This window comes from Micromonospora sp. PRAS1, from assembly GCF_059553435.1.
The window spans coordinates 57,257-169,472 of sequence record NZ_JCANNB010000004.1; the positions used below are offsets into that span (position 1 = coordinate 57,257).

General features: G+C 71.6%; 113 protein-coding genes, 2 tRNA genes and 1 pseudogene (2 of these 116 cut by a window edge). 40 read left to right on the forward strand and 76 right to left on the reverse strand.

The features are described 5' to 3' along the window. The 8 genes from AC507J_RS05500 to AC507J_RS05535 all read right to left on the reverse strand — a co-directional run. A protein-coding gene (locus AC507J_RS05500) for an ABC transporter permease (protein ID WP_496287962.1) crosses the window boundary here: on the reverse strand, positions 1–962 show its 5' portion. 319 nt of this gene lie to the left of the window's left edge; 962 of the gene's 1,281 nt are visible here — the first part of the coding sequence; its start codon is at positions 960–962; its stop codon lies beyond the left edge, outside the window. A 3-nt stretch (positions 963–965) separates the two neighbouring features. Continuing rightward, complete coding sequence (locus AC507J_RS05505; RefSeq protein ID WP_496287963.1) at positions 966–2,291, reverse strand: ABC transporter permease; 1,326 nt, start codon at positions 2,289–2,291, stop codon at positions 966–968. After that, positions 2,288–3,979: an ABC transporter ATP-binding protein gene (locus AC507J_RS05510; protein WP_496287964.1), complete on the reverse strand. Its 1,692-nt coding sequence runs from the start codon at positions 3,977–3,979 to the stop codon at positions 2,288–2,290. The genes AC507J_RS05505 and AC507J_RS05510 overlap by 4 nt, the downstream gene beginning before the upstream one ends. 95 nt (positions 3,980–4,074) lie before the next feature. Next, positions 4,075–5,139 (reverse strand): BMP family lipoprotein, encoded by a 1,065-nt coding sequence (locus AC507J_RS05515; protein WP_496288162.1) that lies wholly within the window; start codon positions 5,137–5,139, stop codon positions 4,075–4,077. A gap of 276 nt (positions 5,140–5,415) precedes the next feature. Beyond that, positions 5,416–5,757, reverse strand: coding sequence for a hypothetical protein (locus AC507J_RS05520; protein ID WP_496287965.1), 342 nt, complete (start codon positions 5,755–5,757; stop codon positions 5,416–5,418). Positions 5,758–6,402: 645 nt separating this feature from the next. Further along, the gene (locus tag AC507J_RS05525; protein ID WP_496287966.1) at positions 6,403–7,257 is read right to left on the reverse strand and encodes a sugar ABC transporter permease; all 855 of its coding nucleotides are present in this window, start codon (positions 7,255–7,257) and stop codon (positions 6,403–6,405) included. Next, positions 7,257–8,276, reverse strand: a complete 1,020-nt coding sequence (locus tag AC507J_RS05530; RefSeq protein WP_496287967.1) for a carbohydrate ABC transporter permease — start codon at positions 8,274–8,276, stop codon at positions 7,257–7,259. The genes AC507J_RS05525 and AC507J_RS05530 overlap by 1 nt, the downstream gene beginning before the upstream one ends. A gap of 107 nt (positions 8,277–8,383) precedes the next feature. Then, positions 8,384–9,685 (reverse strand): extracellular solute-binding protein, encoded by a 1,302-nt coding sequence (locus AC507J_RS05535; RefSeq protein WP_496287968.1) that lies wholly within the window; start codon positions 9,683–9,685, stop codon positions 8,384–8,386. Positions 9,686–10,012: 327 nt separating this feature from the next. On the opposite strand from AC507J_RS05535, the gene AC507J_RS05540 reads away from it, so the two are divergent. Together AC507J_RS05540 and AC507J_RS05545 are read left to right on the forward strand one after the other, a co-directional pair. Then, positions 10,013–11,092, forward strand: a complete 1,080-nt coding sequence (locus tag AC507J_RS05540) for a LacI family DNA-binding transcriptional regulator (RefSeq protein WP_496287969.1) — start codon at positions 10,013–10,015, stop codon at positions 11,090–11,092. 223 nt (positions 11,093–11,315) lie between these two features. After that, positions 11,316–12,977 carry a glycoside hydrolase family 13 protein gene (locus AC507J_RS05545; RefSeq protein WP_496287970.1) on the forward strand — a complete coding sequence of 554 codons (1,662 nt, stop codon included), beginning with the start codon at positions 11,316–11,318 and terminating at the stop codon, positions 12,975–12,977. A 108-nt stretch (positions 12,978–13,085) separates the two neighbouring features. Here the strand turns inward: AC507J_RS05545 and AC507J_RS05550 are convergent, their stop codons facing one another. The 5 genes from AC507J_RS05550 to AC507J_RS05570 all read right to left on the reverse strand — a co-directional run bounded on the left by AC507J_RS05550 (position 13,086) and on the right by AC507J_RS05570 (position 17,379). Further along, positions 13,086–13,520 (reverse strand): hypothetical protein, encoded by a 435-nt coding sequence (locus AC507J_RS05550; RefSeq protein WP_496287971.1) that lies wholly within the window; start codon positions 13,518–13,520, stop codon positions 13,086–13,088. 212 nt (positions 13,521–13,732) lie between these two features. Beyond that, positions 13,733–14,656, reverse strand: coding sequence for a YihY/virulence factor BrkB family protein (locus AC507J_RS05555; RefSeq protein ID WP_496287972.1), 924 nt, complete (start codon positions 14,654–14,656; stop codon positions 13,733–13,735). Between the two features lie 60 nt (positions 14,657–14,716). Then, positions 14,717–15,316, reverse strand: coding sequence for a 2'-5' RNA ligase family protein (locus AC507J_RS05560; protein WP_496288163.1), 600 nt, complete (start codon positions 15,314–15,316; stop codon positions 14,717–14,719). Positions 15,317–15,324: 8 nt separating this feature from the next. Continuing rightward, positions 15,325–16,350: a tryptophan--tRNA ligase gene (gene trpS / locus AC507J_RS05565; protein WP_496287973.1), complete on the reverse strand. Its 1,026-nt coding sequence runs from the start codon at positions 16,348–16,350 to the stop codon at positions 15,325–15,327. A 33-nt stretch (positions 16,351–16,383) separates the two neighbouring features. Then, positions 16,384–17,379, reverse strand: a complete 996-nt coding sequence (locus AC507J_RS05570; RefSeq protein ID WP_496287974.1) for a hemolysin family protein — start codon at positions 17,377–17,379, stop codon at positions 16,384–16,386. 84 nt (positions 17,380–17,463) lie between these two features. Between AC507J_RS05570 and galE the strand changes: the two genes are divergently transcribed. Together galE and galK are read left to right on the forward strand one after the other, a co-directional pair. Continuing rightward, positions 17,464–18,447, forward strand: coding sequence for a UDP-glucose 4-epimerase GalE (gene galE / locus AC507J_RS05575; protein WP_496287975.1), 984 nt, complete (start codon positions 17,464–17,466; stop codon positions 18,445–18,447). Further along, complete coding sequence (gene galK, locus AC507J_RS05580; protein WP_496287976.1) at positions 18,444–19,613, forward strand: galactokinase; 1,170 nt, start codon at positions 18,444–18,446, stop codon at positions 19,611–19,613. The genes galE and galK overlap by 4 nt, the downstream gene beginning before the upstream one ends. A 149-nt stretch (positions 19,614–19,762) precedes the next feature. Here galK and cysN read toward each other — a convergent pair whose 3' ends face one another. The 9 genes from cysN to AC507J_RS05625 form a co-directional block, all read right to left on the reverse strand. Further along, positions 19,763–21,067 carry a sulfate adenylyltransferase subunit CysN gene (cysN, locus tag AC507J_RS05585; protein WP_496287977.1) on the reverse strand — a complete coding sequence of 435 codons (1,305 nt, stop codon included), beginning with the start codon at positions 21,065–21,067 and terminating at the stop codon, positions 19,763–19,765. After that, the gene (cysD, locus tag AC507J_RS05590) at positions 21,067–21,978 is read right to left on the reverse strand and encodes a sulfate adenylyltransferase subunit CysD (RefSeq protein WP_496287978.1); all 912 of its coding nucleotides are present in this window, start codon (positions 21,976–21,978) and stop codon (positions 21,067–21,069) included. Before cysD ends, cysN begins: the two co-directional genes overlap by 1 nt. Before the next feature lie 73 nt (positions 21,979–22,051). Beyond that, positions 22,052–22,885, reverse strand: a complete 834-nt coding sequence (locus AC507J_RS05595) for an inositol monophosphatase family protein (protein ID WP_496287979.1) — start codon at positions 22,883–22,885, stop codon at positions 22,052–22,054. 107 nt (positions 22,886–22,992) lie between these two features. Next, positions 22,993–23,583 carry an aminoacyl-tRNA hydrolase gene (pth, locus tag AC507J_RS05600; protein ID WP_496287980.1) on the reverse strand — a complete coding sequence of 197 codons (591 nt, stop codon included), beginning with the start codon at positions 23,581–23,583 and terminating at the stop codon, positions 22,993–22,995. A gap of 256 nt (positions 23,584–23,839) precedes the next feature. Beyond that, positions 23,840–24,547 (reverse strand): 50S ribosomal protein L25/general stress protein Ctc, encoded by a 708-nt coding sequence (locus tag AC507J_RS05605; protein ID WP_496287981.1) that lies wholly within the window; start codon positions 24,545–24,547, stop codon positions 23,840–23,842. A 283-nt stretch (positions 24,548–24,830) separates the two neighbouring features. Further along, positions 24,831–25,811, reverse strand: coding sequence for a ribose-phosphate diphosphokinase (locus tag AC507J_RS05610; protein ID WP_496287982.1), 981 nt, complete (start codon positions 25,809–25,811; stop codon positions 24,831–24,833). Between the two features lie 61 nt (positions 25,812–25,872). Continuing rightward, a complete protein-coding gene (glmU, locus tag AC507J_RS05615) occupies positions 25,873–27,399 on the reverse strand; it encodes a bifunctional UDP-N-acetylglucosamine diphosphorylase/glucosamine-1-phosphate N-acetyltransferase GlmU (protein ID WP_496287983.1) in 1,527 nt (508 codons plus the stop codon). Between the two features lie 73 nt (positions 27,400–27,472). Continuing rightward, positions 27,473–27,543, reverse strand: a tRNA-Gln gene (locus tag AC507J_RS05620). 46 nt (positions 27,544–27,589) lie between these two features. Then, entirely contained in the window at positions 27,590–28,441 is an 852-nt protein-coding gene (locus tag AC507J_RS05625; protein WP_496287984.1) for a helix-turn-helix domain-containing protein, read from the reverse strand. 132 nt (positions 28,442–28,573) lie between these two features. On the opposite strand from AC507J_RS05625, the gene AC507J_RS05630 reads away from it, so the two are divergent. Continuing rightward, on the forward strand, positions 28,574–29,536 hold the full coding sequence (locus AC507J_RS05630) for an acyl-CoA desaturase (protein WP_496287985.1): 963 nt from the start codon (positions 28,574–28,576) through the stop codon (positions 29,534–29,536). Between the two features lie 112 nt (positions 29,537–29,648). Continuing rightward, positions 29,649–30,335, forward strand: a complete 687-nt coding sequence (locus tag AC507J_RS05635) for a TetR family transcriptional regulator (RefSeq protein WP_496287986.1) — start codon at positions 29,649–29,651, stop codon at positions 30,333–30,335. 45 nt (positions 30,336–30,380) lie between these two features. Here AC507J_RS05635 and AC507J_RS05640 read toward each other — a convergent pair whose 3' ends face one another. The 7 genes from AC507J_RS05640 to AC507J_RS05670 form a co-directional block, all read right to left on the reverse strand. Next, positions 30,381–30,860 (reverse strand): DUF4383 domain-containing protein, encoded by a 480-nt coding sequence (locus AC507J_RS05640; protein ID WP_496287987.1) that lies wholly within the window; start codon positions 30,858–30,860, stop codon positions 30,381–30,383. Between the two features lie 153 nt (positions 30,861–31,013). Beyond that, complete coding sequence (locus AC507J_RS05645; RefSeq protein ID WP_496287988.1) at positions 31,014–31,466, reverse strand: DUF4383 domain-containing protein; 453 nt, start codon at positions 31,464–31,466, stop codon at positions 31,014–31,016. A gap of 125 nt (positions 31,467–31,591) precedes the next feature. Then, a complete protein-coding gene (locus AC507J_RS05650; RefSeq protein WP_496287989.1) occupies positions 31,592–33,397 on the reverse strand; it encodes an ABC-F family ATP-binding cassette domain-containing protein in 1,806 nt (601 codons plus the stop codon). A 125-nt stretch (positions 33,398–33,522) separates the two neighbouring features. Further along, a complete protein-coding gene (locus AC507J_RS05655; protein WP_496287990.1) occupies positions 33,523–34,470 on the reverse strand; it encodes a 4-(cytidine 5'-diphospho)-2-C-methyl-D-erythritol kinase in 948 nt (315 codons plus the stop codon). After that, positions 34,467–34,604 carry a hypothetical protein gene (locus tag AC507J_RS05660; RefSeq protein WP_496287991.1) on the reverse strand — a complete coding sequence of 46 codons (138 nt, stop codon included), beginning with the start codon at positions 34,602–34,604 and terminating at the stop codon, positions 34,467–34,469. Before AC507J_RS05660 ends, AC507J_RS05655 begins: the two co-directional genes overlap by 4 nt. Positions 34,605–34,613: 9 nt before the next feature. Then, positions 34,614–35,486 (reverse strand): 16S rRNA (adenine(1518)-N(6)/adenine(1519)-N(6))-dimethyltransferase RsmA, encoded by an 873-nt coding sequence (gene rsmA / locus AC507J_RS05665; RefSeq protein WP_496287992.1) that lies wholly within the window; start codon positions 35,484–35,486, stop codon positions 34,614–34,616. Between the two features lie 90 nt (positions 35,487–35,576). Next, positions 35,577–36,467 carry a TatD family hydrolase gene (locus tag AC507J_RS05670; RefSeq protein ID WP_496287993.1) on the reverse strand — a complete coding sequence of 297 codons (891 nt, stop codon included), beginning with the start codon at positions 36,465–36,467 and terminating at the stop codon, positions 35,577–35,579. Positions 36,468–36,638: 171 nt separating this feature from the next. On the opposite strand from AC507J_RS05670, the gene AC507J_RS05675 reads away from it, so the two are divergent. Further along, positions 36,639–37,925 (forward strand): hypothetical protein, encoded by a 1,287-nt coding sequence (locus AC507J_RS05675; protein WP_496288164.1) that lies wholly within the window; start codon positions 36,639–36,641, stop codon positions 37,923–37,925. Positions 37,926–37,979: 54 nt separating this feature from the next. Continuing rightward, positions 37,980–38,831 carry an alpha/beta fold hydrolase gene (locus AC507J_RS05680; RefSeq protein WP_496287994.1) on the forward strand — a complete coding sequence of 284 codons (852 nt, stop codon included), beginning with the start codon at positions 37,980–37,982 and terminating at the stop codon, positions 38,829–38,831. 121 nt (positions 38,832–38,952) lie between these two features. Here AC507J_RS05680 and metG read toward each other — a convergent pair whose 3' ends face one another. Next, entirely contained in the window at positions 38,953–40,755 is a 1,803-nt protein-coding gene (metG, locus tag AC507J_RS05685) for a methionine--tRNA ligase (protein WP_496287995.1), read from the reverse strand. Positions 40,756–40,904: 149 nt separating this feature from the next. Here metG and AC507J_RS05690 point away from each other — a divergent pair, with 149 nt between their 5' ends. Then, entirely contained in the window at positions 40,905–41,804 is a 900-nt protein-coding gene (locus AC507J_RS05690; protein WP_496287996.1) for a hypothetical protein, read from the forward strand. A gap of 101 nt (positions 41,805–41,905) precedes the next feature. On the opposite strand, the gene rsmI is transcribed toward AC507J_RS05690, so the two are convergent. Then, positions 41,906–42,748, reverse strand: coding sequence for a 16S rRNA (cytidine(1402)-2'-O)-methyltransferase (gene rsmI / locus AC507J_RS05695; protein WP_496288165.1), 843 nt, complete (start codon positions 42,746–42,748; stop codon positions 41,906–41,908). 202 nt (positions 42,749–42,950) lie between these two features. Here rsmI and AC507J_RS05700 point away from each other — a divergent pair, with 202 nt between their 5' ends. The 4 genes from AC507J_RS05700 (at position 42,951) to AC507J_RS05715 (ending at position 48,678) form a co-directional block, all read left to right on the forward strand. Next, complete coding sequence (locus AC507J_RS05700) at positions 42,951–44,534, forward strand: dolichyl-phosphate-mannose--protein mannosyltransferase (protein ID WP_496288166.1); 1,584 nt, start codon at positions 42,951–42,953, stop codon at positions 44,532–44,534. A 935-nt stretch (positions 44,535–45,469) separates the two neighbouring features. After that, entirely contained in the window at positions 45,470–46,486 is a 1,017-nt protein-coding gene (locus AC507J_RS05705; protein WP_496287997.1) for a DUF4352 domain-containing protein, read from the forward strand. Positions 46,487–46,543: 57 nt separating this feature from the next. Then, positions 46,544–47,872: a VWA domain-containing protein gene (locus AC507J_RS05710; RefSeq protein WP_496287998.1), complete on the forward strand. Its 1,329-nt coding sequence runs from the start codon at positions 46,544–46,546 to the stop codon at positions 47,870–47,872. A gap of 2 nt (positions 47,873–47,874) precedes the next feature. Next, positions 47,875–48,678, forward strand: a complete 804-nt coding sequence (locus AC507J_RS05715) for a peptidase (protein ID WP_496287999.1) — start codon at positions 47,875–47,877, stop codon at positions 48,676–48,678. A 103-nt stretch (positions 48,679–48,781) separates the two neighbouring features. On the opposite strand, the gene AC507J_RS05720 is transcribed toward AC507J_RS05715, so the two are convergent. From AC507J_RS05720 to AC507J_RS05735, 4 genes are all read right to left on the reverse strand, one after another. Continuing rightward, complete coding sequence (locus AC507J_RS05720) at positions 48,782–51,202, reverse strand: DUF4132 domain-containing protein (RefSeq protein ID WP_496288000.1); 2,421 nt, start codon at positions 51,200–51,202, stop codon at positions 48,782–48,784. Continuing rightward, entirely contained in the window at positions 51,202–51,597 is a 396-nt protein-coding gene (locus tag AC507J_RS05725) for a hypothetical protein (protein WP_496288001.1), read from the reverse strand. The genes AC507J_RS05720 and AC507J_RS05725 overlap by 1 nt, the downstream gene beginning before the upstream one ends. A 36-nt stretch (positions 51,598–51,633) precedes the next feature. Further along, positions 51,634–53,079, reverse strand: a complete 1,446-nt coding sequence (locus AC507J_RS05730; protein WP_496288002.1) for a family 43 glycosylhydrolase — start codon at positions 53,077–53,079, stop codon at positions 51,634–51,636. A 126-nt stretch (positions 53,080–53,205) separates the two neighbouring features. Then, entirely contained in the window at positions 53,206–53,928 is a 723-nt protein-coding gene (locus tag AC507J_RS05735) for an SDR family oxidoreductase (protein WP_496288003.1), read from the reverse strand. 102 nt (positions 53,929–54,030) lie between these two features. Between AC507J_RS05735 and AC507J_RS05740 the strand changes: the two genes are divergently transcribed. Next, complete coding sequence (locus AC507J_RS05740; RefSeq protein ID WP_496288167.1) at positions 54,031–54,894, forward strand: LysR family transcriptional regulator; 864 nt, start codon at positions 54,031–54,033, stop codon at positions 54,892–54,894. Positions 54,895–54,907: 13 nt separating this feature from the next. On the opposite strand, the gene AC507J_RS05745 is transcribed toward AC507J_RS05740, so the two are convergent. Next, complete coding sequence (locus AC507J_RS05745) at positions 54,908–55,651, reverse strand: SDR family NAD(P)-dependent oxidoreductase (protein ID WP_496288004.1); 744 nt, start codon at positions 55,649–55,651, stop codon at positions 54,908–54,910. 118 nt (positions 55,652–55,769) lie between these two features. Beyond that, positions 55,770–56,750, reverse strand: coding sequence for a DUF2804 domain-containing protein (locus AC507J_RS05750; RefSeq protein ID WP_496288005.1), 981 nt, complete (start codon positions 56,748–56,750; stop codon positions 55,770–55,772). Positions 56,751–56,931: 181 nt separating this feature from the next. Here AC507J_RS05750 and AC507J_RS05755 point away from each other — a divergent pair, with 181 nt between their 5' ends. After that, a complete protein-coding gene (locus AC507J_RS05755) occupies positions 56,932–57,627 on the forward strand; it encodes a proteasome protein (protein ID WP_496288006.1) in 696 nt (231 codons plus the stop codon). Positions 57,628–57,812: 185 nt separating this feature from the next. Here the strand turns inward: AC507J_RS05755 and AC507J_RS05760 are convergent. The 6 genes from AC507J_RS05760 to AC507J_RS05785 form a co-directional block, all read right to left on the reverse strand. Further along, positions 57,813–57,886, reverse strand: a tRNA-Ala gene (locus AC507J_RS05760). A 163-nt stretch (positions 57,887–58,049) separates the two neighbouring features. Further along, positions 58,050–58,841, reverse strand: a complete 792-nt coding sequence (sepX, locus tag AC507J_RS05765; protein ID WP_496288007.1) for a divisome protein SepX/GlpR — start codon at positions 58,839–58,841, stop codon at positions 58,050–58,052. Between the two features lie 178 nt (positions 58,842–59,019). Further along, positions 59,020–59,661 (reverse strand): GNAT family N-acetyltransferase, encoded by a 642-nt coding sequence (locus AC507J_RS05770; RefSeq protein WP_496288008.1) that lies wholly within the window; start codon positions 59,659–59,661, stop codon positions 59,020–59,022. 30 nt (positions 59,662–59,691) lie between these two features. Then, positions 59,692–61,002, reverse strand: coding sequence for a molybdopterin molybdotransferase MoeA (locus AC507J_RS05775; protein WP_496288009.1), 1,311 nt, complete (start codon positions 61,000–61,002; stop codon positions 59,692–59,694). After that, complete coding sequence (locus AC507J_RS05780; protein WP_496288010.1) at positions 60,999–61,952, reverse strand: UTP--glucose-1-phosphate uridylyltransferase; 954 nt, start codon at positions 61,950–61,952, stop codon at positions 60,999–61,001. Before AC507J_RS05780 ends, AC507J_RS05775 begins: the two co-directional genes overlap by 4 nt. A 9-nt stretch (positions 61,953–61,961) precedes the next feature. After that, the gene (locus AC507J_RS05785) at positions 61,962–64,106 is read right to left on the reverse strand and encodes a diguanylate cyclase (RefSeq protein ID WP_496288011.1); all 2,145 of its coding nucleotides are present in this window, start codon (positions 64,104–64,106) and stop codon (positions 61,962–61,964) included. 110 nt (positions 64,107–64,216) lie between these two features. On the opposite strand from AC507J_RS05785, the gene AC507J_RS05790 reads away from it, so the two are divergent. After that, complete coding sequence (locus AC507J_RS05790) at positions 64,217–64,852, forward strand: 5-formyltetrahydrofolate cyclo-ligase (RefSeq protein WP_496288168.1); 636 nt, start codon at positions 64,217–64,219, stop codon at positions 64,850–64,852. Between the two features lie 216 nt (positions 64,853–65,068). Here the strand turns inward: AC507J_RS05790 and AC507J_RS05795 are convergent, their stop codons facing one another. Continuing rightward, positions 65,069–65,257, reverse strand: coding sequence for a hypothetical protein (locus AC507J_RS05795; RefSeq protein ID WP_496288174.1), 189 nt, complete (start codon positions 65,255–65,257; stop codon positions 65,069–65,071). A gap of 30 nt (positions 65,258–65,287) precedes the next feature. Next, positions 65,288–65,500 (reverse strand): hypothetical protein, encoded by a 213-nt coding sequence (locus AC507J_RS05800; RefSeq protein ID WP_496288012.1) that lies wholly within the window; start codon positions 65,498–65,500, stop codon positions 65,288–65,290. 68 nt (positions 65,501–65,568) lie between these two features. Between AC507J_RS05800 and AC507J_RS05805 the strand changes: the two genes are divergently transcribed. Further along, complete coding sequence (locus AC507J_RS05805) at positions 65,569–65,937, forward strand: hypothetical protein (protein WP_496288013.1); 369 nt, start codon at positions 65,569–65,571, stop codon at positions 65,935–65,937. Between the two features lie 10 nt (positions 65,938–65,947). Here the strand turns inward: AC507J_RS05805 and AC507J_RS05810 are convergent, their stop codons facing one another. Then, on the reverse strand, positions 65,948–66,433 hold the full coding sequence (locus AC507J_RS05810) for a DUF2231 domain-containing protein (RefSeq protein WP_496288014.1): 486 nt from the start codon (positions 66,431–66,433) through the stop codon (positions 65,948–65,950). A 197-nt stretch (positions 66,434–66,630) separates the two neighbouring features. Between AC507J_RS05810 and AC507J_RS05815 the strand changes: the two genes are divergently transcribed. Together AC507J_RS05815 and AC507J_RS05820 are read left to right on the forward strand one after the other, a co-directional pair. Then, positions 66,631–67,059: a Fur family transcriptional regulator gene (locus AC507J_RS05815; RefSeq protein ID WP_496288015.1), complete on the forward strand. Its 429-nt coding sequence runs from the start codon at positions 66,631–66,633 to the stop codon at positions 67,057–67,059. A 30-nt stretch (positions 67,060–67,089) separates the two neighbouring features. Next, positions 67,090–67,947, forward strand: a complete 858-nt coding sequence (locus tag AC507J_RS05820) for an oxygenase MpaB family protein (RefSeq protein ID WP_496288016.1) — start codon at positions 67,090–67,092, stop codon at positions 67,945–67,947. A 108-nt stretch (positions 67,948–68,055) separates the two neighbouring features. Here the strand turns inward: AC507J_RS05820 and AC507J_RS05825 are convergent, their stop codons facing one another. The 10 genes from AC507J_RS05825 to AC507J_RS05870 form a co-directional block, all read right to left on the reverse strand. Beyond that, positions 68,056–68,976: a RecB family exonuclease gene (locus tag AC507J_RS05825; protein ID WP_496288017.1), complete on the reverse strand. Its 921-nt coding sequence runs from the start codon at positions 68,974–68,976 to the stop codon at positions 68,056–68,058. Positions 68,977–69,020: 44 nt separating this feature from the next. Next, positions 69,021–69,635: a MarC family protein gene (locus AC507J_RS05830; RefSeq protein ID WP_496288018.1), complete on the reverse strand. Its 615-nt coding sequence runs from the start codon at positions 69,633–69,635 to the stop codon at positions 69,021–69,023. A 41-nt stretch (positions 69,636–69,676) separates the two neighbouring features. Next, a complete protein-coding gene (locus tag AC507J_RS05835; RefSeq protein WP_496288019.1) occupies positions 69,677–70,537 on the reverse strand; it encodes a PHP domain-containing protein in 861 nt (286 codons plus the stop codon). A gap of 27 nt (positions 70,538–70,564) precedes the next feature. Next, positions 70,565–71,776 carry a hypothetical protein gene (locus AC507J_RS05840; RefSeq protein ID WP_496288020.1) on the reverse strand — a complete coding sequence of 404 codons (1,212 nt, stop codon included), beginning with the start codon at positions 71,774–71,776 and terminating at the stop codon, positions 70,565–70,567. Between the two features lie 50 nt (positions 71,777–71,826). Beyond that, positions 71,827–72,630, reverse strand: coding sequence for a SigE family RNA polymerase sigma factor (locus AC507J_RS05845; RefSeq protein WP_496288021.1), 804 nt, complete (start codon positions 72,628–72,630; stop codon positions 71,827–71,829). Positions 72,631–72,735: 105 nt separating this feature from the next. Then, positions 72,736–73,608, reverse strand: coding sequence for a PH domain-containing protein (locus AC507J_RS05850; protein ID WP_496288022.1), 873 nt, complete (start codon positions 73,606–73,608; stop codon positions 72,736–72,738). Between the two features lie 6 nt (positions 73,609–73,614). After that, entirely contained in the window at positions 73,615–73,773 is a 159-nt protein-coding gene (locus AC507J_RS05855) for a hypothetical protein (RefSeq protein WP_007455302.1), read from the reverse strand. Between the two features lie 116 nt (positions 73,774–73,889). After that, positions 73,890–74,588: a DUF6758 family protein gene (locus AC507J_RS05860; RefSeq protein WP_496288023.1), complete on the reverse strand. Its 699-nt coding sequence runs from the start codon at positions 74,586–74,588 to the stop codon at positions 73,890–73,892. 100 nt (positions 74,589–74,688) lie between these two features. Beyond that, complete coding sequence (locus AC507J_RS05865; protein ID WP_496288024.1) at positions 74,689–75,312, reverse strand: TrmH family RNA methyltransferase; 624 nt, start codon at positions 75,310–75,312, stop codon at positions 74,689–74,691. A gap of 79 nt (positions 75,313–75,391) precedes the next feature. Next, positions 75,392–75,895: a hypothetical protein gene (locus tag AC507J_RS05870; RefSeq protein ID WP_496288025.1), complete on the reverse strand. Its 504-nt coding sequence runs from the start codon at positions 75,893–75,895 to the stop codon at positions 75,392–75,394. A 753-nt stretch (positions 75,896–76,648) separates the two neighbouring features. Between AC507J_RS05870 and trxA the strand changes: the two genes are divergently transcribed. The 3 genes from trxA to AC507J_RS05885 all read left to right on the forward strand — a co-directional run bounded on the left by trxA (position 76,649) and on the right by AC507J_RS05885 (position 78,503). Then, positions 76,649–77,011, forward strand: a complete 363-nt coding sequence (gene trxA, locus AC507J_RS05875; protein ID WP_496288026.1) for a thioredoxin — start codon at positions 76,649–76,651, stop codon at positions 77,009–77,011. A 152-nt stretch (positions 77,012–77,163) separates the two neighbouring features. Then, positions 77,164–77,604 (forward strand): hypothetical protein, encoded by a 441-nt coding sequence (locus tag AC507J_RS05880; protein ID WP_496288027.1) that lies wholly within the window; start codon positions 77,164–77,166, stop codon positions 77,602–77,604. Beyond that, positions 77,601–78,503 carry an MFS transporter permease gene (locus AC507J_RS05885; protein ID WP_496288028.1) on the forward strand — a complete coding sequence of 301 codons (903 nt, stop codon included), beginning with the start codon at positions 77,601–77,603 and terminating at the stop codon, positions 78,501–78,503. Before AC507J_RS05880 ends, AC507J_RS05885 begins: the two co-directional genes overlap by 4 nt. Here AC507J_RS05885 and AC507J_RS05890 read toward each other — a convergent pair. Continuing rightward, a complete protein-coding gene (locus AC507J_RS05890; RefSeq protein ID WP_496288029.1) occupies positions 78,480–78,911 on the reverse strand; it encodes a thiol-disulfide oxidoreductase DCC family protein in 432 nt (143 codons plus the stop codon). The genes AC507J_RS05885 and AC507J_RS05890 overlap by 24 nt on opposite strands. A gap of 91 nt (positions 78,912–79,002) precedes the next feature. Between AC507J_RS05890 and AC507J_RS05895 the strand changes: the two genes are divergently transcribed. The 3 genes from AC507J_RS05895 (at position 79,003) to AC507J_RS05905 (ending at position 82,119) form a co-directional block, all read left to right on the forward strand. Then, positions 79,003–81,066 (forward strand): intein-containing Rv2578c family radical SAM protein, encoded by a 2,064-nt coding sequence (locus tag AC507J_RS05895; RefSeq protein WP_496288030.1) that lies wholly within the window; start codon positions 79,003–79,005, stop codon positions 81,064–81,066. 101 nt (positions 81,067–81,167) lie between these two features. Then, entirely contained in the window at positions 81,168–81,575 is a 408-nt protein-coding gene (locus AC507J_RS05900; RefSeq protein ID WP_496288031.1) for a CoA-binding protein, read from the forward strand. Between the two features lie 22 nt (positions 81,576–81,597). Further along, positions 81,598–82,119, forward strand: a complete 522-nt coding sequence (locus AC507J_RS05905; protein WP_496288032.1) for a DUF4190 domain-containing protein — start codon at positions 81,598–81,600, stop codon at positions 82,117–82,119. Between the two features lie 87 nt (positions 82,120–82,206). On the opposite strand, the gene AC507J_RS05910 is transcribed toward AC507J_RS05905, so the two are convergent. Further along, positions 82,207–83,043: an SDR family NAD(P)-dependent oxidoreductase gene (locus tag AC507J_RS05910; protein WP_496288033.1), complete on the reverse strand. Its 837-nt coding sequence runs from the start codon at positions 83,041–83,043 to the stop codon at positions 82,207–82,209. A 191-nt stretch (positions 83,044–83,234) separates the two neighbouring features. On the opposite strand from AC507J_RS05910, the gene AC507J_RS05915 reads away from it, so the two are divergent. Then, positions 83,235–83,765, forward strand: coding sequence for a DUF4190 domain-containing protein (locus tag AC507J_RS05915; protein ID WP_496288034.1), 531 nt, complete (start codon positions 83,235–83,237; stop codon positions 83,763–83,765). Between the two features lie 50 nt (positions 83,766–83,815). Here AC507J_RS05915 and AC507J_RS05920 read toward each other — a convergent pair. Further along, a pseudogene (locus AC507J_RS05920) lies at positions 83,816–83,917 on the reverse strand (CoA ester lyase); the annotation flags it as partial. A 19-nt stretch (positions 83,918–83,936) separates the two neighbouring features. On the opposite strand from AC507J_RS05920, the gene AC507J_RS05925 reads away from it, so the two are divergent. After that, on the forward strand, positions 83,937–84,656 hold the full coding sequence (locus AC507J_RS05925) for a GNAT family N-acetyltransferase (RefSeq protein ID WP_496288035.1): 720 nt from the start codon (positions 83,937–83,939) through the stop codon (positions 84,654–84,656). A 57-nt stretch (positions 84,657–84,713) separates the two neighbouring features. On the opposite strand, the gene AC507J_RS05930 is transcribed toward AC507J_RS05925, so the two are convergent. The 3 genes from AC507J_RS05930 to AC507J_RS05940 form a co-directional block, all read right to left on the reverse strand. Beyond that, positions 84,714–85,676 carry a DMT family transporter gene (locus AC507J_RS05930; RefSeq protein ID WP_496288036.1) on the reverse strand — a complete coding sequence of 321 codons (963 nt, stop codon included), beginning with the start codon at positions 85,674–85,676 and terminating at the stop codon, positions 84,714–84,716. A gap of 87 nt (positions 85,677–85,763) precedes the next feature. Further along, a complete protein-coding gene (locus tag AC507J_RS05935; RefSeq protein ID WP_496288169.1) occupies positions 85,764–86,228 on the reverse strand; it encodes a hypothetical protein in 465 nt (154 codons plus the stop codon). A 73-nt stretch (positions 86,229–86,301) separates the two neighbouring features. Further along, positions 86,302–87,171 (reverse strand): PhzF family phenazine biosynthesis protein, encoded by an 870-nt coding sequence (locus AC507J_RS05940; RefSeq protein WP_496288037.1) that lies wholly within the window; start codon positions 87,169–87,171, stop codon positions 86,302–86,304. Positions 87,172–87,204: 33 nt separating this feature from the next. On the opposite strand from AC507J_RS05940, the gene AC507J_RS05945 reads away from it, so the two are divergent. From AC507J_RS05945 to AC507J_RS05955, 3 genes are all read left to right on the forward strand, one after another. Beyond that, the gene (locus AC507J_RS05945) at positions 87,205–88,518 is read left to right on the forward strand and encodes a magnesium transporter MgtE N-terminal domain-containing protein (RefSeq protein ID WP_496288038.1); all 1,314 of its coding nucleotides are present in this window, start codon (positions 87,205–87,207) and stop codon (positions 88,516–88,518) included. Further along, the gene (locus tag AC507J_RS05950; RefSeq protein ID WP_496288039.1) at positions 88,511–89,137 is read left to right on the forward strand and encodes a DUF1003 domain-containing protein; all 627 of its coding nucleotides are present in this window, start codon (positions 88,511–88,513) and stop codon (positions 89,135–89,137) included. Before AC507J_RS05945 ends, AC507J_RS05950 begins: the two co-directional genes overlap by 8 nt. 66 nt (positions 89,138–89,203) lie before the next feature. Continuing rightward, a complete protein-coding gene (locus tag AC507J_RS05955; RefSeq protein WP_496288040.1) occupies positions 89,204–90,352 on the forward strand; it encodes an Mrp/NBP35 family ATP-binding protein in 1,149 nt (382 codons plus the stop codon). A 12-nt stretch (positions 90,353–90,364) separates the two neighbouring features. Here the strand turns inward: AC507J_RS05955 and AC507J_RS05960 are convergent, their stop codons facing one another. Beyond that, positions 90,365–90,820, reverse strand: coding sequence for a twin-arginine translocase TatA/TatE family subunit (locus tag AC507J_RS05960; RefSeq protein WP_496288041.1), 456 nt, complete (start codon positions 90,818–90,820; stop codon positions 90,365–90,367). A 70-nt stretch (positions 90,821–90,890) separates the two neighbouring features. Next, entirely contained in the window at positions 90,891–92,240 is a 1,350-nt protein-coding gene (locus tag AC507J_RS05965) for a S1C family serine protease (protein ID WP_496288042.1), read from the reverse strand. A gap of 194 nt (positions 92,241–92,434) precedes the next feature. Between AC507J_RS05965 and AC507J_RS05970 the strand changes: the two genes are divergently transcribed. Further along, positions 92,435–93,109 carry an O-methyltransferase gene (locus tag AC507J_RS05970; protein WP_496288043.1) on the forward strand — a complete coding sequence of 225 codons (675 nt, stop codon included), beginning with the start codon at positions 92,435–92,437 and terminating at the stop codon, positions 93,107–93,109. 9 nt (positions 93,110–93,118) lie between these two features. On the opposite strand, the gene AC507J_RS05975 is transcribed toward AC507J_RS05970, so the two are convergent. Both AC507J_RS05975 and AC507J_RS05980 read right to left on the reverse strand, forming a co-directional pair. Next, on the reverse strand, positions 93,119–94,585 hold the full coding sequence (locus AC507J_RS05975) for a leucyl aminopeptidase family protein (protein WP_496288044.1): 1,467 nt from the start codon (positions 94,583–94,585) through the stop codon (positions 93,119–93,121). A 142-nt stretch (positions 94,586–94,727) separates the two neighbouring features. Beyond that, positions 94,728–94,895, reverse strand: a complete 168-nt coding sequence (locus AC507J_RS05980; RefSeq protein ID WP_013283866.1) for a DUF3117 domain-containing protein — start codon at positions 94,893–94,895, stop codon at positions 94,728–94,730. A gap of 191 nt (positions 94,896–95,086) precedes the next feature. Here AC507J_RS05980 and AC507J_RS05985 point away from each other — a divergent pair, with 191 nt between their 5' ends. After that, entirely contained in the window at positions 95,087–95,911 is an 825-nt protein-coding gene (locus AC507J_RS05985; protein ID WP_496288045.1) for a PaaX family transcriptional regulator, read from the forward strand. Then, positions 95,908–96,702, forward strand: coding sequence for an enoyl-CoA hydratase/isomerase family protein (locus AC507J_RS05990; RefSeq protein WP_496288046.1), 795 nt, complete (start codon positions 95,908–95,910; stop codon positions 96,700–96,702). Before AC507J_RS05985 ends, AC507J_RS05990 begins: the two co-directional genes overlap by 4 nt. Positions 96,703–96,783: 81 nt before the next feature. Here the strand turns inward: AC507J_RS05990 and AC507J_RS05995 are convergent, their stop codons facing one another. The 4 genes from AC507J_RS05995 to AC507J_RS06010 all read right to left on the reverse strand — a co-directional run bounded on the left by AC507J_RS05995 (position 96,784) and on the right by AC507J_RS06010 (position 99,252). After that, entirely contained in the window at positions 96,784–97,407 is a 624-nt protein-coding gene (locus tag AC507J_RS05995; protein WP_496288047.1) for a hypothetical protein, read from the reverse strand. Positions 97,408–97,411: 4 nt separating this feature from the next. Next, a complete protein-coding gene (locus AC507J_RS06000; protein ID WP_496288048.1) occupies positions 97,412–97,999 on the reverse strand; it encodes a DNA-3-methyladenine glycosylase I in 588 nt (195 codons plus the stop codon). Between the two features lie 78 nt (positions 98,000–98,077). Then, entirely contained in the window at positions 98,078–98,575 is a 498-nt protein-coding gene (locus AC507J_RS06005; RefSeq protein ID WP_496288049.1) for an SRPBCC family protein, read from the reverse strand. After that, complete coding sequence (locus AC507J_RS06010) at positions 98,572–99,252, reverse strand: DivIVA domain-containing protein (RefSeq protein ID WP_496288050.1); 681 nt, start codon at positions 99,250–99,252, stop codon at positions 98,572–98,574. Before AC507J_RS06010 ends, AC507J_RS06005 begins: the two co-directional genes overlap by 4 nt. Positions 99,253–99,400: 148 nt before the next feature. Here AC507J_RS06010 and folP point away from each other — a divergent pair, with 148 nt between their 5' ends. After that, the gene (folP, locus tag AC507J_RS06015) at positions 99,401–100,270 is read left to right on the forward strand and encodes a dihydropteroate synthase (protein WP_496288051.1); all 870 of its coding nucleotides are present in this window, start codon (positions 99,401–99,403) and stop codon (positions 100,268–100,270) included. A 38-nt stretch (positions 100,271–100,308) separates the two neighbouring features. On the opposite strand, the gene ndhC is transcribed toward folP, so the two are convergent. Continuing rightward, positions 100,309–100,686 (reverse strand): NADH-quinone oxidoreductase subunit A, encoded by a 378-nt coding sequence (gene ndhC, locus AC507J_RS06020; protein ID WP_496288052.1) that lies wholly within the window; start codon positions 100,684–100,686, stop codon positions 100,309–100,311. A gap of 127 nt (positions 100,687–100,813) precedes the next feature. Here ndhC and AC507J_RS06025 point away from each other — a divergent pair, with 127 nt between their 5' ends. From AC507J_RS06025 to AC507J_RS06035, 3 genes are all read left to right on the forward strand, one after another. After that, positions 100,814–101,998 (forward strand): hypothetical protein, encoded by a 1,185-nt coding sequence (locus tag AC507J_RS06025; protein ID WP_496288053.1) that lies wholly within the window; start codon positions 100,814–100,816, stop codon positions 101,996–101,998. Between the two features lie 213 nt (positions 101,999–102,211). Then, a complete protein-coding gene (locus AC507J_RS06030) occupies positions 102,212–104,059 on the forward strand; it encodes a 2-oxoacid:acceptor oxidoreductase subunit alpha (protein WP_496288054.1) in 1,848 nt (615 codons plus the stop codon). Then, positions 104,052–105,086 (forward strand): 2-oxoacid:ferredoxin oxidoreductase subunit beta, encoded by a 1,035-nt coding sequence (locus AC507J_RS06035; RefSeq protein ID WP_496288055.1) that lies wholly within the window; start codon positions 104,052–104,054, stop codon positions 105,084–105,086. The genes AC507J_RS06030 and AC507J_RS06035 overlap by 8 nt, the downstream gene beginning before the upstream one ends. 16 nt (positions 105,087–105,102) lie before the next feature. Here AC507J_RS06035 and AC507J_RS06040 read toward each other — a convergent pair whose 3' ends face one another. Beyond that, positions 105,103–106,116, reverse strand: a complete 1,014-nt coding sequence (locus AC507J_RS06040; RefSeq protein ID WP_496288056.1) for a potassium channel family protein — start codon at positions 106,114–106,116, stop codon at positions 105,103–105,105. Positions 106,117–106,261: 145 nt separating this feature from the next. Here AC507J_RS06040 and AC507J_RS06045 point away from each other — a divergent pair, with 145 nt between their 5' ends. Together AC507J_RS06045 and AC507J_RS06050 are read left to right on the forward strand one after the other, a co-directional pair. Beyond that, complete coding sequence (locus AC507J_RS06045; protein ID WP_496288057.1) at positions 106,262–106,918, forward strand: helix-turn-helix domain-containing protein; 657 nt, start codon at positions 106,262–106,264, stop codon at positions 106,916–106,918. Positions 106,919–106,971: 53 nt separating this feature from the next. Then, a complete protein-coding gene (locus AC507J_RS06050) occupies positions 106,972–107,559 on the forward strand; it encodes an ATP-dependent Clp protease proteolytic subunit (protein WP_496288058.1) in 588 nt (195 codons plus the stop codon). A 163-nt stretch (positions 107,560–107,722) separates the two neighbouring features. Here the strand turns inward: AC507J_RS06050 and AC507J_RS06055 are convergent, their stop codons facing one another. Both AC507J_RS06055 and AC507J_RS06060 read right to left on the reverse strand, forming a co-directional pair. Continuing rightward, a complete protein-coding gene (locus AC507J_RS06055) occupies positions 107,723–108,682 on the reverse strand; it encodes a hypothetical protein (protein WP_496288059.1) in 960 nt (319 codons plus the stop codon). 410 nt (positions 108,683–109,092) lie between these two features. After that, on the reverse strand, positions 109,093–110,247 hold the full coding sequence (locus AC507J_RS06060; RefSeq protein WP_496288060.1) for an FAD-dependent oxidoreductase: 1,155 nt from the start codon (positions 110,245–110,247) through the stop codon (positions 109,093–109,095). Positions 110,248–110,349: 102 nt separating this feature from the next. On the opposite strand from AC507J_RS06060, the gene AC507J_RS06065 reads away from it, so the two are divergent. After that, positions 110,350–110,967, forward strand: a complete 618-nt coding sequence (locus AC507J_RS06065) for a TetR family transcriptional regulator (RefSeq protein WP_496288061.1) — start codon at positions 110,350–110,352, stop codon at positions 110,965–110,967. Between the two features lie 44 nt (positions 110,968–111,011). On the opposite strand, the gene AC507J_RS06070 is transcribed toward AC507J_RS06065, so the two are convergent. Beyond that, positions 111,012–111,602, reverse strand: coding sequence for a hypothetical protein (locus AC507J_RS06070; RefSeq protein WP_496288062.1), 591 nt, complete (start codon positions 111,600–111,602; stop codon positions 111,012–111,014). Beyond that, a protein-coding gene (locus tag AC507J_RS06075; RefSeq protein WP_496288063.1) for a hypothetical protein crosses the window boundary here: on the reverse strand, positions 111,599–112,216 show its 3' end. It continues 717 nt past the right edge of the window; only the last 618 of its 1,335 coding nucleotides appear in the window; its start codon lies off the right edge, out of view — the gene reads right to left on this strand; the stop codon is at positions 111,599–111,601. The genes AC507J_RS06070 and AC507J_RS06075 overlap by 4 nt, the downstream gene beginning before the upstream one ends.

Sequence of the window (112,216 nt, forward strand, 5' to 3'; positions counted from 1 at the left end):
GCCATGATCACGTTGCGGTAGCGCAGCCCGAGCACCTTCACGCCGAGGGTGTCCGCCGCCGTCGGATGCTCGCCGACCGAGCGGGTCCGCAGTCCCCACCGGGTACGGAACAGCCCGATGTGGATCACGAGCACCAGCAGCAGAGCCAGGTAGAGGAAGATGTTGCCCCGGAACAGCGCCGGACCCAGCACCGGGATGTCCGAGAGCAGCGGAATCTCCCAGTTGCTGAAGCGCGGGGCGCTGTTGTAGCGGGCCGCGTCGGTCTGCATCAGCCGCTCGTAGAGGAAGCCGGTGATGCCGAGCGCCAGCAGGTTCAGCACGATGCCCATGACCACCTGGTCGACCAGGTAGCGGATGGAGAAGACGGCAAGCAGCAGGGAGATGAACGAGCCACCGATCGCGGCGGCGATCAGGCCCACCCAGACGCTGCCGGAGATGCTGCCGAAGAGCGCACCGCTGAAGGCGCCCATCAGCAACTGCCCCTCGATGGCCACGTTCACCACGCCGGAACGCTCGCAGAGCACGCCGGCCAGCGCACCGAAGATCAGTGGCAGAGCGAGCAGGAACGTACCCCGCACGATGTTGACAAGCGGCATGAAGTTCTGCCCGGTCGGGGCGTCCGAGACCTGCCAGCAGAGGAAGGAGAGCACGAAGCCGACCAGGCCCACGGCGAGCAGCGGGATGAACCAGCGCTTCGGCAGCCCGGCCAGCATCGCGCCACCGGCGGCCAGGGTGATCAGACCGAAGATGATCGCGCCGACCGTGCCGTTGACCTCCAGCGCCGCCCCGGCGGCGTCCTCGCTGAGCGTGAACCGGGCCGGTTCGTCGGTGGCCAGCGCGCCGAACACCACAGTGGCCAGCAGGCCGAGCGCCAGCAGCACCAGCCCCACCTTGCGGGTCCGGGTCCAGAAGCCCTCGTCGACGGGTGCGACCGCGACGTCGGGAACAGCCGTGGTGGACATGCCTCACCAGCCCTTCGCGAGGCTCGTCTGGAGCCGGGCGGCCCGCGCCGCCCGGAGCTGGAAGATCGCCTTCACCAGGGCTGGCGCGGCGATGAAGATGACGATCAGTGCCTGGAGCACGGTGACCAGCTCCAACGAGATCCCCGAGTACGACTGCATCCGGTTGCCGCCGGCCTGCAACGCGCCGAACAGCAGCGCGGCCAGCGCCACGCCCCACGGTTTCACCCGGCCGAGCAGGGCGACCAGGATGCCGTCGAAGCCGATCTGGGCGATGACCAGCGGGGTGAGCGCGGCGGCGGTGGTGCCCAGCACCATCTGCGAGCCGCCGAGCCCGGCCAGCGCACCGGCGAAGACCATGATCAGGACGTACGTGCGGGTGACGCTCATGCCCGCGGTCCGGGCGGCGTCCGGGTTGGCGCCCACCGCCCGCAGCTCGAAGCCGAGCGTGGACCGGTTGAGCAGCCAGGCGACCGCCCAGGTGGCCAGCACGGCCAGCAGGATGCCGGCGTGCGCCCGCAGCCCGTCGCCGAACAGGCGCGGCAGTTGGGCGGAGGCGTCCACGGGCCGGCTGATGGCGTCGGTGCGGTTCGGGTCCTGCACGCCGTTCTGCACGATCAGCCAGGTCAGGAAGTAGACCGCGATGTAGTTGAGCATGATCGTGTTGATCACCTCGTGCGCGCCGGTGCGCGCCTTGAGGATGCCCGGAATGAAGCCCCAGATGGCCCCGCCGAGCGCGCCGGCCAGCACCGCGACCAGCAGGTGCAGCCCGGGCGGCAGCGGCAGCAGGAAGCCGGCCAGGGCGGCCAGGATGACGCCCATGATGGCCTGCCCCTGGGCACCGATGTTGAACAGGCCGCCCCGGAAGGCCAGCGCCACCGACAGGCCGGTGAAGACCAGCGGCGCGGTGTAGGTGAGCGTCTCCGAGATCGGGCTCAGCGCCGCGTTGACCGTGCTGGCGGCCGGGTCGAAGACGGACCCCTTGAACAGGTTCGCGTACGCCTCGCTCACCAGCGTCCAACTGGCGCTGAGCGCGTCGGTGGGGCGGGCGGTGAAGTAGGCGTAGGTGCCCAGCACGTCCGGATCAGAGACGATCATCAGGACGGCGCCGACGATCATGGCGAGGAGCAGCGACAGCAGGGTCACCGTGAACGTGTTGGCGGCCCACAGGTTCTCCAGGAAGATCCGCCCCAGCGTGGGACGCGGCTCCGGCGCGGCGGTGGGCTTGCTGGTCGGTTCCGCGCGCTCGGTGTTGTCGAGCGCGGTCTCGGCGGCCTGTTCCGGGCTCGCCGGCTCCTTGTCCGGGGAGCCCGACTGGGGGTTCTCGGTCATGCCTTCTCGTCCTCGCTGCCTGGACCGGTCGCCGCCGGTCCGCCCTCGGCGGCCGGCGCGCTGGCCGGCGAGCCGCCCGTCGCGTCCGGGGTGATGCCCGCCATCAGCAGGCCGATCTCCTCACGCGGGGTGTCCGGGCCGACGACGCCGATGATCCGCCCGCGGTACATCACCGCGATCCGGTCCGCCAGCCCGATCACCTCGTCGAGTTCGCTGGAGACCACAAGCACGGCGGTGCCGATGTCCCGCTCCCGGATGACCCGGCTGTGGATGAACTCGATCGAACCGACGTCCACCCCTCGGGTGGGCTGGGCGGCGATGAAGAGCTTCAGCGGCCGGGACAGTTCCCGGGCCACGATCACCTTCTGCTGGTTACCGCCGGAGAGGGTGCCCACCGGCGCCTGCGCCGACGAGGTGCGTACGTCGAACTGCTCGATCCGCTCGGCCGCCGATTTCGTGATCGCGTCCGGCTTGATCGACAGGCCACGACCGAACGGCGGCCGGTCGTAGATGTCCAGCACCAGGTTCTCCGCGACGGTGAACTCCTTGACCAGGCCGTCCACGCTGCGGTCCTCCGGCACGTAGCCGACGCCCGCCCGGAGCACCTTCTTGGTCGACCAGCCGTCGATCCGCTGGCCTTCGAGGGTGATGGTGCCGGCGAGCGGCGGGCGCAACCCCATGATCGCCTCGATCAGCTCGGTCTGGCCGTTTCCCTGCACGCCCGCGATGCCGAGCACCTCGCCCGCACGTACGGTCAGGTCGACGCCGTCCACGGCGCGGACCTGGCGGTCGTCGTCGACGACCAGGCCGGAGAGCTCAAGCATCGGCTCGCCCGGGGTGGCCGGGCTCTTTTCCACGGTCAGCCGGACGGTACGGCCGACCATCAGCGCGGCCAACTCGTCGCGGCTGGCCTCCGGCGACGCCGTGCCCACCGTCCTGCCGCGCCGGATCACGGTGATCCGGTCGGCGATCGCCTTGACCTCGCCGAGCTTGTGGGTGATGAAGACGATCGACTTGCCGGCGGCCTTGAGCGACCGCATCACGGCGAGCAGTTCCTCGGTCTCCTGCGGGGTGAGCACCGCCGTCGGCTCGTCCAGGATGAGCAGGTCGACGTCGCGGGTGAGCGCCTTGACGATCTCCACCCGCTGCTGGACACCGACCGGCAGGTCCTCGATCACCGCGTCCGGGTCGACCCGGAGGTTGTACCGCTCGGAGACCTCGGCAACCTCGCGCCGGGCCCGACGCCGGTCCAGGAATCCGGCGATGCCGCCGCGTACCTGCTCGGCACCGAGCATGATGTTCTCGGTCACGGTGAAGACCGGTACGAGCATGAAGTGCTGGTGCACCATGCCGATGCCGGCCGCGATCGCGTCGGAGGGCCCGCGCAGCTTCAGCGGCTCGCCGTCGACCAGGATCTCGCCCTCGTCGGGCTGGTAGAGCCCGTAGAGCACGTTCATCAGGGTCGACTTGCCGGCGCCGTTCTCGCCGAGCAGGGCATGGATCTCTCCAGGCTCCACCGTGAGGTCGATGTGGTCGTTGGCGACCAGATCACCGAACCGCTTGGTGATGCCGCGCAGTTCGAGTCTCAGCGCAACCTCCCGGGGTGCGAAGCGATGGTGCAGCGTAGCTGCTGGCGAGCTGGCCGCGGCGGGGCCTCGACCGGTGGCACGGACCGGCCGCCCCGGCACGGCGGGTTCCCCCGCGCCGGAGCGGCCGGATCATGGAATGCGTGGCTCGCCGGCCGCCTGCGGTGATCGTCGCACCGCCGGCGGCCGGCGACGGGTCACTTCGGCTGAGCGGCCGAGGTGACCTTGACGGTGCCGGCGGCGATGTCCGCCTTCAGCTTGTCGACCTCGGCCTTCAGCTCGGCCGGGACCTTGCTGTCGAACTCGTGGTACGGGGCGATCGAGACGCCGTCGTTGGCAAGCGTGCCGACGAAGCCCTCCTCGGCGTTGAGCTTCTCGCCAGCGGCGGCCTTGAGCACGGCCTCCTTGACGGCGCCCGGGATGTTCTTCACCACGGTGGTGATGATCGCCGAGCAGTCCGGCGTGCTCTCGCAGCCGTCGACGTCCACCCAGATGGCGTTGTACTTGCCACCGGAGGCCTTGGCCGCGCTGGTGGTACCGAGGCCGGCGCCGCCGGCGACCGGCATGATGATGTCCGCACCCTGGGCGACCAGTGCGTCGCTCACCTTCTTGCCCTCGTCCTGCTTGACGAAGTCGTTGGTGAAGGAGCCGTTCTGGGTCTCCTTGTTCCAACCGAGGGCCTGGACGTTCGCGCTCTTGGCCTGGTTGTAGTGCGCCACGCCGTCCACGAAGCCGTCCATGAAGATGGTCACCGGCGGGATCTTCATGCCGCCGTAGGTGCCCACCTTGCCGCTCTCGCTCATCCCGGCGGCGACGTAGCCGGCCAGGAAACCGGCCTGGGCGGTGTCGAACTCCATCGGGTAGACGTTTGCCACGCCCGGGTTGGCGTCGACGATGCCGAACTGCTGGTCCGGGTTCGCCTCGGCGATCTTCTGGGTGGCCTCGCCCATCAGCCCGCCGACGGACAGGATGAAGTCGCAGTCCTGGTTGACGTAGGCGGTGAGGTTCGGCTCGTAGTCCGCCTCGGCCCGGGAGCTGGTGCTCTTGATGTCGATGTTGCTGTTCTCGGCCTTGGCGGCCTCGAGGCCCTTCCAGGCCGACGCGTTGAACGACTTGTCGTCGATGCCGCCGACGTCGGTGACCATGCAGGCGGTGTACTTCTCGCCGCCGGAACCGGCGTTGTTCTCCTCATCCGGGGCCTCGCCACAGGCGGCGGCGCTCAGTACGAGCCCACCCGCCGCGATGATCGAGGCGATCCGCATCCCACGCACCGAGCGCAAGACAGCTCCCTTCCCATTGCACACCGCGTGGTTGCGGTGGCAGCCCTTGAACCGGCTTGCGCTGTGCCGCCGGCGTCCCACGTTACGGACGCAGAGCGTACGCCCGCGCCCACCTGCCGACCGACAATCGTGCAGGACTGTTGGAGGCCTGTTACCCCTACGTAATGCTTGGGTGGGGCAAATCACTCAAGCCGCCGGCAGGCGAGCGAACGGGTGTCCGGAAAGTCCCTTTCCTGGCTCGGGCGGGTGACCCGACGGTCACCGCCAGAAGACCGCCACCGCCGCGTTGACCAGGGTCAATCCGACGATCGCGAGGAAGTGGCCGCGGTTGACCTCGGGCCGCTTCCGGGAGAAGAAGACCATGACGAAGATGAGCAGGGCGAGCACCAGCTTCGTCACAAGCTTCGCGGGTGCCGGCTCGTCGCCGTCGCGCAGCGGCGCGGAGAGCCCGATGCCGGTCAGCAACTGGATCACCGCACCCCAGAGCATGGCGGCGTTGACCCGGAGCTTGCCGGTGAGGTATTGGGCGATCGCACCACCGAGCAGCAGCGCGAACCCGATCAGATGGACGTAGAGAAGGATGAGTCGAAGTGCTTCCACCCGACCCATCCTGCCCTATCAACGACGGTTTGTAGTAGAGGCATCCGGCTGGTCGGCGAGCCAGCGTGTTGCGCACCCCGGGCTGGGCAGAGCTTGGAGGCTACGCACAACGCTGCCGCCAACCTGGTTGTTGCAGCGCGGAAGTGCCCGAGCATCGGCCGCACGCAGGGTTGGCCGGCCAGGAGCAACATCCCGAACAGGCGTGATTTCACTGTGAAATATTGATTTCACAGTGAAATCAGCACCCTGACGACCACCACTCGCAGGCCAACCAGGGGTCTTGAGCGATCATCCGCTCCGGGTGCCCTCGGGTTCCACACCATTGGCCCGCAAGATCCGCCGGACCTGTTCGCGGCCGTAGCCGCTGACCTGGGCGATCTCGCCCACGCGCCGACCGTCGCGGTAAGCCGTCACGATCGCGGCGGCCAGCCGAATAGTCTCCCCGACCCGGCCCCGTCGGATGAACCCACACCCGCCCGCCAACGCACAGGTTCGGGCGAAAGGCAGGCCTCGTGACGATCCTGGCGGTCGGCCCGCGTGAGCTACCGAAGACGGAGATGGTCGAGGTGTGGCTTGAGACGCACTACTGAACCCAGCGGCGAGCCCTCGGCAACACGCCGAGGGCTCGCATCGTCGCACCCGGCGTCAGCCCTTGGTGCCGCCCGCGGTCAGGCCGGACACCAGGTGCTTCTGGGCGAAGAAGAAGACAAGCCCAGCCGGGACGGTGACCAGCACGGCCGCCGCCGTCAGGTACTCCCACTGCGGGTTGAACTGCGGCACGAACTGCTGAAGCCCGTACGCCAGGGTGAACTTGTTGTCGGTCTGGATGAACGCCGAGGCGTACGCCACCTCACCCCAGGCGGTGAGGAAGGTGTAGAAGGCGGTGACCGCCACCGCCGGCCGGGCCAACGGCAGCACCACCTGCCAGAAGGTGGCGAACGGCCCGCAGCCGTCCAGCGCCGCCGCCTCGTCCAGCGAGGTCGGGATCGAGTCGAAGTAGCCCTTCAACATCCAGGCGCAGAAGGGCACCGCGATGGTCAGGTACGCGACGATCAACGCCGGCATGGTGTTGATCAGCCCGAGCCGGGCCAGGATCGTGTAGATCGGCACGATCAGGATGGCCACCGGGAACATCTGGGTGATCAGGAAGACCATCATCAGCGGCCGGCGGCCCGGGAAGTTGAACCGGGACACCGCGTACCCGGTGGTGGCCGACAGGAAGATGCCGATGCTCATGGTGAAGGCCGCGACGATCACCGAGTTGAGGAACCACCGGGGGAAATTCGTCTCGGTCAACACGTAGCTGTAGTTGGCCAGGGTGGTGTCCCGGAAGAGGGTCAGCTCGCTGCTCTGGATCGCGTACCCGGGCTTGAGCGAGGAGAGCAGTACCCAGGCGATCGGCCCGATCGCGATGAGCGACGCCAGGATCAGCGTGCCGTGCAGCAGCACCGACATGGCCGGACTGCGCCGGCTGCGCGCCGGACGGACGACCTTGCGCATCACCACACCTCGCCTTGCTTGCGCAGCGCCCGCCGGTAGAACACCGAGAACACCAGCAGGATCGACAGAATCAGTACGCCGTACGTCGAGGCGAGCGAGTAGTTGCGGATGCCCTCGAAGGCGGCCCGGTACGCACCGGTCACCAGGATCTCGCTCTGTCCGGCCGGCTGCCCCTCGGTCACCAGGAAGATGATCGGGAACATGTTGAACGTCCAGATGGTGCCGAGCAGCACCACGGTCATGCTGACCGGACGCAGGCCGGGCAGCGTGATGTTGCGGAACCGCTGCCACGCCGAGGCGCCGTCGATCTCGGCCGCCTCGTAGAGCTCGGACGGGATGGTCTGCATGCCGCCGAGCAGCGCCACCATCATGAACGGCACGCCCAGCCAGACGTTCGTGACGATAGCGGTGAAGAGCGCCGTCCATCGGTCGGCGAACCAGGAGACCTGGTCGATGCCGAGGGTGGCGAGCAGCGCGTTGGCCAGGCCGAAGCGCTCGTTGAAGATGAACTTCCAGGCGAACGCGCTGACGAAGGCGGGCACCGCCCAGGGCAGCACCAGCAGCACCCGGTAAAGGCCGCGGGCCCGCATCGGGCGGTTGAGCATGCTGGCCAGGCCGAGACCGAGCCCGAAGTGGCAGATCACGCAGACGAAGGTCCAGATCAGCGTGACGCCGGTCCACTGCCAGAACTCACCTACCTCGCCGGTGAGCACCCGCACGTAGTTGTCGAGGCCGACGAACTCCCACTTGTTGGGGTTGTCGGTGCAGACCTCGCCGCCGGTGATCGACCGGGTGCAGATCTCGGCGACCTGGTTGGCCTCGGTGAGGTTGGTGAAGGAGAGCCAGATCCCGCGGAACAGCGGGTAGAAGATCAGAACCGCCAGGACGATGACGACGGGCAGGACCATCGCCCAGGCGTACCAGTGCTTCTCCCAGCTGCGGCGCAGCCGGGAGGGACGAACGGATCGGCCGGGCGACGTCGACGACGACGGCGCCGGATCGGCTGTCACGGTGGTCATCAGCTGCGCTCCACTGCTCAAGGTCCGGCAGGGTCGCGCGACGCCACAGTCACGCGACCCGGCCGGTGCCGACAGGTCACCGGCCGGTGCCGGCGTCGACGATCAGGTCAGAGCCCGTATCCGGGGACGACCTCGGCCTTGTACTTCTTGGCGACGGCGTCCAGCGCGGCCTTCGGGTCCTTGTTCTGAATCAGGACCTCGGTGGCCATCTGGTCGAGCGGGCCGAAGAACTGACCGGCCTCGGGGATCCACGGACGACCCACGGCGGCCTCGTTCACCGCCTGGAACGCGGCGACCACGGCGTTGTTCTTGACCGAGTCGACCTGGTACGCGGAGGTACGGGTGGGCAGCAGGCCGAGCTTCTCCGAGAGGAATGCCTGCGATTCGGCGTTGCTCATGAACTTGACGAACGCGACGGCGGCGTCGACCTTCTCCTGCGGCATGCCGGACCAGATCACGTAGTTGTGGCCGCCGACCGGGCCACCGGCCTTGGCCGAGCCGGCCGGCACCGGGGCGATGCCCAGGTTCTCCAGGCCGCCGAAGGCCGGCGCCGACTTGACGTTGTTGACCTCCCACGGCCCGTTGATGATCATGGCGACCTTCTGCTCCTTGAACAGGGTCATCATGGTGCCGTAGGCGTCGTTGGCGGAGGGCTTGGCGGCCGCACCGCTGTCGATCAGGTCCTTGGCGATCTGGAGCCCGGCCGCGTTCTGCGCCGAGTTGATGACGATCTTCTTGCCCTCGGTGTCGACCAGGTCGCCACCCTCGCCGTACATGAAGGGCAGCAGGAAGTAGCCGGCCGGGTTGAGGTAGACCCCCTCGGCGTCGGTCTTCTCCTTGACGGTCTGCGCCGCGGTCTTCAGCTCGGCCCAGGTCTTCGGCGGCTCGCTGATGCCGGCCTTGCTCAGCAGTTCCTTGTTGTACATGAGCGCGAGGCTGTCGGTGACCTGCGGGACGCCGTAGGTCTTGCCGTCGTACTTGTTCGAGGCGAGCGGGGTCTCCAGGTAGTCGGAGGCGTCGCTGAGCAGTTCGGAGCCGTCCAGCGCGTAGAGGTAGCCCAGCGAGGCGAACTCGGGCACCCAGGCCACCTCGGCCCGCAGGATGTCCGGGGCGCCGGTCTTGGCCTGCGCGGCGGTCTTGAACTTGTTCTGCGCCTCGCCGAACGGGACCGACTGATAGTTGATCTTCACGTTCGGATAGGTCTGGTTGAACTTGGCGATCAGTTCCTTGAACGCCGGGCCCTCGTTCTGCGGGTCAGAGGTGTCCCACCAGGTCAGTTCTGCGGTGAGGGAGGCGGGGTCGACCTTGGGCTGCTCCTCGGCCGCCTGGTCCTCGCCGCCGCACGCGGCGACGGAGAGGGCGAGGGCGGCGGAGGCGAGTACGGCGATCCCCCTGGCTGTGCGACGCATGTTCGCTCCTAAGTTGCCTGCCGGGTAACGGCGGGACAGTAGCAAGAAGTTTCGTAACTAGAAACCCCTTGCGAATCCCCTTGCAACAACCGTGGCCCATCCGCAACATCAACGATCCACAACTACCGCCAACTGGGCATTTTCCGCGCGAGCGGATCGAACGATCGCTAACGAACGCCACTCGCTGACCACCCACAGATCACAGCTCGTAGCGATTGCGGCCCACCCGCGTTGCGCCGATGAACGATTCCCCGACACCCTCTGCTCGATTCTGCAAGTTCTTGCTGCCCACTGCGCAAGAACTTGTCAGTGAGCTACAGTGCCGCCATGCGCGCTCGCCTGTCCGACATCGCCCAGCAGGCCGACGTCAGCGAAGCCACCGTGTCCCGGGTGCTCAACGACCGTCCCGGCGTGGCACCCGAGACCCGGCAGGCCGTCCTGACCGCCCTAGACGTGCTCGGTTACGAGCGCCCCGCCCGGCTGCGCAAACGCAGTGCCGGGCTGGTGGGTCTGGTGGTGCCGGAGCTGGACAACCCGATCTTTCCCGCCTTCGCCCAGATCATCGAGTCGGCCCTGGCACCCACCGGTTACACCCCGGTGCTCTGCACCCAGACCCCCGGCGGCGTACGCGAGGACGAGTACGTCGAGATGCTGCTCGACCGCCAGGTCTCCGGCATCGTCTTCGTCTCCGGACTGCACGCCGACACCGCTGCCGACCACGACCGGTACCGGACGCTGATCGCCCGCCCGCTGCCGATCGTCATGATCAACGGGTACGCGCCCGGCATCCCGGCGCCCTTCGTCTCCTGCGACGACCGGGAGGCGGCCGAACTGGCCGTGGCCCATCTGGTGGCCCTGGGCCACCGGCGGATCGGCCTGATCACCGGCCCGGACCGGTTCGTGCCGGTGCAGCGCAAGGTCAACGGCTACAAGGCGGCGATGGAGCGTCTCGCCGGGGTGAGCGAGGAGGAGCTGACCGAGCTGACCGAGCTCTCCCTCTTCGGGGTGGAGGGCGGCGAGGTGGCGGCCGGCCGGCTGATCGAGCGCGGCGCGACCGGCATCGTCTGCGGCTCCGACCTGATGGCGCTCGGCGCGATCCGGGCCGCCCGGCAACGTGGTCTCGCCGTACCCGAGGACCTGTCGGTGGTCGGCTACGACGACTCGCCGCTGATGGCCTTCACCGACCCGCCGCTGACCACCATGCGCCAACCGGTGGCCGCGATGGCGGTGGCCGCGGTCCGGGCCCTGGTCGACGAGATCAACGGGCACGGCGCACCGCACTCGGAATACCTGTTCCGGCCGGAGTTGGTGGTCCGCGGCTCGACCGCCATCTCCCCCCGCCCACCCCACGCCACCCCTCCCCCACCCCTCAACCCCCGCGATCATGCACTTTCCGCCGCGCCATAAGCCGCAAACGCGGACAAAGAGCCGACCGAAACTGCAAGATCGCGGAGGCGGGAGCGGTCGCGGGAGCGGTCGCGGGAGCGGTCGCGGGGGTGGCGGCCGGGGTGGTTCTTGCGCAAGGAATGCTTGACTCTTGCAAGGGTGGGGCGGCATTCTGCTGGGACACCCTGAGCGTCCACCATCGCCGGGGTGCCGCCGTCCCGCGCCACAGAACGGGGAACACCCGATGACCGTCAGCACCCCCTCGCCGCTGACCTCCGACGCCGACTGGTGGCGGTCCGCCGTCGTCTACCAGGTCTACGTCCGCAGCTTCGCCGATTCCAACGGCGACGGCATCGGTGACCTGAACGGCATCCGGGAACGCCTGCCCTACCTGCGCGACCTCGGCGTGGACGCGCTCTGGCTGACCCCCTTCTACACCTCGCCGATGGTGGACGGCGGCTACGACGTCGCCGACTACCGCGACGTCGACCCGATGTTCGGCACCCTCGGCGACTTCGAAGCGATGATCACCGACGCCCACGCACTCGGCCTGCGGATCATCGTGGACATCGTGCCGAACCACACCTCCGACCGACACCCCTGGTTCCAGGCCGCGCTGGCCGCCGCGCCCGGTTCGGTGGAACGGGCGCGCTACCTCTTCGCCGACGGCACGGGCGCGAACGGTGAGCAGCCACCCAACGACTGGGAGAGCATCTTCGGCGGTCCGGCCTGGACCCGGGTGCCCGACGGCCAGTGGTACCTGCACCTGTTCGACCCGGCCCAGCCCGACCTGAACTGGCGCCACCCCGAGGTACGCGCCGAGTTCGAGGACGTCCTCCGGTTCTGGCTCGACCGCGGCGTCGACGGTTTCCGGATCGACGTGGCGCACGGCATGATCAAGGCCGAAGGGCTGCCGGACGTCGGCTTCAGCTCGATGACCACCGGGCGACGCCAGTCGGAACTGCTCGGCAAGGGCCGGCTGCCCTACTTCGACCAGGACGAGGTGCACGACATCTACCGCGCCTGGCGGCCCATCCTGGACAGCTACCCCGGTGGCCGGATGGCGGTGGCCGAGGCGTGGGCCGAGACCCCGCAGCGGCTGGCCCGCTACATCGGCCCGGACGAGTTGCACCAGGCGTTCAGCTTCGACTTCCTCGACGCCACCTGGTCGGCCGACTCCTTCCGCAAGGTGATCGACACCGCGCTGGCCGAGTCGACAATCGTCGGCGCCCCGACCACCTGGGTGCTCTCCAACCACGACCGGCAGCGGCACGTCACCCGCTACGGCGACGGGGAGGTCGGGCTGCGCCGGGCCCGCGCCGCCGCGCTGCTGATGCTCGCCCTGCCCGGCTGCGCGTACCTCTACCAGGGTGAGGAACTGGGCCTGCCCGAGGTGCTCGACCTACCGGACGAGTTGCGGCAGGACCCGGCCTTCCTGCGTACCGGCGAGAGCCGCGACGGCTGCCGGGTGCCCATCCCGTGGAGCGGCGAACTGGCGCCGTACGGCTTCGGGCCGGCCGGCAGCACGCTGAGCTGGCTGCCGGCCCCGGCGACCTGGCGGGCCCTCTCGGTGGCCGCCCAGACCGGTACGCCCGACTCGACCCTGGAGCTGTACCGGGCGGCGCTGCGGATCCGCCATACCCACCCGGCGCTTGTCGGTCTCGGCGGCATCACCTGGCTGGAGACCGCCCCCGGGGTGCTCGCCTTCCGCCGCGCCGTCGGCGACACCGAGCTGACCTGCGTGGTCAACCTCGGCGACACCCCGGTCCTGATCGAGGGGTACGGCGACCCCATCGTCGCCAGCACCCCCCTAACCGACCACCCCACCCCCCACCCCATTGCCCACCCCACCGCCCACCACCTCCTCCCGATCGACGCCGCCGCCTGGTTCACCCGCCACCCCTAGTGTTGACCATGAGGTTGGCGGCAGTGGTTGATCTTTAAACTGCCGCCAACCTCATGATCAACGCGGTGGTGGGTGGGTGGGGTGGGTGGGTGGGTGGGGGCGGGGTGGTCAGGTGGTGAGGCGGGTGGCTATGCGGGCGAAGGCGGCGCGTAGGTCGGCTGGGTCCGGGGCCGGCAACGGTCCGGTCTCGGTGGGTCGCTCGAGGGCCGCCAGCTCCTCCTCGTCGATGGTGTCCTCGTAGTCGCCGTAGAGATCGGCCTGGTCGACCCGGACCGTCTCGTCCTCGGCGGCCAGCTGCGCGGCGGCGATCTCGCCCCGGATCTGCTCCACCGAGACCGCCGGCACCAGCGGCTCCACCACCGCCATCAGCTGCTCGTCGGCGACCACCGCCTCGGCCAGCGCCAACGCGTGCGGTCGCTCGTACGGGCCGCAGACCACCGGCTCCCATTCGTCGGTGTCGCCGAGCGGGCCGAAGGTGATCACCCACGGCAGATCCAGCATCGGCGAGTCGCTCGGCAGGTCCAGCGTCACGAGTGCCCCCACCGGCCCATCATCGTCGCTGCCCGCCGGGCGCGGGGCAGGTTCGCGCAACGCGCTCCGGTCAGCCGGGCGCGGGGCAGGTTCGCGCAACGCGCTCCGGTCAGCCGAGCGCGGGGCAGGTTCGCGCAACGCGCTCCGGTCAGCCGAGCGCGGGGCAGGTTCGCGCAACGCGCTCCGGTCAGCCGGGCGCGGGGCAGGTTCGCGCAACGCTCCGGTCAGCCGGCGCCGCCCGGGGTACCGGGATCGGTCTCTGCATCCAGGTCGGTCGGCCCGCGCGGGCCCGCCAGGTCCACCACCCGACCACGCCGGCTGGTCGCCGCAAGCGCCGCGCCGAAGAGCACCAGCTGGTTGAGCAGGTACAGGTAGACCAGCAGGCCCACGGCGGTGGCCACCACCGTGTACGCCGGGTTGTGCTCGATCCGTCCCACCCAGAACCGGCCGACGGTGTTGAGCAGGGTGATGCCGACCGCGACGAGCAGCACCACCGGCCGCAGCCGGGCCCGGCTCATCCGCAGCCGGGGCACCGCGACCAGGAGCAGGGTGGCCAGCACCGAGTTGACCAGGACGCTTAGCACGGCGCTGACCGTGGTGAGCGCGACCGAGCCGGTGCTGCGCAGCAGGAAACGCAGCAGCGACTCCAGCGCGTCCACCGCCGCCACCGAGGCCCCGAGCAGTACGAAGACCACAAGCAGTACGCCGAGGTCGACCAGCCGGCGCACGACCAGGTTGCCGGGATGCTGGTCGAGGCCGTGGATCAGCCGCTGCGAGGAGCGGATCGCCTCCACCCAGCCGATCCCGGTCAGGATCAGGATGAGCAGGCCGACCACGCCGACCGTGCCGCTGCTCTCGGCGACCTGGCCCGGGTCGAGGAAGGGCAGATTCTCACCGAGGAAATCCTCCGCCGCCGCCCGGACCTCGTCGTTTTCGTCCAGTAGGGCGCCGAAGATCGCGTACCCGACGAGTGCCAGGGCGAAGACGGCGAAGAAGCCGTAGTAGGCGATCGCGGCGGCCAACCGGCCGCCCTGTAGATCGGTGTAGAGCACCCCGGCCCGCCACAGGTGACCGAAGGCCGGGGACCGGCGGCGTGCGGCGCTCAACCCGCGGTCGATGGCGGCCTCGGTCCGGCCCAGAACGTTCACGTCGTCATCCTCGCCGATGCCTCGTCGGCACGCCCGTACCGGTACCGGCCGGTCGGCCGATCAGCCGCCCAGCCGGAAGTCCCGGCGCGGCTGCCACCGCGTCTGCCCGCTGTGCGAGAAGAGAGTGAAGCACTCCACCTCGAATATCGCGGAAAAGTCGGCCAGATCCTCGTACGCCTTGTCCAACGCCTCCGGCGCGACGTCCTGCGCCACCGTCACGTGTGGATGGTAGGGAAAGCGCAGCTCTCGACGGAGCTGCGGCGCGGCGTTGATCGCGGCGGCCAGCAGTTCACACTCGCTGATCCCGGCGGCCACCGCAACGAAGACCACCTGGGTCACCGGCCGGAAGGTGCCGGTGCCCCGCAGGTGCAGGGTGAACGGCAGGTGCGCTGCGGCGACCCGGGCGAGGTGCCGCTCCACCGCCGGCAGCGCGGCCACCGGGATCTCGGTCGGCCCGAGCAGGGTGACGTGGGCCGGCACCGTGTTCGGGTCACCGGCCTCCAGCCGGCGCCGGGTCAGCAGGCTGCCCCACGGCTCGGGAATGTCGACGGCGATGCCGATCTGGACGGTGTCGCCGGATTCCGCCGGTGCCCCGGTCCCCTGATCCACGCCTCGCGCCACCCCTTCGGCCGCCGACTCGTTCCCACCGCCCGTGCTGATGCGGCCGGCTACTCGCCGCGTACCGGCGGGAAGAACCCCACCCGCTCGTACGTCTTGAGCAGCGTCGGCACCGCCACCCGGCGGGCCTTCTCGGCACCGGCGGCGAGCAGCTTGTCCAGCTGGGCCGGGTCGTCAAGATAGGCGCGGGTGCGTTCCTGGATCGGCGTGACGAACTCCCGGACCACCTCGGCGAGGTCCTTCTTCAGGTCGCCGTAACCCTTGCCGTCGTACGCGGCGACCAGATCGTCGATGCCGCGCCCGCTCAACGCCGAGTAGATGGTGAGCAGGTTGGAGATGCCGGGCTTGGTCTTCTCGTCGAAGACGATCTCCCGGCCGGTGTCGGTCACCGCCGAGCGGATCTTCTTGGCCGAGCGGGCCGGCTCCTCCAGCAGGTCCACGATGCCGCCGGGCGAGGAGGAGGACTTCGACATCTTCGCCGTCGGGTCCTGAAGGTCGGTGATCTTCGCGGTCTCCTTGACGATGTGCGGCGCGGGGACCGTGAAGGTCGGCCCGAAGTTCGTGTTGAACCGCTGCGCCAGGTCGCGGGAAAGCTCCAGGTGCTGGCGCTGGTCCTCGCCGACCGGCACCGCGTTGGCCTGGTAGAGCAGGATGTCGGCGGCCTGGAGGATCGGGTACGTGAACAGGCCCACGCTGGCCCGCTCGTTGCCCTGCTTCTGCGACTTGTCCTTGAACTGGGTCATCCGGCTGGCCTCACCGAACCCGGTGATGCAGCCAAGCACCCAGGCCAGCTGGGTGTGCTCGGGCACCTGCGACTGCACGAACAGCGTGCAGCGATCCGGGTCCACCCCGACGGCCAGCAGCTGCGCGGCGGCCACCCGGGACCGCTGGTGCAGCACCTTCGGGTCGTGCCCGGCGGTGATGGCGTGCAGATCGACCACGCAGTAGAACGCGTCGTGCGAATCCTGCAAGGCCACCCAGTGCCGCACCGCGCCGAGATAGTTGCCGAGGTGGAACGAGTCGGCCGTCGGCTGGATGCCGGAGAAGACGCGCGGGCGGGCGGGAACGTCGGACATGCCGGCAATTCTGTCAGCAACACCCGACCCACGTCATGACGGGCCGGCGGGTCGGGCCCGGTCGACGCCGTGGGCCACGTCCCGCCGCTGTTCCGGCAGCCGAGCCGCGGTGACCGCGAGCCGGGCCACCCGCCGTCCCTCCAGGGTAAGCACCCGCAGCAGCGCGCCACCCGAACGCCCGGCGGGCTCGGCGGGCACCGCCACCTCGTCGCCCGGCGCGGGCAACCGCCCCAGCCCGGCCATCACGAACCCACCCACCGTCTCGTACGGGCCGTCGGGCAGCGGCACGCCGGTGCGCTCGGCGAAATCGGCGAGGTTGAGCCGGCCGTCCACCACCGCCGGCAGGCCGGTGAGCACGGGCTCGGGCGCGTCGGCGTACTCGTCGTGGATCTCACCGACCAACTCCTCGATCAGATCCTCGCAGGTCACGATGCCGGCGGTGCCGCCGTACTCGTCGACCACCACGGCCAGGTGGTGTCCCTCCCGCCGCATCTCGGTAAGTGCGGCGAGCACCCGCTTGCTGGCCGGCAGCCGTTTCACCTCACGGATCAACTGGCCGACCCGGGTGTCCGGATCGCGCTCCGGCCACAACAGCACGTCCCGCAGGTGCACGACGCCGACCACGTCGTCGTGGGTGCCGTCGGTCACCGGGTAGCGGGTGTGCATCCCCTCCCGGACCAGCGGCTCCGCCTCGGCGAGGGTCAGCGCCGCAGAGAGGAAGACCACCTCGGTGCGGGGCATCATCACCTCGCGGATAAGCCTCGCCCCGGCCACCAGCACCTCGTCGATGATGCGGCGGCCCACCGGGTCGAGCACCGTGTTCGCGGCGACCAGATCCCGCAGCTCCGCCTCGCTGATCCGCTCGCGGCCGGCCGCCGTCCCGGCACCGAGCAGGTCGGTGACCAGGCGCAACGCGCCGTCGGCCCCGCGGACCAGCACCCGCGCCACGGCGCGGGCCAGCGGCCCTGGTTCGCGGCGGGGCCGGTCCGACTCCCGCCGCCGGGATCCGCGCCGACGCGCTGCCCGCATGACAGTGATGGTAGCCAGCGTCCTCGCCGTAGGGTGTGAACCACCACGAGCCACGACCGGACGGGTCGGGCGGAAGGAGACGACGTGAAACTGCTCGTCACCGGCGGCGCCGGCTTCATCGGCAGCGTGGTGACCCGGATGCTCCTCGATGCCGGCCACGAGGTGGTCGTCCTGGACGATCTGCGCACCGGCCACCGGGAGGCGCTCGCCCCCGACGCCACCCACGTCGAGGTCGGTCTCCACGACGCGGCCCGGGTGCTCACCCCGCAGTCCGGTTTCGACGGCGTGCTGCACTTCGCCGCGCTGATCGCCGCCGGGGAGTCCATGGTCGCCCCGGAGCGGTACTGGCACAACAACACCGTCGGCTCGTTGGCGCTGCTCGACGCGGTCCGCGTCGCCGGCGTACCCCGACTGGTCTTCTCCTCCACCGCCGCGGTCTACGGCAACCCCAGCGAGCTGCCCATCCCGGAAACCGCAGCCAAGGCCCCGACCAACACCTACGGCGCGACCAAGCTCGCCGTCGACCTGGCGCTCACCTCCGAGGCGATCGGTCACGGCCTGGCCGCCGTCTCGCTGCGCTACTTCAACGTCGCCGGGGCGTACCTCGACGGCGACACCGCCCTCGGTGAACGGCACGACCCGGAGACCCACCTCATCCCGATCGCGTTGGAGGTGGCCGCCGGGCGGCGGGAGAAGCTGCAACTCTTCGGCGACGACTACCCCACCGCCGACGGCACCTGCGTCCGCGACTACATCCACGTCGCCGACCTGGCCCGCGCCCACCTGCTCGCCCTCGACGCGGCCACCGCCGGGCAGCACCGCATCTACAACCTCGGCAACGGCAACGGCTTCACCAACCGGCAGGTGGTCGAGGTGGTCCGCGAGGTCACCGGCCATCCGGTGCCGGTCGAGGTGGCACCTCGCCGCGAGGGCGACCCGGCCGAGCTGGTCGCCTCCGCCGCGCTGGCCCGCGCCGAACTCGGCTGGGAACCAGACAAGCCGACCCTGCCCGACATCGTCACCGACGCCTGGGCCTTCTACCGCACCCACCGGCTGGGTCAGCCGTGACCGGCCGTCCCCGCGAGGTCGCCGACCGCGCCACCGCAGGCTTCCGGCAGATGTACGGCGAACCGCCCGCCGGCCGCTGGGCGGCTCCCGGCCGGGTCAACCTGATCGGCGAGCACACCGACTACAACGACGGCTTCGTGCTGCCGTTCGCGCTGCCGCAGCGCACCGTCGTCGCCGCAACGCCCCGGCCCACCGACGACTGGACGGTCTGGTCCGAGCTGACCGGTGAGACGGTCGACTTCGGCGTCGCCGAGGTGGCCGCCCCCGGCCGGGTCACCGGCTGGGCGGCGTACGTGGCCGGGGTGGTGTGGGCGCTACGCACGGCGGGTCACCCGGTGCCGGGCGCCCGACTGGCCATCGCCTCCGACGTACCGCTCGGTGCCGGGCTCTCCTCCTCCGCCGCGCTGGAGGCCGCCGTGCTGGCCGCGCTTGTCGACCTCGGCGGGCTCGACCTGCCCGCCGAGCACCAGCCCCGGCTGGCCCAGCGGGCCGAGAACCACTACGTCGGCGCGCCCACCGGGATCATGGACCAGTCGGCGGCGATCCGCTGCCGGGCCGGGCACGCCCTCTTCCTCGACTGCCGCACCGAGCAGGTGGAACACATCCCGTTCGACCTGGACCCCGCCGGGCTGGCCGTGCTGGTGATCGACAGCCGGGCCCCGCACCGCCACGCCGACGGCGAGTACGCGGCCCGCCGCGCCTCCTGCGAGCAGGCAGCGAAGCTGCTCGGCGTGACCGCACTGCGGGACGTACCGGCGGAGCAGCTCGACGACGCGCTCGCCCGGCTCACCGACGACGAGACCCGTCGCCGCGTCCGGCACGTGGTCACCGAGAACCAGCGGGTGCTGGACACCGTCGCCCTGCTCCGTGCCGGACAGCCCCGCCGGATCGGCGCGCTGCTCACCGCCTCGCACGCCTCCATGCGGGACGACTTCGCCATCACCGTGCCCGAGGTCGACACCGCCGTCGAGGCCGCGCTCGCCGCCGGGGCGCTCGGTGCCCGGATGACCGGCGGCGGTTTCGGCGGCTGCGTACTGGCCCTGATCGAGGCGGACCAGGCCGACCTGGTGGCCGCCGCCGTCACGGCCGCGTACGCCGACCGCGCCTTCACCGCACCCACCCACACCACCGTCACCCCCGCCCCCGGCACCACCCACCTCAACTAACCCCACCCCACCGCCCCACCCCACCGCCCCACCCCGCCCCGGCCCGCCCCACCCCGGCCCGGCGATCTTGCAGTTTCGGTCGGGACAAATGCCCCGGGGAGCGACAAAAAGGCGACCGAAAGTGCAAGATCGCGAAGGAGAGAGGTCGATCAGGCGGCTTCGACGATCATTCCGGCGGCGACGGTGCGGTTGGTGGTCTCGTCGATGATGACGAAGCCGCCGGTGGTGCGGTTGCGGCGGTACTCGTCGGCCAGCAGCGGGACGGTGGTGCGCAGCCGGACCCGACCGATCTCGTTGAGCCGCAGCTCGGTCGCGGAATCCTCGCGGTGCAGCGAGTTGATGTCGAGGCGGTAGTGCAGGTCACGGACGATCGCCCGCGCCACCCGGGTGGTGTGCTTGATCGCGTACTTGCCGCCGACCTGCAACGGACGGGTCTCGTCCATCCAGCAGACCATCGCCTCGATGTCCTGGGCGACCGCCGGCGCATTGTTCGGCCGGCAGATCATGTCGCCCCGGGAGATGTCGATCTCGTCCGTCAGCCGTACCGTCACCGACATCGGCGGGAACGCCTCCGCGACCGGCCCGTCGGCGGTCTCCACCGACTTGATCCGGCTGGTGAAGCCCGACGGCAGCACCATCACCTCGTCGCCCGGCTTGAGTACCCCGGAGGCCACCTGGCCGGCGTAGCCCCGATAGTCGGTGACCGTGGTCGACTGCGGGCGGATCACGTACTGCACCGGGAAGCGGACGTCGACCAGGTTCCGGTCGCTGGCGATGTGTACGCGCTCCAGGTGGTGCAGCAGCGCCGGCCCCTCGTACCAGGGCATGTTCGGCGAGCGGGTGACGATGTTGTCGCCCTGCAACGCGGAGATCGGCACCACGGTCAGGTCCGGCACGTCCAGTTTCGCGGCAAACGCGGTGAACTCGTCGGCGATCCGCTCGAAGACCTCCTGCGAGAAGTCCACGAGATCCATCTTGTTGACGCAGAGCACCAGGTGCGGCACCCGCAACAACGAGCAGAGGAAGGCGTGCCGGCGGGACTGCTCGACCAGGCCCTTGCGCGCGTCCACCAGGATCAGCGCCAGGTCGGCGGTGGAGGCACCGGTGACCATGTTCCGGGTGTACTGGATGTGCCCGGGGGTGTCCGCGATGATGAACTTGCGCCGGGGCGTGGCGAAGTAGCGGTACGCCACGTCGATGGTGATGCCCTGCTCCCGCTCGGCCCGCAGGCCGTCGGTGAGCAGCGCCAGGTTGGTGTATTCGTCGCCCCGGGCCGCGCTGACCGCCTCCACCGCGGCCAACTGGTCGGTGAAGAGCGACTTCGTGTCGTACAGCAGCCGACCGATCAGGGTCGACTTGCCGTCGTCCACGCTGCCCGCGGTCGCGAAGCGCAGCAGGTCCATCGGCCGACCAGCCGTCTCGGCACCGGCCGGCGCGAACGTCTCGGTCGTCATCAGAAGTAGCCCTCCCGCTTGCGGTCCTCCATGGCGGCCTCGCTGACCCGGTCGTCGCCCCGGGTCGCCCCGCGCTCGGTGATCCGGGTCGCGGCGACCTCCTCGATGACCTTCTCGACCGTGTCGGCGTCGGAGCGGACCGCCGCCGTGCAGGAGGCGTCGCCCACCGTGCGGTACCGCACCCGGGCCTTGAACCGCTCCTCACCGGCGCGGGCCGGCAGGAACTCGTTTACCGCGTAGAGCATCCCGTCCCGCTCGATCACCTCACGCTCGTGCGCGAAGTAGATCGACGGCAGGTCGATCCGCTCCCGGGCGATGTAGTGCCAGACGTCCAGCTCGGTCCAGTTCGACAACGGGAAGACCCGGATTGACTCGCCCGGGTGATGCCGGCCGTTGTAGAGCGACCACAGCTCCGGCCGCTGGTTCTTCGGATCCCACTGGCCGAACTCGTCCCGGAAGCTGAACACCCGCTCCTTGGCCCGGGCCTTCTCCTCGTCCCGGCGGGCACCGCCGAAGAGCGCGTCGAAGCGGTGCTTCTCCACCGCGTCGAGCAGCACCGGCGTCTGGATCCGGTTACGCATGCCGTCCGCCGACTCCCGCACCAACCCGCTGGCCAGCGCCTCCGGCACGCTCGCCACCACCAGTTGCAGGCCCAGCTCGGCCACCCGGCGATCCCGGTAGTCCAGCACCTCGGGGAAGTTGTGGCCGGTGTCGACGTGCATCACCGGGAACGGGATCTGAGCCGGCGCGAACGCCTTCTGGGCCAGCCGGAGCATGACGATCGAGTCCTTGCCGCCGGAGAAGAGCAGCACCGGCCGCTCCATCTCGGCAACCACCTCACGCATCACGAAGATGCTCTCCGCCTCCAACGCGTCGAGGTGCGTGACCTGGTAGGCGGGGGTGACGGTCATGACAGCGACTCGATTCGCTCGCTCATCCGTTTCCAGACCTTTCCGGTCGGACATGTCAGGAAGTAGCGCCAGGCTACCCGCAATGCCGCTGCAACGCTGCAAGTAACCGGCTGGCGAGATCCTTACGGCACACCAGCAGATCAGGCAGGCGCGGATCCGCCTGGTTGTATTCCAGCGCAGAACCGTCGATCCGGGAAGCATGCAATCCGGTGGCCGTCGCCACAGCCACCGGCGCGGCCGAATCCCACTCGTACTGCCCGCCCGCGTGGACGTAGGCGTCCACCTCTCCGGTGATCACCGCCGCGATCTTCACCCCGGCCGAACCCATCGGCACCAACTCCGCACCGACATCCTCGGCAAAATCGGTCAGGAACACCGGCGGCCGGCTCCGGCTGGCCGCCAACCGGAGCCGCTGGGCACCGCCGGCCGGCACCGCCGCCGACCGCATCGGGGGGTACGCCGGCGGCTGGTCCGTGCCGAGCACCCGGTGCCGCACCGGCAACCCGACCGCGCCCGCGACCAGGCCGTGCGGCGTCGGCGCGTTACGCGCCCAGAGCGCGACATGCACCGCCCAGTCCGCGCGCCCCTCCTCGCCGAACTCCCGGGTGCCGTCCAACGGATCGATGATCCACACCCGGTCGGCGGTCAACCGGGAAACCGTCGTGGTGCTCACCTCGGCCGCCCACGCCAGCCGGGAACCCTCGTCCTCCTCGGAGAGCACCGCGTCACCCGGGCGCCACCGGGCCAGCTCGGTCCGGATCAGGTCGTGCGAGACCTTGTCCCCCGCCGACTTCAAGGCACCGGCGTCGGCGAACCCCAACTCCGCCCGCAGACCCACCAGCGCCTGACCGGCCCGGTCCGCCAACCACCGCGCGAAGGCACCGTCGGCCATCGGTGGACTGCTCATGCTCTGCGCTCCCGTCGCCTCGCCACGATCCGCGTACGCCGAGCAGCCGACCCCGCCCGGCCGCCGAACCCGCAGACTACCGGCCCGACCGGCCGGCGACCGACCCGTCACCCGCCGTGATAGAGGTTCTGCGTCGGCTCCACACCCCGGGTGACCACGGACTCCACCACGTCCGCGGCCCGATCCACCAGAAAATCCAACTCCTTGCGCTCCACCGCGCCGAAGTCCGACAGCACATAGTCGGCGGGATCCTGCCGACCCGGCGGCCGGCCGATCCCGAACCGCACCCGTACGTAGTCCTTCGTACCCAGCGACTTCGACATCGACCGCAGGCCGTTGTGCCCGCCCTCGCCCCCGCCGCACTTCACCCGCACCTGGCCGTACGCGATGTCCAGTTCGTCGTGCACCGCGATCACCTGAGCCGGCGGCACCCGGAAGAACTGGGCCAGGCTCGCCACCGGCCCGCCGGAAAGGTTCATGTACGTCAACGGCTTGAGCAGCACAAGCTTCGGGCCACCGAAGCCGAGCCGCCCCTCGGCGACATCCGCCATCGCCCGCTTGTACCGACCGAACTTCGCGCCCACTCGACCGGCCAGCAGGTCGGCCACCATGAACCCGACGTTGTGCCGGTTGCCGGCGTACTCCCGACCCGGATTACCCAGGCCGACCACCAGCCACGGCCCGGTCTCGTCCGTCACCCTTCGTCCCCTCCGCTACCGCCGCCGTAGAGCGACCGGCAATAGGACTGGCGGGGCTGCGGCGAGCCCTGGCACATCGGCTGGTGGCGTTGTCGTCGTCGGCCATGCAACACCGGCATGACCTCCTCCTCCGCCTTGCCACCCTCGGCCAGGACCCGCCTCGCCTCCACCGCCCTATTGCCGGTCGCTCTTACTCCGATACGCCGACAGGCGCCCCCGGCAACCGGGGACGCCTGTCGCACAGCTGTTGGACCGCTCAGGCCTCGGTCCGCGCCTCGGCGGTCTCCTCGCCACCCGCGGCGGCCGGCTCGCCAGCCTCGGCGCCCTCGGCGGACTCTGCGGTCCCCTCGCCGACGCCGGCCTCGGCCTCCTCGTCGGCGGTCTCGACCTCGGGCAGCGTCGCCTCGAGCTGCTCGGCGGTCGGCGCGGCGGTGACCGTGGCGACCGGCAGCTCCGGGTCGGCGGCCAGCTCGACACCGGAAGGCAACTCGACGTCACCGGCGGTGACCTGGACACCCGCCTCGGCGCCCTCGATCGACGCCTCCAGGTGGTCCGGCACCTTGGTCGCGTCGGCGGTCACCGAGAGGGTGTCGTGGTCGTGCACGATAAGCGTGTCCCGCGCCGCCTCGCCGGTCAGCTGGACCGGCACGTCGACGGTGACCTTCTCGCCCCGACGGACCAGCAACAGGTCGACGTGCTCGAAGGTGTCCTTGATCGGGTCACGCTGGATCGCCTTCGGCAGCGCCAGCGCCTGGGTGCCGTCGCTGACCTCGATCGCGAAGAGCTGGTTGGCGCCGCCCTTGCGGATGGCCGCCGCGAACTCGCGGGCCGGCAGGGCGATGTGCTTCGGCTTCTCGCCATGGCCGTACAGCACGGCGGGCACCTTGCCGGCCCGGCGGGTACGACGGGCACCACCCTTGCCGAACTCGGTGCGGGGCTCGGCGCTGATCTTTACCTCGGACACGGGGAAACTCCTGATGCTTCGCTGCGGCAGCTTGTCGTCTGGCGGTGCTGGGCGGGGGGCTCGCAGGGGCTCATGCGTCAGCAGACTGCCCGGAGCACCGCGTCGATCACGGTGCCTCCGTGCGGCGCTTTTCAGCGGCCCGCAGGGCACCCTCGCCGTGGCAACCGCACCAGTCTACCCGAGCGACTTCCCGGCTTTCCGGCAGTCCCCGCACCTGCCCGCCGCGACGCCCCGGACGGACCGACCACGCAGGTCGACCCGCCCGGATGCCGCAACCCTCAGCTCAGCTCAGCCCGCCGAAAAGGGTGGTCACCGAACCGTCGTCGAACACCTCTCGGATGGCCCGGGCCAGCAGCGGCGCGATGGAGAGCACGGTGAGCTTGTCGAGCTGCTTCTCCGGCGGCAGCGGGAGGGTGTTGGTCACCACCACCTCGCTGATCGGGCTGTTCTTCAACCGCTCGGTGGCCGGGTCGGAGAGCAGAGCGTGGGTGGACGCCACGATCACGTCCGCCGCACCCGACTCCTTCAGGATGTCCGCCGCCTTGCAGATCGTGCCACCCGTGTCGATCATGTCGTCGACGATCAGGCAGACCCGACCCTCCACCTCACCGACCACCCGGTTCGCCACCACCTGGTTCGGCTTCAGCGGATCCCGCGTCTTGTGGATGAACGCCAGCGGGCAACCGCCCAGCCGGTCCGTCCACCGCTCCGCCACCCGCACCCGACCCGAATCCGGGGCGACCACGGTCATCGGCCGGCCCGCGTACCTGCGCTGCACGTACTCGGCCAGGATGTCCATCGCGAAGAGGTGGTCCACCGGGCCGTCGAAGAAGCCCTGGATCTGCGCGGTGTGCAGATCCACGGTGAGGATCCGGTTCGCCCCCGCGGTCTTCAACAGGTCCGCGATCAGCCGGGCCGAGATCGGCTCCCGGCCGCGGTGCTTCTTGTCCTGCCGCGAGTACGGATAGAACGGCAGGACGACCGTGATCCGCTTGGCCGAACCGCGCTTCAACGCATCGATCATGATCAGGGTCTCCATGACCCACGTGTTCACCCCGTGCGTGACGGACTGCACCACGAAGGCGTCCGAACCACGTACCGAGTCCTTGAACCGTACGAAGATCTCACCGTTGGCGAACTCGTACGCGTCGGCCGGCGTCGGCGCGACGCCGAGCACCTCGCCGATCTCCCTGGCCAGCTCCGGAAAGCCACGTCCGGAGAAGAGCATCAGGCTCTTGCGGTTTTCGGCGACGATGCTGCCCATGGGCCCGTCTGCTCCCGTTTTGGTCGGTGGTACCCGGCCCACGGTGGTGGTCTGCCGGGGACTATTCGGTTGCAGTATCTCCCGCCTGCGTCGCCGGGCCCACTGACTCGGCGGTGCCGTGGATTGCCTCACCTTCGCTTGCGGCCGAGCCCCCGGTCGACGCACTCTGCGCCGCCCGCTGCGCCGCCTCGGCCGAACGCGTGCCCGGTCGCCGATGCGCCACCCAGCCGTCGATGTTGCGCTGCGGCGCCCGGGTCACCCCGAGCGCGCCGGGCGGCACGTCCTTGGCGATCGCACTACCCGCCGCCACGTACGCCCCCGCGCCCACCTCGACCGGCGCGATCAGACTCGTGTCACAGCCCACGAAGGCCGCCTCGCCGACCACGGTGCGGTGCTTGTTCACCCCGTCGTAGTTCACGAAGATCGTCGCCGCGCCGATGTTCGCCCGCGCCCCGATGGTCGCGTCGCCGACGTACGACAGGTGCGGCACCTTGGCGCCCGCACCCACCTCGGAGTTCTTCACCTCGACGAACGTGCCGACCTTCGACTTCTCCGCCAGCCGCGCGTCCGGCCGCAGGTACGCGTACGGTCCGACGCTGGCGCCCGGACCGACCTCGGCGCCCACCGCGTGACTACGCAGCACCGTCGCGCCGGCGTGCACCACCGTGTCGATGAGCGTCACGTCCGGCCCCACCACCGCACCGCTGCCGACCACCGAACCGCCGCGCAGCTGGGTGTTCTGGTCCACCACCGCGTCCCGGTCGAGCGCCACCGTCACGTCGATCCAGGTCGTCTCCGGATCAAGCAGGCTCACCCCGGCGCGCATCCAACGCTCGTTGACCCGGTCCCGCAGCAGCCGACGCAGCGCCGCCAACTCCACCCGGTCGTTGCAGCCGAGCGTCTCGGTGTGGTCCTCCGCCAGGTGCACGGCCACCGGCTCACCGGCGGAGACCAGCAGCCCGAACACGTCGGTCAGGTACTCCTCGCCCTGGTCGTTGTCCGTGGAGAGCTTGCCCAGCACGTCCCGCAACCGCGCCGCGTCGAACGCGTAGATGCCCGCGTTGATCTCCCGGATCGCCAACTGCTCGGGGCTGGCGTCGCGCTGCTCGACGATCTGCCGCAGCCGGCCCCCGGCGTCCCGCACGATGCGGCCGAGTCCGGTCGGATCCGGCACCTGCGCGGCCAGCACGGTCGCCGCCGCGCCCTCGCCCTCGTGCGCCGCGACCAGCGCACTTACCGTCTCCGGCCGCAACAGCGGCACGTCACCGTTGAGCACCACCACGGTGCCGGCCGCCTCGGGCGCCGCCTCCAGCGCGATCCGCACCGCGTGTCCGGTGCCGAGCTGCTCGGCCTGGAACACCGCCGTCGCCTCCGGAGCGACCTCGGCCAGATGCGCCCGGACCTGATCCGCTTCGTGCCCGACCACCACCATCGTGTGCTGCGCCGCCAGCGGCTCGGCCGCGCCCAGCACGTGGCCGACCAGGGTCCGGCCGAGCAGCGGATGCAGCACCTTGGGCAATGAGGACTTCATCCGCTTGCCCTCACCGGCGGCAAGCACGACGACGGTGCGGGGGTGGGGCTCGGACACGACGTGGCTCCCGTCGAAACACGGACACTCTCGCGGCCATGCTAACCAGACATCAGCCGTCGATCAGCGGAAGCTCCCGGGAGAGGACTCGAACCCCTACAATCAGGACCAAAACCTGACGTCCTGCCATTAGACGACCCGGGATGGTCTAAAACGGGCAGAAAGCTAGTAGCTAGCCGACCCCTACACCTTAGCGTCCCGCGCCCGCGACACCATCACTCATACCCTTCATGATCCCCTCGATCTTCCAATACAGCCGCCGCGACCGTGGCACCTCGACGCTCAGGCAGCCCCGATACGTCTCACCGGTGTTGTGTCGGACACTCGTGGGACGGTGCCGCTTCAACGTGGTGGGCTGAAACGCCTCGACGGACACACCGATCCGCTCGGCCCACCAGACGACCGCCTCCTCGGCGTCCGCGTTCTCGTGGATCGCGACGCGATAACGCAGCCGCTCCCGGCGCTCGCCCAGGGCCTCCACGAACCGAACGAACAGCCCGATCAGCGCCGGGTCGCTGTTGACGAACCGGACCCGGCAGTCGTGCGGCCGCCACGGCTTGGCCTTGGTGCCCTCGGCCCAGTAGAGCGCCGCCCCGACCAGCACCAGTTCGCGGTAGCGCAGGTCCTTGACCCAAGCCGCCGTGGCCTCGACCGTCGTCGCCCGGGCCGCGTCGCGCACCCGTCGATGCTCGCCCCACTGCGCGTCGGTCATGGCCTTCGAGTGGGCGCGGCGGCGCTGCCGTTCCTCCTCCGCGTCCCGGTCGAGTGGGAGGTGGCGCAGCCAGAGGTACGCCGTCGATCTGCTCACCGCCAACTGGCGCGCGATCTCCGGCACGGAAAGCCCGGTCGAGCGGAGTCGCACCGCCTCGGCGCGCAGGTCGTCCTTGGCGTTGGGGCGCCGGGTCCGCTCGGGTGGCGGGACGCCGCGCAGGAACGCCTGGACCTGGTTGCGCCCGAGTCCGGTGCGGGCCTGGATCTCGCGGATCGAGAGTTGCTCCGCAGTGCGGAGCCGACGCACCTCGCTGGCGTCAGGGTCGGTCATGCGGCGCAGCTTAGGAGCAGGGTACGACGGTCCTGGCATAGCTTCTCGTCGCTGTCTGATGCGATCTACCGGAGCCTTAAGTTACGGTGACGTAGCCGTAGTTTCACGTTCCACCGTCCCCTGCGAGGTGACATGTCCACCGCTCTCATCGACCACCCGACCGGTCCGAAACCCCTCACCGAGGGCACCCAGTCCCGCGGCATCCTGATCGCGTTGTGGGCCTTCGTGGTGATCCCGTTCGTCGCGCTGATCGCCGCCGTGCCAGTTGCCTGGGGTGGCTGGTTGAGCTGGGTCGACGTGGGCATCGCCGCCTTCTGGTACGTGCTGGCGGGCCTGGGCATCACCGTCGGCTACCACCGCTACTTCACCCACGGCTCGTTCAAGGCCAAGCGGTGGCTGCGCATCGCGCTGGCCGTCTCCGGCTCGGTCGCCGTGCAGGGTGACATCATCCAGTGGGTCGCCGACCACCGCCGCCACCACGCCTTCTCGGATCTGGAGGGGGACCCGCACTCGCCGTGGCGCTTCGGCACCAACCTGCGCGGGCTGATCAAGGGACTGTTCCACGCGCACGTCGGCTGGCTGTTCGGCCGCGAGTTGTCGAACCGGGAACGCTTCGCCCCGGACCTGCTGGCCGACCCGGACATCCGGCGGATCCAGCGGATGTTCCCACTGCTGGTGGTCGCCTCGGTGCTCGGCCCGGCGCTGATGGGCGGGCTGCTGACCTGGTCCTGGCAGGGTGCGCTGACCGCGCTCTTCTGGGCCGGCCTGGTCCGCATCTCGCTGCTGCACCACGTGACCTGGTCGATCAATTCGGTCTGCCACGTGTACGGTGAGCGGCCGTTCATGATGCGCCACGGCGACCGGGCATCGAACTTCTGGCCGTTGGCCCTGATCTCCTTCGGGGAGAGCTGGCACAACCTGCACCACGCCGATCCGACAAGCGCCCGGCACGGGGTGCTGCGCGGCCAGATCGACATCTCCGCGCGGGTGATCTGGCTGTTCGAGAAGGCTGGCGCGGCCTGGGACGTCCGCTGGCCGAAGCCGGAACGGATCGCGGCAAAGCTGGCGAAGCCGGCGGGCCAGGCGACAGCGTGAGGATAAGCGGGCCGCCCGCCGGCAAGTTACCTGGCAGTATGTTCAGGTGACCGGGCAGAACGCAGGCAGGATCCCCCGACAGGGCGTCACCGAGCGCCAGCGAGGTGACCAGGTGGCCGAGAATCCCAGCGGCGAGGGCGGCAAGGGCCGCCGACGCGCGGTTCCCGCCGCAACGGCCAAGCCGACCAGTCGGGTACGCATGTCAGCGGCCCAGCGTCGCGAGCAACTGATCGCGATCGGTCGGCAGATCTTCGCCGAGCGGGGCTTCGACGCCACCTCCATCGAGGAGGTGGCGTCCCGGGCCAAGGTGTCGAAGCCGGTGGTCTACGAGCACTTCGGCGGCAAGGAGGGGCTCTACGCGGTGGTGGTGGACCGGGAGGTCCGGTCCCTGCTGGACCGGATCACCACGGCGCTGACCGCGGGCCATCCACGCGAGTTGCTGGAGCAGGCGGCGTTGGCCCTGCTCGGCTACATCGAGGAGGAGACGAGCGGCTTCCGGGTGCTGGTGCGGGAGTCGCCCGTGCTCTCCGCCACCGGCAACTTCAGCAGCGTGATGAACGATGTCGCGCACCAGGTGGAGCACATCCTGGGCGCGGAGTTCTCCAGCCGGGGGTACGAGCCGAAGCTGGCCGAGTTGTACGCGCAGGCGCTGGTGGGCATGGTCGCGCTGACCGGCCGCTGGTGGCTGGAGGTCCGCAAGCCGCGCAAGGAGACGGTGGCGGCGCATCTGGTGAACCTCTCCTGGAACGGGCTGTCGCACCTGGAGGCGAAGCCGGGGCTGATCACCAGCGGTCGTTGACCGGCGGGGCGGATCGGTGGGGCAGGCGAGCAGCATCCCCGTCGGTCAGCGGTGGCGGTGGATCTCGGCCACCGGGTGGTAGCGGCGGTTCCGTTCCGCCTCGGCGTGCTCGTCCGGGCCGACTTTGTCGTACACCCCGGTGCCGAGCAGGATCAGGCCGAAGACCATCGAGACGATCACCGTGGACATGGAGAAGTTCAGGAAGTTGGCGCTGGTCTGTAGCACCGACATCATCAGGATGCTGGTGACCAGGAAGACGACTCCGGCGGTCAGGTTCATGTAGTGGCCGAGGTTGCCGCGTCGGGAGGCGCCGACGATGAGCACGGCCCCGAAGAGCACGGAGACCAGCGAGAAGGCCAGGTTGGTCCGGAGCCCGAGGGCCCAGCTGCCGTCCCGGGCGAACAGCGGCTCACCCCAGGTCAGTACGGTGCCCCAGACGCCGAAGACGAGGATGTAGAGCCCGACCAGGCCGGCAAGTGCCCGGTAGATGGGCCGCGCGGGGTGGTTCACCGGGAAGTGCGGCATGGCTCCTCCACGCAACAGGAACAATCACCACAATTGTCCCGCACGACGCGGAGCCGTGACGGGTTTTCGCCGGAGCCCGACCAGCGCAGGGATCAAGCCTGACCACCCGGAGCGGGTCGGGCTCCGGCGAAAACCCAACCGGCGCAGAACCCTTCAGAGGACGAGCCGGGCCTTCTTCCACGCCTCGTGCTCCTCGTCGCTGCCGACCTTGCCGTACATGCCGGCCAGCAGCAGCACCAGGCTGGCAACCATCAGCACGATGACCGTGGCGACGCTGAGGTTGAAGATGTTGGCCTCGGTCCGGATGAAGGCGAGCCCGGCCAGGCTGACCACCATGATCAGGTACGCCGTCCACTGGTTGATCAGCACGTCGAGGTTGCGGCCGATCACCGTGCCGGCCAGCACGATGGCGCCCAGGACGACGCTCAACAGGGAGAAGCCGAGGTTCGTGCCCTGTCCCAGGACCTGGGTGTCGCCCCGGCCGAGGAAGGGCTCGCCACTGCTGACGAAGAAGCCGAGCACACCGAAGACCACCAGGTACAGACCGGTCAGCCCGCCGATCGCCCGGTAGATCGGCTGCGCGGGGTGGTTGACGGGGGTATGCATGTCTGTGTCTCCAACGCCGTTGGGTGAGGGTCGTCGCCGATTCTCCCGCACCCCGCGATATGACGCCGCACACGGGTCCCGGGCGACCGCAGGTCGCGGCGTCGCCGCCGGACGTCGGGCCGCAGTCAGGCGGGAATCTCCTCGGCCAGTTCCAGCCACGCCTGTTCGATCTTTTCCCGTTCGGCGCGTACCTCGCTGAGCTGGGCGTCCAGCTCGGCGACCCGGTTGTAGTCGGTGGCGTGCGTGGCCAGCTGGTCGAGCAGTGCCGCCTCCTTCTGCTCCAGCTTGCCTACCTGCCGCTCCAGCCGGGCCAGCTCCTTGCGGGCCTGCCGGGCCTCGGCGGCACTCATCCCGGTGTCGTTCGCCGCGGTGACGGCGGCACCGGTGGCGGGTGTCGCGCTGCTGGCGGGACCGGGACGGCCGGCGGCCCGGGCCAGATATTCGTCGATGCCGCCGGGCAGGTGCACCAGCCGGCCGTCACCGAACAGCCCGTACGTCGCGTCGGCCACCCGCTCGATGAGATAGCGGTCGTGGCTGGCCACCACGATGGTGCCGGGCCAGGAGTCGAGCAGGTCCTCCAGCGCCGCGAGGGTGTCGGTGTCGAGGTCGTTGGTGGGCTCGTCGAGCAGCAGCACGTTCGGCTCACCGGCGAGCAGGCGCAGCATCTGGAGCCTGCGGCGCTCACCGCCGGAGAGATCACCCACCGGGGTCCAGAGCCGCCGGTCGTCGAAGCCGAACACCTCGGCGAGCTGGGCGGCGGAGATCTCCCGGTCGCCGAGGCGTACCCGTCGGGCCACCTCCTCGACGGCTTCCAGGACGCGCAGTTCGGCTGGCAGTTCGGCGAGTTCCTGGGAGAGGAAGGCCGGCCGCACGGTGGAGCCGGTGACCAGGCGCCCGCCGTCCGGGCGGGTGATCCCGGCGAGCATCCGCAACAGGGTGGTCTTGCCCGCGCCGTTGGCGCCGAGGACGGCGACCCGGTCGCCGGGTCCCACCTGCCAGGTGACTTCGTCGAGGATGGTCTTGGGGCCGGCGTGCAGGCGGACCTGTTCGAGGTCGTACACCTGCTTGCCGAGCCGGGCGGTGGCGAGCCGTTGCAGCGACAAGGTGTCGCGCGGCGGCGGCACGTCGGCAATGAGGGCGTTGGCGGCGTCGATGCGGAACTTCGGCTTCGAGGTGCGCGCCGGTGGGCCCCGGCGCAGCCAGGCGATCTCCTTGCGGAGCAGGTTCTGGCGGCGGGCCTCGGTTGCCGCGGCGACCCGCTCGCGTTCGGCGCGGGCGAGCACCCACGCGGCGTAGCCGCCCTCGTAGGCCCGCACGGTCTGGTCGGCGACCTCCCAGGTGGTGGTGCAGACGGCGTCCAGGAACCACCGGTCGTGGGTGACCACCACCAGGGCGCCCTTGCGGCCGAGCAGGTACCGGGCGAGCCAGTCGACGCCGCCGACGTCCAGGTGGTTGGTGGGCTCGTCGAGGATGAGCAGGTCGGCGTCGCGGACCAGCAGGGCGGCCAGCGCCACCCGCCGGCGCTCGCCGCCGGACATCGGTCCGACCGGCGCGTCGAGACCGAGATGGGGCATGCCGAGCCCGTCGAGGATGGCCCGTACACCGGCGTCGCCGGCCCACTCGTGCTCGGCACCCATGCCTTCGGCGAGCCACGCGGTGCCGAGGACCACGTCGCGGACGGTCGCCTCCGGGCTGAGGATGAGATTCTGCGGCAGCCAGGCGACCCGCAGGTCACGGCGGTGGGTGACGCGTCCGTCGTCGGGTTCCTCGGTGCGGGTCAGCAGCCGCAGCAGGGTCGACTTGCCGGCACCGTTGAGCCCGACCACACCGATCCGGTCGGCGTCGTCGAGGCCGAGCGAGACGTCGGTGAGCAGCGGCCCGGCGGCGCCATAGCCCTTGGACACCCGGTCCAGGTTGACGATGTTGGCCATGCCCCACCTTTCATGATCAAGGCGTCCCGGTGCCGACGGGCACCTCAGGACGCCTGGACCTCCAGGGTACGCGGAGCGCCGGGCACGCTCGAAGGCGTCCGCGTGGGCGCCCGGCCGGCGGTCGGTCAGGTGATCCGGGCGCCGGGGACCGGGCCGTGGGCGGTGCGGACCTGCCGGCACACCTCGGCGGCTTCCAGTTCGGCGGCGACGCGTTCGGCGTCGGCGGCGTCGGCGGTGAGGAAGACGCAGGTCGGTCCGGAGCCGGAGACGATGCCGGCCAGCGCGCCAGCCGCCTCACCAGCCTTGAGGGTGGCCGCCAGCGTGGGACGCATGGCCAGCGCGGCGTCCTGCAGGTCGTTGCCGAGGGTGGGAGCGAGCACCCGGGGGTCACGCTGCCGCAGGGCGGCGAGCAGCACGTCGGTGCTGCCGAGCGCCGGCCCGGCGGCGCCGGTTTCCCGCAGCCGGTCCAGTTCGCGGTACGCCTCTGGGGTGGAGAGGCCGCCGTCGGCGATGGCGACCACCCAGTGCCAGGAGGTGGGGCGGGCCAGGACCGGGCTGACCGCCTCGCCCCGGCCGGTACCCAGGGCGGTGCCGCCGTGGATCAGGAAGGGCACGTCCGAGCCGAGGTCGGCGGCGATGACAGCCAGTTCGTCCCGGGACAGTCCGGTGCCCCAGAGCGCGTCGCAGGCGACCAGGGCGGCGGCGGCGTCGGCGCTGCCTCCGGCGAGCCCACCGGCGAGCGGAATCTGCTTGCGCAGGTGCAGCCGGGCGTGCGGCAGCACACCGGCGTATCCGGCGAGGGCGTGGGCGGCTCGGATGACCAGGTTGGAGTCGTCCAGGGCGAGTTCGCCGGTGCCCTCGCCCTCCATGGTGAGGGTGAGGGTGTCGCCCCGCCGCGCGGTCAGCTCGTCGTAGATCGAGATCGCGTGGTAGATGGTGTTCAGCTCGTGGTACCCGTCCCGACGCAACGGGCCGACCCCCAGGTGCAGGTTGACCTTGGCGGGCACTCTCACGCGTACCGGTCCGCTGGCCCCACGCGGCTCGTCGTCCTCCGGTCGCCAGGCCTCGGTCACGGGGTGATGTCCCGGACGCGCAGCGGGACGTCAAACGGCTTGGTCACGATCAGCTCCTCGGCGGGGTCGGCGACCGGCTCGTTCCGGCCGTCGACGAGGTCGTACGCGTACACGTGCACGGGCTTCGCGCGCACGGCGTCAGCCTACTGCGCGGCGGCGGTGGCTTCCGGGGCCGACGCGGCGACGGCGGCGAACTGCTCCACGGTGAGTGACTCGCCGCGTGCGCCGGGGTCGACCCCGGCGGCGGTGAGGACCCTGGCGGCGCGGTCGGCACCGCCGGCCCAACCGGCCAGGGCGGCGCGCAGCGTCTTGCGGCGCTGCGCGAAGGCGGCGTCCACCACGGCGAAGACCTGTTTGCGGGACACGTCCGCGCGGGGCTGGTCGCGGCGGGTGAAGGCGACCAGGCCGGAGTCGACGTTGGGTACCGGCCAGAACACGTTCGGCGGCACCTTGCCGGCGGCGCGGGCGTGCGCGTACCAGGCCAGCTTGACCGAGGGCACGCCGTACACCTTGGAGCCGGGACCGGCGACGAGCCGGTCGGCGACCTCCTTCTGCACCATCACCAGCCCGTGGCGGAGGCTGGGCAACTCGGCGAGCAGGTGCAGCACCACCGGTACGGCGACGTTGTAGGGCAGGTTCGCGACCAGCGCGGTGGGTGCCGGGTCGGCCAGCTCGGCGGCGGTGATCCGCAGCGCGTCGGCGTGGTGCACGGTGAGCCGGGCGGCGTCCGGGCCGGCGTGCCGGGCGGCGGTTTCGGGTAGCGCGCCGGCCAGCGCCGCGTCGATCTCCACGGCGTGCACGTGGGCGGCGGCCGGCAGCAGGGCGAGGGTGAGCGAGCCGAGCCCGGGCCCGACCTCCAGCGCCACGTCGTCGCCGGTGAGCCCGGCGGTGGCGACGATCCGGCGCACGGTGTTCGGGTCGTGCACGAAGTTCTGGCCGAGCTTCTTGGTGGGGGCGACACCGAGCCGGGCGGCGAGCTCCCGGATCTCCGCCGGCCCGAGCAGGTCTACGGCCATCCCGACAGCCTACGGCTAAAGGAAGGGCCCCCTTTTAACGCCTCCGGTAGAGGAGGGGCCCCCTATTAACGCTCGGCTCCGCTGGCCGGTTCAGCGCCAGGGGCCGAAGGCGCGCTCGCCGGTGGCGGAGATGGCAGCGCAGAGCTCGTCGAGGTCGGTACCGGTGGTGGCGGCCAGGGCCCGGACGGTCAGCGGGATGAGATAGGACGCGTTCGGCCGTCCCCGGTGTGGCATCGGGGTGAGGTACGGCGCGTCGGTCTCCACCAGGATCTGGTCGAGCGGCGTCAGCGCGGCGGCCTCGCGCAGCGCCCCGGCGCTGGTGAAGGTGACGGTGCCGGCGAAGCTGAGCAGGTAGCCGCGGCGGACGCACTCGGCGGCGAACTCGGCGTCGCCGGAGAAGCAGTGCAGCACCACGGTCTCGGGCGCGCCCTCGTCGTCCAGGATGCGCAGCACCTCCGCGTGCGCGTCCCGGTCGTGGATGACAAGGGTCTTGTCGTACCGCTTGGCGATGGCGATGTGCGCCCGGAAGCTCTCCTCCTGCGCGGCGCGACCGTCGTCGCGGGTGCGGTAGAAGTCCATGCCGGTCTCGCCGATGCCGCGTACCCGGTCCCGGGCGGCCAGCGCCTCGATCTCCCGCAGGGCGGCGTCGAGGTCGGGCAGCCGGGGCGCCTCGTTGGGGTGCAGCGCCACGGTGGCCAGCACCGCGGGATGCCGGTCGGCCACCTCGGCGCCCCACCGGGAGGAATCGACGTCGACGCCGACCTGTACCAGCCGGTCGACGCCGACCATCGCGGCAACGTCGATCGCCGCGGCGACCGGGTCTGCGGCGGTGCTGCCACCCGGTACGCCCGCCTCGCTGACGGTGATGTCCAGGTGGGTATGACTGTCAAGCACCGGCTGCGGCAGTGGCTCGGGCGCGGGTGGGAACTCGCCGGCGCGGCGCGCCGCGCGCTGGCTGCGGGACTCGGTCGGCTCGCTCATCTCCTCGACAGCATCACACACGGGCCGAATCCACCCGGCCGCCACCCGGTGTTCACCTCGTCTCCGCCGGTCGGCCCTACCGTCGCGCGGGGACGCGAGGACGGGGTGAGGGCATGAGTGAACTCGGGAGGCACCCGTGAGCGGGACCGTTCGGCGCGGCGGCCCGGCGGCGTGAACGTCACTGGGCGGGCCGAGAGCACCGCGCAGCGTACGGGTCTGCGCGTGGCGTACAGGGGTGTCATCTATCCGGCCGAGGAGATCGCCCGGGGTGCGGCGTACGAGTTGTTCAGCGCGACCGAGGCACCCGGTTTCGAGTGGGCGCCCCGGCCGGCCTCGGCGCTCGGATGGCGACGGTTCGTGCACGTCACCGAGGTCACCGACGTGCACGGTGCGGCCCCGTCGAGCGAGCCGGCGGAGGCTCCGCTGCTGGTGCCGCTGCACCGGGAGCGGGGCTGGTCGGTGGTGCACCGGCTCGCTCAGCAACCGGGTGCGGCGGATGATCCGCTGATCGCCACGGTTCGCGCCTCGGCGACCGTGCGGCGCGGCACGCGGATGGTGAAGGTGCTCTCCGCCCGGCAACTCGCCGGCTACGTACGGGGCTGGTTGCCGCACGGATTCTGTTACCGGGAGCATGACGTGGCGCATCTGCGTACCCCGGCGACCACCACCGTGCTGCGTACCGACGGCGGCGGACGTGACGACGCGGACGTGACGTACGCGCTGCGGTGGCGTGCCGTCGATCCCGGTGACTACGACGTGCCGGCCGGGTCGGCGTACCGGGGGCTGACCGCCCTCGGTGCGCGGGACCGGGTGGGGCCGGCGGTGCTGGGTACCGGGTTCACGCCCAGCAGCAACCACCTGATCCCCGAGTTCGTCACCCGCGACTTCGCCGATCTGCCGATGCCGGCGAACGCCACCCTGCTGGCCTATCCGGCGGAAGGGGTGGAGGTGGTGCTCTACGTCTACCAGGCCGAGCAACGCGGCTGGCTGCGGATGGTCGGCCCGCAGTGGCGGCACCTGCTCGCCGCGGTGCCCGGCCTGTCGCCGGAGCAGGAGTACGTGCCGACCGGCCAGGCGCCCCGCTCCACCCGCCTGGTGGGCACGTACGCGGGCGGCGAGTACGAGGCGGTGGCCGACCCGCCCGACGGGTTCCGGGTGCTGGCGCTGACCCGGGCCGCCCAGTACCCGGTCGACGGGGTGAGCCGGCGGCTGCGGCTGGCGGCCTGGCGCGGCGTGCCCTGCCTGGTGCTGCGGGAGGAGTCGGGCTGGCTGCGGCTGCGGCTGTGCCAGCCGGACCCGGATGCCGTGGCCGCTACCGGGGCACAGTGCCACGAACGGGGCGTCTACCAGACCTGGGCGCCCGGCGGCGAGGTCACCGACGACCGGGTCGTGGACCGGCCGTACGAGCTCGGCGGCGGGTCGGTGCCGGATTTTCGCGGCCGGGTCGGTGACGAATAACGGACGGCTGCCGGGGAAGGCTCGGTCTCCCATCTTGGACAGGAGGACGACGCGATGCCCTTCATCACCGTCGGCACGGAGAACTCTGCGCCCATCGACCTGTACTACGAGGACCACGGCTCCGGTCAGCCGATCGTACTGATCCACGGGTTCCCCTTCAACGGGGCGACCTGGGAGAAGATCTCCGGTCCGCTGCTTCAGGCCGGGTACCGGGTCATCACGTACGACCGGCGCGGTTTCGGCAATTCGGCGCAGCCGGCGTTCGGGTACGACTACGACACCTTCGCGGCCGATCTCGACGTGCTGATGACCGAGCTGGACCTGCGTAACGCGATCCTGGTCGGCCACTCGATGGGCACCGGTGAGGTGACCCGCTACCTGGGTGTGTACGGCTCAAACCGGGTGGACCGGGCGGTGCTGCTGGCACCGCTGGCGCCGTACCTGAAGCAGGCTCCGGACAACCCGGAGGGGGTGGACCCGAACCTCTTCGAGGGGTTCAAGCAGGCGATTCTCGCCGACCGCTTCGCCTACCTCACCCAGTTCTGCAACTCCTTCTTCAACTACGACGAGAACAAGGGCAAGCTGGTCAGCGAGGAGGCGTACCGGGCGCACTGGGAGATCGGCGCGCGCGCCTCGGGGAAGGCCACTCACGACTGCGTGGACGCCTGGGGCGAGGACTTCCGGGGCGATGTGTCACGGATCGACGTGCCGGTGCTGATCGTGCAGGGCGACAAGGACATGGTGCTGCCGTACCCGAAGACCGGTCAGCGGCTCCAGCCGATGCTCTCCGACAGCCGACTGGTCACCCTCAAGGGCGCTCCGCACGGCACTCCGTGGACCAACGCCGACGAGGTGAACCGGGCGATCATGGAGTTCATCGGGGCGCCGGCGATGGCCCGGGCCTGACCATCCTGGTCGTCGGTGCCAGCGGTGGCACCGCAGCCGTACCGCGCAAGGATCGTCCCGCTGAGACGGGCGACGGGCGCGACCTCCGCCGGGGTCGCGCCCGTCGTGCGGGTGCGGGTCGTCAGCCGCCGAGTCTGGCCAACTCCTCGTCGACGATCGAGGGGTCGAGCTTGCGGAACACCGGCTTGGGCGCCGCGAGCGCCCGACCCACCGCGAGCGGTACGGACTCCCACCGCGCGCCCTGGGTGTAGTCCCCGGTCAGCACCGGATAGCTCGGCCCGACGTCGAGGTCGGTGACCTCCTCGATCACCGGCATCGGGGCGTGCACCCCGGTGCCGCCGAGCAGCTCGTGCACCTTCTGGGCGGAGTGTGGCAGGAACGGGGTGAGCAGCGTGTTGGCGTCGCTGACCACCTGGAGGGCGACGTGCAGGATGGTGCCCATCCGGGGCTTGTCGGCCTCGCCCTTGAGCTTCCACGGCGCCTGGTCGGAGAGGTACTTGTTGGCCTCGGCGACCACCTTCATCGCCTCGCCGATGGCCTGCTTCTGCCGGTGGTTGGCGATCAGGTCACCGACCGTGTCGAAGCCGGCGCGGGCCACGGCCAGCAGCGCCTCGTCGGCCTCGGTCAGCCCGTCGGGGCCGATCGGCGGGATCTCGCCGAAGTTCTTAGCCGCCATGGAGACCGACCGGTTGACCAGGTTGCCCCAGCCCGCGACCAGTTCGTCGTTGTTGCGCCGCAGGAACTCGGCCCAGGTGAAATCGGTGTCGTTACTCTCCGGGCCGGCCACTGCGATGAAGTAGCGCAGGGCGTCGGCGTCGTAGCGCTGGAGGAAGTCCCGGACGTAGATGACCACCCGGCGGGAGGAGGAGAACTTGCGCCCCTCCATGGTCAGGAACTCGCTGGACACCACCTCGGTCGGCAGGTTGAGCCGCCCGAACCGGCCCGGCTCACCGCCGCGGCTGCCCTCGCCGGAGTAGCCGGCCAGCAGCGCGGGCCAGATCACCGAGTGGAAGACGATGTTGTCCTTGCCCATGAAGTAGTAGGACTGGGCATCCTTCCCCTCACCGTCGGTGGCCCACCACTTCCGCCAGGCTTCCGGGTCGCCGGAGCGGCGGGCCCACTCGATGGACGCGGAAAGGTAGCCGATCACCGCGTCGAACCACACGTAGATCCGCTTGTCGGTGCGGTCGCGCCAACCGTCGAGCGGAATCGGCACCCCCCACTCCAGGTCCCGGGTGATGGCCCGGGGGTGCAGGTCGTCCAGGAGGTTCCGGGAGAACCGCAGCACGTTCGGGCGCCACCCCTCCCGGGTGCCCAGCCACTGTCGGAGGACGTCGGCCAGGGCGGGCAGGTCGAGGAAGAAGTGCTCGGTCTCGACGAACTCCGGCGTCTCACCGTTGATCTTCGACCGCGGGTTGATCAGGTCGATCGGGTCGAGCTGGTTGCCGCAGTTGTCGCACTGGTCGCCCCGGGCACTGTCGTAGCCGCAGATCGGGCAGGTGCCCTCGATGTACCGGTCGGGCAGGGTCCGGCCGGTTGACGGCGAGATGGCACCCATTGTGGTCTTCGGCACGATGTAGCCGTTGCGGTACATCCCCTCGAACAGCTCCTGCACCACCGCGTAGTGGTTACGCGTGGTGGTGCGGGTGAACAGGTCGTAGGAGAGGCCGAGGCCGTGCAGGTCCTCCACGATCACCCGGTTGTACCGGTCGGCCAGTTCCCGCGGTTTGAGCCCCTCCGCGTCGGCCTGCACCTGGATCGGGGTGCCGTGCTCGTCGGTGCCGGAGACCATGAGCACGTCGTGGCCGGCCATCCGCATGTACCGAGCAAAGACGTCGGAGGGAACGCCGAAACCGGAGACGTGGCCGATGTGGCGCGGGCCGTTGGCGTACGGCCAGGCGACCGCCGCGAGAACGTGACTCATGACCAGCAAGCCTAATGACCCCTGTGGGGCGGCTGCGAACCAATACGGGTGACCGGCCGACCTGGTGGTCGCGCCGGCCGACCAGCTGGTCCGATTTGTCGCCGACACGCTGCCTGAGCTGCCCGGTTAGGCATTCCAGTCGGTGTCCAATGAACCGCGTGACTGGCAGCAGAGCCGCCCGCGGCCCAGAGGACGGCCTTCCCACCGAGCCCCGGCCGGATTCGGCCGGGTCCTCGCGTACCCATCCGGTGACGCCGCCGCACCCCCGGGCCGGGGCCGGCGGCGAGGGGCCGACCGGGCCGGACCGGGCCGCGGTCGAGCTGGAACCGACCACCGGCGCGCCGGTCGACGCGCTGCCCCGCCGGGTCCCGGTCCGACCGGCTGGTGGCCGCTGCACCCCCGACGACGACGGTACGCCGGACGACGACGTGTTCTGGGCGCCCATCGAGGAGGTGCACTGGGACGGTACGCCGGTGCGGCAGGAGGCGACCGGCGACGCCGGCGGCTGGTGGCGCCGGGTCCTGCGGACGCGTCGGACCCGGGCGGTGCGCAACCATCCGCCGGATCCGCTGCCGGGGCTCGCCTCGCTGATCGGGCTGAGCCTGACCGCGGCCTTCTTCGCCTGGGTCAGCGCCGGGCCGCTCTGGGTCGCGGTGGGGCACGCCACGCCGGGCACTGTGGTCGTGACGGAGTGCTCCGGCGGCGGCCTGACCCAGCGGTGCCGGGGCATCTTCACCGCGACGGACGGCACGTTCCGCAGTCACGGCGTACGGGTCAGCGGCGTGCCCGCAGACCTGAGCACGGCCGGTGCGAACCTGCCGGCCCGGATGACCGGCCCGGCCGGCGGCACCGCGTACGCCGACCGCGGTTTCGGCCTGCATCTGCGCTGGCTGCTCGGCCTGCTGGCCGTGCTCGGCTGCGGCGCGGGCATCGCCCGGTGGACCGGTGCGATCCGGTTGCCCGAGCCACGCGACCGGCGCTGGGCGGTCACCGCCTCGCTCGCCGGCCCACTCGTGATCACGCTCGGCTTCCTGGCGGCAGCCTGGTAGCCGCAGCCCGGCACCCAGTGGCCTGGCAGCCGCAGCCCGACGCCCAGTGGCGTTAGGAAGGGGCCCTTCCTATACACCAGGCGTTAACAAGGGGCCCTTCCTTACACCTGGTGCACGACGGAGTAGACGTCGCGCCGGCGCAGCTCGAACGCGCTGGCAACGGCGGTGATCGCGTCGCGCCGGCTGAGGCCCGCAGCCTCGCGTTCCGCCACCGCGGCGCGCAGCGCGTCGTCGTCGGGGCGGGTCGCCGGGGTGGCCGGGGCGCCGGCCACCACGAGGGTGATCTCGCCGCGCGGGTTGCTCTCGCTGGCCCACTCGGCCAGCTCGCCGAGCGGACGGCGCAGCACCTCCTCGTACGTCTTGGTCAGCTCCCGGCAGAGCGCGGCGGGCCGGTCGGCGCCGAACGCGTCGGCCAGGTCGGTCAGCGCGGCGGCGATCCGGTGTGGTGCCTCGAAGAGGACCAGGGTCCGTTCCTCGGTGGCCAGTGCCCGCAGCCGGGCCCGGCGGGCGCCCGGGGCACGCGGCAGGAACCCCTCGAAGCAGAACCGGTCGCAGGGCAGGCCGGACAGGGCCAGCGCGGTGGTGACGGCGCTGGGCCCGGGGGCGGTGGTGACCGGGACACCCGCGTCCAGGGCGGCCCGCACCAGCCGGTAGCCAGGGTCGGAGACGCTCGGCATCCCGCCGTCGGTGACCAGGGCGACGAGGTAGCCGGCGGCGAGCACGTCGACCAGTTCGGGTGTACGCCGCTCCTCGTTGCCCTCGAAGTAGGAGACGATCCGTCCGGGGATCGTCACGTCGAGGTCGCGGGCGAGCCGGCTCAACCGGCGGGTGTCCTCGGCGGCGACCACGTCGGCGGTGGCGAGCACGTCGCGCAGCCGGGTGGAGGCGTCAGCGGGATTGCCGAGCGGCGCGCCGAGCAGCACCAGGCGGCCCATTTCGGTCATTTCACCCACAGGTCCGCCACTCCTTCATCGACGCTCGTACCGGATTTAAGGACGACCCACGCCACCGGCCCTCTCCGCAGCCTACGATCGCCGGGTGACGAGTGCGTCGACAGCACAGAGCGCCAGCGCGGATCGGCCGGACCCGGCGTCCTCCGCAGCCACTGCCGGCTCCACCGATCCGACGCCACGGGGCGTACCGGAGATCGTCCGACGCCGGCTGGCCACCGTCGAGGGCCGGCTGGACGGGCATTCGTGGCTGGCCACCATGTTGGTCGTGGCGATCGCGGCTATTGTCCGGTTCGCCAATCTCAGCCATCCGCCGGGCAAGATCTTCGACGAGATCTACTACGCCCGCGACGCCTGGGCCCTGATCGACAAGCACGTGGAGTGGAACTACAAGGACGGCGGCCCGTCGTACGTGGTCCACCCGCCACTGGGCAAATGGTTGATCGGCCTCGGCGAGTGGGCCTTCGGCTACTCCGACGCCGAACACGGCATCTCGGTCCCCGGGCAGCTCTGGACCACCTCGCCGGAGTTCGGCTGGCGCTTCTCCGCGGCCCTCATCGGCACGCTCTCGGTGCTGCTGCTGATCCGGACCGGGCGGCGGATGTTCGGCTCCACCCTGCTCGGCTGCGCCGCCGGGCTGCTGCTCGCACTCGACGGCTTCCACCTGGTGCTCTCCCGCACCGCGCTGCTCGACATCTTCCTGCTCTTCTTCGTGCTTGCCGCGTTCGCCACGCTGGTGCTCGACCGGGACGCGACCCGCCGGCGCTGGGCCCGCGCCCTGGCGGCCGGCCTGGATCCCACCGCGCCGGGGCGCGCCGGTCGCCCGCCGGGCGGGTGGCGGAACTGGCCCTGGTGGCGGCTGGCGACCGGGGTGCTGCTCGGTTGCGCCTTCGCGGTGAAGTGGAGCGCGCTCTTCTTCGTTCCGGCCTTCGCGCTGTTGATGTTCCTCTGGGACGTCGGCGCCCGTCGTTCGGCCGGGGTGCCCCGGCCGTGGCGGGCGACCCTGCTCGACGGCTTCCCGCAGATGGTGCTCGCCGGGGTGCTGATGGCGGTCACCTACGTGGCGACCTGGTCGGGCTGGCTGCTCGGCCAGGACGGCTACTACCGGCTCGCCGAGCGGTACCCGGGTGCCGGGCTCAGCGACACGCCGGTGATCGGCGCGCTCTGGAACCTGGTGCAGTACCACCAGGCCGCGCTGGGCTTCCACAATCAGCTCGACGACGCGCACAAGTACCAGTCCTGGCCATGGCAGTGGCTGCTGCTGGGCCGTCCGGTGGCCTTCTACTGGTCCGGCGACGGCAACTGCGGCCAGGCGAGCTGCGCCTCGGAGGTGTTGCTGCTCGGCACGCCGCTGCTGTGGTGGTCGTTCCTGCCCGCGCTGGCGGCGCTGATCTGGCTCGGCCTCGCCCGTAGGGACTGGCGGGCCGGGGCGATCCTGCTGTTCGTGGGCGTCGGGTTGCTGCCCTGGTTCTATTTCGCTGCCGACGGCCGGACGATGTTCTCCTTCTACGCCGCACCCGCCCTGCCGTTCCTGGTGCTGGCGGTGGTCTACGTGCTGGGTGCGATCGCCACCCCGGCCGGCCCGGTCGGCGCCAGGCCGGAGGGTGCCGCCAGCGACGAGGCCAGCCAGGATCGCCGGCTGGTCGGCGGAGTGATCGTCGGGGCGTACCTGGCGCTCGTCGTACTCTGCTTCGCCTACTTCTATCCGATCTTCGTCGGCCAGGTCCTGCCGTACCCCGAATGGTCGGCCCGGATGTGGTTGGACGGCCGCTGGATCTGACCATGGCATCCGGCCCTGGGCCGCCGCCCGGGGCCGGATGCGAAAGAGCCCATCCGCAGCGCGGATGGGCTCTTTTGGGCGTCAGGTACGCCCCTCCGAACACAAAAGGGCGCGCCCCGATCGCCTGCCACGGGGGAAGCGGGCGATTGGGGCGCGCATGAAAAGCTTAACCACCCATGACCAGCGGCACAACGGGGCGGCCCGGGTCAGATTTCCGACGATCGCCGTTTGTGGCGGGGATCGACGTCGACGACCACCACTGCGTGACCGATCGTGGACGCTGCGCTCAACCCTTCTTCGGTCGAGGGGGCTGTTCAGCCCTTTTCGACCGCGGCGGAAGCCAGCCGAAGAAGCGCTCCTGGAGCGTGCTCGATCCGAGCGCATGCAGATCTTCTGCGGCGGCGGCCAGACAGGCGCCGAGGTAGACACTGAGCATCGCCCGGTCGACCCCGTACTCGCTCAGCAGCAGCTCGCGCTTGGGCTCGCACGGCCAGTCCGCGCCACAGGAACCGCAGGTCCAGCCAGGCGCAACCGGGGCATGTTCACCCGGTGTCGTCGGGGCGCTCCTGTCCCCCCGGGGCACCGTCGCACCCGAGCGATCCGCAGCACTCGTCATCGCGCTCCCTTCCGTCTCCACCCTGGACGGCGGACGACCACCCGCCGCCGATTCACATACCACCCCCACACACACCAAACCCAGCAGCGCCCGGAGGCGCTTCGGCGTTACATCATTGCGACGAGTTGGTCAACCACGACCACCCAGCAACCCCATCCATCACCGCCGATCGACCTTACGTGGCCGGATGGCTGGACGCACCTCTGCCGAGCCGGCGATCCTCGACCCGCCGCCGCGACCCGCCGCCGCGACCCGGCGTTGCCGCTACGGGGTAGCGTCAGGCGGTTCGCGTCCTTATCCCAGGTGCCCGAGGAGTACGGTGAGCCACCCCCAGCCCCCAGACGGGCCGCACGACCCCTACCAGCCGAATCCGCAGCAGCCGGGCGACCCCTGGGCACCGCCGCCGGCGCAGCCCGCGCCCGGGACCGCACCGGACGTGAACTGGGGCGCTTCGCCGCAACCCGGGCCCGGCAACCCGTGGGGCGCGCCGCAGGCCGCCCAGCCACCGGTCTCCGGTGCGCCGCAACCGGGCGAGCCGCAGCCGCCCATCTCGGGTACGCCGTACGCCCCCTACCAGGCAGGTGGCGGGTATCCGCCCGCCGGTACCTATCCGCCGCCCGGTGGCCCGTACCCGCCCGGCGGCGGCTACCCGCCGAGCGGCCCGTACCCGCCGGGCGGCCCAGGTGCTCCGCTCGGCCCGCCGCAGCCGACCGGCGGCGGTGGCGGCCGGACGGTCCTGATCGTGGTGATCGTGGTGGCGGTCGTCGCGCTGCTCTGCTGCGTGGGTGGCATCGCCGCGCTCGTCGTCGGGATGAATCAGGCCCCCGACCGGGTGTCCGAGGCGCTACCCAGCCCGACGACCACCTACGCCCCGCTGCCGACGCCGGCGACCAGCGCGCCCGCCCAGAGCACGCCGACCCGACCGGCACCCACCGGCGAGACCTTCAACATGAAGGCCGGCGACACCCTGGTCATCACCGACAACGACGGCACCGTCGAGATCACCGTGGCGAAGTTCCGCACGGTCACCGATGCCTGCCAGACGTACGCGCCCAAACCGCAGAAGGGCCGGTACCTGATCGCCGAGGTGACGGCCACGGTGACCAAGGGCACCGGTTCGATCAACCCGTTCTACTTCGAGTGGGTGGCCGACGACGGCACCACGGTCAACGGGCTGGTCGGTGCGCTGGCCGGCTGCGGCGATCCGCTCGGTGCCGGCAACAACCTGCGCACCGGCAGCAAGCGGTCCGGCACCGTCGTCTTCGACGTCGCCGACACCAAGGGCACCCTGGAGTACCAGCACCTCTTCGAGACCGCCGGCTCCTGGAAGCCGTAGACCGCCGACTCCTGGAAGCCGTGGCAAGTGACCGGGTGACCGGCGTCTTTGTCCTGAATGGACATCGCTACACTCCGCCCGGTGATCAACAAGAGATGGCCGTCAGCCGTCCTGCTCGGACTGCTGGCGGCGACCACGCTGGCCGGCCCGGTGCCGGCATTCGCCGACGACGACAGGGCAGAACCCGTGGCCGAGCCGCCACGCGTCCAGCTGGTGCTGGACGTGAGCGGCTCGATGCGGGCCGCCGACATCGACGGACGCAGCCGGATCTCGGTGGCACAGCAGGCGTTCGGCGAGGTGGTGGACGCCCTGCCCGACGAGACCCAGCTGGGCATCCGGGTGCTCGGTGCCACCTACCGGGGCAAGGACAAAGAGCAGGGCTGCCTGGACACCCAGCAGATCGTGCCGGTCGGCCCGGTGGACCGGACACAGGCCAAGGCGGCCGTGGCATCGCTGCGCCCGACCGGCTTCACTCCGGTCGGGCTCGCCCTGCGTGAGGCCGCCAAGGACCTCGGCACCGGCAGCACGGCCCGGCGGATCGTGCTGATCACCGACGGCGAGGACACCTGCGCCCCGCCGGACCCGTGCCAGGTGGCCCGGGAGTTGGCGGCCCAGGGCACCACGCTTGTGGTGGACACCCTCGGCCTGGCTCCGGACGAGAAGGTGCGCAAGCAGCTGCTCTGCATCGCCGCCGCCACCGGCGGCACGTACACGGCGGCGACCAGCGCCGACGACCTCACTGACCGGCTCAAGCAACTTGTCGACCGGGCCCGCGACACGTACGCCACCACGCCGGCCAAGGTCGACGGGACGGACGTCTGCCAGGGCGCGCCGCTGCTCGGCCCCGGCGTCTACACCGACCGGGAGACCTTCTCCGAGCACCGCTGGTACCGGGTGCCGGTCCGGGCGGGGCAGGAACTGCGCGCCTCGGTAAGCGTGGCGATGGATCGGCCGGTCAACCCCGACTACGGCGTACTGCTGCGGGCCACCGCGTCGGACGGCCGGGAACTGGTCCGTGGAGTGGACGCCGGCAGCGGACGTACCGACGTGGTCTCGGCCGGGCTGCGCTGGTCGGCCAACGAGGACGGTGACGAGGCCGAGCGCGACGAGGACGCCGCCACGCCGACGGCCAGCGCGACGCCCGCCGTCACCACCGTCTGCCTGGTGGTCAGCAACATGTTCTCGCCCCGGTCGGGCACCGAGAAGGACCCCGGTATGCCTGTCGAGCTGACCGTCGACGTGGTCGCCGCTTCCCCCGCCCCCGACGGACCGGACCTGGGCCGGGGCTGGGTGCTGCTGCTCCTGCTGACCGTGGCCGGTCTGCTCACCGGGCTCGTCGCCGGCCTGCTCACCCGCTGGTGGGTGGCCACCTGGAGGGAGAACTGAGGATGCGTACCCAGTTGGCAACCGCGACCGCGCTGCTGGCGGCCGGCCTCGTCCTGGCCCCCGCCACGGCGCTGGCCGCACCCACCCCGACCCCCTCGCCCGGCGCCGCCACCGTGACCAAGGCCGGCACCTCGTTCCTGAGCGCCACCCCGGTCGCCGCCGGCCAGCCGGTACGCGTCGGGGCCTCGACCGGCGAGTACCTCTACTGGTCCTTCCCGGCCGCCGCAGGCGAGACCCACGAGATCACCGCGACCGTCTCCCTCGCCCAGAACCGCACCGGCAAGTCGACCTGGACCGTCGAGGTCTTCGACGGGCTGCGTCGCCGCCAGGCGTGCACGGCCGGCGCGCAGACGCCGACCGCCGACGCCTCGGCGAGCACCGTGGCCATCGGCTGCACCCTGCGTCGGATCCGCCCCTGGGCCGAGCCGTGGTCCGCCGACCCGCTACCCGGCACCTACTACGTCCGGCTCACCGTGGTCGACGTGCCCGAACCCGACCTCGGCCAACCGATCGACGTGGACCTGCTGATCTCCGCCACCGGCGACGCCGGCTCCTCGCCCGAGGACGGCAAGCTGGAGGCCCCGCTGGTGCCACCGACCAACGCCGGCAGCGTGCTGGACGCGGAACCGACGGCCGCACCCGCCGACGAGGACGAGGACGGCTGGAACCTCAACCTGACCGGTTGGCTGCCCGAGGCCGGCTCCCGCTGGATCTGGACCACGGCCGGCGGCATGCTCGCCGCGGTGGCCGGCGTCGTCGGCTTCGCCCTCACCCGCCGCCCTCGCGCCGCCCGAGTTCGCGCGTGAGGTCGTTCATCTGGTAAGCCCCGCCGGCAGGTCGCGCCCAGGTGCCCGGGCGTGACCTGCCGGCGGCCCAAACCTGCGCCTCGTCGCGCAAACCCCGTTGCGGTCAGCCGAGCTTGATCTGGTGCGTGATCGACGGGTCGGTGATCTCGGCATCCTTGACCAGCAGCATCGCCTTGCTGAGGATGACGGCGAGCATGCCATCCCCCTCGAAGGGCAGGAACTGCTGCTCGCCCAGCCGGCCCGCGCCACGGTCCGGCACGATGCAGAGGTACTCGTCGTTCGGGCTCATCAGGATGTTGCCCGACCCCAGGTGGATCCGGTACGTGCGCAGCTCGCCGTCGACCACGAGGAACCGGCCGTCGATGCGGGCCCGGCGCCCCACCGCCAGCCGGGGCAGCAGCCGGGCCAGCAGGTCCCGCCGGGTCTCGGCGGTCGCCGACAACTCGCCGAAGCTGTACGACGACCAGTAGTCCCGGAACCGGCCCTGCGGCCCGCCGTCCGACCAGGTCGGGTCGTTGCCGACGCTTGCCACCCCGACGAACAGGTCCACGTCCCGCATGATCTCGCTGAACACCAGCGGTGGAATCTGGTCGAGCGGCACCGGGTCGGCCGGGCGGGCGTCGGTCCACCGGGCGCCCGCATAGCCGCCACCGGAGGCGTGCGACCAGTTCTGCGCGGCGGCGATCGGGTAGAAGCGCACCTGGTCGGTGACGAGCCGCAGGTACGACCCACTCTCGGTGGTGTCGGCGCCGTACTCGTCGCCGATGCCCTCCACCCAGTACTCGGCGCGCAGCCCCCAGCCCGGCAATTCGCGCAGCGTGGGCGGGTAGGAGTCGTCGACCATCAACCGGAGCCGGTCGGCCCAGCCCCGGATCGCAGTCAGCGCATGGTACTGATGTTGCCGCAGGATGTGCCCCGCGAACCGGTTGGAGTAGGTGCCGGTGGCCTCCTCGGCGGGGGTGAGCAGGTAGACCTCCCGGTGCGCCTGCTTGAACGGTTGGACGACCAGGTGCCGCTCCAGCCACTTCCGCCAGGCGACCACCTCCGGCACCGGCCGCCCGATCGGATGCCAGATCCGCACCTCGGCATCGTCGGCGGCGGTGAGCGGGGTGTCGTCCACCGTGCGCAGCGCACCGTCGACCCAGCCGCAGGGCACCCCGTCGACCAGCCAGAGCAGCCGACGGGCCAGCACGCCGCCCAGCGGATGGTCCAGATAGCGCTGCCGCCAGGCAGTCAGGGTCCAGCTGCGCTGGGCCAGAAAGAGCCGGTCCAGCCGGGCCGTCTGGGCGGCCAACATCCCGGTCACCTCCTTGGCGAGGCCCTTCAGCTCGGCCAGTGCCGGCGCGTGGTCGCGGCGTACCGCCGCCGGTGGGCTCTTCACCTGCCGACCGGCCTCGTTGTGCCAGACCAGGGTCGGGCCGGCAGAGCCGATCAGCAGCTCGGCCCGGCACCCGCCGAGGGCCACCTCGTGCCGGCCCACCTCGGTCAGGCCGTAGTCCGGGACGGCCAGTTCCTCGATCTCGTCCCGGCCGATGCCGAGCGCCGCGGCGCGGGCGTCGAGCGCCTTGTCGATCTCGTTGCGGGTGCCCTTGTAGGTGACCCGGGCCGACAGCCGGGCCAGCTGTGCCAGCGCCGCCTCGCCGTCGAGCCGCCCGAGCACCCCGACCGCCGCGTTGGCCACCTTCGGGCAGGCCGGCCCGATCCCCGGCAGCCGGCGCAGCATCGACTCGACCAGGCCACCGATCCGGCGTACCTGCTCGGGGGTGGGCGCGGACCACTCGGCCAGCCAGAGCAGACCGCGCAGCACGTCCGCGTTGGCCGAGGTGGGCTGCGACTGCGGGGTACGGGAGGCCGCGGCCAGCCACCGGTCGAGCACCCGCGTGGCCTCCGCCGGATCGATCTCGGCGAGCAGCCGGGACGCCTCGGCCGACCAGCCGGCCGAGGGGCGGGCCGCGATCGCGGTGCTGGCGTGGGCGATCAGCCGCTGCCACGCCGGGGCGAGGGTGCGCAGCTCGATGCCGATCTGCTCGGCCCACGGGTCGCGCGGGTCTAGCTGGGGGCCGCCCAGCTCGGCGACCAGTTGGCGCAACCGTTGGCTCTCCCCGGACCGGTCGGTCATCACCTTCGCCAGGTCGGCGGGGAGCGGGCCGGTCGCGGCCACCCCCCGGGCCACGATCTCCAGCGCGCTGCCCGGCAGCCCGTGCCAGATCTGGACGGCGTACGCGGTGAGGTCCCTGAGCTGCTCGGCGGTCAGCTCGGTGGGGAGCCGCCGGGCCACCTGGTTGATCATGTCCCGGGCGGCCCAGAAGGACGCCCGGTTCTCCAGCGCGAGGAGGACCATGCCGTGCACCAGCCGGGCCACCTCCGGGCGCGGCAGGGGACGCAGGGCCGCGCGTACCTCGGGATTGTCATGGCAGACTCTGGCCTGCGCGTAGAGGTGGTCGGCCAGCGCGGTCAGGTCGTTCGCGGCGACCAGGTCGCGGGTGCGGGTGACGTACCAGAGGGTGTCGGTGGTGATGGTCATCAGCCACCCACCAGCGGGACGAGCTTGAGGAAGGTGACCTCGGTGTCGCGGCGCAGGTCGACCTCGTCGTCCAACTCCTCGACCTGGTGGGCACCGACCAGCACCACGAAACCGTTGCGGGCGAACGCCTCCTCGGCGAGGGCCACCTGCCGCGCCGGATCGACCCGGCGCGGCGACCGTTCGGCCTGATCGCCGTTAAGCGCCCGCTCGGTCGAGGTCGGCTGCACAAGCGGCCGGCGCGGCGTCGGGGTGGCGGCGTTGTACTCCGCCACCTCCTGGTGGATCCGCCGCCGGATCAGCTCGCGCAGCGTCAGCCGCTCCTCGAAGATCCGCAGGGCCCACGCGGGGGTACGCGCACCGGCCGTGCTCTCGTCCACAAAGGTCACCGTCGCCATGTCGCGGGAGTCTAGGTACCCCCACCGACACGTCGGCTACTCCAGGGCGAAGGTGGCGGAGGCCCGCCCGGCCGCGTCCGAGACGGCTTCGAGATAGAGCAGCCCGTCCCGGTGCCGGACGTACTGGCCGGGGAAGTTCACCGACTCCAGCGACACCTTGGCGGGGTCGGCCAGGCCGGGCCGGCGGACGAACGTCGCGTCCTGCCGGAACAGGTTGCCGCCGTCGTTGCGCTCGACCCAGAGCTGGTGGTTGCGGTGCCGCAGGTAGTAGCCGGGATAGTTGGTCGACTCAAGCGAGATCGCCGCCGGGTCCGCCAGCCCGGTGACGATCCGGAACTGGGAATCGGCGAGGTTTGTGACGTTCGGCTCCAGCCGCGCCCGGAACTCCCAGTGCCGCAGGTAGCGGTCCGGCAGGTCGTGCGAGCGTAGCCGGACCGGAGTCACGCCGTCCGGCACCGGTACGCCGAAGTTCGGCGTACCGTCGGCGTTCCAGTGGACCCGCTGGATCCGGGTCCGCCGGTTCGGATCGTTAAGCGGGTCGTAGCCGTTGCCGAGGTACCGCTCGTAGTTGCGGGAGTGGTAGACGATCACGTCGCTGCCGTCCTCGGCGACGGTGAAGGAGTTGTGTCCCGGCCCCCACTGGCCGGTCCGGCTGTCGCTGGCCAGCACCGGTGTGGCGCGTTTCGACCAGGAGGCCGGGTTCAGCAGGTTGCTGCCCGCCGAGGCGGTGAGCAGCCCGACGGCGTAGCTGGCGTCGGTGGCGCTCGCCGAGTAGGTCAGGAACACCCGGCCGTTGCGGATCAGCACCGCCGGTCCCTCGTTCACCCGGTAACCCCGGGTCTCCCAGGCGTACGTGGGGGTGGCGATCAGCGTCGGGGTGCCCGCGTACGTCCACGGGTTGACCGCGCGGGCGAGGTAGATGTTCGAGTTGCTGCCGGCGTACTCCGCCCAGGCCAGGTAGCGCTGGCCGTCGTGCACGAAGGTGGTCGCGTCGAGCGAGAAGCTGCTCCGGGCCGGCTGGAGCTGGCCACGCTCGACCCACGGCCCCTCGAGCGGGTTCGCGGCGCTGCTCTCCAACACGTACGGCCGGATGGCCCAGACGTCCTCGGTCCGGCCGGCGGCGAAGTAGACGTACCACCGGCCGTCGATGAAGTGGATCTCCGGCGCCCAGATGTGCGCGCCCATCTCGCCGCTGCTGTGCCGACGCCAGATCACCCGCTCGCTGGCGCTGGCGAGCCCCTGGAGCGTGGTGGCGCGGCGGAGCACGATCCGGTCGTACTCGGGCACCGTCGCGGTGAAGTAGTAGTAGCCGTCGGTGTGCCGGTAGATGTGCGGGTCCGCGCGCTGTTCGGCGAGCGGATTGGTGAAGGTCACGGCGGCCGCCCGCACCGGGGCGGCCGGTCCCACGACTGCGACGGTGGCCGCCGTGACCAGGGTGGCGAGGGTGGCCGTCAGTCTCCTGCCGGGGAGCTTGAGTCGCATGTCTCGTCGCCTCTCGTCACCGCGATCCCGCACCGCGCTAACGGATTGATAACGTTCACACCCCCACCCCGTCAAGCGATCGACATCAATCGGTGACCGGCCCACCCGGACCACGTGATGGCGGAGTCACCAGGGGATGACGCCCTCGTCGTTGAAGAACGAGCCGGTCGGGCCGCCGTCGGGCAGGGTGGCCAACCGGATCGGGGTTGCCGCGGCCTCCTGGGGTGGCCGGCCGTGGAAGCCGGTGAAGTCGGTCGCGACCAGGCCCGGGCAGGCGGCGTTGATGAGGATGTTCGTACCGGCGAAGTGCCGCGCGTAGTGCACGGTGACGGCGTTGAGGAACGACTTCGTCGGCGAGTACGCCGCCATGATCGGGCCGACCTCGACGTTCGGGTCGGTCTGCCAGGTCAGCGAGGCGACGCTGCTGGAGATGTTTACGATGCGCGGGGCGGCGGAGCGCCGCAACAGCGGCAGCATCGCGTTTGTCACCCGGATCACGCCGTAGACGTTGGTGTCCACGATCGCGCGGACCACGTCCAGGTCGAGCGCGGTCGGATCCTGCACCCAGCCCGGTCCGGTCTCTCCCGAGATGCCGGCGTTGTTGACCAGCACGTCGAGACGTTCGATCAGTTCGGCGGCCTCGGCGACGCTCCGGTCGCTCGTCACGTCCAGCGGGACCGGGAACGCGTCGACCCCGTCAGCCAGCAGCTTCTGCACGGCCGCCTCGCCCCGCGTACGGTCGCGGGCACCCACCGCCACCCGGTATCCCCGCGCGCCGAGCCCGGCGGCGATCTCGTACCCGAGTCCCTTGTTCGCGCCGGTGACCAGCGCGGTCTTCGTGTCACTCATGACGCCGATGTTGGCTCGGCAACGAGTGCCGCCGTTACACCGTCTGGGTGCGCTTTCATACCCGGCCGGTATCACCGCAGTATCGTCGCTGTCATGGACACGCTGGAGACCCGCGAACTCAGGTACTTCGTCACGGTCGCCGAGGAACTGCACTTCAGCCGGGCGGCCGAACGCCTCGGCATCGCCCAGCCGCCCCTGTCCCGGGCGATTCAGCAGCTCGAACGGCGCCTCGGCGTCACCCTGCTCGAACGCAACCGCCGAGGCGTCACCCTCACCGGTGCGGGCCAGGTGCTGCTCGACGAGGCCCGCACCATCCTCGACGCGACCACCGCAGCCGCCCGCCGTACCCGCCGCGCGGCCTCCGCCCCGAACCACCTGACGCTGGCGACGAAGGCCGGTGCCAATCACGAGCTGTTGCGGAAGCTGCTCGACGCCCACGCCGCCGAACCCGGCGCGGTCGAGGTCGACGTGGTGCTCTGCGGCATGGGAGAACAGGCGCGGATGCTGCGTGACGGCCGCGCCGACGCCGCCCTCATGCAGCGGCCCTTCGACGACCTTGCCGGCCTCGACACCGAGGACCTGCTCACCGAACAACAGGTCGCCATCCTGCCCGCCGGGCATCCCCTCGCCGCGCGTACGTCGCTGACCATGGCCGACATCGGTGACGTACCGGAGCTTCCGGTCGCCCGCTGGCCCCGGCAGGACGGCAGCTACGAGCCCGGCCCCGGACCCGAGATCCACGACCAGTCGCAACTGGCTCAGCTGATCGCCCTCGGACGCACCATGGCCGTCCTCTGCGCCTCGTCCCGATCGTGGCTGTGGAACGCGCACGCCGCCGTCCCCCTGACCGACGCACCGCACGTCACCACCGTGCTCGCCTGGCCCACGCACAGCCGCTCCCGGAGCGTCGCCGGGCTCGTCCGCACCGCAACCCAGCTGCGCCAGGAGCCCGCCGGGGCAAGCTGAACGAACCGACCGTTCAGGCCGTCGCGCCGCCGTCCACGGCGATCGACGCACCGCTGATATGCCGCCCGCCGTCCCCCACCAGGTGACTGACCGTGGCAGCCACGTCGGCCGGTGACGCGTACCGGCCGAGGGCGATGTGCGACCGCTGCGCGTCGGCACCACCGCTGTCCGCCGGGTTCATGTCGGTGTCGGTCGAGCCGGGCAGGATCAGGTTGACGGTGATCCCGCGCGGACCGAGTTCGCGGGCAAGTGCCCGGGTCAGCCCGTTTACCGCGCTCTTGGTCATGGCGTACGCGCTCACCCCGGGCGCCGGAACCCGGCTGGCGAAGCTGCTGCCGATGTTGACGATCCGCCCACCCGCACCCATGTGGCGTACCGCCGCCTGGGTGGCCAGGTACACCCCGCGTACGTTCACCGCGACGGCCCGGTCGAGTTCTTCGAAGCTCACCGACTCGATCGGCCCGCCCGCGAACACCCCGGCGTTGTTCACCAGGATGTCCAGCCGCCCCAACTCGGCCACCGTCCGCTCGACGGCACCGACCACCGCCGCCGGATCCGCACTGTCCGCGCTGATCGACAGGCCGGTACGGCCGTACGCCTCGATGTCGGCAAGCACCGCCTTCGCGTTCGCCTCGGCGGCGCGGTAGGTGAACGCGACATGGATGCCGTCCTCGGCCAGCCGTCGCGCCACGGCGGCACCGATACCGCGGCTTCCCCCCGTGACCAGCGCAACCCGGTCGGCGAACTGAACCGTCATACCGCAATCCTGACAGTCGACTCAGGACATGGATCATGCGGGTCGCCGCGACCTGGACCGGTTCTGATCCCAGGTGCTCGGTTACGTGGCCGAACCGCCCTCGCCCGGCCTACCCGCGCTACCAGCGGTTCCGCGCCTCCTCGGCCCAGCCGACCAGCCCGTCCAGGTCGATCCGCTCGCCGTCGTCGGTCGTCGCCCAACCGGTGAAGTGCCCGAAGCACTGGTGCGTCTCGTTGGCGAGCACACCGAGATTGGTCCGGGCGACCTTTTCGTGAAAGGGATGGAACCGCACGGCCACCCGTTCACCGTCGATCCGCCACGGTCGCAGCCAGTCGGTGCGGTCGTACTCCCAGCGCAGCTCATCGCCGATCTTGTGCAGCCGACCGTCGACGAAGAGTCCGTTCTCGGTCGAGCCGGTGCGGTCGGTCCACCGCCCGCCGAGCTGGATGGCCCGGCCCGGGCCGCTTCCGGCGGCCCAGTTCCAGCGGATCGCGTACGGCCACCGGCCGCGCCCGTGGTCGAGGACGGCGAAGGAGTCGGCCTCGGCGATCGCGTGTTCGTCCCCGTTGACCCGCAGGTGGCCGTGCACCGGGCGACCGACGTCCTTGACCGTGTACTGGAACCGGCGGGCGCTCCAGGGCACCACCACGCTCAGCGACTCGTGCCCGGGCGGCAGCGGCACCACCAGATCGACCTCGATGTCCGGGGCGGTGGCACGGATCGTGGTCCCCGCCGCCGCCTGGTCGATGTCGATCACGATGCCGCCGCCGCGGGCCCGCACGGCACCCACCCCGCTGACCGGTGGGAAGCTGGCGCCCCGGGCAAGTGGAACCACCACGCTCCGGTCGGTCTCGACCTTCGTCGTACGGTCGAGCACGTAGAGGCTGTGCACCCCGGCGTAGTCCAGCGACGAGGCGACCAGGCCGACGATGTGGTTCGGGGTGACGATTCCCCAGTATTCCCAGCGCTTGTTACGGCCCCAGCCGCGCAGGTTCGCCCGGTGTACGGGACGGCGGCTCCAACCCACTGCGGCGGGACGCAGCCGCCCGTTGGCCAGGCACAGGTCGATCGGCTCAGTGATCTCCTTCTCGTGCGTCACGACCGCGAGACTATCCACTCCTCGCCGGGCGGCTCGTCATCGTAGGTGCTGGCGCACGACGCGATCGCCATCCACGTGGGCGCCCGGTTGGCCTAGCTGCCGTCGGAGGCTGTCGGGGTGTAGGCAGGCGGGATGCCGGGTACCTCGCGCCCGACCCCTCACCCCTGCCCAGGAGGACCCCATGACCGTCGTACTCGCCATTGTCTGCAGCGACGGGGTGGTGATCGGCGCGGACTCCCAGATCACCGAGAGCGACCGCGGTCTGAGCTTCCCCGCCCAGAAGCTGCACCCGCTGGGCGCCTGCGCCGCCTGGGGCGGCAGCGGCGCGCGGGGAGTACTCAACGACCTGCGCCCCCTCCTCCAGGACTCGGCCACCGCCATCCTCGAAGCACCCGACATCGGCGACGAGTTGCAGGAGCGCGTCCTGCCCGTCTTCAAGAAGCACTACCAGAACTACATCCCGGACGTGCCCGGCGAGGACGGCGGCGGCGGGGTGTCGGCGTACCTGCTCGTGGCCGGCTACAGCCAGGGCGGTCCGTGGATCGTGGAGATCAACCCCAACGGGCTCATCGGCCGCTACGAGGACGTGGGCTTCCACGCCATCGGCTCCGGCGCGCCCATGGCCCAGCAGGCCGGCGCGCTGTTGTCCCACTTCCGGATGACCACGCGTACCGTCGAGTACGGCGTGGTGGGCGTGGTGCGGGTGCTGGAGGCGCTGGAGCGGACCTCGCCGTCGGTCGGCGGCCCGTTCAGCGTCGCGTGCATCCGCGAGGAGGGCGCCCACCACCTCGACGAGAAGGAGATCGCCAAGGCGCTGAAGGACTCCCAGCGCTGGCGCGACCTCGAACAGGAAGCGCTCGACCGGCTGTTCGACTGACGCCGGCGTACCCGTCGGGGTCAACTGGAGTGTCAGCTTCGCGTTGATCGCCTGGGCGCTGGCCGCCCGACACGGACGCCTACTCCGACGAGCCGACCTGGGCGTACGCGCTCTCCGGGTGGGTCGCTGCGGTACAAGTTCGAAAAAGGCCGTCTCCCACCACGGGAAACGGCCTTTGAACTGGGTGGAGCTGAGGGGATTTGAACCCCTGACCCCCTCGATGCGAACGAGGTGCGCTACCGGTCTGCGCCACAGCCCCTCCGCCAGCGAACCGGCGTCGGTCCCACCCGGCTGTCACCGGGCGGGCCGGCGACAAGGCTAACAGGTCCACCGTCCCGGCCGCGAACCGCCCCGCCCACGGGCGCCGACAAGATCCACACAACTCTTGATACCGACGCTTTACGGTGCGCACGCGCATACCCCTACATGCCGCGGCCGGCTTCGTAGGGGCGGCCGCGGAGGCCGCCGGTGCGGCGGTAGGAGACGGAGCCGCCGTTGGCGGCCGCCGGGAGGTCGGCGGGGCGGTCCAGGCCCATGGCGGTACGCCGGACAGCCTCCCGCTGGGCGGCCAGGCGACGTTGGGCCTCGCGGCGGGCGGCGGCGCGGCGGGCCTGTTCGCGGCGTACCTCCGCCTGGCGGGCGGCCAGCCAGGCGGCCTCGCGGGCGCGGGCGCGGCGTCGGCGGCGCTCGGCGACCGCGCGGGCGCGCAGGTGGGCGACGTACACGATCAGGAGGGTGGCGGTGACCGCGAAACTGATCCAGAAGCCGGGGCCGACCACCACCACGCCGACCAGCTCGACGGCGTTGAGCAGGACCAGCGCGGCGAGCACCCGGCGACGGCGGTAGACGGCGGGGGTGTGCTGGCGACGCCGGTCCGGGCGGCGGCGGGATCGGCCGCCGTTCGGCGGCACGGAGCGCAGTCGGCTCGACCGACCGGAGCGGCGCGGGGCGGGCGGGCCGGAGACCGGGGCGGCGAGCCCGCCCGAGCCGGCATCCTCGCTGAGGGTGACCACCAGGGTGCGGGGGGCGTTGACCGGGCGCCGGCCCGGGACAGTGCGACGTCGCCGGCGGCGCTCGATCACCCGCGCCGTCGACTGCGCCCGCTCCGCCACCAGCCGCTCGGCGGCGTCGTACCGGCGGACCAACGCCGGAGCGAGGGCGAGCAGACCGGCGGCGGCGAGGACGGCGAGGAGCACCGAGGTCGGCACCCTCACCCCTCCCGTCACCGAATTCGGAGCAACCGCCGCCCGGCCGCAGGATCTTCCACCGACCGGCGTCGGCGGCGTGAATCGTGCAGTTCGGGCAGCACTTGCCGCAGCTTGCAGTTACCTGAGGTTACGGGTCACCGCCCTCGGAACAACTACGCCGCGCCGATCCCGGACGTGGGACCGCTCACCAGGTAGCGGCACGCAGCCGATGCCAGCGGGCCAGCAGGCCGCCCTCGGCGGCGACTTCCTCACTGGTCATCGCGTACCCGATGTGATCGCGCCAGGCACCGTCGATGTGCATGTAGCGCGCGTGGTACGCCTCCTCGCGGAAGCCCAGCTTCTCCACCACCCGGCGGGACGGCCGGTTCTCCGGCCTGATGTTCACCTCCACCCGGTGCAGGCCACCGGGGCCGAAGGCGTGGTCGACGGCGAGCGCCAGCGCGGTGGGGATCACGCCACGGCCGGCGACCCGGCGGTCCACCCAGTAGCCGACGTAGCCGGAGCAGAAGGCCCGGCGGACGATGTTGCCCACGTTGAGGTGGCCGACGAACCGCTCTGCGCCGTCTTCGTAGAGGCAGACCGCGAACGGCATCCCCTCGCCGGTACGCGCCGAGCGCCGCTGGTCGCGGTAGACCCAGCGGAAGGTGGCCGGGGAGTTCAGTTCGGCCCAGTCACCGGCCAGCGACGACTCCCAGGGGGCCAGCCAGTCGCGGTTGGCGCGGCGCACCTCCGACCAGGGTGCCGCGTCCGAACGCCGGTACGGCCGCAGCAGTACCGGGCCGTCGGCGAGCACCACCGGCCAGCCGGGTGCCCGTCTGAACCGCACCGATCCTCCAAACCCGAGCGTCAGCGGCGATTACCGTCGGCGGTCCAGCAGGAGCACGTCCACGGTGGAGCCGGCGGCGGCTGCGGTCACCCGCTCACCAAGAACGAGAAGGCCGTTCGCCTCTGCCAGGCCGGAGAGGGTGAACGGGCCGCCGTTGAGCGGTTGGACAGTGTATCCCCCGCCACGCCGTTCGGCGACGTGGGCGGGCCGGAACTCCCGCAGCCCGGCCGGCGACGAGACGGTCTCCAGCAGGTGCGCCCGCACGCTGGGACGGAACACCGGCTCGGCGCCGGCCAGCAGGTTGATCGCCGGGCGGGCCAGCACCTCGAAGCCGATCATCGCGGCGCCCGGGTCACCGGGCAGGCAGACCACCGGCACCTCCTCCGCGCCGACGGTGCCGAAGCCGAGCGCGGTGCCCGGGTAGAGCGCCACGTCGGTGAAGGTGACCGGGCCGACCCGGCCGCCCTCCCGGCGGGACAGGATGCGCCGGACCATGTCACCCGGCCCGGTGCCGGTCCCGCCGGTCGTGATGATCAGGTCGGCGCGCAGGGTCTGGTCCTCCAGCAGCCCGCGCAGCCCCTCCGGGTCGTCGTCACAGATGCCCACCCGGTACGCCAACGCGCCCGCCTCCGCCGCCGCAGCGGTCAACGCGTGCGAGTTGGCGTCCACCACCTGGCCAGGCTGGCTGCCCCGGCCCACGTCGACCAGTTCGTCACCGGTGGCCACGATGACCACCCGTGGACTGGGACGGACCACCACGTGCCCGATCCCGGTGGCGGCCAGCAGCGCCACCAGGGCCGGTGAGACGTACGAGCCGGAGCGGGCGAGCACGGCACCGGCGGCCACCTCCTCGCCGGCCCGGCGTACCCCGTACCCCCGCTTCGGGGCGCGGAAGATCTCCACCGCGGCCATGCCCTGGTCGGTCCATTCCACCGGCACCACCACGTCGGCGGTGATCGGCAGTGGCGCACCGGCGGCGACCGAGAAACACGAGCCCGGGGTGAGCCGGACCGGCCGCCAACTGGCCGCGCCGAGATCACCGACCACGTTGAGCCGTACCGTACGTCCCGGCCCGCCGGACTGGGCCGGGACGTATCCGGCGCCCCGGGCCCCGCCCGCGATGTCCTCCCAGCGCGCGGCGTACCCGTCGACGGCCGCCTGGTCGAAGGCCGGGAAGGCGTGCGGCGCGACGACGTCCTCGGCGAGGACGTTGCCGTACGCCTGGGTGAGGTCGAGGTCGAGCGGAGGCAGCGCGCGTAACCTGCGCAGCACGCTGCCCAGGTAGTCGGCGAGCCGCGTCAACCCGTTTTCGGCCGCCTCGGCGTCGGCCGGCGCGGTCATGTATTCGGACCGCCCGACGCGTCGGAGTTGACGAAGTCGGCCAGCCACTTGCGGAACTCGCTGCCCAGGTCCTCGCGTTCGGCGGCGATCTGGACCACGGTCTGGAGGTAACCCAGCGGCATCCCGGTGTCGTAGCGGGTTCCCCGGTAGACGATCGCGTGCACCGGTGTGCCCTCGGTACGCAGCAGTTCCATCGCGTCGGTCAGCTGGATCTCCCCACCGCTGCCCGGCGGGGTCCGGCGGATGGCGTCGAAGATCTTGCCGGGCAGCACGTAGCGGCCGAGCACGGCGAGGTTGCTCGGTGCATCCTCGGGCTTCGGCTTCTCGACCATGCCGGTCACCTTCACGACCTCGCCGATGTCGGTCAGCTCGGACTCGGCGGGCTCGACCGAGGCGATGCCGTACCGCTTGGTTTCGGCCGGATCGACCTCGAAGAAGGCGAGCACCACGCCGCCCGTACGGGCCTGGAGTTCCAGCATGGCCGGCAGCAGCGGCTCGGTGAGCTTGACGAACTCGTCGCCGAGCAGCACCGCGAAGGGCTGATCACCGACGTGCGACTCGGCGTACCCGACCGCATGGCCGAGGCCGAGCTGCTCCGGCTGCCGGCAGGTGTAGATGGCGGCGATCTCCTCGGTCCGCTTGACGGCGGCGAGCAGGTCGGGCTTTTCGGCGAGGCGCTCCTCCAGGTCGGGGCGGCGGTCGAAATGGTCGACCATCGAGGTCTTGCCCCGACCGGTGATCAGCAGCACGTCGCCGATGCCGGCCTGGGCGGCCTCCTCGACGATGTACTGCAACACCGGCCGGTCGACGACCGGCAGCAGTTCCTTGGGAACCGCCTTGGTGGCCGGCAGGAACCGGGTCGCCAGGCCCGCGGCCGGAATGACGGCCTTGACGGCTCGGGGGCGGCCGGTGGCGGCGGCCGCTGAGGGGTTCGCTGAGTGCTCCGACATGTCGCGAGACTATCGGCCATGGCGGTAACTCGGCGGGTGAGGACCGGAAGACGCGCCGCCCGCCTGACCGGTTCTGCCGGTGCCGGCAGCGCCCGCACCGGCCGGTTCGGCGCCCGGACGGGTGGTTGCCGCCCGCCAGGTGTCCCGGCCGGCCGCCTTGGCCGCGTAGAGCGCTTCGTCCGCCGCCTCCAGCACCCCCGGTCCGGTATCGGCATGATCGGGATAGACGGCGATGCCGATGGAGACCGTGACCGGGATCGACTCCCGGACCCCGGCGTGTCCCACCACGGCGACCGGGGTGATGCGGATCGCCGCGCCGAGCCGCTCGGCGACGATCGCCGCACCTCGGGCGTCGGTCTCCGGCAACAGCACCACGAACTCCTCCCCACCCTGCCGGAAGGCGAGATCCACCTCCCGGACCTCGCCGCGTACCCGGCGGGCGAACTCGACAAGCACGTGGTCTCCGGCCGCGTGGCCGTACGTGTCGTTCACCTGCTTGAAGCGGTCAAGGTCGAGCGCGAGGACGCTCACCATCCGCCCGAACCGGTTGGCCCGTTCCACCTCCCGGCGCAGCGATTCGCGCAGGTAGCGGTAGTTCCACAACCCGGTCAGCGGGTCGGTGAGCGACAGCCGCTGGGTCTCCTCGTGAACGCGTACGTTGTGCACCGCCACTGCCGCGTGCGCGGCGAAGGTGCGCAGGGTGGCCAGGTCGTCGTCGTCGAACTCGTCCCCGCCGAGCCGGTCGTAGAGGGCGAGTACGCCAAGCGTCGCCGGAGTACCGGTGCCGGTTGTGGCGGACGGGACACCGGCGCCGTTGGCGGGTACCTCGGTGGGTCGGGTCTCCCCCGCCACCCCGGGCCCGGCCAGCGGCACCGCGACGTACGTGCGGCAACGCGGCTCGCCGGGCGGGCCGGCGTCGGTCGGCAACCGGCCCCGGCAGGGCTGCCCGGTCACCGCGACGGCACCGATCGCGCCGCTGGCCAGCGGCACCCGGGGCGGCTCGGCACCGGGCCGCCATCCCTCGAATCCTTCGGTGCACCGGGCGACGAGCCCGTCGCCCGGCCCGGTGAGCAGCACCGCGCCGGCCCGGGCACCCGTCGCTGCCAGCGCGCTGTGCAGGATCACCCGCAGGATCCGTTGTAGATCGTGGGTGCTGGCCAGGGTGTCGCCGAGCACGGCGAGCTGCCCGCGCAACTGGTCCCGGCTGCTGGCCAGCGCCGCCAGGTAGCCGCCGGTCTCGCGGGTCAGCCGGTTGACGGCATCGGCCAGCCGGCCGATCTCGTCACCACCGCGGACCGGAATCCGGGCGGTCAGGTCACCGGCGACCACCCGCTCCACCGCGCCGGTCAGCTCCACCAGCGGCCGGGTGCTCACCCGGGCCAGCCGCCAGGCCACGGCCACACCCAGCAGGGCGGCCGCCAGCACCACAGCGACAAGTACCGCGTACAGGCCGGGCGGCTGGTCGCTGGGCACCGAGAGCACCAGCGGCAGCGGCTGCCCGGCGGTCGGGCCGGCCCGGCGCAGGTAGCGGCCGTCGGTGGTGCTGGTGACGCGATCGTCGTGCAGTGACGCGGCGGCGGCGAGCACGGCGTCCCGGCCACCGGCGGACTCGGTGGTGTGGGCCACCTGCATCGGTGGGGCGGCGCCGTCGAGCAGCGTCACCGCGACCCCGGTCACCGCCGCCAGCCGCGCTACCAGCGCCGGGTCGACCGGCTGCGCGGCGGCGACCGTGCCCAGCGCCGCGCCGGCGGTGTCGCGCAGCTCCACCCGGGCCACCAGCGCCCCGGCGGGGCCACCGGGCGGCGTCGGGGCGGCGCAGTCCCGCCAGGGTGCCGGCGGGGCGTTCGGGGTGGCGTAGCTGACCCGACCGGTCGCGTCGGTGACCTGCACGGCGGCCGCAAGGCCCCGGTCGACCACCTGGGCGGCCACCCCGGCGTGGTCGGCGGTGAGGGCGACCGCGTCCGCCGCGGCGCGCAGTTGCTGGCAGAGTGCGTCTATCGAGGTATGCACGGCGGTGGCGGCCACCGCCAGCCGCTCGGTGGCGCGGCTGCGGTCGACCGCCGCCACGGTTGAGGCGACGAAGGCGGCACCGACCAGCACCGGGCCGAACGCCACAGCCAGGAAGGCTGCGGTCAACCGCCCGCGTAGCGTCAACACTTCCCCCCGGAAGTTGCGACCGTCGCTTGCGATGCTGACACAGAGCGACCGCGATACAGGCGTTGCGTGAGGAGTGTTGCGTGCCGGAATTTGCGCAGGACGCGGAAGTGACAGATGAGGCGAAGCGGAACTGGCGCGTCACCCTGCTCGCCCGCCGCCGGGCCCTGTCCGAGGCCGCCCGCCGGGACGCGGCGGCACGGGTGCAGGCCGAACTGGTAGCCCTGGTACGCCACCTGCGGCCGAACCGGATGGCCGCGTACGCGCCGGTCGGCACCGAGCCCGGCGGACCGGACCTGCCGGCGGTGCTCGCCGGGGCGCTGCCCGCCGGGGCGGAGTTGATCCTGCCGGTCCTCCGGGACGATCTGGACCTGGACTGGGCCGCCTGGGCCGGTCCGGAGGCGATGGTCGCCGCCGGTCGGGGCATCCGCGAACCAGCCACGCCCCGGCTCGGGGTGGCCGCCATCGCCACCGCCGAACTGGTCGTCGTGCCCGCCCTGGCGGTGGATCGTCTGGGCGTACGTCTCGGTCGGGGCGGTGGCTCGTACGACCGCGCCCTGGCCCGGTTGCCCGCCACCGCCTACCCGGTGGTGCCGTTGTACGACGGCGAACTGCTCGACGCGCTGCCCGCCGAACCGCACGACCGGCCGGTGCGCGCGGTGATCACCCCCGCCGGCCGGTACGCGCTGCCGACACCCCCGGGTGTCGTGCCCCACACTTCCGCTGGACGAACCGGGGGCCGATGACGCACCATTGGCACTCGAATACGTCGAGTGCCAACCGGCCGTGCCAGATCCGGAGGAGAACGTGCCCACGTACCAGTACGCCTGCACCGCGTGCGGTCACCAGCTCGAGGCGGTGCAGTCCTTCTCTGACGAGCCGCTGACCGACTGCCCGGCATGCGAGGGGCGGCTGCGAAAGCTGTTCAACTCCGTCGGCATCGTCTTCAAGGGCTCCGGCTTCTACCGCACCGACTCCCGCAGCTCAGGCTCGGACACCTCGTCGAACGGGGCCAGCAGCAAGTCCGAGAAGTCCGACTCGTCGTCCAGCTCGACGACCTCGACCTCCTCGTCGAGCACCCCGTCGTCCGGCTCCGCCAGCGGCTCGTCGACCGGCTCCTCCGGCGGCGGCGCGAGCAAGTCACCGGCCACCGCCACCACCTAGGCAGGGAAGCGGGCGGGTCAGTCCCAGTGTGGTGGGCGCTCGGCGAGCAGCCGCTCGTCGTTGCCGCCCACCGACTCGCCCCAACCCCGGTCGGTGTCGTCGGCGGTCTGCTCGGGCAGCACCACCCTGTCGTCGCTCAGGTCGACCGTGCGGTCGTCGTCGCCCCGCCTGCCGGGATCCCGGGTACTGTCGCCCCGCCTGCCGGGATCCCGGGTACTCACGAGCGGCAAGGGTAACGCAGCCCGCTGCGGCGCGGCCCGGCCGACGGGCGGCCCGACGGTTGGTAGCGTCGGAGGGCGTGACGACCCCCCGATCCGGCCCGGCCCCCGACGACCAGTGGCGCCGGCCCGAACCCGGCGCCGGGTCACCGCCCGGCCAGCCGATGGACCGCCCCGCCGAGACCGGCGGCACCGGGCAACCGTCGATGCCACCGGTCGCCGGGCCACCCGGCTACGGCGGGCCACCGCCCACCATCGCGCCACCGGCCGGCTGGCGGCCCGAGGTGCACCTGCGGCCGTACCCGCCCCGGCAGTTACCGGCCCAGGACATGGCCGCCCTGGACGCCCAGGAGCAGCGGGCCCAGCGGGTGACCTGGACGGTGGGGGCGGTCGCCGCCGCCGTCCTGTTCCTGCTGGTCTGCCTACTCTGCACCCGGGCCCTGCGCTGAGCCGTCGGCGCTAGTCGAAGGTGTTGCCCCAGACCATCTCGGCACCCGAATGACCGGTCAGCCAGACGTAGATGACGGCGACCACACCCAGCGCCACCACCACGACCGACAGCACCGGTGGCACCCAGCGCGGCAGCTTGGCCACCCGGGGGTGACGGCTGGTCACCACGAGCAGCGCGATGACCGCCAGGGCGAGCCCCAGCGTGTACCGAAACAGCAGTCCGCCGTACTCGGCATGTTCGTTGATCTTCTCCAGGATCTCGCCGGAGAAGCCCCGCGCGATCTGCCGCTCCTCAAGCGCCTCCCCGGACTCCTCGGCGACCCAGGCGGTGACCGGCGCGACCACCGCCAGGATGGCCACCGCCCAGTCCAGCCGGGACCGGAACCGGGGCAGCGCGATGTACGCGACGGCGAGCAGCACCAGCAGCGGAACGAAGACCACGACCGCGTGTACGACCAGCACGTGCGCGGGCAGACCCAGCACCTTCTCGAACATCGGACCTCCGGCGGTAGGTGATCGTGGAAAGTCAGGGTACGGCGGCGTCGTGTCCTCGCCCAGGACCCTTCTGTTGCACACGCGGGATCGATCGCCCCGGTTCAGCCGATCCGGTGCCGGCCGGGTCCAGCCGGGCCGGTCCGGCACGGCCCGGACGTCCGGTTGTCGGGTTCCGAGGGCCGTGCTGTCATTGATGCATGTCCAGGGGTGCGGAGCTGCTCCGGTCGCGAGGGCTGCGGGTCACCCGGCCGCGCCTCGCCGTGCTCGAAGTCCTGGCCGGCGGCGGCCATCTGGAGGTCGACGAGATCACCCGACGGGTACGCGAGCGCCTCGACTCCGTCTCCACCCAGGCGGTCTACGACGTGCTGGGCGCGCTGTCCCGGGCCGGCCTGTCCCGCCGGATCGAGCCGGCCGGCAGTCCCGCTCGTTACGAGGCCCGGGTCGGCGACAACCATCACCACGTGGTGTGTCGCAGCTGCGGCGAGATCGCCGACGTCGACTGCGCGGTCGGCAGCGCGCCGTGCCTCGACCCGGGACCTGCCCAGGGTTTCCAGATCGACGAGGCGGAAGTGACCTTCTGGGGGCTCTGTCCCGACTGTCAGGCCCGTCGCGACGCTGACGAGTGACCGCCCGGCCAGGCGTGGCACGCTTGGTTGGTGGATGCCCCTGACGTCGGCCTGTTCGGTCCCGATTCGGTCACCTGGAAGCTGCACGCCGAGCCGATCCTGTTCGTCGCCGGCCTGCGGTCGCTCTATCTCCAGGCGCTGCACCCGAAGGCGATGGCCGGGGTGGCGCAGAACAGCAACTACCGCCGGGACGCCTGGGGGCGGCTGATCCGTACCGCGGACTATGTGGGTACCACGATCTTCGGCACCACCGCCGAGGCGGAGGAGGCGGGGCGGCGACTCCGCCGGTTGCACGCCAGGATGACGGCGGACGACCCGGTCACCGGCGAGCGGTTCCGGGTGGACGAGCCGGACCTGCTGCGCTGGGTGCACGTCGCCGAGGTGGAGTCGTTCCTCGACACCGCGCGCCGGGCTGGCGTACCGCTGGACGCGGCCGAGGTGGACCGGTATTACACCGAGCAACGCCGATCCGCCGCCCTGGTCGGGCTGGACCCGGAGACGGTTCCCGGCACGGCCACCGAGGTGGCCGAGTACTACCGGCGCGTCCGGCCCCAGCTACGGATGACCCGGGAAGCCGCCGAGACCGCCCTGTTCCTGACCGCGCCACCGCTGCCCTGGCGGCTCAGCCTCCCCGCCCGGCTCGGGCTCAACCTCGGGCCACCCCGCTGGGCCTACCTGGGCGTCGCCGGCACCGCGCTCGCGCTGCTGCCGGCCTGGGCCCGGCGACTGTACGGCGGACTCGGCCTGCCCACCACCGCCCTCTCGGCCGACGTGTCGGTACGCGCGCTGCGCCTCGCCCTCACCGCGCTACCGCGCGACTGGCGGGAGGGCCCGATGCAGCGCGCGGCCAAGGAACGGGTCGCCCGCCTGGCCAGCCTTACGCCGTGATCCGGTGGCCCGCCGAGCCGAGGACCTGGCAGGCGTTACGCCGTGACCCGGGTCGCCCGCCTGGCCGAAAGCCCGGCGGGCGTCCGGCCCTGATTCTGGACCGGCCGGTCAGCGCTGCTCCGGAGGGCGGTCCACGGCGGCCCACGGCTCCTTCTCCGGGGCTGCCGCACCGGCCGGGCAGGTGCGCCGGAAGTCGCACCAGGCGCAGCGCGGCCCGGGCGTGGTCGGGAAGGCGTCATCGGGATCGGTGCCGTCGGTGACGGCCCGCTCGGCCGCCATGATGTCGCGGGCGGTCTCCTCGGCCCGGGTCACCTGCCGCGCCAGCGACTCGGCGGTGTGCTCGTGCGCCGCGACCGTGCCGCTGGGCAGGTGGTGCAGCTCGACCCGACGGCAGGGCCGGCGGAACACCCGCTCGGCCGCGTACGCGTAGAGCGCCAGGGCCTGTGAGCCGCGCGCGTCGTCGGCGTCGAGCCCGGCCCGGCCGGTCTTGTAGTCGACGATGGCCAGCTCGGGGCCGTCGTCGCCGGCCCGGGAGTCGATCCGGTCGGCCCGGCCGTTGAACGCCAGTACGCCGGTCTTCACCGCCACCACCCGCTCCACTCCGACGGGCTCGTCGGTCGGATCGAGCCCGTCGACGTACGCCTCCAGCCAGCCCAGTGCCCGCCGGTAGACGTCGCGCTCCTGCTCGTCGTCGCGGTAGCCGTCGCGTACCCAGGTGCCCTTGAGCAGGGTGGGCAGCACCTCGGGACGACGCCGATCGGCGGGCAGCGCATACCAGTTCTTCAGGGCGGTGTGCACGCTGGCGCCCAGCGAGTTGTGCGCCCAGGGCGGCCCCTTCGGCGGGGCGGGACGGTCGACGTAGGAGTAGCGGTAGCGCCGTGGACAGTCGGCGTACGCACCAAGTTTGCTCGGGGTGCAGACAAAGAGCCGCTCCGGCATGCCCTCGAAGCCGAGCTGCTCGGGCTGCGCGTTGCGGGGCCGGGGCGCGCGACCACCGGCGGGTCGTCCGGTCGGGGAGGCTCGTCGCACACCTGTGATCCTGCCATCCACCCCCGACACTCCCGCCGGCCCGGTCAGCTCGTGCCGGTAAAGTCGGCCACGAAGGCGAAGATCGCGTCCGCGATCAGCTGCACGGCGATCGCGGCCAGCAGCAGGCCCGCGATCCGGGTGAGCACCTCGATGCCGCCGGGGCGCAGGATCTTGACGATCCCGCCGGAGAACCGCAGCACGATCCAGACGGTCAGCATCACCGCGACGATCGCGGTGGCGACGGCGATGTAGTCCGCCGCCGCCTCGGCCTGCTGGACGAAGAGCATGGTGGCGACGATCGCGCCAGGCCCGGCCAGCAGCGGTGTGCCCAGCGGCACCAGGGCGATGTTCGAGGTGGCCTGCTTGGTCGGATCGTCGGCCTTGCCGGTCAGCAGTTCCAGGGCGACCAGGATGAGCAGCAGCCCGCCGGCCGCCTGCAACGCAGGCAGGTCGACGTGCAGGTAGGCGAGCAGGGTCTGCCCCGCGACCGCGAAGATCACAATGACGCCGAGCGCCAGCGCGACCGCCTGCCAGGCCGCCCGGTTACGCTCCCGCGCCGACAGCGGCCCGGTCAGCGCGAGGAAGATCGGCATCATGCCCGGCGGGTCGACGATGACCAGCAGGGTCACGAAGACCTCGCCGAAGAGCTTGAGATCCACCCGGTCACCGTAGCGCTGGCTGCCGGAGGCGGAATCGCAGGTCAGCCCGAAGCAACCTCGGTCACCCCGGACGAGGCGGCGACGATCCGCTCGTACGCCTCGGGAGCCGTGGTGAAGGCGCCCAGCCGGACGGCCTTGTGGGTGCCGTGGAAGTCAGACGAGCCGGTCACCAGCAGGCCCAGCTCGGCGGCGAGCCCGCGTACCTGGGCCCGCTCGGCGGGCGAGTGGTCCTCGTGGTCGGCCTCCAGCCCGACCAGGCCGACCGCCGCCAGCTCGGCGAAGAGCTCGTCCGGGACGACCCGGCCACGCCGACTGGCCTTCGGATGAGCGAACACCGGCACCCCGCCCGCCGCCCGGACCAGCCGCACGGCCTGGAAGACGTCGATGTCCTCCTTGTGCAGCCGGTACCGTTCCCCCAGCCAGTCCGGTCCGAACGCCTCGGTGGTGGTGGCGACCAGGCCGGCCCGGATCAGCGCCTGGGCGATGTGCGGCCGGCCGACCGTCCCGCCGCCCGCGCCGGCCAGGATCTCCGGCCAGCTCACGTCGATGCCGTCGGCCCGCAGCAGCGCAACTATCCGCTCGCCCCGTTCCGCGCGGGCGGCCCGCACCCGGGCCAGCTCGGCCACCAGCTCCGGATGATCCGGATCGAAGAGGTACGCCAGCAGGTGCAGCGGCAGCGGTGGCTGCTCGCCGAACCAGCGACAGGACAGCTCGGCGCCGCGTACCAGCCGCAACCCGGACGGCAGCGCCCGCAGCGCCGGCTGCCAACCGGCGGTGGTGTCGTGATCGGTGATCGCCACGACGTCCAGGCCAGCCTCGGCTGCGGCCCGGACCAGCTCGGCCGGGCTGAGCGTGCCGTCGCTCGCGGTGGAGTGGGCGTGCAGGTCGATCCGGGCGATCATCGCCCGAGGTTACCGGGGACCGGCGGGTCAGTCAGCGCTCACCACCACCGGACGAACGTCGGCGGGAAGGCCGCCGATGTCGACCGGATCAGCCGGGCGGCCGGCGGTCACCCGGTCGACGTCGATGCGGATCAGGCGTCCGGCGGCATCGGTGTAGTAGGCGGTGCTGGCCGTGCTCCAGACCACCGCACCGGTCACGGCCGGCCCTGCCGGCGCCGGTTCGGCGGATCGGTCGAGCCGGCGCAGGTCGACAAGTATCGCCCGGTCCTGCCCGCCGGACCGCCCGCTGACCAGTAGCCAGCGCCCGTCCGGGGACACCGCCCCGGGCCCGTCGCCGTTCACCTCGGGACCGCAGTCCGGGCGTACCGGGGCGAGGTCCACCGGGTCGAGCAAGGTCAGGCAGTTGCGCTCCGCCGCCCCGCCGGTGATCTCGCCGATGATGCGGCCGTCGGCCAGCGTGCCGAAGATCCGGCGGCTGGCCCGGTCGGTGCCGGGGTCGAGCGGGCCGGGTTGCAGGCGCCACAGCACGTGCCCGGGACGGTCGGGTGCGAGCCGCAGCAGGACCGCGCCGCCGACGAACCGTAGCGGCACGACTTCGGCCGGCACCTCCGCGCGTACGGTGGCGACCAACTCGCCGTTGACGACCTTGGCTGCGGCCAGCATCGTGCCCTGCTTCCAGGCCACCTGCTGACCCTTGGCGTCCAACACGATCTCGTCGGCACCGGCCAGCAGCGCTTGGACGGTGCCGTCCGGGGCCACCGACCACAGGAAGCGGCCGGCCAGGCTCGGCGGCCCGACCGCCAGCCAACCGCGACCGTCGGCCCGGCGGTGTGCCCGCTCGACCCGGACGGTGTCGAGGAGGGTTATCCGCCGCCCCTGCGCGGTGGCGATCGTCCCGTCCAGCACCAGGTCGACGTCGGCGAGCGGGGTCTGGGTGTCGGGGCCCGTCGGCGGGCTGGTCGGGGTCCAGGTCACCGCCGGCCCCAGGTCCGGTTCGCCGATCACCACGGTGCCCCCGACCGGCGGCTGTCCTTCGCCGAGTTGCATCGCCGTGGCGGTGGCGAGCACGACCGCGACCGCGGCCAACCCCGTGCCGGCCAGGGTGCGACGACGTTGGATGCGGTTCGCCCGCCGGATAACCGCCGCGGCTGAATCGCTCGCGGGGGTACGCGACGCCGCCGCCTGCCGGGAAAACGCCTCCCGGACGGCCTGTTCCAGTTCGTCCTGCCCCACGCTCAAGGAACGACCCGGAGGTCCGCTCGGGTTGTCACGGCCTCCGGAACCAGCGCTCACCGACGCTCTCCGGCCAGCGCACCCCGCGGCTGCGCGGCGACCGGAAGCGGAGGTCCATCGGGTGGTGGCGTAGCGGATGGCGTCGGCGCGGGTCGGCTGGAAAGATCACTGGAAAGATCACCAGCCGGAACCGGCGCTGGCTGCCCGGACCGGCCGGTGGTCGAGGAGGTACCGGAACGGTTGGTCATCGCCCGCGCGCCGGACGGCCCGGTCGCCGCCCGCACACCCGGCCGGCCGGTCGCCGCCCGTCTCGCGACGGGGGGCGGTGCGGCGGACGGCACCTCGGAGCCGGGTAGCACGAGCGCCTCCTCGGTGCCGATCCGCCGGCGCAGGGTGGCCAGCGCCCGGGAGGTCTGGCTCTTGACGGTGCCCGGCGAGATGTTGAGCAGCGCTGCGGTCTGCGCCTCCGACATGTCCTCGTAGAAGCGCAGCACCAGCACGGCGCGCTGTCGGGCGGGCAGCGCGCGCAGGTGCCGCCAGAGTACGTCCCGGTCGAGCTGCTGCTCGATCACGTCGGCGGCGGCCCGCTCGGGCATCACCGCGGTCGGGCGCTCGCCGTGCCAGCGGCGTCGCCACCAACTGGTGGAGGTGTTGACCATGACCCGGCGGGCGTACGGTTCGATCGCCTCGATCCCGCCGAGCCGCTTCCAGGCCAGGTACGTCTTGGTCAACGCCGTCTGGAGCAGGTCCTCCGCGGTGCCCCAGTCCCCGGTCAGCAGGTACGCGCTCCGCAGCAGCGCGCCGGAGCGGGCCGTGACGAAATCACGGAACTCCTCCTCCAGCGGGTCGCTGTCGGCCACGCGCCACCTCCGTTCCTGGTCCCGCCCAGGCAGCCTGCCACGGCCGGACAAGGTGGGTCGAGGGCGGAAGGTTCCGCGACAGCTCCGATGTTCGGTGGGAAACCTTCAGGCGCCGTCGTCGGCCTTGGCCTCGTCCTGCTCCTTGCCCAGCCGCGCCTCGACCGCCTGCGGCTCGTACATCTCCTCGACCACACGCAGGTAGAGCTCGTTGGGGTTGGGCAGGTTCTTCACCTCGCGCAGCGCCTGCTCCTGGCCGGCGGACTCCAGCACGAAGGTGCCGTAGTTGAGCGCGCGACCGGCCGGCGACTGCTCGTACTTCATGTCGGTGACCCGGGTCAGGGGCATCATCGCGACCCGCCGGGTGATGATCCCGTTGACCACCATTACCCGCTTGTTGGTCAGGATGAAGCGGTCGTACCACCAGTCGGCGACCCGCCAGGCCACCCAGCCCATCACCGCGAACCAGAGCAGGACCGCGATCGTGGTGAGGGCCCCGACGTCCTGCCCGGCGAGGAAGCCGGAGAGGTAGCCGAGCACGAAGGTGGCGGCGATGCCGACGATGAGCGGGGTGGCGAGGTGGATCCAGTGCCGCTTCCACTCACCCCGGTAGCGCTCGGTCGGGAAGAGGTAGCGGGCAACCAGCGAGCTGGGCTCGTCTTCCAGCGGCAGGACCCGGCGCGGGGTCATCCCACTGGCATCGGCCCGGAGCCCCGCCAACTCCTCTTCGGAGATCTGCGGCGGCTGGTAGCCAGCCTCCGGGTCGCGCACCCAGGCGCGTCCCGACCGGGTGTCGCCACCATAGCCCGGGCCGTCGCCGTAACCGGCGTCGTCCGAGAAGATCGGGCCGTCGGCACGGCGGGGGTCGGAACCGTACGGATCGTCGTCGGGGTCGATCCGGGGAATCGGCTCGGTGTCACGCTCCCGGCGGGCCCGGTCTGGGTCGTCGGGATCGAACGGCGGACCGGAGGGGCTTCCCATCGGTAGCTAGGCGACCAGGCTGGTGAAGAAGTCGCCGAAGCCCTGGGCGATGTCCATGATCCCGCCGCCCAGTGACTTGAACACGTCTGCGGCAGAATTTGGCCGGTAGGCGACGAAGAAGATCAAGAATGCGATTCCGGCCCAGGTGAGGACCTTCTTGACCATGGCGGGCCATCCTCTCGCGCGGCGCCGGGTCCCATTACCGCAGCGGCACCCAGAGTATCAGCGTGGTGTCTTACCGTGAATATCTGCGTCCGTTCTCCGACATTCCGGGGGGCTTGTCAAGCCTTCCCGTGCAGGTACGGAGATGGTGCGCCGTACACGAGCTCGGATGGCGTCCACTCGACCAGGTCGTGCAGCAGCACGTCCTCGGCGAGCAGATGTCCCGCACTCGCCGGCCAGGCTATCGCATACAGCCACAATCCCCGAGCCTCGCCGGCGTACGCGCTTCGATCTGTCCGGGAATTCACGAGCCACAGTGGAGTGGGGTGACCGGCCGCCCGGATCGCCGCCCGCCCGACATGACCGGGATGCCCCGGGCCGGGCTCGGTCAACGCCTCGGCCAGCTCCGGTCCCGCGTCCGGGCCGGGTACGCCCGCGTACCGTGCGCCCAGCCCCACTCCCGGCTCCTCGGCCACGAAGACCAGGTCGGCGGGGCCCTCACCGAGCGGCGCGGGACCGGCGCAGGCGACCGCGGTGGCGCGTACCCCGAGCCGGTCGTCGCCCGCCCACGCCACGCCGGTCGTGGTCCAGCCGGGCGGCAACGGCCAGGGGCACCAGAGCGGCACCGTCGGCCGCGCGGACTCGCCCTGCGCCTGGATGCGCTCGACGACGCTGGCCACGATCTCGGCTCCGATGTGTTCCGGTACGTGCAGCGGTGCGACCGGCCCGCAGTCCAGGCAGCGGGACTCGGCGTGCATCAGATCCGGTGGCCGCACGGATCCACCGCATCTGGGGCAACTCACCGCAACACTCACCACACCACCGTCACCCCGCAGCGGCGAACCGTCAAGCGGAGCGACCTGATTGCCGCGCCCGAATTGCCACGCCGATCGGCCGCCTCCCGGGCCCGGCGGCCGCTCAGTCCGGCGGCGGGCCGGCGTACGTGCGGATCCACGCGTGCATCGCGATCCCGCTCGCCACGCCGGCGTTGATGGACCGGGTCGAGCCGTACTGGGCGATGGAGAAGAGCTGGTCGCAGGCGTCCCGCGCGGCGTCCGACAGGCCCGGACCCTCCTGGCCGAAGAGCAGGACACACCGCCGGGGCAGCGTGGTGGTCTCCAGCGGGCGGGACCCGGGCAGGTTGTCGATCCCGACCAGCGGCAGGGCCTCCCGCGTGGCCCAGGCGGCGAACTGCTCGATCGTCTCGTGGTGCCGTACGTGCTGGTAGCGGTCGGTCACCATCGCGCCCCGCCGGTTCCATCGGCGCCGGCCGACGATGTGCACCTCGGCGGCGAGGAACGCGTTGGCGTTGCGGACCACCGTGCCGATGTTGAAGTCGTGCTGCCAGTTCTCGATCGCCACGTGGAAGTCGTGCCGCCGGCGGTCCAGATCGGCGACCACGGCCTCCCGCCGCCAGTACCGGTAACGATCGACGACATTGCGCCGGTCGCCGTCGGCGAGCAGTTCCGGGTCGTACCGAGGGTCGTCGGGCGGATCCCCGAGCCAGGGTCCCACGCCGATGTCAAGCTGCTCGCCGGTCACGGTCACGCAGGTTACGCCCCCGTTGCCGGGACCGTACCGGGCGACAGCCTGACGGAGTCCGAGCTGAACCGAATCCGAGCTAGCGGAGTCCGAGCGCGACACCGAGCCGGTCGAGGAAGCGGCGGTCGGCGGGGGCCAGCGTTCCGTGCGGGAGCGCCCCCGACGCGGTGCCGCAGACCCGGGCCGCGACCGACTGCACCCATTGCCGGTACGCCGCCGAGTCGGCCGGGTCGGCGCGTCGGTCGAGCACCCGGAGCGCCCGGCGGCAGGCGGCGAGCACGTCCACCAGTTCGGTGAGCGCGGCGGAGAGCGGCGCACCGTCGTGCCGGGCGTAGATCTCGGCCACCACCGCCCGGACGAGGTCGCTGTCGAAGGCCCGCCCGGCGGCCACCGCGTCCAGCCCGGCGATGCCGGCGGTCACCCCTCGGGGCGGTCGCCCCGGGCCGGGCTGGGCGGCGACCACGACCACCCGGCCGGGCAGGCTGGTGAGCAGTTCCCACTCGGTCGTCGAATAGGGGCCCGCACGGGTACGCGCGGCGTGACGCTCGGAGGCGGGCGGTTCACCGGCGACGGAGCGGCTCATGTCGGCGCTCCGCTCGGCTGCACGGCGCGGCGGCGATCGACGCCTGCCCGCCGGGCACCGCCCATCCCGCCGCTCCGCTCGGCAGCAGGCGGAAGCATCGCACCGAGCCCGATTTCTCGCTCGCAGCGCTCGCTCATGGCGGGACCTCCGGAGCCAGCATATGCGCCCGCACGGGCCGGAAAGCTCCTCTGCCGCGAACCCGCGCCACCCGCGCCGCCCCCAGTAAGGTTGATCATGGGGTTGCCGGCAGTTTGAAGATCAACCACTGCGGCCAACTTCATGGTCGACAGAAGGGGCCGGGGGCCGTCGAACGAGCCCGGACGCAATGAGCGGCGGGGCCCTCCCCGGCACCCGCCGCCCACGCTCTGATGTCTCAAGATTCTGCCGTACGGGCGTCCGGTCGCACAGAGACCGAGGTCACATTTATCTTTTTGTTACATTACGGAGGGTGATTGATCATCTGCCATCAAGCGATCTCCGCAGGTCGAATCGGTGCTCGTCAACGCCGAAGTTACCTGCTCGTAGAGCGATCGGCGATCAATCAAGTTGGAAACGCTCCCATCACGGCTGGTTACGCAAATGCGACATGCATTTGCGATCTGCGGACCGCCCGGCGGACCGACGGTGATCGATGCGGACAAAGCCCCCAACGAGGCCAGGCGGCCGGGTTTCGGGGGCAGCCGGGCGGGAATGCGATAGGTCGCCGCCGGGTTCCACCAGAGGTAACTGTTCCGGGTGATCGGAGAGATTCAGATGGCAACCGTCGAGCTGACCACGGCTAACTTCGACCAGGTGACCGAGAGCGATGGCATCGTGCTGGTCGACTTCTGGGCCGAGTGGTGCGGCCCCTGTAAGCGGTTCGCTCCGGTCTACGAGCGCTCGTCGGGCAAGCACTCCGACATCACCTTCGGCAAGGTCGACACCGAGGCGCAGCAGGAACTCGCCGCCAAGTTCGACATCCGGTCTATCCCCACGATCATGGCCATCCGCGACGGCGTGATCGTCTTCGCCCAGCCGGGCGCGCTGCCGGAGTCGGCGCTGGAGAACCTCATCGAGCAGGTCCGCGCGCTCGACATGGACGACGTACGCAAGAAGCTCGCCGAGCACAAGCACTGACACTCGCGTACCACCGGCGTGGCCGGGCCCGGATCGGGCCCGGCCACCGGCGTTCGGACCCCGGCCGCCCGCTCCGCCCCTCGTCACAGCTGGGATACGGCCCACCGCACGGCCCACGCCGACGAGCGCGGGTGCCGTATCTTCTGCATCCGATGGATACCTTGACGAGCCGTGGTCGCGCGATCCGGGTGGCGGCCACCGCGCTCGCCCTGGCCGTCCTGCTGGCCGGCACGATCTGGGGCGAGGACGACCACTTCCCGTTCGGCCCCTTCCGGATGTACTCCACCTCGGATCCGCCGGACGCGGACGCACCGGACACCCGGGTCGAGGGGGTGGACCGCACCGGCGGCCTGGTCGATCTCGGTGAGGGTGCGACAGGCATCCGCCGGGCCGAGATCGAGGGTCAGCAGTCGCGTTACGCCGCCGATCCGAGCCTGCTTCGGCAGGTGGCCGAGGCGTACGCCCGGCGGCATCCGGACGCCCCGGAGCTGACCGAGGTCCGCATCGTGATCCGTTGGCACGACATCACCGACCGTCGACCCACCGGCCGGTGGGTCGACGAGACCGTGGTCAGCTGGCAGGTCACGCCGTGACCCGCTGGTTGACCGAGCCGGTGCCGCTCGCCCGCGTCGCCGCCTTCCGCACCCTGGTCTACCTCTTCATCGCCGGCGACCTGCTGATCTTCACTCCCTGGGTACGCGCCCGCGTCGACGTCTCCGCTGACCTGTACCAGCCGCTCTTCGTCGGGCGCGTACTGCCGCTGCCCGCCCCGACCGCGACGCTGGTCAGCGTGATCTTCTGGGCGTTGTTGCTGCTCGCCCTGCTCGCGGCCACCGGTCGCGCGCCCCGGCTGCTCGGCTGGTCCGTCTTCGCGCTCTATTTCCAGTGGATGATCATCGCGATGAGCTACGGGAAGGTGGACCACGACCGGTTCGCCCTGCTCGTCGCGCTGGCCGTGCTGCCGACCGTGGGCCGGGCGCGGCACGGGGATCCGACCAGGACCGAGGCCGGCGGCTGGGCGTTGCGGGTCACCCAGATCGCGGTGATCTGTACCTATTTCCTCGCCGCCTGGGCCAAGTTCCGCTTCGGCGGTTTGGACTGGGCAACCGGCTCGGTGCTGGCCAAGGCGATCATCCGACGCGGTACCGAACTGGCCGATCTGATCGCCCAGGTCCCCCACCTGTTACTCGTCGCCCAGTTCGGCATTCTCGCCTTCGAACTGCTCAGCCCGTTGGTCTTCGTGCTACCCGAACGCTGGCGGCTCGCCACGATCGGATTCTTCTACTCGTTCCACCTGGTCACCATCGCGACCATCACCATCTCGTTCGCCCCGCACCTGGTCGCCATGACCAGCTTCCTGCCGCTGGAGAAGATTCGTCCGGTGATGGCGCTGCGGTGGCTGCTGGCCCGCCGGCCCGGTCAGGGCGGGCCGGGCCCGACCACCTCAACACCAGCGGTCACCGCCGCCTCAGGGCCGCCGGTCGTCGGCTGACGCGCCGCCGGCCGGCGGGCCGTAGAGCCGCTCCCGGCTCGCCTGCGGCAGGGAGCAGGCGGCCGTACCGCCGGGCATCCGGTGTCGGTTGCGGGCCACCCAGCGGTACGCGGGCCAGGCGGCGGCGCGTACCGGCGCGAAGCGGAGCCCGGCCCCGGCGATCCGCCAGGCTCGGCCGCTGCTACCCAGCAGGGCGGCGATGGCGTCCGGGCCGGCGGCGCGGCTGCCGTCGAGCCCCACCCACTGCACCGCCTCCTCGCACTCCGCCTCGGTCAGACCGAGGCGGTCGAGATCGGCGAACTGCCAGGGCAGCACCCGGGCGCCGGTCGGGATGCGGCGCTCGATGAACTCGGCGCAGCTGGTGCAGAACGCGCAGTCCCCGTCGTAGACGAAGGTCGGCCTCTCCATGCCTCCATCTTCTACCGCGGCGACCGCAACCGGCCGTCGATGTCCGCCGGATCACTTGCGACACGGTCGTACGTGTGTTCGAATAATGGCCATGCGCTGGGAGAACCTGACCGCTCCCCCGGTCGGGGAAGATCCCGGACGGGCAGCGCCGGCGACTCCACCCCTGCCGCTGGCGCTGCCCGGCGCAACCGTCCGCACCTTCGACACCCCGGCCTTCGCCGGCATGACCTTCTACGAGGTGCGCGCCAAGTCGATCCTGAACAAGGTCCCCGGCACGTCTCGCGTCCCCTTCGAGTGGACGGTCAACCCCTACCGGGGATGCAGCCATGCCTGTGTCTACTGCCTGTCGGGTGACACGCCGATTCTGATGGCCGACGGGCGCACCAGAGAAATGCGCGATCTAAAGGTGGGCGATCGCATCTACGGCACGGAACGGCAAGGCGCATACCGCCGTTACGTCGTGACCACCGTCCTGGCCAAGTGGTCGACGGTGAAACCGGCATACCGGGTCACGCTCGAAGACGGAACGACCCTGATCGCCAGCGCCGATCACCGTTTCCTCACCGAACGAGGCTGGAAACACGTCACCGGCACCATGAACGGAGACGGGCAGCGACCTTACCTGACCACCAACAACCGCCTGATCGGCACCGGGCGCTTCACGACCGGGCCCAAGGAGAACGAGGCCTACCGGCGCGGCTATCTCTGCGGCATGATTCGCGGCGACGGCCACCTGGGCACCTACGTGTACCCGTACGGCACCGTGCACAGGTTTCGGCTCGCACTGGCCGACGAGGAAGCACTGCAACGCACCCGGCTATACCTGTACGGGTTCGGGGTGGACACCAAGTCCTTCTCCTTCACGCCCGCAAGTTCGAATCGCAGAGCGATGGAAGCCATCCGTTCCAGCAGCGAAGCGAAAGTAAGCGTCATCCGAGATCTGATCGCCTGGCCCGAGCGGCCCGACGACGACTGGTACCGAGGCTTCCTGGCGGGCATTTTCGATGCCGAAGGCAGTTGCAGCAAGGGGATCCTACGGATATCCAACGGCGACGACGACATCCTCGCCCAGGCAGCGGACGCGCTGCGCCACCTCGGCCTGTCCGCCGTACTCGAGGACCATGGGCTGGCTAACCGGGTCCGCACTCTGCGGGTCACGGGTGGCCTCATCGAACGGCTACGATTCTTCCACCTCACGGATCCCGCCATAACCCGCAAGCGGTCGATCGAGGGGGCGGCGGTGAAGTGCCGAGCCAGGCTCAGGGTCACCAAGATCGAACCGCTAGGGCTGGACCTTCCCCTCTGGGACATCACCACGGGGACTGGTGACTTCGTTGCCGATGGGGTGGTCAGCCACAACTGTTTTGCCCGAAACACTCATACTTACCTCGACTTTGACGCGGGGGCGGATTTCGACCGGCAGGTGATCGTCAAGGTCAACGCGGGCGAGCTGCTGCGCCGGGAGCTGGCCGCGCCGCGCTGGCGGGGCGCGCACGTCGCGATGGGCACAAACGTCGACTGCTACCAGCGGGCCGAGGGGCGTTACCGGCTCATGCCGTCGATCATCGAGGCGCTGCGCGACTTCGCGAACCCGGTCTCGATCCTGACCAAGGGCACCCTGATCCTGCGGGACCTACCGCTGCTGCGGCAGGCGGCCCGGGTCACCCGGGTCAGCGTGTCGTTCTCGGTGGGCTTCGTCGACGACGGGCTGTGGCGGTCGGTCGAGCCGGGCACTCCGAGCCCGCAGCGGCGGCTCGACGCCGTACGCCAGTTCGCCGACGCCGGTTTCGAGGTAGGGGTGCTGATGGCGCCGATACTGCCCGGCCTCAGCGACTCCGACGAGTCCATCGACTCCACCGTGGCCGCGATCGCCGCCGCCGGGGCCGCCAGCGTGACGCCGCTGCCGCTGCACCTGCGCCCCGGCGCCCGCGAGTGGTACGCGGGCTGGCTCGGCCGGGAACACCCCGAACTGGTTCCCCGCTACCGGGAGCTGTACCGGGCGGGTGCCTACGCCCCGCAGCCGTACCAGCGGGAACTCTCCGCGCGGGTACGCATCGCCGCCCGCCGGCACGGCCTGCACCGGCCCGAACGCGACGACCACCGTCAGGCGTCGCCACCGGCCGCACCGGAGCCGGTCCAGCTCAGCCTGCTCTGACCGCCACCAGCCGGCTCCGCCGCCAAGGGCATCGGCACGCGGTTAGCGGGGCGGCACGCGGTTAGCGGGCGGAGCCGACAGGGCGCGGCTAGAGTCGGCGGGTGCGTTCCGCTGAGCAGATCCTCGCCGAATCCGCCGTGATCGCCGTCGTCGGCGCCTCGCGTGACCCGAACAAGGCCGCGCACCGAGTACCGGCCGAAATGCAGCGGTACGGGTGGCGGATCATCCCGGTCAACCCGACCGCCGACGAACTGTTCGGTGAACCGGTGTACCGGTCCCTGGCCGACATCCCGCACCCGGTCGACCTGGTCGACGTGTTCCGTCCGGCCGATGATGCCGTCGACGTCGTCCGCCAGGCGGTCGCGATCGGCGCACCGGCCGTCTGGTTGCAGTTGGGGATCGTCTCGCCCGAGGCCCGCCACATCGCCGAGGAGGCCGGCATCGACTACGTCGAGAACCGCTGCCTGATCGTCGAACGCGCCGCCGCGAATCTCTCCCGGCTGGGCTGACCTACGGGTAGCGTCCGGCAGTGTGAGCCAACCGCCAGAACCCGAGCAGCCACCCTCGCCGTTTGAGCCGCCGCCGGGCGGGCAGCCGCCGTACGGGGAGCCGTCGTACGAGCCGCCGCCGGGCGGGGAGCCCTCGTACGGGCAGTCACCGCAGTACGGACAGCCGGCTTACGGGCAGCCGTCGTACGAGCACCCGGGGCAGCCGCCGCACGGCCAGCAGTGGGGACAGCAGCCGCCGTACGCCCCACAGGTGCCCTACGGCCAGTACGGCCCACCATCACCGCCGGGCGGTGGCGGCGGTGGCGGTGGCGGCACCAACGTGCTCGCCATCCTGTCGCTGGTCTTCGCGTTCGTCTTCGCCCCGGCCGGCATCGCCCTCGGCCATCTGGCCAAACGCCAGCTACGCACCAGCGGTGAGGAGGGCGATCAGCTGGCCACCTGGGGCCTGGTGCTCAGCTACATCTTCACCGGGCTCTACCTGGTGTTCTGCTGCGGCTGGCTGGCCCTGGTGATCTGGGCCGGTTCGGACGGCACCCGCACCTGACCAGCCGAAACGCCGGGCAGTAACCGAGCGCCGGCAATATCCGAGCACCGGGCAGTAGCCGAACGCCGGCCAGCCGCAGGGCGGCGGTCAGCGGAACTGGGCCTCCCGCACGCTGTTGCCACCGTCGACCACCAGCATCTGACCGGTGATGTAGGACGCCGCCGGCGAGCAGAGGAAGGTGATCGCCGCAGCCACCTCGTCGGGGGTGCCGGGGCGACCCACCGGCGTGCCCAGGCCCTGCTTGATCTCGGCCATCGTCGAGGCCGCGGTGTAGATGGTGCCGGGCGCCACCGCGTTGACGGTCACCCCGTCGGCGATCATTTCCATCGCCAGCGCCCGGGTCAGCCCCACCACGCCCGCCTTGGCCGCCGCGTACGCCGCCTCGGTGGGCAGCGCGTTGACCGGACCGGCGGTGGCCGCCAGGTTCACGATCCGGCCCCAGCCCCGCTCGGCCATCCCGCCGATGAACGCCCGGCTGCACAGGAACGCCGTGGTCAGGTTCCGATCGATCTCGCCCCGCCACTCGTCGTAGCTGAGCTGGGCGACCGGCCGCAGCACCTCCGGGCTGGCCCGGCTGGCCAGGCCGGCGTTGTTGACCAGGACCTCCACGTCACCGAGCTGTTCGGCGACCGCGTCCGCCAGCGCGCCGACCTCCGACTCGTCGGTCAGGTCGGCGACGAAGCCGGTCACGCCGAGTTCGCCCGCCCGGTCGTGGATGCGCCGGGTGGTGGAGACGATCGCCACCCGGGCACCCAGGTCGGACAGTCGCCGCGCGGTGGCGTACCCGATGCCGTCCGGGCTGCCCGCACCGGTCACCAGGGCGACCTTGCCGTCCAGCCGCATGGTCACCGGGTCGGGCAGCGGAGCCGGTGAACCTTGGTCGTCGGGCCCCGGCCCTGTGGCGGGGCGAGAGCGTCGGGCCACGCCGGGACGGCTGACATCCCGCCTCGTCCTGCCGCCGGACCGGTCTGCCGCACGCGCGTCAATCGCCATGCCGAGATCCTGCCTCCTGCCGGGGCGCCGAGCAACGCGGCACCCGCTGCCGGGCGCGTCGAAGGGTTGCCGGGTGGTGGCTACCCTGACTGCGCCCGAGCATCGCGACGGAAGTGAGCCCGATGACACAGCCCCCGCCGTCCGGCGGCTGGCCCGACCCCGCGTCGACCGGCCAGCCCTCCAGCCCGCCGGCCGACCCGACTCTGCCGGTGAGCCCGCAGCAACCCGTACCGCAGCAGCCCTTCGGATACGACCCGTACCAGCCGACCACCCCCTACCCGCCCGCCGACCCGTACGCCGGCGCGAAGTTGGACCCGGGCAGCACGGCGTACGGACCCGCCGGCTACCCGCCGCCCCAGCCCGGCTACCCGCCGCCGCCCGGCTACGGCTATCCGCCGCGGCAGACGAACTCGATGGCCATCGTCGCCCTGGTGCTCGCCCTGATCGGGATCGGTTCGTGCATCACCGCGCCGATCGGCGCGATCATGGGGCACGTGGCCATGCGTCAGATCCGGGAGACCGGCGAGGGCGGTGAGGGCATGGCGAAGGCGGCAATCATCGTCGGCTGGATCCTCACCGGCCTGCTGGCGCTGGTGATCATCGGTTACGTCGTCGCCATCGGGTTCGCCATCGCGAGCTCGTCCACCAGCTGAAAGCGACAGGAAACGACGCGCCCGCCCCGATTCCGGTCGGGGCGGGCGGTCCGGAGCTGTAGGAACGGGCCGTCGATGGCCTGCTTGTCGTGCATCCGGGCGGCCATCAGGATCCGCATGAGGATGTACATGGGGTCGCGTGGGATCGAGGGCGTTGGGATACTCCGGCATGTGACGATCACGGGGAGCGAGAGCCTGCGGGTGCTCGGCACGGACGAGGAGTTGGCGGCCCGGCTGGACGCGGAGTTGACCGCCGTCAACCAGCGGGCGACCGGCGCCGACGACGAGGCCGATCTCTCGGTACGGGTCACCGGGTCCGATGGTGCGCTGGTGGCCGGGCTGACCGGGTGGAGTTGGGGCGGCTGCGCCGGGATCAACATGGTCTGGGTCCGCGCCGACCGGCGCGGTGAGGGCTGGGGCGGCCGGCTGTTGGCGGCGGCTGAGGAGGAGGCCCGGCGGAGGGGTTGCACGGAGATCTCGGTCGCCTCGTTCTCCTTCCAGGCCCCGGACTTCTACCGGCGGCACGGTTATCTCGACACCGGCCGGCGGGAGGGCATCCCCGGCGGTCACGTGGATCACCAGTTCTGGAAGTCGCTGGTCACCGAGGCGGCCGCCGCAGTGCGCCTGGTCGCCCTGGTGGAGTATCCGGCCGCTGCGGTAGAGGCCGGCCAGCAGTACGAGGACAGCGTGCTCGCCCTGCTTCCCCGACACGGTGGCCGGGTCGAGCGGCGGCTGCGGACCGGCGACGGGCACAGCGAGGTGCACATCATCCGGTTCGACACCCGGGCCGGCTACACGGCGTTCCTGGCCGACCCGGAGCGGACGGCGCTACGAAACGCGTTGGGCGAGACCGCGCTGAACACCCGGGTGCTGGAGGTGCACGAGGTCTGAGGCAGCCGGCCTCAGTCGCGTACCGGTGCCGCGGCGGCCTGGACGGCGGTGCTGACCTCAGTCGCGTACCGGTGCCGCGTCGGCGGGGGCGGCGGTGCTGACCGGCGCCGCGGAACGGGCGGTCCGGGTGCTGGCGAGCACCACCACGGCGACGCCGACCAGGACCAGCGCCAGGCCCGGCAGGGTCGCCGGAGCGGGCAGTTGGCCCAGCCAGGCCCAGCCGATAAGCGCCGCCCCGGGGACCTCCAGCAGGATCAGCACGCTTACCGTGGTGGCCGAGACCCGCCGCAGCGCGTAGCTGAACATCGAGTGGCCGAGTAGTTGGGCCCCGACGACCAGGGCCAGCACGGCCAGCCAGCTCCCGGCGTCGAAGCCGCCCAGCGGCACCCGCCCGACCAGGCAGACCACCAGCAGGATCAGCGCGCACACGCCGTAGCAGATGGTGGTGTAGGTGGCGGTGCTGACCGTGACCCGGGCCTGCTCGCCGAGCGCGACGTAGACCGCCGCGAACATGCCTCCGGCCAGCGCCAGCAGGTCCCCGGTGAAGGCCGTGCCGGAGACGGTGAAGTCGGCACCTGTGGCCAGCATCGCTCCGGTGACCGACACGCCCACGCCGGCCCACATCCCCACCGGCAGTCGCCGGCCCTGGGCCCGGGCGATCAGGCCCTGCCAGACCGGTTGGGTGGCGACCAGGGCCGTCGCCGCCGCGACCGAGGTCAGCTTCGCGCTCGGCATCCAGACGGCGAAATGGGCCGCCAGGGCCACTCCGGACAGCACGCAGAACATGCCCTCCCGCCGCCCGGTGGCGGTGATCAGCCGGCGGAACTCGGCCCGGCGGCGGACCGCCGCGAACGGACTCAGCGCGGCCGCCGCGAGGACGTTGCGCCAGAACGCCACGGCCAGGGCGGGGGCGGCGGCGAACGCGATAAGCGGCGCGGAGGAGGAGACCGCGACGACGGCGAGCGCCAGGGCTCCGGTGGTGAGCAGGTTCGGCGGCGAACGGTCAGGTACGGGCGGCACGAGGTGAGATCCTCACACGCGACCGGCCGGTACATCGCGTCAGGGCGCGGTCACGATGGCGCCGTCGCAGGCCGCCTACCTGGGTGATCAGTGCCGCCGGACCCGATGCAGCCGGAACGGCCGGCGGGTCGGGCGGACCACCGGTGCCGGCCGGGGCGGCTCGGCGAGCGAGCCGGCCGGCAACTCAGCGCCGTGTACCGGCGCCCCGGCCGGGGAGAGCCGGAGCAGGGCGCAACCGTCGGCGGCCCAGCGGGCCAGCAGATCCGCGGTGGGACCCGGTGCGTTCAGTCGCTTGGCGCCCACAAGCGGGGCCAGCGTGTCCCACTCGTCGGTCCCCGGGACCACCCGGGTGACCCGAGCCGGCCAGGTCACGATCCGGCCGCCGTGGTCACCGCGGAGCGTCACCGCTGCCTCGTCGGCCTCGGCCAACCCCGGCGCGGCCTGCTCGCCCGGACCGGTGACCACGAACAGCGCGTTCTCCAGTGGCACACACCACAGGGCGAACGACGGGCCACCGGCCACCGCGACCCAGGCCACGGAGGCCTTCTTCATCGCCTCGTCGACCAACGGGGTGCGGTCGGGCTCCTCGGTCACCACGGCATCCTCTCGTACGGCGTCGGCCGGGTCAGCCGACGAAGGGCGGTACCAGGATCTCTCCCCGCGCCACCGCCTTCACCTGGCCGGCGACGGTGGCACCCACCACCGCACCGCCCTCCGCAGTGACCGTGCAGGCCAGCGAGGAGGGCCGCCCCATCTCGATCCCCTGCGCGACGGTGTACGACGATCGTCCCTCAGCCGGCAGCAGGCCGCTGGCGACCAGCCACACCCCCAGACCGAGCGCGGCCGATCCGGTCGCCGGGTCCTCGGGTACGCCGAGTCCGGGCACGAAGACGCGGGCGTGCGCGGTTTGCGCGTCGGCATTCCAGGAGAAGACGCTCACATGCTCGATCCCGTACCGCCCTGCCGCCACCGAGTTGAGCTGGGCGCGGGCCAGGGCGTCGGGGCGTACCGGCAGGAACGGGAACTCCAGTCCGCAGCCGGCCACCCGGGGCGGCGGGCCGAGATGGTCCTCGGCGGTCAGCCCGGCCACCTCCAACAGCGGCTCCGGATCCAGTTCCGGGCCGAGGGTGGGGCTGCCGCCGGTCAGGGTCGCGCCCGCCTCGGTCACCTCGATCGGCAGCACTCCGGCCTGGCACTCCTGGGTGACCTGCCCCAGCGGGAACAGCCCCCGCTGGCTGGCGGTGACCGCCGCGCCGACGCTGGGGTGGCCGGCGAACGGCAACTCCTCGGTCGGGGTGAAGATCCGAGCCCGGTAGGTCGCGCCGACCTGTGTGGCGGGCAGCACGAAGACCGTCTCCGACAGGTTGAACTCCCGGGCCAGTTGCTGCATCTGCTCGGTGGCCAGCCCTTCGGCGCCGAAGACCACCGCGAGCGGGTTCCCGGCGTACGGACGGTCGGTGAAGACGTCCACGATCTCGTAAGCCAAGGTCGACATGTTGATAAACCCTAGGCCCTTAGGCTGGTGCGCGTGAGCACGCCGACCCGGGTGTACATCGCCCGACTTGCCGGAGTGGCCGTCTTCGATCCCAACGGCGACCAGGTGGGCCGGGTCCGCGACGCGGTGGCCCGGCTGCGCCCGGCCCAACGACCACCCGAGGTGGTGGGTCTGGTCGCCGAGATGCCGATGCGCCGGCAGATCTTCCTCTCCATCAACCGGATCACCTCCATCGACGCCGATGCGATCGTGCTGGGCAGCGGCACGCTGAACCTGCGCCGCTTCGAGAAGCGCCCGAACGAGCTGCTGGTGCTCCAGGAGCTGTTGGACCGCCGGGTGCAGATCGAACCGGAGAATCGGGCGGCGACGGTGGTGGACGTGGCGATGGAGTGCAGCCGGGGCGGTGAGTGGTCGCTCACCCGGGTGGCCGTCCGCGAGCACACCGGCCGGCTCGCCCGCCGGGGCAACCTGCACCAGGTCGAGTGGGACAAGGTACGCGGACTCAGCGGCGTCGCCGACGCCCGCGGCACCGCGAACCTCTTGGCCGTACTGGAGGACCTGCGCCCGGCCGACCTGGCGAACGCGTTGCAGGACCTGCCCGACACCCGGCGGAACGAGGTCGCCGCGGCCCTTGACGACCAGCGGCTCGCCGACGTGCTGAGCGAGTTGCCCGAGCACGACCAGGTCGAGATCCTCACCGCGCTGGGTCGCGAGCGGGCCGCCGACATCCTGGAGGAGATGGATCCGGACGACGCCGCCGACCTGCTCGGTGAGTTGCCCCCGCCGGAGCAGGACGTGCTGCTCGACCTGATGGAGCCGGACGAGGCCAACCCGGTACGGCAGCTGCTGAAGTACACCCCGGGCACGGCCGGCAGCGTGATGACCTCCGAACCGGTGATCCTGCCGCCGGACGCCACTGTCGCCGAGGCGCTGGCCCGGATCCGGGAACCGCAGCTCTCCCCGGCGGTGGCCGCCCAGGTGTTCGTGGCCCGTACGCCGATGACCACCCCGACCGGCCGCTACCTGGGCATGGTGCACTTCCAGCGGCTGCTCCGCGAACCTCCCGCCGACCTGCTCGGCGGCGTGGTGGTAAACGACATCGACCCGCTGCGCCCGACCACCCCGCTGCCGGAGATCACCCGCCGGATGGCCACCTACGACCTGGTGGCCATGCCGGTGATCGACCGGAACAACCGGCTGGTGGGTGCCGTCACCGTCGACGACGTGCTGGATCATTCGCTGCCCAGGGACTGGCGGGATCGCGACGCCGTGCCGAGCCCCGCCGCATCGGCGACCACGAACCCGACCGCCGCCGACGACGACCCGATGGAGCGCCGCAATGGCTGATCAGCGACGAGCCGAGCGGCTGGACCTGCCCCGGGAGCCACGCGGGGTGCGGCTGCCCCGGGTCGATCAGGAGACCTTCGGGCGCTGGGCCGAGGGCATCGCGCGCGGCATGGGCACGGCGCTCTTCATCGTGTACATGACCCTGGTCCTGGTGCTCTGGTTCGTCTGGAACACCCTCGCACCGGAGGGCATCCGGTTCGACCCGTACACCTTCACCTTCCTCACGCTGATCCTCTCCATCCAGGCGTCGTACGCGGCTCCGCTGATCCTGTTGGCGCAGAACCGCCAGTCGGACCGCGACCGGGTGGCGCTGGAGGAGGATCGGCGCCGGGCCACCATGCAGAAGGCCGACACCGAGTACCTGGCCCGGGAGATCGCCGCGCTCCGGATCGCGCTGGGCGAGGTGGCCACCCGCGACTTCGTCCGCTCGGAGCTGTCCCGGCTGGCCGAGGAGCTGGACGAGGCGGCGCAGCGCCGGCAGCGGCTGGAGCGGCGGCTACGGGCGGAGGCCGAGGCTCGTACCGGCGACGGACTCGACGAGCCCCGCGACGAACTGGACGACGATCATCCGGGTGACGGCTCCCGCGAGGCCGGAGCGAGCCGACCGCCGGAGAGCTGATCGTCTCGCTCACACCGGGTGCCGCTGGCACCGGGAGCCGATCCCGACCGACGTAGCATTGCGGGCATGTCAGCTCCCGTCAGCACCGTCAACGACGCCGTTCAGGCCGCCCTGGCCACCGTCAACGACCCGGAGATCCGCCGGCCGATCACCGAACTCGGCATGGTCCGCTCCGCCGAGGTCGGCGAGGATGGTGTGGTCCGGGTCGAGCTGCTGCTCACGGTGGCCGGTTGCCCGTTGAAGGACAAGCTGCGTACGGACATCACCGCTGCGGTGGGCGCGGTGAGCGGGATCACCGGCGTCGAGATCGAGTTCGGCGTGATGAGCCCCGAGCAACGCCAGGCGCTCCAGGCCAAGCTGCGCGGCGGCGGTGCGACCGAGGAGCCGGTCATCCCCTTCGCCCAGCCCGGCTCGCGCACCCGGGTGTACGCGGTGGCCAGCGGTAAGGGCGGCGTGGGCAAGTCCAGCGTGACGGTGAACCTGGCTGCGGCCCTGGCCGCCCGGGGCCTCTCCGTGGGCGTGGTGGATGCGGACATCTACGGGCACTCGGTGCCCCGGATGCTCGGCGCGGACGGTCGCCCCACCCGCGTCGAAGACATGATCATGCCGCCCCAGGCGCACGGCGTGAAGGTCATCTCGATCGGCATGTTCACCGCCGGCAACGCCGCCGTGGTCTGGCGCGGCCCGATGCTGCACCGCGCTCTTCAGCAGTTCCTGGCCGACGTCTACTGGGGCGATCTCGACGTTCTCCTGCTCGACCTGCCGCCGGGCACCGGTGACGTGGCCATCTCCCTGGCCCAACTGCTGCCCAACGCCGAGATCCTGGTGGTCACCACGCCGCAGGCCGCCGCCGCCGAGGTGGCCGAACGGGCCGGTGCAATCGCCCTGCAGACCCACCAGCGGGTGGTAGGTGTGATCGAGAACATGTCCTGGCTGGAGCTGCCGGACGGTTCCCGGATGGAGATCTTCGGGGCCGGCGGCGGCCAGACCGTCGCCGATTCGCTCACCCAGACCATCGGGGCGCAGGTGCCGCTGCTCGGTCAGGTGCCGCTGGACACCCGGGTCCGGGAGGCGGGCGACGAGGGCAATCCGATCGTGCTCGCCGAGCCGGACTCCCCGGCGGCGAAGGCGCTGAACCAGGTCGCCGACCGGCTCGCGCTGCGGCGTGAGTCGCTGCTCGGTAAGCCGCTGGGCCTCAAGCCGGCCGGCCGCTGACCGGTCGCGTGGTCAGGTGATCTCGTCGTAGCTGGCCGTGCGGGCGGCCGGTGCCGGGGTCGCGCCGTCGACCGGCGCGGAACTCGAAGACGACGACGGCGCCGACGGGGAGGGGCTGGCGGGCGTACGCGGATCCGCAGCGGTCGCCACCTCCTTGAGGTCGTTGTGCACGTGCGTGACGTCCGCCCGGAGATCGTCGTAGATGCCCTGCAACGGCTTCCGGATCGCCTGCTCGTCCTCCTCGGTGAGCAGGTGCTTGCGGATGAACGCCTTGGGGTGCAGGTCCTCAAGCTGGATGTCGGTGCCGAGTTCCTTGCTCAGGTCGGTGGTGGCGTTACGGGCCATGTTGCGCAGGTTGCGCACCATGCGCAGCCCGTCGGCGATCACCGCCGGCAACCGGTCGCCGAAGATCAGCAGCGCCAGCAGCAGCAGCGCACCGACCTCCCACACGTTCAGGTTCTCGAACACGCTTGGCCTCCTCCCGGCTACCGCAGCCAGAGTACGCACGTCGACGGCCGGGCCAGAAGAGGGAGAGCGGTCACTTCACATCTGCGGCAAGGGTCACCGAGGCGTTCTGCCGGGTGGAGCCCCGGCGGTACTCGACGGTCACCACCGAACCGGGCGCGTACTTGCGGACCAGGGCGATCAGGTCGGTCGGCTCGCTCATCGGGCGACCGTTGAGCTTCAGGATCACGTCACCGGCCTGGAGTCCGGCACCGGCCGCCGGCCCGGACGGCTCGACCGCCGCGAGGCGTACGCCGGAGCCGCCGCTGCCCGAGCCGGGGCCGCCGACCTGGGCGCCGATCACCGTACGGCGGGCCTTGCCGGTGCCGATGATGTCCTGGGTGATCCGTTTGGCCTGATTGATCGGGATGGCGAAGGCGAGACCGATGTTGCCCGCCTCCTGGCCGTCGGAGACCAGGGACTTGATCGTGGAGTTCACCCCGATCACCCGCCCGGCCGCGTCGACAAGCGGCCCGCCCGAGTTGCCGTGGTTGACCGCAGCGTCGGTCTGGATGGCGGCGTAGTAGCGCGTCGGCCCGCCGGGCTCGCCGGCCTGCATCGTCCGGTCCAGGGCGCTCACGATGCCGGCGGTGACCGTGTTGGCCAGCGACAGCGGCGAACCGATGGCCAGCACCGGGTCGCCGACCGCGAGCGAGTCGGAGTCGCCGAACTCGACCGGACGCAGCCCGTTCCGGGAGACCTTGATCACTGCGATGTCGGACTCCGGGTCCTGCCCCACCACCGTCGCCGAGGCGGTACTGCCGTCGTTGAAGATCACTGACGCCTGGCCGGTGCCGCCCGCGACCACGTGGTCATTTGTGATCACGTGCCCGTCGACGCTGGCGATGAAGCCGGAACCCTCACTGGTGCCGGCCGCCCCGGCCACCCGTACGGTCACCACGCTGGGCAGGACCCGTTCGGCGACGCCGGCCAGCGACTCCGGCGCCCGCTGCGCGAGCGTCGGCGCGGAGCCCGCAGGGGCACCGAGCACCGGCGCGCCAGCGCCGCCACGGACCGCGAAGGTGTACCCGAGGGCACCGCCGAGCATGCCGGCGAGCAGGGCGCTCACCAGCGGAATGAGCATCAGATGACGAAGCCTCGGACGCCCGGGGGCGTCCGGGTCGGTGACCGGTTCCGGTTCGGTGCCCGGAGCCGGCACCGCCGGTATCACCACCGCCGCCCTGGCGTGCGGGTCTCGCCACGGATCGGCAAGCGCGTCGGACCACCATGGCGATGCCGCGTGGCCGCCCTGCTGCGCTGACGCGGCCGGCTGGCCGCCCGGCAGCGGTGTCGGCGGCGAGCCCGCCGGCGGGTGTCCGGGCCCCGGCTGTCCCGCCGGTACGCCGCTCCCACCGGGCTGGCGCCAGTCCCAGCCGTCGGTCACTCGGTGCCTCCCACTCCGTCCCCGGTATCCACGCTCCGCGATCGGACGTCGTCCGTGAGCGGTCGACAGGACACCGCTTCCAGGATTGCACGGATACGCCCCGACGGGTCATCGGTTGTCACTGCGGGTGGACGCCCGGCTGCGCCCCTGGCGGCCCGCCTCTAGAGTCACAATGCCCACCCGCCCCGCGCATCATGCTCGCCGCCCGGAGGTGTCCCATCGCCACGGTCGCCGGTTCCGGCAGTTCGACGAACCCGGCTCTGAGTTTCGCCGAGTCGTACGTAACCGAGGATCTAGTCCTGCGCACCGCGCGCAGCCTCGCCCGCGAGGTCGGTCTCGACGCGGTCACCCCCGGTGCGGGTGCCGCATTGCGCCTGCTCGCCGCCGCCGGCAACGCCCGCGCGGTGGTCGAGATCGGCACCGGCACCGGTGTCAGCGGCGTCTGGCTGCTGCGCGGCATGCGTGCCGACGGGGTGCTCACCACCATCGACGTCGAGGTGGAGCACCAGCGGATCGCCCGACGCATCTTCGCCGAGGCCGGCTTCGCCGCCGGCCGTACGCGGATCATCACGGGCCGGGCGCTGGACGTCCTTCCCCGGCTCGCGGACGGCGCGTACGACCTGGTCTTCGTCGACGCCGAGGCGACCGGCTTCACCGCCTGCGTGGAAGCCGCCCTGCGGCTGCTGCGACCGGGCGGTGTGCTGGTGCTCAACGGCACGCTGGCCGGGGGCCGGATCGGCGACCCGGCGGCGCGCGACGCCGAGACGGTGACGGTACGCGAGACGGTGAAGGCCATCCGCGAGTCGGAGCACTGGATCCCGGCGCTGCTGCCGGTGGGCAGCGGGTTGCTCGCCGCCGTCAGGTGCTGAGCCATCCGCTCAGGCGAGCGTGCCCAGCCAGCGCAGCAGCCCGCGTACGCCCCAGCCGGTCGCGCCCCGGGTCAGCTCCGCGTCGTCCCGGTCCGACCAGGAGGGGGCGGACATGTCCACGTGCAGCCACCGGTCCCGCAGCTCGCCGGTGAACTCCCGCAGGTAGAGCGCGGCGAGCACGGAGCCGGCCCCCTGGGTGGGCGCGCTGTACAGGTCGGCCAGGTCGCTGCCGAGATGCTCGACGTAGTCGGCGGGCAGCGGCATCCGCCAGGCGGACTCGCCCGCCGCGTCGATGGCGGCCAGCAGGTCCTTGGCGAGCTGGTCGTTGTCGCTGTAGAGGGCACCGGTACGGGTGCCGAGCGCGACCGCGTTCGCCCCGGTCAGGGTGGCCAGGTCGATCAGCAGGTCCGGCTTCAGCTCCTGCACGGCGTAGGCCAGGGCGTCGGCGAGGACCAGCCGCCCCTCCGCGTCGGAGTTGGTCGTCTCGCTGGTCAGCCCGCCGTAGTGCCGGACGATGTCGCCAGGACGGAAGGCGCCGCCGCTGACCATGTTCTCGGCCAGCGGGGCGAGCGTGGTGACCCGGACCGGCAGCCGCAGCGCCGCCGCGCCGAGGGTGGCCGCGACGACCGCAGCCGCCCCGGCCATGTCCTTGCGCATCAGCTTCATCGCCGGCACCGGCTTGATCGAGATGCCACCGGTGTCGAAGGTGATGCCCTTGCCTACCAGTACCACGTGGGTCCGGGCGTCGGCCGGCTGCCAGTCCAACTCGACCAGGCGCGGCCCGCTGGCCGAGCCGCCGCCGACGGTCAGGATCCCGCCGAATCCCTCGGCGGCCAGCTGCTCGGGCTCGCGGACCCGCAGCCGCAGCCCGGGCAGGCCGGCGGCGGCCTCGGCGACCTGACCGGCGAACCACTCCGGGTTCTTGACCGAGGACGGGGTGTTGGTGAGATCGCGGGCCAGCCGGGTCATCCGGGCGGTCGTCCGGGCCGTCTCCACCGCCTGCTCGTGGCTCTCGGGGTCGTCGAGCGCCAGGTCGACGCCGGTGAGCGTGGGAGCGTCGGCGTCGGCACCGAGCCGGAACCGGTACGAGCCCAGCAGCAGCCCCTCGACGAGACCACGAACCGCCTCCGGCGACACGCCGCCCGGCAAAGCTAATGTGACATGCGTCTCATCCTTGGCGGCCCGGACCAGTGCCGCTCCGGCCGACCGCCAGGCCGCCTCGTCGCCCGCGCCGATCCCTACCAGCAGCAGCCGGGCCGGCACAGCTCCCGGTCGGAGTTGGACGCGGACCTCACCGGCCCGGCCGGTCAGTCGCGCCAGCGGGGCCAGCGCAGCGGCCTCGTCGGCGACCCCGTCGGGCAGCGCCACGCCGGTCGGGACCGGCCCGGCCGGCGCGTCGTCGGCTCCGCCAGGTCGGATGGGTAGGGCCACGGTGTCGAGCCGGTCCGGCTCGGCGGTCAGACGGATGGCGAGCACGCGGAGCCGTACCTCCTGAGGAAGGTCGCGGACCGGAACGCCCGCGAAATGATGTGAAGGCCCTGAGCCACCGGCGGTAGCCGGTGGCTCAGGGCTAGACGAAACCGTCCGCGGCGGCGAGCGTCGCTGACGGACCGGCCTTTCAGCCGGCGGCCGCCTTCAGCGCGTCACCGAGCGCCGTCGCCTCGTCGGGAGTCATCTCGACGACGAGCCGGCCACCGCCCTCCAGCGGAACGCGCATGACGATGCCCCGGCCCTCCTTGGTGACTTCCAGCGGACCGTCGCCCGTCCGCGGCTTCATCGCCGCCATGTTGTCTCCCCTCAGACCTACACCAGGGTCGGTGGGTTGCCCCACAGCCACTTAGCCATGACCTCCCGCAACCTGCACGGGGGTTGTCGACCAACGATTTTCCCTGATGAACACCGCCGGACCCAAACCGAAGCAGCATTGATGTAACAGCATCTAGCTTATCCCGAGATGGCCTGTCACAATGTGCGGTCATGCAGGCACGGTCGGCTCTCTTCGACCTGTACGGCGACCATCTCCGGCCCCGGGGTGGCCGCGCACCGGTTGCCGCCCTGGTCAAGCTCCTGGCACCGCTCGGGATCGCGCCACCGGCCGTCCGGACGGCGGTCTCCCGGATGGTGCGTCAGGGCTGGCTCGAACCGCTGAAGCTGGTCTCCGGACCGGGCTATTCGATCACACCGAAAGCCGCCCGCCGGTTGGACGAGGCCGCCTCCCGGATCTACCGCACCGGCCGGGTCACCTGGGACGGCCGGTTCGACCTGCTGGTGCTGGACGCGCCCACCGCGCGCCGGGACCGCCAGCGGCTCGCCGCCAACCTGCGCTACCTCGGCTACGGCACGCTCGACGAACAGACCTGGGTCGCCACCCGGCCCGCCGAGGATCTCGACCTGCTGCTCAACGAGGCGGGCGTACGTTTCGAGCGGTTCAGCGCCGCGCACGCCGCCGGCACCCCCGGCGCGATGGGTCTGGTCCGCCGGGCCTGGGACCTGGCCGAGATCGGCCGGGCCTACGAGCGCTTCGTCGCCGAGCAGCGGGCGGCGCTTGCCGGGATCACCGTCCGCAGCAGCGACGAGGACGCGTACGCCGCCCGGTTCCGGTTGGTGCACGCGTGGCGTACCTTCCTCTTCCGGGACCCGCAGCTGCCCCCGGCGCTGCTGCCCGAACGCTGGCCCGGCATTGCCGCGGCCGGCTTCTTCGACCGCCACGCGGCCCGGCTCCGGCCGGCCGCGGACCGGTACGTCGAGCAGTGCCTCGACGGTGGTAACCGGTCAGCCCGACCTAAGGATCGCCAGACGTGACCGACCCGCTGCTCGTCGACCGCACCGACGCCGTCGCCACCCTCACGCTCAACCGCCCGACGGCGATGAACGCGCTCGACGTGGCACTCAAGGAGGCGCTGCGGGACGTCCTCGCCGAGCTGGAGGCCGACCGGAGCTGCCGGGCGGTGGTGCTCGCCGGTGCCGGCGGGTCGTTCTGCGCCGGCCAGGACCTGCGCGAGCACGTCGGCACCCTGGAATCGGGGGGCGGCGGCAACCCGCTGGACACCGTCCGAGCCCACTACAACCCGATCGCCGCCCGGCTGGCCAGCCTGCCCAAGCCGGTGGTGGCCGCGGTCCGTGGGATGGCCGCCGGGGCCGGTGCCTCGCTGGCGTTCCTTGCCGACATCCGCATCGGCGGGCCGTCGACCAGCTTCCTGATGGCCTTCGCCAAGGTCGGGCTCGCCGCCGACACCGGCGCGTCCTGGACGCTGCCCCGGCTGGTCGGCCACGCCAAGGCCGTCGAGCTGCTGATGCTGGCCGAGCCGGTACGCGCCGAGGAGGCGTGCCGACTGGGCCTGCTCAACCGGCTGGTGGAGGAGGACGACGGCGTACTGCCGGCCGCCCAGGAACTCGCCGCCCGGCTGGCCGCCGGCCCGACGGTGGCGTACGCGGCGATCAAGCGCCAGCTCTCCGTGGCCGACGCCGGCACCCTGGCCGACGCGTTGGCCGCCGAGGCGCAGGCCCAGGCGATCTGCGGCGGCACCAGCGACCACCGGGCGGCCACCATGGCCTTCGTCAACAAGCAGAAGCCGGTCTTCGAGGGCCGCTGAGCCGCCCGCGTCGGCGGGTGGAACACGACGTCCGCGCGCGGCCACGCCGCGCTGGCGCGGGCCGGAGGGCCCGCGTCGGCGTCAGTCGTCCTCCTCCGGATCCTGGTTCGCCTCCGCGCCGAGCACGAACGCCTGCATGGCCAGCTCGTCTCCGGAGGGCGAGACGAAGGCGGGCAGCTCGCGCGGGCCCAACTCCTGCACGTACGCCCAGAACAGACGGACCGCCTCGGCCGGCGAGTCGGCCTCGATCGGCAGGTCCAGGCTGACCAGCCACGAGCGTCGCTGCGGCGGCGGGCCGAGCCGGTCGACCAGCTCGCGGAAGGTGCCCGGGTCGAGGGCGGTCACCGGACCGCCGAGCACAAGCGCGTCGGCCGGCACCGGCTGGTCGAAGGCGCGCCGGGTGTACGCCACCACAAGCGTCTCCGGCCCCCGGTCGGACTGCGGGTCGTCCGGGTCCTCGGGACACTGGGCCGTCGGCGCGGCGACCCGGCCCACCGCCACCAGCCGGGTCGGCTCGGCGGCCAGCACCGCGATCTGGTCGCCGGGGCGGGGCAGGCCGACCTCCGCCAGCCCGGTCAGCTCCAGCGTGTCATGGTGGACGAGCCGCTCGGCGTCGTACCGCCCGGCGGGCAGCAGGACCGCCCAGGTGCCCGTGTTCTCCGCGTAGCTCGCCCCGTTCACCCGGTGTGCGGTGTCGGTCGTCATGGTGCTATCCCATCACGCCCGCACCGGACGGTACGACGTGGCAGCCCGCGAGGTGGTCGTCGACCATCCCGGTCGCCTGCATCAGCGCGTACGCAGTGGTCGGGCCGACGAAGCGGAACCCGCGCTTCTTGAGCGCCCTGGCCATCGCCGTGGAGGCCTCGGTGAGCGCCGGCACCTCGGCGTGGCTGGTGGGCCGGGGCCGGCCGCTCGGTGCGAAGGACCAGAGCAGCGCGGAGAGCCCCGCGGGCAGTTCCAGTGCGGCCCGCGCGTTGGCGATGGCCGCCTCGATCTTGGCGCGGTTGCGGACGATGCCCGCGTCGGCGAGCAGCCGGGCCACCTCGGCCTCGCCGTAGCCGGCCACCGCGGCGATCCGGAAGTCGTCGAAGGCCCGCCGGAACGCGGGCCGCTTGCGCAGGATGGTCAGCCAGGACAGCCCGGACTGGAACGCCTCCAGCGTGATCCGCTCGTAGAGTTCGTCGTCACCATGCAGCGGGCGGCCCCACTCGGTGTCGTGGTAGATCGCGTAGTCGGGGGTGCTCGCTCCCCAGGCGCAGCGGGCCAGCCCGTCGGCGCCGATCACCAGGTCAGTCACGGCACCCAGGCTAGTCAGGCCCCCCGACGTTCAGGCTCCTCGATGCGCCACGGCTCGATGGTCAGGGCAGCTCGATGGTCAGGGCAGGCGGCCCTGTTCGACCTGGCGGGCGAAGCGGCGCAGCGCCTGGGTGAGGCTGAACTTCGAGCCCGGCCAGAGCACCGGCCAGGCCACCCGGCCGGCCGGCCCGCCGGGCACGTGGAACCACTCGTGCCACACCACCTGGCTGCGCCCGCCCGCCAACTGGGTGCAGCGCAGCACACCCGGGCCGCGCAGCAGCGTCCCGCAGTGCACCACACCGATCTCGTACGGCGCGTCGACCCGGACCACCCGCATCTCGTCCCGGAGCACCGCCGGGCCGAGCGTGGTGACCGCCTCGATCAGGCTGCCCTCGCCACCGTCGCCCTCGACCACCCGCACCTTGGTGAACGGGATCCAGTCGGACTGCCGTTCCCAGGCCAGCAGCGCCGCGAAGACCTGCTCCGCCGGCGCGTTGACGATCACGGTGGCGGTCACCTCGCCGGCACCGGGCTGCGCCGCCTCGCGAAGATCGTCAGGAGTGTCCGGATCGCTCACTTCGGCTCCGAGCGGACCGCGGCAGCGTCCGGCTCGTCCTTCGCCTCGGCCGTCCGGTCCGTCGCCGGTGCGCCGAACTCGGTGCCGCTCTCCGGGGTGGGATCCACGGCGGACGTGGCCGCGGCCGGCTCGACGGCTGCACCGGCAGCGGTCGACCTGGGCGAGCTGGCCGATTCAAGCGAGCTGCCCGACTCGGGCGCGGTGGTCGGCTCGGTCGGCGCGGTGACCGGCTCGGGGGCGGTGACCGGCTCGCTCGGCGTGCCAAGCTCGATGACCGGCTCGTTGGCGGTGGCCGGCTCGGGTGGTGCCGTGGCCCGACCGGCGGACTGCTCGCGGGCCTGCCGCAGCGCGTCGGCGTCGGCCGTCCGCCCCTGCCGCAGCGCCGCCACCTCTGCCTCCAGGACGCCGATCAGCTCGGTCTTGTAGCCGATGTCGTACGCGGCCCGACGCAACGCCTGGTCGACCTGGGCCATCCGGTAACCGCGCAACGCGGTGTCGAAGCGCACCTCACCCACGTCTGTCTCGCGCAGCGGGCGGTCACCGGGCAGCGGCACCGCGCGCCCGTCCGCCTCCGCTGGAACCAGGCCGGGATCCCGGCCGCTGACCAAGACCGTCACTCCGAACACCACCGCCGCGACGGCGACCGCCACGACCAGCACGAGCAGAAGCTGACCCATGCACTGATCGTGGCACGCCGACGGGAGCAGGGCGACCCCACCCGGCGCGGCGGATCGGACGGGACCGGGAACCGTCGGCGGCGACCGGATAGCGTCACCGGTGCGCAGCGGCGAGATCGGCCGGGCGTACGGCGGTGAAGGAGGCGACGTGACCGGGGTGCTTCGGCTCGGTGGACGGACGTTCGGCCCCGACGATCTGGTGGTGATGGCGATCGTCAACCGCACCCCGGACTCGTTCTTCGACCGGGGTGCGACGTTCGCCGCCGACAGCGCCCTGCGCGCGGTGGAGCGCGCGGTGGACGAGGGCGCGGAGATCGTCGACATCGGCGGGGTGAAGGCCGGACCGGGCTCCGAGGTCGACGTCGCCGAGGAGATCCGGCGTACCGTCGGCACCATCGCCGCCGTCCGGGCCGCCTTCCCCCAGTTGGTCATCTCGATCGACACGTGGCGCGCCGAGGTGGCGGTCGAGGCGGTGGCCGCCGGCGCGGACCTGCTCAACGACACCTGGTCGGGGGCGGACCCGGCGCTGGCCCGGGTCGCCGCGCGCACCGGTGCCGGGCTGGTCTGCTCGCACGCGGGCGGGCTCAGCCCGCGTACCCGGCCGCACCGGGCCGCCTTCGACGACGTGGTGGCCGACGTGGTGCGGACGGTGACCGGCCTCGCCGAACGTGCGGTCTCGCTCGGGGTCCGGGCGGACGGCATCCTCATCGACCCGGCACACGACTTCGGCAAGAACACCCGGCACTCGTTGGAGATCACCCGGCGGCTCGGCGAACTGGCCGACACCGGGTGGCCGCTGCTGGTCGCCCTGTCGAACAAGGACTTCATCGGCGAGACGTTGGACCTGCCGGTGAGCGAGCGGTTGGAGGGCACGCTGGCCGCCACCGCGATCTCCGCCTGGCTGGGCGCCCGGGTGTTCCGCGCCCACCAGGTCCGGCCGACCCGCCGTGTCCTCGACATGGTCGCCGCCGTCGCGGGCACCCGTCCACCGGTGCTCACCCGGCGGGGTCTCGCCTGACGGGAACGGACGGGTCAGGTCCAGCGGGAACGGTGAGGTCAGGTCCAGGTGAGGATCCGGCGACGCCAGGCGTAGAGCAGGCCGAGGGCGAGCACGGCCACGAAGACCGCCATCTCGGCCACGGTGACCAGCCCGAAGCCGGCCCGGTCGAAGACCAGGGCCCACGGGAAGAGGAACACCGCCTCGACGGCGAACACCACGTAGAGGTACGCGTACACGTAGTAGCGGATCTGCATCTGCGCCCAGTCGCCCCCGACCGGGTCGATGCCGCACTCATAGCTGGCGCGCTTGCCGGGCGGGTCGGCCGGCCGGGCGGGACGCAGCACCCGGTTGGCCGAGAAGGCGACGACCAGGAACAGCACGCCGGCGAGCAGCAGCAGCCCGAGCGTCGCGTACGAGCCCAGGTAACCGGTCACGGTCGGTCAGCCTACCGCCCGGATCAATTCGCCGCGGCGTTGCGAAGTTGTTTTCACCGGGGACTAGTGTCCTCGGGCAACTTCTGGCCAACATGGCAGCACCACCAACCACCAGCACGGAGGCCCGATGGTTCGGCCGGATGGACGACCCGCCCAGCGGTGGGCCGACCGATGGCGGCTGCTGCCGTTGCTGGCCTGCGCCCTGACCGTCGGCCTGGCGACCGGCGTCGCCGCGGTACCCGGCTGGGCGGCGACCGGCGCGCCGGTGAGCCGCACCGGCGAGACGGGACCGGACCGCACCGGCAAGTCCGGGCCGGACAGCCCGCCAGGTGAGCCGACGGGCGACCCGACGGAGCCCACCACCCCGCCGGCCACCGTGGAACCGCCGGGCGAGACCAGCCCGCCACCGTCGCCGTCGATACCCGCACCGAGCGGCACGACCCGGGTACCGACGCCGGGCAGCCCACCCAGGGCAACCAGCACGCCACGGCCGACGTCCGTTCCGCCGAGCCCTCGGCCGACACCGACGTCGACACCGACGTCGGTGTCGACCGGCGCACCGTCGCGGCCGGCCGGGGTGCAGGTCGACAGCGGCGGCATCACCCTGCGGGCCGACGAGGTCGCCATCGACGCCGACGGGGGCAGCGCCGGACTCACCGTCTCGCTCGGCAACAGCGGCAGGGGCGCGGCGCAGGGGCGGGTCGAGGTGGAACTGCCCACCGGGATCACGGTGCCGGTACCGCCCTCCGGCTGCGTGACCGCGACGGCCACGCGTACCCACTGTGAACTGGGACCGGTGCCGGCGGGACGGACGGCGGAGCTGCGGTTGCCGATCGCGGCGACGCCGCGGGCACCCCGGTCCGGACCGCTCGCCGGTGTGGTGATCGGCCACCTCGACGCCCGGGACGGCCCCAGCCGGCGGGTCCGACTCAACTTCCGGATCATGGCGGCGCCGGAGGAACCGGCGGTGGTGCCGCCACCGGGGCCGGTCGCCGCACCGAGCGCGCCACCGGCCGCCGCAGCCGACGGCGGGATGACCTCGACGACCCGGACGGCGGTGTCGCTGATCGCGCTGCCGGTGCTGCTCGCCCTCGGTCTGGTCACCATGTCGCTACGCCGCCGGATGGCGGTGCCCCACGCCGGGACCGGATCGACACCGAGCCAGCGGACCGGAGCCGGCGCACCTCCCGGGACCGGATCGGGGCCGGAGACCGAGGGCGGCATCTGGTTCCGGGCGCAACGACCGGCTCGGCGAAGGGGCGGTGATCTGGATTACGGCGGGCCGGGCGAAAGCACCCAAGGGCACGCATAAACCCACACAATCCGATCCCAGTCGGCGGACCTGTGGGCAGGAGGTGACCTCGATTCGACGTAGGCTCTCAGGTGAGGAACGACAGCGGGCCGGACGGTCACCGGACGGCCGGGTGCAGCGGCACGTCAAGGAGGTCTTCGTGGCCGGGCAAGACGGGGTCACCAGCCAGTTCAGCCGGCCGCAGCGCGGCACGCGACAAAGCGAGGTGCGGCCGTGAGCAAGCAGATCCGCCAACTGGACCGGGTGGTCATCCGGTTCGCCGGCGACTCCGGCGACGGCATGCAGCTCACCGGCGACCGGTTCACCTCGGAGACCGCGCAGCTGGGCAACGACATCTCCACGCTGCCCAACTTTCCGGCCGAGATCCGGGCGCCCGCCGGCACCCTACCCGGTGTGTCGAGCTTCCAGGTGCACTTCGCCGACTACGACATCCTCACCCCGGGTGACGCACCGAACGTGCTGGTGGCGATGAACCCGGCGGCGCTCAAGGCGAACCTCGCCGACCTGCCCCGGGGCGCCGACATCATCGTCAACACCGACGAGTTCACCAAGCGCAACCTGGCCAAGGTCGGCTATGCGAGCAACCCGCTCGACGACGACACGCTCGACGGCTACGCGGTCCACCCGGTGGCGCTGACCTCGATGACGATCGGGGCCCTGGCCGAACAGGACGTGTCCAAGAAGGACGCCGAGCGGGCCAAGAACATGTTCGCCCTCGGTCTGCTCAGCTGGATGTACTCCCGGCCGTACGAGTCGACCCTGCGGTTCCTGGAACGCAAGTTCGCCAAGCGGCCCGAGTTGGTCGCGGCGAACGTCGCCGCCTTCAAAGCCGGCTGGAACTTCGGCGAGACCACCGAGGACTTCTCCGTCCGGTACGAGGTCAAGCCGGCCAAGATGCCGGCGGGCACGTACCGCAACATCACCGGCAACATGGCGCTGTCGCTGGGCCTCGTCGCCGCCGGGGTCCGCTCCGGCCTGCCGGTCTTCCTCGGCGCGTACCCGATCACGCCGGCCTCGGACATCCTGCACGAGCTGAGCAAGCACAAGCGCTTCGGCGTCACCACCATGCAGGCCGAGGACGAGATCGCGGCGATCGGTGCGGCGCTGGGTGCCTCGTACGGCGGTGCGCTCGGTGTGACCACCACAAGCGGCCCGGGGGTGGCACTCAAGGGCGAGACGATCTCGCTGGCCGTGGCGCTGGAACTGCCACTGCTCATCGTGGACGTGCAGCGGGCCGGCCCGTCCACCGGCATGCCCACCAAGACCGAGCAGGCCGACCTGAACATGGCGCTGTTCGGCCGGCACGGCGAGGCCCCGGTCGCGGTGATCGCGCCGAAGTCCCCGGCCGACTGCTTCCACGCCGCGATCGAGGCGGCGCGGATCGCGCTCACCTACCGCACGCCGGTGATCCTGCTCTCCGACAACTACGTCGCCAATGGCTCCGAGCCGTGGCTGCTACCCGACGTGGCGTCCCTGCCGGACCTGCGGGTCGAGTTCGCCACCGCGCCCAACGGCGAGGACGGCAGCACCTTCCTGCCGTACCTGCGCGACCCGCAGACCCTGGCCCGGCCGTGGGCGATCCCCGGCACCCCGGGCCTGGAGCACCGCATCGGTGGGCTGGAGAAGGCCGACAAGACCGGTGACATCTCGTACGACCCGGCCAACCACGACTTCATGGTGCGTACCCGGGCCGCCCGGATCGAGGCGATCGACGTCCCCGATGTCGAGGTGGAGGACCCGGACGGCGACGCCCGGGTGCTGGTGCTCGGCTGGGGCTCGACGTACGGCCCGATCGGTGCCGCCTGCCGCGCCCTGCGCCAGCGCGGGTTGCCGGTGGCGCAGGCGCACCTGCGGCACCTCGCGCCGATGCCGGCCAACCTGGGCGCGGTGCTGCGCTCCTACGACCGGGTGGTCATCCCCGAGATGAACCTCGGCCAGCTCGCCCACGTGATCCGGGCCCGCTACCTGGTCGACGCGATCGGCTACAACCAGGTCCGCGGCCTGCCGTTCACCGCCGCCGAGCTGGAGACGATGCTGGAAGAGGTCCTGAAGAATGTCTGAGCCCGTCGCCCTCAAGCTCACCGCCAAGGACTTCAAGTCCGACCAGGAGGTGCGCTGGTGCCCCGGCTGCGGTGACTACGCGATCCTGGCCGCCGTCCAGCAGTTCATGCCGGAGCTGAACATCCCCCGGGAGAACATCGTCTTCGTCTCGGGCATCGGCTGCTCGTCGCGTTTCCCGTACTACATGAACACCTACGGGATGCACTCGATCCACGGGCGGGCCCCGGCGATCGCCACCGGGCTGTCGGTCTCCCGTCCCGACCTCTCGGTCTGGGTGGTCACCGGCGACGGCGACGCGCTCTCCATCGGTGGCAACCACCTGATCCACGCGCTGCGCCGCAACGTCAACCTCAAGATCCTGCTGTTCAACAACCGGATCTACGGCCTGACGAAGGGGCAGTACAGCCCCACCTCCGAGGTCGGCAAGATCACCAAGTCGACGCCTGTCGGGTCGGCGGACGCACCCTTCAACCCACTCTCGCTGGCGTTGGGCGCGGAGGCGACCTTCGTCGGTCGGACCATCGACTCCGACCGCAAGCACCTCCAGTCGGTGCTGCGGGCCGCGGCCGAGCACGAGGGTTCGGCCTTTGTGGAGATCTACCAGAACTGCAACATCTTCAACGACGGTGCGTTCGACGCGCTCAAGGACCCGGGGATCCGGGACGACCACCTGATCCGGCTGGAGCACGGCCAGCCGATCACCTTCGGCAAGGACGGGCAGTTCTGCGTCGTACACCCGCCGGGTGGTTTCGGCCTGGAGGTACGCGAGACCGCGGCCACCCCGGCCGAGGAGATCGTCGTGCACGATGCGACGGTCACCGACCCGGCGTACGCCTTCGCACTGTCCCGGCTGCCCGGCTTCGACCTGCGGAACACCCCGATCGGCGTGTTCCGTTCGGTGCGCCGGCCGTCCTACGACAGCGTGGTGCAGGAGCAGTTGGCCGACGCCCGGGCACAGGTGACCGAGACCCCCGAGCAGCAGCTCGCCGGCCTGCTGGCCAGCGGCGACACCTGGACGATCAACTGACCCTCGCCGCTTTCGGTCAGGGCAGGGTGTTCGCGGTGGGCCGGTCGTCGCGTACGTGCACCAGTAGGTCGCCGGTTTCCACCACCGCGCCCGCCTGGTCCGCCAGGGTGACCACCTTGCCCCGGCGGACCAGCGCGATGACAAGCGCGTCCAGGTCGCGGGGGTTCCGGCCGACCTCGTGGCGCTCGGCCGACCGCATCGCCAGCGCCATGCCCTGACCGGGGGTGAGCAGGTCCTCCACCACGTCGATAAGCGGCGGAGCCGAGGTCGACAGGCCGAGCAGCCGGCCGGCGGTCGCCGAGGAGACGATCACGTGGTGGGCACCGCTCTGCTTGAGCAGCGGGGCGTTCTCCGCCTCCCGGGCGGCTGCGATGATCCGGACCTGGCCGGCGGTGAGTTGGCGTACGGTCAGCGCCACCAGGACCGACGCGTCGTCGCTGTCGGTCGCGATGATCACCGCCTTGGCGGTACGCACGTGCGCCTGGTTGAGCACCGAGGAGCGGGTCGCCGATCCTTCGATGGCGACCAGCCCGTTCGAGGTCGCCTGCCGCAGCGCCGAGCCGTTGCGCTCCACCACGACGATCCGGGACTTGTCGAGCCCGTTCTCCATAAGCGCGGAGATGGCGCTGCGCCCCTTGGTGCCATAGCCGCAGATGATGACGTGGTCCTTCAATTTTCTCTCCCACCGGTGCAGGCGACGGCCGGTCCGGTACTGCTCGGTCAGGACCTCCAGCGTGGTGCCGACCAGGATGATCAGGAACAGCACCCGGGCCGGGGTGATGAACAGGACGTTCACCAGCCGGGCGCCCTGGGTGGCCGGCACGATGTCGCCGTATCCGGTGGTCGACAGCGAGACCACCGCGTAATAGAAGCAGTCCAGCAGGGTCAGGCCGTCGCCGTTGATGTCGCGGTACTGGTCGCGCTCCAGGTAGACGATCGCGACCACGGCGAGCACCAACCCGACGGCGGCCGCCAACCGTAGGCTCAGCGCGCTGAGCGGGCCGCGCCGCTGCGCGGGAAAATGGATCACCGGGGGACCTGCCCCGCCTCCGTGGCGTGCACGCCCACAACATAGCCCCTGATCGGGATTCCGCATGCCGGGGCGGGCGACATGCCCGACGGCGGCCGGGCATGATGGGTGGGTCAGCGCAGGACCGGCGAAAGCGAGGCCCGGCATGTCGTTGCTGCGACAGGTGATCGGTGCGGTGCTGCGCCGGGAGCGCCAACGTCAGGGGCTCACCCTGCGGGAGCTGGCGCAGGCCGCCGGGGTTTCCGTGCCGTACCTCTCCGAGGTCGAACGGGGGCGCAAGGAGGCCTCCTCGGAGGTGCTCGGGGCGATCTGCCGCGCACTCGGCCTCTACCTCTCCGACCTGCTCGAAGAGGTCCGCGACGAGCTGCGCCGGGTCGAGCGACGGCGGCCGGCGGCGCCCCGGGCCCGCTACCTTCCGACCGCACCCCAGGCCGGCTACGTGCCGGCCGGGCACCGGATCGCTCCGCTCGGATTCGGTACGGACGGCTCCACCCATCCCGTCGCCCTGCTGCCGGGCTCCGGCTTCGGCACCCCGCCGATCGCCGGTCGGTGGTTCGCCGGGCATGCGCCGACCGGCGGTCTTGACGGCAGCCTGACCGGTGGGCTCCGGGTCGTCCTCTTCGCCGACCGGGGCGCTGCCGCCGGTGCCATCGCCCGGGGCCGGTCACCGCTGCGACGGCCGACCGCCAACCGCTCCCGCCCGCAGTGCCGCCGGCAGTCCTGCCACCCGTTCTGCCGTGGGCGGATCTGCCGCCGGCAGAACCGCTGGAAAGCGACCACGCGCGCCGCGCAGGCTGGTTGAGCCGGCACCCGGGCGAGGAGATGTCGCACGCCGGCGGGTGGAGGGGTGACGACATGACCACGATGCTGGACGACGGCCAGCGGACCTTCGGCGACCAGGTGTTCGAGCGGCTGCTCCGGGAACGGATCGTCTATCTCGGCAGCGAGGTGACCGACGAGATCGCCAACCGGATCTGCGGCCAGATCCTGCTGCTCTCCGCCGAGGATCCGGAGCGGGACATCCACCTCTACATCAACTCGCCGGGCGGCTCGGTGACCGCCGGCATGGCCGTCTACGACACCATGCGCTTCGTCCGCAACGACGTGGCGACCCTGGCGCTGGGCCTGGCCGGCTCGATGGGTCAGTTCCTGCTCACCGCAGGCACCGCCGGCAAGCGGTACGCGCTGCCACACACCCGGATCCTGATGCACCAGCCCTCCGGCGGCTTCGGCGGCACCGTCGCCGACATCACCATACAGGCGGAAAACATGCTGAGCGTGAAGCGGACCATGCTGGAGCTGATCGCCCAGCACAGCGGACGCCCCGTCGCGGAGATCCAGCAGGACTGGGACCGGGACCGCTGGTTCACCGCCGAGCAGGCCCGCGATTACGGCCTGATCGACCAGGTGGTCACCGCCGCCACCCAGCTCTCCGACGGCTGACAGTTGCCGGCCGCGGGCGAGCACGCCGCCACGCGGCACCCGGGGTAGTGGTCGATCGGCTTGGCGGATGGCCGGCGGCCCGTGACGCTCCTCCGTCACGGGCCGCCGGCGGGATCCGGAGCTACTCCGGCTGACCAGGCCTACGGCCGAACCGTCACTTGGCTCAGCCTTTGCCGCCGCCTCCGCCGCGCCCGCGCCCGCGCGAGCGCTCACCACTCGGGGCGGGAACCTCGCCGAATCCGTAGTTCGACTGGCGGCGGGGAGCCGGCATCGGAGCGAAACCGTGGACGTTGGCACCCGAGCTGAACGGGTTGCCCGACCCCCCGTAGGGAGTGGCCGGCGGACCGGAGCCGCCGGCCGGCTGACCGTAGGAGCTGACCGGCCCGTAGGAGCTCGTCGCAACCGGTCCGTACGAGGCGTACGGGCCGGACTGGGCGTACGGGCCGGACTGGGCGTACGGGCCCGATTGGGGCGGCGGGACGGGCTGGGGGTAAGGGCTGAACTGCCCGTAGGAACTGGGCGGCGGAGCCCCGTAGGAGCTGCGGGACGACGCCACACTCGGGACCTGCGGGTTGGGCAGGTTCTGCAGCGGAACCGTAGGTGCCGGTACCGGTGCCGGCTGCTGCTGCCGGGACTGATGCCAGCCCATCATCGCCGCGCCAATTCCGTGAGCCATCGCGCCTGCGTCGCGGGTCTGATTACTGCCCACGCCCCCGGTGCCCAGGCCCCAGGCGATCGCGCCCCCGGCGGCGACCGCGGAGTAGGCGGCCATGTAGAGGTCGCGGTCTCTGCCGCGTAGCGCGTTCACCATGGTCTTGGTGAAGACATAGGCGGCGGGACCACCGGCGGCCGCTACCCCGGCACTGACCGCGGCGAGGCTGTTGCCCTGTCCACCGGCTCCCTGCATCATCGGCGACCCGAGCACCGAGATGAACGTGGCGAGCCGCTCGTCGTTGTTCACCACCCACCGGCCGACGCTCCGGCCCGTGCCCGCCACCCAGTTCAACAGGCGATTGTTGCTGTCGAACTGGTGCCGGCTGACCCGGTCGCCGCCCCATTCGACGTCGAAGGACTCCCCGGGGCCGGGGCTGCTCCGGTCGGACGCTGGATAGCTGCCCACCATGTTGCGGTAGTCCTCGGCGCCCGGGCCCCCCGGCCTCGCCGAGCTGATCGTGCTGCTGCTGGGCCGCCGAGAGTCGTCGTAGTGGCTGCCAGAGGTCTCGCTGCCCCGCCGCGGGTCGTCACTGTAGCGGCTCGACGAGGTCGGGGCCTCGTCGCTGCTGCTACCCGAACTGCCGCTCTGCCTTCCCGGGCGCCGGTACGACTCGGCAGTTCTGTTCGAAGAGGAATGCCTGTCCCGATGCTGATTGCTCGCCACTTGGGCTCCTTGGGTCCGATCGGACGGCTGGTACGGGCTCTACGTCCGGCACCTGCGCCCGGTTCGAACGGGGCTCGACTTTTCTCTGCGCCGCCCCGGTCTCTGCGCCGGCCCGGTCTCTGCGCCGCCCCGGCACGGTGGCCGGCCAGCCGGTCTCAGCGGTTCGCGCGTTCGATGCCGCGCCGGACCAGGCCACGGATGCCGGGCAGGGTGATCGCCCGGATGGCCAGGTCGTTCATCCGTACGTGGAACCGGCTGGGTGGTGCGTACTGGAGCATTCCCCGGCGGGCGAGCGCCTGGCGTTTCGTGGCCTCCGGACGCAGTCCGGTCTCCCACTCGGCCAGCGCCGCCGGGATGTCGTCGTGCCGCTCAAGGGCGGTGCCGAGTTGGTCGGCTCCGGCGAGCGCGAGGGCGGCGCCGTGTCCGGCGAAGAGCGTCACGCACCAGGCCGCGTCCCCGAGCAGCACCACTCGGCCGCTGCTCCACCTGGGCAGCACCACCTGGCTGACCGCGTCGAAGTAGGCGCCGGACGGGTCGCTCGCGAGGTGGCGAAGCGCCTCGGGCACGCCCCCGCCCAGATCACCGAACGCCGCGCCGAGCGCCTCCACCGGTCCTCGGCCGAGATCGGCGGCGGGGTCCGCGCATCGGTAGGTGAAGAACGCCGACGACCGCTGCGGGCCCAGGTTGACCAGCCCCGCGGTCCGCCCCGGGCCGATGAACGTGGTGGCGGACGACTCGGGTACGCCCGACACCGAGCCGGCGAGCGGAAAGGCCGCCACGACGTACGGCAGGTCGACCCGGAAGCCGGTGCCGAACACCTCGGTACGCGTGGCGGAGTGCACCCCGTCGGCACCGATCAGCAGGTCGGCGTGCTCGGTGCTGCCGTCGCTCAAGCTCACCCGGACCCGGTCGGCATCCTGTTCGATGCCGGTGACGGTGGTGTCGAAGCGGATCTCGGTGCGGTCGCGTACCGCTTCGTGGAGCGTGGACTCCAGCGCGCCACGGAACACCGTAATGGTTCGTGCGCCGAGGGTGGCCTCGGCGATGGCGCGGGGCACGGTGAACTTGGGCCGTCCGTCGGCGTGGACCAGCACGGTGGTGAAGAGTCCCAGTTCGTGTTCGGCGAGCGCGGGCAGCAGGCCGAGCCGCTCGGCGGCGTCGTAGCCGGGTCCGAGCAGGTTCACCAGGTAGCCGCCGCTACGTCGGGCCGGGGCGCGCTCCACCAGCAGGGTGCGCCAGCCGTCCCGCGCGAGTCGCAGGGCGGCGGCCTGGCCGGCTATGCCAGCGCCGACGATCACCGCACGTCTCATCCATCCTCCTCAGGACCAAGAATGAGCAAACGCTCAAACTCAGTATGAGCAGATGTTCATACTCGCCGCAAGGTCGCTCGGGAGAGCGCCTAGACTCGGGCCATGCCACGCGGAGTCGCCATCACGGAACCCCGGCAGCAGCTCTTCGCAGCGCTGGAGGCGGTGCTCGCCGAAGCCGGGCCGGGACGGCTCACCGGCCGGGCCGTGACGCAGCAGGCCGGCGTGGCCACCGGACTGCTCTACGCACACTTCGCGAACTTCGACGACTTCCTGGTCGGGTACGCGGTCGACCGGACCTTCCAGATCTCCGGCACGGTGGCCGGGCTGCCGAGCCGAGCCGGCACCGGCACGGTCGTCGCCAATTTGAGCGAAATCCTGCTGGCCACGCCGCTGGACACGCTGCTCACACTGACCCGACTGCTGGCCTGCCGACCGGACCTGGCGGCCGGCGTCCAGGCGATCCTCGGCGAGGGCGTGGGCGCACTCGCGGCGATCGAGCAGGCGATCGCCGGCTACCTGGCCGCCGAGCGGAAACTCGGCCGGCTGCCCGCCGGGGTCGACCCGTCCGCGCTGGCCCTGACGATGGTCGCGGTGCTGCACCACGTCGTACTCACCGGCGGGACGGCCGTGGCGGCGCAGACCCGGCTCGGCCGCACGATCACCGCCCTGGCCGACGCCTTCTCCGGCGGCACGGATGTCGACGCGGAACGCCGGCCATAGCGAGTCAGGGTCGCGTCGCGTCGTACGCCTCGCGGGCGTTCGGGCTATTCGGAGACGCCCCGACGGGCCGGGCCGGCGATCGAGTAGGCGATCAGCCCGCCGAGGGCGAGTACCGCCGCCATCAGCATGGCGGCCCGGTCATCGGGGGCCTGGCTCTGCCACGTCGCCGCCGCTCCCCAGCCACCGTCCTGGGGATAGGTGACCGCGATGGTGGTCCAGCCCAGCGGCAGGAACCACGACCTGTCGGCGCCGAGCACCGTCGCGCAGAGGGCGGTCAACCCGAGCAGGCCGGCGGCGTCGCGGGCCACCAGGGCGGCCGGGCCGAACCGGGCTCCGGTGTACAGGGTGGCGACCTGGACCACGAGGATCACCGCCAGGGCGGCGAGCAGGTGCAGCGCCCGCAGCCAGGGCCAGCGCATCGAAGCGGTCCGGTCCAGATTCTCGTCCGGACCGGCCAGGGTCGCCGAGAGCACCGCAGCCATCAGCAGCACGGTCATGGCGACCACCGGCAGGGCGACATCCCGATCCGCGGCGAAGGCCAGCCACAGGGCCCAGACCACTGCCGCGCCGCCGAGGGCCACGGCCAGCGCCAGGGGTACGCGCCGCGAACGCAGGTACAGCATCGTCCAGGTCACCGGGCACTCCCGGGCAGGATCCCGGTGACGTCCGTGCAGTTCCGGAGGGCGTCGCGGACCGCCGTGACCCGGGTCAGCGCCTCGTCGTCGGGCAGCTCACGCAGCCCCTGCCACAGCCGGACGGCCTCGGCGTTGAGCTCCGGGTCTTCGGAGATCATTCCGGGCACTATTCCGACGTCCGACTGCGGCTCGCGGCCCATCAGCCAGTAGGCCGCCGCCCGTTCGACCGCCTCATCGCCGCTCCGGCAGCTCCCGTCGTACTCGACGCCCAGCCGATTGACGAGCGTGGGAACCACGGCGGCCGGGTACGCGAGCCCACCGCGGTCGTCGGTCCGGATCTCGATCGTGATTACGCCATCCCCCGCCGGCCTGACGTCATCTGCCACGTACAAGCTGGTGTTCTCGTGCACGGCGGTCGGTGCGTCCGGCAGTTTCGCCAGGGTGGTCAGGCCCTCCCGGGCCAGCGGGGTAAGCGCTTCGAGCACGTTGCCGTGCACCCGGCTGACGCACACCGTCGGGGTGTCCTCGGTGCACACCAGTTCCCGCGCGACCGGGTCGACCGGCCAGTTCAGCACGTCCTCATCCCGAGGGACGACCGCGATCGCCGTGGTGAG

What these genes read in the sequence shown, in the direction of transcription:
- AC507J_RS05505 (WP_496287963.1), bottom strand. Translation starts at nt 2,291, where the DNA reads ATGACCGAGAACCCCCAGTCGGGCTCCCCGGACAAGGAGCCGGCGAGC.
- AC507J_RS05515 (WP_496288162.1), bottom strand. Translation starts at nt 5,139, where the DNA reads ATGCGGATCGCCTCGATCATCGCGGCGGGTGGGCTCGTACTGAGCGCC.
- AC507J_RS05525 (WP_496287966.1), bottom strand. Translation starts at nt 7,257, where the DNA reads ATGCGCAAGGTCGTCCGTCCGGCGCGCAGCCGGCGCAGTCCGGCCATG.
- AC507J_RS05530 (WP_496287967.1), bottom strand. Translation starts at nt 8,276, where the DNA reads ATGACCACCGTGACAGCCGATCCGGCGCCGTCGTCGTCGACGTCGCCC.
- AC507J_RS05535 (WP_496287968.1), bottom strand. Translation starts at nt 9,685, where the DNA reads ATGCGTCGCACAGCCAGGGGGATCGCCGTACTCGCCTCCGCCGCCCTC.
- AC507J_RS05540 (WP_496287969.1), top strand. Translation starts at nt 10,013, where the DNA reads ATGCGCGCTCGCCTGTCCGACATCGCCCAGCAGGCCGACGTCAGCGAA.
- AC507J_RS05545 (WP_496287970.1), top strand. Translation starts at nt 11,316, where the DNA reads ATGACCGTCAGCACCCCCTCGCCGCTGACCTCCGACGCCGACTGGTGG.
- trpS (WP_496287973.1), bottom strand. Translation starts at nt 16,350, where the DNA reads ATGTCCGACGTTCCCGCCCGCCCGCGCGTCTTCTCCGGCATCCAGCCG.
- AC507J_RS05570 (WP_496287974.1), bottom strand. Translation starts at nt 17,379, where the DNA reads ATGCGGGCAGCGCGTCGGCGCGGATCCCGGCGGCGGGAGTCGGACCGG.
- cysN (WP_496287977.1), bottom strand. Translation starts at nt 21,067, where the DNA reads ATGACGACCGAGACGTTCGCGCCGGCCGGTGCCGAGACGGCTGGTCGG.
- cysD (WP_496287978.1), bottom strand. Translation starts at nt 21,978, where the DNA reads ATGACCGTCACCCCCGCCTACCAGGTCACGCACCTCGACGCGTTGGAG.
- AC507J_RS05595 (WP_496287979.1), bottom strand. Translation starts at nt 22,885, where the DNA reads ATGAGCAGTCCACCGATGGCCGACGGTGCCTTCGCGCGGTGGTTGGCG.
- AC507J_RS05610 (WP_496287982.1), bottom strand. Translation starts at nt 25,811, where the DNA reads ATGGGCAGCATCGTCGCCGAAAACCGCAAGAGCCTGATGCTCTTCTCC.
- AC507J_RS05625 (WP_496287984.1), bottom strand. Translation starts at nt 28,441, where the DNA reads ATGACCGACCCTGACGCCAGCGAGGTGCGTCGGCTCCGCACTGCGGAG.
- AC507J_RS05630 (WP_496287985.1), top strand. Translation starts at nt 28,574, where the DNA reads ATGTCCACCGCTCTCATCGACCACCCGACCGGTCCGAAACCCCTCACC.
- AC507J_RS05640 (WP_496287987.1), bottom strand. Translation starts at nt 30,860, where the DNA reads ATGCCGCACTTCCCGGTGAACCACCCCGCGCGGCCCATCTACCGGGCA.
- AC507J_RS05645 (WP_496287988.1), bottom strand. Translation starts at nt 31,466, where the DNA reads ATGCATACCCCCGTCAACCACCCCGCGCAGCCGATCTACCGGGCGATC.
- AC507J_RS05650 (WP_496287989.1), bottom strand. Translation starts at nt 33,397, where the DNA reads ATGGCCAACATCGTCAACCTGGACCGGGTGTCCAAGGGCTATGGCGCC.
- rsmA (WP_496287992.1), bottom strand. Translation starts at nt 35,486, where the DNA reads ATGGCCGTAGACCTGCTCGGGCCGGCGGAGATCCGGGAGCTCGCCGCC.
- AC507J_RS05670 (WP_496287993.1), bottom strand. Translation starts at nt 36,467, where the DNA reads ATGAGCGAGCCGACCGAGTCCCGCAGCCAGCGCGCGGCGCGCCGCGCC.
- AC507J_RS05680 (WP_496287994.1), top strand. Translation starts at nt 37,980, where the DNA reads ATGCCCTTCATCACCGTCGGCACGGAGAACTCTGCGCCCATCGACCTG.
- metG (WP_496287995.1), bottom strand. Translation starts at nt 40,755, where the DNA reads ATGAGTCACGTTCTCGCGGCGGTCGCCTGGCCGTACGCCAACGGCCCG.
- AC507J_RS05690 (WP_496287996.1), top strand. Translation starts at nt 40,905, where the DNA reads ATGAACCGCGTGACTGGCAGCAGAGCCGCCCGCGGCCCAGAGGACGGC.
- rsmI (WP_496288165.1), bottom strand. Translation starts at nt 42,748, where the DNA reads ATGACCGAAATGGGCCGCCTGGTGCTGCTCGGCGCGCCGCTCGGCAAT.
- AC507J_RS05710 (WP_496287998.1), top strand. Translation starts at nt 46,544, where the DNA reads ATGGACATCGCTACACTCCGCCCGGTGATCAACAAGAGATGGCCGTCA.
- AC507J_RS05715 (WP_496287999.1), top strand. Translation starts at nt 47,875, where the DNA reads ATGCGTACCCAGTTGGCAACCGCGACCGCGCTGCTGGCGGCCGGCCTC.
- AC507J_RS05720 (WP_496288000.1), bottom strand. Translation starts at nt 51,202, where the DNA reads ATGACCATCACCACCGACACCCTCTGGTACGTCACCCGCACCCGCGAC.
- AC507J_RS05725 (WP_496288001.1), bottom strand. Translation starts at nt 51,597, where the DNA reads ATGGCGACGGTGACCTTTGTGGACGAGAGCACGGCCGGTGCGCGTACC.
- AC507J_RS05730 (WP_496288002.1), bottom strand. Translation starts at nt 53,079, where the DNA reads ATGCGACTCAAGCTCCCCGGCAGGAGACTGACGGCCACCCTCGCCACC.
- AC507J_RS05735 (WP_496288003.1), bottom strand. Translation starts at nt 53,928, where the DNA reads ATGAGTGACACGAAGACCGCGCTGGTCACCGGCGCGAACAAGGGACTC.
- AC507J_RS05745 (WP_496288004.1), bottom strand. Translation starts at nt 55,651, where the DNA reads ATGACGGTTCAGTTCGCCGACCGGGTTGCGCTGGTCACGGGGGGAAGC.
- AC507J_RS05755 (WP_496288006.1), top strand. Translation starts at nt 56,932, where the DNA reads ATGACCGTCGTACTCGCCATTGTCTGCAGCGACGGGGTGGTGATCGGC.
- AC507J_RS05775 (WP_496288009.1), bottom strand. Translation starts at nt 61,002, where the DNA reads ATGACCGCGCCGGCCGACGCCGAGGCGGCCGAAAACGGGTTGACGCGG.
- AC507J_RS05780 (WP_496288010.1), bottom strand. Translation starts at nt 61,952, where the DNA reads ATGTCGGAGCACTCAGCGAACCCCTCAGCGGCCGCCGCCACCGGCCGC.
- AC507J_RS05810 (WP_496288014.1), bottom strand. Translation starts at nt 66,433, where the DNA reads ATGTTCGAGAAGGTGCTGGGTCTGCCCGCGCACGTGCTGGTCGTACAC.
- AC507J_RS05815 (WP_496288015.1), top strand. Translation starts at nt 66,631, where the DNA reads ATGTCCAGGGGTGCGGAGCTGCTCCGGTCGCGAGGGCTGCGGGTCACC.
- AC507J_RS05835 (WP_496288019.1), bottom strand. Translation starts at nt 70,537, where the DNA reads ATGATCGCCCGGATCGACCTGCACGCCCACTCCACCGCGAGCGACGGC.
- AC507J_RS05850 (WP_496288022.1), bottom strand. Translation starts at nt 73,608, where the DNA reads ATGGGAAGCCCCTCCGGTCCGCCGTTCGATCCCGACGACCCAGACCGG.
- AC507J_RS05855 (WP_007455302.1), bottom strand. Translation starts at nt 73,773, where the DNA reads ATGGTCAAGAAGGTCCTCACCTGGGCCGGAATCGCATTCTTGATCTTC.
- AC507J_RS05870 (WP_496288025.1), bottom strand. Translation starts at nt 75,895, where the DNA reads ATGAGCCGCTCCGTCGCCGGTGAACCGCCCGCCTCCGAGCGTCACGCC.
- trxA (WP_496288026.1), top strand. Translation starts at nt 76,649, where the DNA reads ATGGCAACCGTCGAGCTGACCACGGCTAACTTCGACCAGGTGACCGAG.
- AC507J_RS05880 (WP_496288027.1), top strand. Translation starts at nt 77,164, where the DNA reads ATGGATACCTTGACGAGCCGTGGTCGCGCGATCCGGGTGGCGGCCACC.
- AC507J_RS05890 (WP_496288029.1), bottom strand. Translation starts at nt 78,911, where the DNA reads ATGGAGAGGCCGACCTTCGTCTACGACGGGGACTGCGCGTTCTGCACC.
- AC507J_RS05895 (WP_496288030.1), top strand. Translation starts at nt 79,003, where the DNA reads ATGCGCTGGGAGAACCTGACCGCTCCCCCGGTCGGGGAAGATCCCGGA.
- AC507J_RS05915 (WP_496288034.1), top strand. Translation starts at nt 83,235, where the DNA reads ATGACACAGCCCCCGCCGTCCGGCGGCTGGCCCGACCCCGCGTCGACC.
- AC507J_RS05935 (WP_496288169.1), bottom strand. Translation starts at nt 86,228, where the DNA reads ATGAAGAAGGCCTCCGTGGCCTGGGTCGCGGTGGCCGGTGGCCCGTCG.
- AC507J_RS05940 (WP_496288037.1), bottom strand. Translation starts at nt 87,171, where the DNA reads ATGTCGACCTTGGCTTACGAGATCGTGGACGTCTTCACCGACCGTCCG.
- AC507J_RS05950 (WP_496288039.1), top strand. Translation starts at nt 88,511, where the DNA reads ATGGCTGATCAGCGACGAGCCGAGCGGCTGGACCTGCCCCGGGAGCCA.
- AC507J_RS05955 (WP_496288040.1), top strand. Translation starts at nt 89,204, where the DNA reads ATGTCAGCTCCCGTCAGCACCGTCAACGACGCCGTTCAGGCCGCCCTG.
- AC507J_RS05970 (WP_496288043.1), top strand. Translation starts at nt 92,435, where the DNA reads ATGCTCGCCGCCCGGAGGTGTCCCATCGCCACGGTCGCCGGTTCCGGC.
- AC507J_RS05980 (WP_013283866.1), bottom strand. Translation starts at nt 94,895, where the DNA reads ATGGCGGCGATGAAGCCGCGGACGGGCGACGGTCCGCTGGAAGTCACC.
- AC507J_RS05985 (WP_496288045.1), top strand. Translation starts at nt 95,087, where the DNA reads ATGCAGGCACGGTCGGCTCTCTTCGACCTGTACGGCGACCATCTCCGG.
- AC507J_RS05995 (WP_496288047.1), bottom strand. Translation starts at nt 97,407, where the DNA reads ATGACGACCGACACCGCACACCGGGTGAACGGGGCGAGCTACGCGGAG.
- AC507J_RS06010 (WP_496288050.1), bottom strand. Translation starts at nt 99,252, where the DNA reads ATGGGTCAGCTTCTGCTCGTGCTGGTCGTGGCGGTCGCCGTCGCGGCG.
- AC507J_RS06025 (WP_496288053.1), top strand. Translation starts at nt 100,814, where the DNA reads ATGGTTCGGCCGGATGGACGACCCGCCCAGCGGTGGGCCGACCGATGG.
- AC507J_RS06035 (WP_496288055.1), top strand. Translation starts at nt 104,052, where the DNA reads ATGTCTGAGCCCGTCGCCCTCAAGCTCACCGCCAAGGACTTCAAGTCC.
- AC507J_RS06045 (WP_496288057.1), top strand. Translation starts at nt 106,262, where the DNA reads ATGTCGTTGCTGCGACAGGTGATCGGTGCGGTGCTGCGCCGGGAGCGC.
- AC507J_RS06050 (WP_496288058.1), top strand. Translation starts at nt 106,972, where the DNA reads ATGACCACGATGCTGGACGACGGCCAGCGGACCTTCGGCGACCAGGTG.
- AC507J_RS06055 (WP_496288059.1), bottom strand. Translation starts at nt 108,682, where the DNA reads ATGGTGGGCAGCTATCCAGCGTCCGACCGGAGCAGCCCCGGCCCCGGG.
- AC507J_RS06060 (WP_496288060.1), bottom strand. Translation starts at nt 110,247, where the DNA reads ATGAGACGTGCGGTGATCGTCGGCGCTGGCATAGCCGGCCAGGCCGCC.
- AC507J_RS06065 (WP_496288061.1), top strand. Translation starts at nt 110,350, where the DNA reads ATGCCACGCGGAGTCGCCATCACGGAACCCCGGCAGCAGCTCTTCGCA.